The sequence below is a fragment of the Clostridium paraputrificum genome, from assembly GCF_900447045.1.
Taxonomy (GTDB): Bacteria; Bacillota; Clostridia; order Clostridiales; family Clostridiaceae; genus Clostridium; species Clostridium paraputrificum.
Genome location: NZ_UAWH01000015.1, coordinates 230,687 through 346,029, shown reverse-complemented (window position 1 = coordinate 346,029; position 115,343 = coordinate 230,687). Strand labels below are relative to the sequence as shown.

At 29.2% G+C, this 115,343-nt stretch carries 112 protein-coding genes (2 of these 112 running past the window's edge); 87 read left to right on the top strand and 25 right to left on the bottom strand.

The window, feature by feature from the left end; genetic code table 11:
- From DR024_RS13185 to DR024_RS13160, 7 genes are all read left to right on the top strand, one after another.
- Positions 1–664 carry the 3' end of an SH3 domain-containing protein gene (locus DR024_RS13185; protein WP_111919002.1) on the top strand. 1,895 nt of this gene lie to the left of the window's left edge, so only the last 664 of its 2,559 coding nucleotides appear in the window; its start codon lies off the left edge, out of view; the stop codon is at positions 662–664.
- Positions 665–921: 257 nt separating this feature from the next.
- Positions 922–1,611 carry a hypothetical protein gene (locus DR024_RS13180; protein ID WP_111919000.1) on the top strand — a complete coding sequence of 230 codons (690 nt, stop codon included), beginning with the start codon at positions 922–924 and terminating at the stop codon, positions 1,609–1,611.
- 228 nt (positions 1,612–1,839) lie between these two features.
- Positions 1,840–2,343: a QueT transporter family protein gene (locus tag DR024_RS13175; RefSeq protein ID WP_027097786.1), complete on the top strand. Its 504-nt coding sequence runs from the start codon at positions 1,840–1,842 to the stop codon at positions 2,341–2,343.
- Between the two features lie 244 nt (positions 2,344–2,587).
- A complete protein-coding gene (gene pulA / locus DR024_RS13170; protein WP_111918998.1) occupies positions 2,588–5,773 on the top strand; it encodes a type I pullulanase in 3,186 nt (1,061 codons plus the stop codon).
- Positions 5,774–5,879: 106 nt separating this feature from the next.
- Positions 5,880–6,074 (top strand): hypothetical protein, encoded by a 195-nt coding sequence (locus tag DR024_RS17565; protein WP_146742887.1) that lies wholly within the window; start codon positions 5,880–5,882, stop codon positions 6,072–6,074.
- Positions 6,067–6,861: a hypothetical protein gene (locus DR024_RS13165; protein ID WP_111918996.1), complete on the top strand. Its 795-nt coding sequence runs from the start codon at positions 6,067–6,069 to the stop codon at positions 6,859–6,861. Before DR024_RS17565 ends, DR024_RS13165 begins: the two co-directional genes overlap by 8 nt.
- 66 nt (positions 6,862–6,927) lie before the next feature.
- A complete protein-coding gene (locus DR024_RS13160; RefSeq protein ID WP_111918994.1) occupies positions 6,928–9,978 on the top strand; it encodes a DEAD/DEAH box helicase in 3,051 nt (1,016 codons plus the stop codon).
- A gap of 40 nt (positions 9,979–10,018) precedes the next feature.
- On the opposite strand, the gene DR024_RS13155 is transcribed toward DR024_RS13160, so the two are convergent.
- A complete protein-coding gene (locus DR024_RS13155) occupies positions 10,019–10,261 on the bottom strand; it encodes a hypothetical protein (protein WP_027097789.1) in 243 nt (80 codons plus the stop codon).
- 436 nt (positions 10,262–10,697) lie between these two features.
- Between DR024_RS13155 and DR024_RS13150 the strand changes: the two genes are divergently transcribed.
- Positions 10,698–12,581: an endonuclease MutS2 gene (locus DR024_RS13150; RefSeq protein ID WP_099313409.1), complete on the top strand. Its 1,884-nt coding sequence runs from the start codon at positions 10,698–10,700 to the stop codon at positions 12,579–12,581.
- Between the two features lie 31 nt (positions 12,582–12,612).
- Here DR024_RS13150 and DR024_RS13145 read toward each other — a convergent pair whose 3' ends face one another.
- Entirely contained in the window at positions 12,613–13,386 is a 774-nt protein-coding gene (locus DR024_RS13145; RefSeq protein ID WP_027097791.1) for a MurR/RpiR family transcriptional regulator, read from the bottom strand.
- Positions 13,387–13,591: 205 nt separating this feature from the next.
- On the opposite strand from DR024_RS13145, the gene DR024_RS13140 reads away from it, so the two are divergent.
- The 7 genes from DR024_RS13140 to DR024_RS13110 all read left to right on the top strand — a co-directional run bounded on the left by DR024_RS13140 (position 13,592) and on the right by DR024_RS13110 (position 19,178).
- The gene (locus DR024_RS13140; RefSeq protein WP_027097792.1) at positions 13,592–14,899 is read left to right on the top strand and encodes a PTS sugar transporter subunit IIC; all 1,308 of its coding nucleotides are present in this window, start codon (positions 13,592–13,594) and stop codon (positions 14,897–14,899) included.
- Between the two features lie 22 nt (positions 14,900–14,921).
- A complete protein-coding gene (locus DR024_RS13135; protein ID WP_027097793.1) occupies positions 14,922–16,397 on the top strand; it encodes a sulfatase family protein in 1,476 nt (491 codons plus the stop codon).
- Positions 16,398–16,496: 99 nt separating this feature from the next.
- Entirely contained in the window at positions 16,497–17,609 is a 1,113-nt protein-coding gene (locus tag DR024_RS13130) for a radical SAM/SPASM domain-containing protein (protein WP_055184128.1), read from the top strand.
- A gap of 110 nt (positions 17,610–17,719) precedes the next feature.
- Positions 17,720–17,959, top strand: coding sequence for a hypothetical protein (locus tag DR024_RS13125; RefSeq protein WP_111918992.1), 240 nt, complete (start codon positions 17,720–17,722; stop codon positions 17,957–17,959).
- A 23-nt stretch (positions 17,960–17,982) separates the two neighbouring features.
- Positions 17,983–18,270, top strand: coding sequence for a hypothetical protein (locus DR024_RS13120; protein ID WP_111918990.1), 288 nt, complete (start codon positions 17,983–17,985; stop codon positions 18,268–18,270).
- The gene (locus DR024_RS13115) at positions 18,251–18,625 is read left to right on the top strand and encodes a TSUP family transporter (RefSeq protein ID WP_055184130.1); all 375 of its coding nucleotides are present in this window, start codon (positions 18,251–18,253) and stop codon (positions 18,623–18,625) included. The genes DR024_RS13120 and DR024_RS13115 overlap by 20 nt, the downstream gene beginning before the upstream one ends.
- A gap of 115 nt (positions 18,626–18,740) precedes the next feature.
- Complete coding sequence (locus DR024_RS13110; RefSeq protein ID WP_055184131.1) at positions 18,741–19,178, top strand: immunoglobulin-like domain-containing protein; 438 nt, start codon at positions 18,741–18,743, stop codon at positions 19,176–19,178.
- Between the two features lie 43 nt (positions 19,179–19,221).
- Here DR024_RS13110 and DR024_RS13105 read toward each other — a convergent pair whose 3' ends face one another.
- Positions 19,222–19,971, bottom strand: a complete 750-nt coding sequence (locus tag DR024_RS13105; RefSeq protein WP_034865950.1) for an FAD-binding oxidoreductase — start codon at positions 19,969–19,971, stop codon at positions 19,222–19,224.
- Between the two features lie 190 nt (positions 19,972–20,161).
- On the opposite strand from DR024_RS13105, the gene DR024_RS13100 reads away from it, so the two are divergent.
- From DR024_RS13100 to DR024_RS13080, 5 genes are all read left to right on the top strand, one after another.
- Complete coding sequence (locus DR024_RS13100) at positions 20,162–21,328, top strand: iron-containing alcohol dehydrogenase (protein WP_027097799.1); 1,167 nt, start codon at positions 20,162–20,164, stop codon at positions 21,326–21,328.
- Positions 21,329–21,488: 160 nt separating this feature from the next.
- Complete coding sequence (locus tag DR024_RS13095; RefSeq protein WP_027097800.1) at positions 21,489–21,887, top strand: hypothetical protein; 399 nt, start codon at positions 21,489–21,491, stop codon at positions 21,885–21,887.
- A gap of 413 nt (positions 21,888–22,300) precedes the next feature.
- The gene (locus DR024_RS13090; RefSeq protein ID WP_055184133.1) at positions 22,301–22,681 is read left to right on the top strand and encodes a VOC family protein; all 381 of its coding nucleotides are present in this window, start codon (positions 22,301–22,303) and stop codon (positions 22,679–22,681) included.
- Positions 22,682–22,886: 205 nt separating this feature from the next.
- Positions 22,887–23,474 (top strand): class I SAM-dependent methyltransferase, encoded by a 588-nt coding sequence (locus DR024_RS13085; protein WP_051195920.1) that lies wholly within the window; start codon positions 22,887–22,889, stop codon positions 23,472–23,474.
- Positions 23,475–23,491: 17 nt separating this feature from the next.
- The gene (locus DR024_RS13080; RefSeq protein ID WP_027097802.1) at positions 23,492–24,010 is read left to right on the top strand and encodes an ECF transporter S component; all 519 of its coding nucleotides are present in this window, start codon (positions 23,492–23,494) and stop codon (positions 24,008–24,010) included.
- A gap of 132 nt (positions 24,011–24,142) precedes the next feature.
- Here the strand turns inward: DR024_RS13080 and DR024_RS17780 are convergent, their stop codons facing one another.
- Positions 24,143–24,283 (bottom strand): hypothetical protein, encoded by a 141-nt coding sequence (locus DR024_RS17780; RefSeq protein ID WP_165438825.1) that lies wholly within the window; start codon positions 24,281–24,283, stop codon positions 24,143–24,145.
- Between the two features lie 326 nt (positions 24,284–24,609).
- Here DR024_RS17780 and DR024_RS13075 point away from each other — a divergent pair, with 326 nt between their 5' ends.
- From DR024_RS13075 to DR024_RS13065, 3 genes are all read left to right on the top strand, one after another.
- A complete protein-coding gene (locus DR024_RS13075) occupies positions 24,610–24,915 on the top strand; it encodes a hypothetical protein (protein WP_111918988.1) in 306 nt (101 codons plus the stop codon).
- Between the two features lie 64 nt (positions 24,916–24,979).
- Entirely contained in the window at positions 24,980–25,219 is a 240-nt protein-coding gene (locus DR024_RS18065) for an NERD domain-containing protein (protein ID WP_081663588.1), read from the top strand.
- Between the two features lie 240 nt (positions 25,220–25,459).
- Complete coding sequence (locus tag DR024_RS13065) at positions 25,460–25,684, top strand: hypothetical protein (RefSeq protein WP_027097804.1); 225 nt, start codon at positions 25,460–25,462, stop codon at positions 25,682–25,684.
- 219 nt (positions 25,685–25,903) lie between these two features.
- Here DR024_RS13065 and gloA read toward each other — a convergent pair whose 3' ends face one another.
- Positions 25,904–26,290, bottom strand: coding sequence for a lactoylglutathione lyase (gene gloA, locus DR024_RS13060; RefSeq protein ID WP_111918986.1), 387 nt, complete (start codon positions 26,288–26,290; stop codon positions 25,904–25,906).
- 134 nt (positions 26,291–26,424) lie between these two features.
- On the opposite strand from gloA, the gene DR024_RS13055 reads away from it, so the two are divergent.
- The 5 genes from DR024_RS13055 (at position 26,425) to DR024_RS13035 (ending at position 28,863) form a co-directional block, all read left to right on the top strand.
- Complete coding sequence (locus DR024_RS13055) at positions 26,425–26,742, top strand: nucleotide pyrophosphohydrolase (protein WP_111918984.1); 318 nt, start codon at positions 26,425–26,427, stop codon at positions 26,740–26,742.
- A 225-nt stretch (positions 26,743–26,967) separates the two neighbouring features.
- Complete coding sequence (locus DR024_RS13050) at positions 26,968–27,618, top strand: TIGR00266 family protein (protein ID WP_207737211.1); 651 nt, start codon at positions 26,968–26,970, stop codon at positions 27,616–27,618.
- A 206-nt stretch (positions 27,619–27,824) separates the two neighbouring features.
- The gene (locus DR024_RS13045) at positions 27,825–28,193 is read left to right on the top strand and encodes a DUF2089 domain-containing protein (RefSeq protein WP_027097808.1); all 369 of its coding nucleotides are present in this window, start codon (positions 27,825–27,827) and stop codon (positions 28,191–28,193) included.
- 12 nt (positions 28,194–28,205) lie between these two features.
- A complete protein-coding gene (locus DR024_RS13040; protein WP_027097809.1) occupies positions 28,206–28,583 on the top strand; it encodes a hypothetical protein in 378 nt (125 codons plus the stop codon).
- Positions 28,584–28,590: 7 nt separating this feature from the next.
- A complete protein-coding gene (locus DR024_RS13035; protein ID WP_027097810.1) occupies positions 28,591–28,863 on the top strand; it encodes a hypothetical protein in 273 nt (90 codons plus the stop codon).
- Positions 28,864–29,029: 166 nt separating this feature from the next.
- On the opposite strand, the gene DR024_RS13030 is transcribed toward DR024_RS13035, so the two are convergent.
- Both DR024_RS13030 and DR024_RS13025 read right to left on the bottom strand, forming a co-directional pair.
- The gene (locus tag DR024_RS13030; protein ID WP_027097811.1) at positions 29,030–29,452 is read right to left on the bottom strand and encodes a hypothetical protein; all 423 of its coding nucleotides are present in this window, start codon (positions 29,450–29,452) and stop codon (positions 29,030–29,032) included.
- A gap of 263 nt (positions 29,453–29,715) precedes the next feature.
- Complete coding sequence (locus tag DR024_RS13025) at positions 29,716–30,138, bottom strand: hypothetical protein (protein WP_027097812.1); 423 nt, start codon at positions 30,136–30,138, stop codon at positions 29,716–29,718.
- 118 nt (positions 30,139–30,256) lie between these two features.
- On the opposite strand from DR024_RS13025, the gene DR024_RS13020 reads away from it, so the two are divergent.
- From DR024_RS13020 to DR024_RS12975, 10 genes are all read left to right on the top strand, one after another.
- Positions 30,257–30,763, top strand: coding sequence for a GAF domain-containing protein (locus tag DR024_RS13020; RefSeq protein WP_055184137.1), 507 nt, complete (start codon positions 30,257–30,259; stop codon positions 30,761–30,763).
- A gap of 168 nt (positions 30,764–30,931) precedes the next feature.
- Positions 30,932–31,717, top strand: a complete 786-nt coding sequence (locus DR024_RS13015) for a 5'-methylthioadenosine/adenosylhomocysteine nucleosidase (RefSeq protein WP_081663591.1) — start codon at positions 30,932–30,934, stop codon at positions 31,715–31,717.
- Positions 31,718–31,784: 67 nt separating this feature from the next.
- On the top strand, positions 31,785–32,240 hold the full coding sequence (locus DR024_RS13010) for a metallophosphoesterase family protein (protein WP_207636986.1): 456 nt from the start codon (positions 31,785–31,787) through the stop codon (positions 32,238–32,240).
- Positions 32,241–32,296: 56 nt separating this feature from the next.
- The gene (locus DR024_RS13005) at positions 32,297–32,869 is read left to right on the top strand and encodes a hypothetical protein (protein WP_027097816.1); all 573 of its coding nucleotides are present in this window, start codon (positions 32,297–32,299) and stop codon (positions 32,867–32,869) included.
- A gap of 287 nt (positions 32,870–33,156) precedes the next feature.
- Positions 33,157–34,440, top strand: coding sequence for a dicarboxylate/amino acid:cation symporter (locus DR024_RS13000; RefSeq protein WP_111918982.1), 1,284 nt, complete (start codon positions 33,157–33,159; stop codon positions 34,438–34,440).
- A gap of 198 nt (positions 34,441–34,638) precedes the next feature.
- Complete coding sequence (locus tag DR024_RS12995; protein ID WP_055254031.1) at positions 34,639–35,079, top strand: N-acetyltransferase; 441 nt, start codon at positions 34,639–34,641, stop codon at positions 35,077–35,079.
- Positions 35,080–35,214: 135 nt separating this feature from the next.
- Positions 35,215–35,967, top strand: a complete 753-nt coding sequence (locus DR024_RS12990; RefSeq protein WP_111918980.1) for a polyphosphate polymerase domain-containing protein — start codon at positions 35,215–35,217, stop codon at positions 35,965–35,967.
- Positions 35,961–36,650: a DUF4956 domain-containing protein gene (locus DR024_RS12985; protein ID WP_111918978.1), complete on the top strand. Its 690-nt coding sequence runs from the start codon at positions 35,961–35,963 to the stop codon at positions 36,648–36,650. Before DR024_RS12990 ends, DR024_RS12985 begins: the two co-directional genes overlap by 7 nt.
- A gap of 21 nt (positions 36,651–36,671) precedes the next feature.
- Positions 36,672–38,480, top strand: coding sequence for a carbohydrate-binding domain-containing protein (locus DR024_RS12980; RefSeq protein WP_111918976.1), 1,809 nt, complete (start codon positions 36,672–36,674; stop codon positions 38,478–38,480).
- Positions 38,481–38,603: 123 nt separating this feature from the next.
- Positions 38,604–39,809 (top strand): TraB/GumN family protein, encoded by a 1,206-nt coding sequence (locus DR024_RS12975; protein WP_111918974.1) that lies wholly within the window; start codon positions 38,604–38,606, stop codon positions 39,807–39,809.
- Between the two features lie 52 nt (positions 39,810–39,861).
- Here DR024_RS12975 and DR024_RS12970 read toward each other — a convergent pair whose 3' ends face one another.
- The 3 genes from DR024_RS12970 to DR024_RS12960 form a co-directional block, all read right to left on the bottom strand.
- Positions 39,862–41,223: an MATE family efflux transporter gene (locus DR024_RS12970; RefSeq protein WP_111918972.1), complete on the bottom strand. Its 1,362-nt coding sequence runs from the start codon at positions 41,221–41,223 to the stop codon at positions 39,862–39,864.
- A gap of 149 nt (positions 41,224–41,372) precedes the next feature.
- Positions 41,373–42,275 carry a DNRLRE domain-containing protein gene (locus DR024_RS12965; RefSeq protein WP_027097823.1) on the bottom strand — a complete coding sequence of 301 codons (903 nt, stop codon included), beginning with the start codon at positions 42,273–42,275 and terminating at the stop codon, positions 41,373–41,375.
- Between the two features lie 12 nt (positions 42,276–42,287).
- Positions 42,288–43,325: a hypothetical protein gene (locus tag DR024_RS12960; RefSeq protein WP_027097824.1), complete on the bottom strand. Its 1,038-nt coding sequence runs from the start codon at positions 43,323–43,325 to the stop codon at positions 42,288–42,290.
- A gap of 137 nt (positions 43,326–43,462) precedes the next feature.
- On the opposite strand from DR024_RS12960, the gene DR024_RS12955 reads away from it, so the two are divergent.
- From DR024_RS12955 to DR024_RS12870, 18 genes are all read left to right on the top strand, one after another.
- Positions 43,463–44,455 carry a hypothetical protein gene (locus DR024_RS12955; protein WP_055254042.1) on the top strand — a complete coding sequence of 331 codons (993 nt, stop codon included), beginning with the start codon at positions 43,463–43,465 and terminating at the stop codon, positions 44,453–44,455.
- Positions 44,456–44,599: 144 nt separating this feature from the next.
- Entirely contained in the window at positions 44,600–45,739 is a 1,140-nt protein-coding gene (locus DR024_RS12950; RefSeq protein ID WP_027097826.1) for a hypothetical protein, read from the top strand.
- 212 nt (positions 45,740–45,951) lie between these two features.
- Positions 45,952–46,470 carry a DUF4489 domain-containing protein gene (locus DR024_RS12945; RefSeq protein WP_027097827.1) on the top strand — a complete coding sequence of 173 codons (519 nt, stop codon included), beginning with the start codon at positions 45,952–45,954 and terminating at the stop codon, positions 46,468–46,470.
- 30 nt (positions 46,471–46,500) lie between these two features.
- Positions 46,501–47,013: a DUF4489 domain-containing protein gene (locus DR024_RS12940; RefSeq protein ID WP_027097828.1), complete on the top strand. Its 513-nt coding sequence runs from the start codon at positions 46,501–46,503 to the stop codon at positions 47,011–47,013.
- A 167-nt stretch (positions 47,014–47,180) separates the two neighbouring features.
- On the top strand, positions 47,181–48,602 hold the full coding sequence (locus DR024_RS12935; RefSeq protein WP_027097829.1) for a potassium/proton antiporter: 1,422 nt from the start codon (positions 47,181–47,183) through the stop codon (positions 48,600–48,602).
- Positions 48,603–48,667: 65 nt separating this feature from the next.
- On the top strand, positions 48,668–48,913 hold the full coding sequence (locus tag DR024_RS18245; protein ID WP_316320238.1) for a hypothetical protein: 246 nt from the start codon (positions 48,668–48,670) through the stop codon (positions 48,911–48,913).
- An 8-nt stretch (positions 48,914–48,921) separates the two neighbouring features.
- On the top strand, positions 48,922–49,788 hold the full coding sequence (gene fliB / locus DR024_RS12930) for a flagellin lysine-N-methylase (RefSeq protein ID WP_316320239.1): 867 nt from the start codon (positions 48,922–48,924) through the stop codon (positions 49,786–49,788).
- Between the two features lie 139 nt (positions 49,789–49,927).
- A complete protein-coding gene (locus tag DR024_RS12925; protein ID WP_111918970.1) occupies positions 49,928–51,544 on the top strand; it encodes a M28 family peptidase in 1,617 nt (538 codons plus the stop codon).
- 336 nt (positions 51,545–51,880) lie between these two features.
- On the top strand, positions 51,881–52,201 hold the full coding sequence (locus DR024_RS18165) for an arginine deiminase-related protein (protein ID WP_111918968.1): 321 nt from the start codon (positions 51,881–51,883) through the stop codon (positions 52,199–52,201).
- 25 nt (positions 52,202–52,226) lie between these two features.
- On the top strand, positions 52,227–52,694 hold the full coding sequence (locus DR024_RS12915) for an arginine deiminase family protein (protein ID WP_172458952.1): 468 nt from the start codon (positions 52,227–52,229) through the stop codon (positions 52,692–52,694).
- A 129-nt stretch (positions 52,695–52,823) separates the two neighbouring features.
- The gene (locus DR024_RS12910; protein ID WP_027097832.1) at positions 52,824–53,042 is read left to right on the top strand and encodes a hypothetical protein; all 219 of its coding nucleotides are present in this window, start codon (positions 52,824–52,826) and stop codon (positions 53,040–53,042) included.
- An 82-nt stretch (positions 53,043–53,124) separates the two neighbouring features.
- Positions 53,125–53,937, top strand: coding sequence for an alpha/beta fold hydrolase (locus DR024_RS12905; protein ID WP_055184143.1), 813 nt, complete (start codon positions 53,125–53,127; stop codon positions 53,935–53,937).
- Positions 53,938–54,032: 95 nt separating this feature from the next.
- Positions 54,033–54,353 (top strand): hypothetical protein, encoded by a 321-nt coding sequence (locus tag DR024_RS12900; RefSeq protein WP_055184144.1) that lies wholly within the window; start codon positions 54,033–54,035, stop codon positions 54,351–54,353.
- A gap of 142 nt (positions 54,354–54,495) precedes the next feature.
- Positions 54,496–55,275 (top strand): PhzF family phenazine biosynthesis protein, encoded by a 780-nt coding sequence (locus DR024_RS12895; RefSeq protein WP_027097838.1) that lies wholly within the window; start codon positions 54,496–54,498, stop codon positions 55,273–55,275.
- Positions 55,276–55,351: 76 nt separating this feature from the next.
- Positions 55,352–56,035, top strand: coding sequence for a YjjG family noncanonical pyrimidine nucleotidase (locus DR024_RS12890; RefSeq protein ID WP_055184145.1), 684 nt, complete (start codon positions 55,352–55,354; stop codon positions 56,033–56,035).
- Between the two features lie 18 nt (positions 56,036–56,053).
- Positions 56,054–56,512, top strand: coding sequence for a GNAT family N-acetyltransferase (locus DR024_RS12885; RefSeq protein ID WP_027097840.1), 459 nt, complete (start codon positions 56,054–56,056; stop codon positions 56,510–56,512).
- Positions 56,513–56,978: 466 nt separating this feature from the next.
- The gene (locus DR024_RS12875; protein WP_027097842.1) at positions 56,979–57,911 is read left to right on the top strand and encodes an exonuclease domain-containing protein; all 933 of its coding nucleotides are present in this window, start codon (positions 56,979–56,981) and stop codon (positions 57,909–57,911) included.
- A gap of 99 nt (positions 57,912–58,010) precedes the next feature.
- Positions 58,011–58,805, top strand: a complete 795-nt coding sequence (locus DR024_RS12870) for a CAP domain-containing protein (RefSeq protein ID WP_051195922.1) — start codon at positions 58,011–58,013, stop codon at positions 58,803–58,805.
- Between the two features lie 53 nt (positions 58,806–58,858).
- Here the strand turns inward: DR024_RS12870 and DR024_RS12865 are convergent, their stop codons facing one another.
- A complete protein-coding gene (locus tag DR024_RS12865; RefSeq protein WP_111918964.1) occupies positions 58,859–60,847 on the bottom strand; it encodes an early set domain-containing protein in 1,989 nt (662 codons plus the stop codon).
- A 312-nt stretch (positions 60,848–61,159) separates the two neighbouring features.
- Between DR024_RS12865 and DR024_RS12860 the strand changes: the two genes are divergently transcribed.
- The 9 genes from DR024_RS12860 to DR024_RS18060 all read left to right on the top strand — a co-directional run bounded on the left by DR024_RS12860 (position 61,160) and on the right by DR024_RS18060 (position 70,463).
- Complete coding sequence (locus DR024_RS12860) at positions 61,160–61,342, top strand: hypothetical protein (protein WP_049178762.1); 183 nt, start codon at positions 61,160–61,162, stop codon at positions 61,340–61,342.
- Between the two features lie 136 nt (positions 61,343–61,478).
- On the top strand, positions 61,479–62,693 hold the full coding sequence (locus DR024_RS12855) for a BaiN/RdsA family NAD(P)/FAD-dependent oxidoreductase (RefSeq protein ID WP_111918962.1): 1,215 nt from the start codon (positions 61,479–61,481) through the stop codon (positions 62,691–62,693).
- Positions 62,694–62,762: 69 nt separating this feature from the next.
- Positions 62,763–63,419: a (d)CMP kinase gene (gene cmk, locus DR024_RS12850; protein ID WP_049178758.1), complete on the top strand. Its 657-nt coding sequence runs from the start codon at positions 62,763–62,765 to the stop codon at positions 63,417–63,419.
- A 30-nt stretch (positions 63,420–63,449) separates the two neighbouring features.
- Positions 63,450–65,357, top strand: a complete 1,908-nt coding sequence (locus tag DR024_RS12845) for a bifunctional 4-hydroxy-3-methylbut-2-enyl diphosphate reductase/30S ribosomal protein S1 (protein ID WP_099327467.1) — start codon at positions 63,450–63,452, stop codon at positions 65,355–65,357.
- Positions 65,358–65,435: 78 nt separating this feature from the next.
- Positions 65,436–66,305 carry a GNAT family N-acetyltransferase gene (locus DR024_RS12840; RefSeq protein ID WP_111918960.1) on the top strand — a complete coding sequence of 290 codons (870 nt, stop codon included), beginning with the start codon at positions 65,436–65,438 and terminating at the stop codon, positions 66,303–66,305.
- A 23-nt stretch (positions 66,306–66,328) separates the two neighbouring features.
- Positions 66,329–67,864 carry an ATP-binding protein gene (locus DR024_RS12835; protein WP_111918958.1) on the top strand — a complete coding sequence of 512 codons (1,536 nt, stop codon included), beginning with the start codon at positions 66,329–66,331 and terminating at the stop codon, positions 67,862–67,864.
- A 14-nt stretch (positions 67,865–67,878) separates the two neighbouring features.
- Positions 67,879–68,565, top strand: a complete 687-nt coding sequence (locus DR024_RS12830) for a response regulator (protein WP_242983110.1) — start codon at positions 67,879–67,881, stop codon at positions 68,563–68,565.
- Between the two features lie 110 nt (positions 68,566–68,675).
- Positions 68,676–70,100: a flavocytochrome c gene (locus DR024_RS12825; protein WP_027097850.1), complete on the top strand. Its 1,425-nt coding sequence runs from the start codon at positions 68,676–68,678 to the stop codon at positions 70,098–70,100.
- A gap of 15 nt (positions 70,101–70,115) precedes the next feature.
- Positions 70,116–70,463, top strand: coding sequence for an FMN-binding protein (locus tag DR024_RS18060; RefSeq protein WP_027097851.1), 348 nt, complete (start codon positions 70,116–70,118; stop codon positions 70,461–70,463).
- Positions 70,464–70,611: 148 nt separating this feature from the next.
- Here the strand turns inward: DR024_RS18060 and DR024_RS12820 are convergent, their stop codons facing one another.
- Positions 70,612–70,974 (bottom strand): lecithin retinol acyltransferase family protein, encoded by a 363-nt coding sequence (locus DR024_RS12820; protein ID WP_099313390.1) that lies wholly within the window; start codon positions 70,972–70,974, stop codon positions 70,612–70,614.
- A 165-nt stretch (positions 70,975–71,139) separates the two neighbouring features.
- On the opposite strand from DR024_RS12820, the gene DR024_RS12815 reads away from it, so the two are divergent.
- The 8 genes from DR024_RS12815 (at position 71,140) to DR024_RS12780 (ending at position 82,171) form a co-directional block, all read left to right on the top strand.
- A complete protein-coding gene (locus DR024_RS12815) occupies positions 71,140–71,886 on the top strand; it encodes an SHOCT domain-containing protein (RefSeq protein WP_111918956.1) in 747 nt (248 codons plus the stop codon).
- Positions 71,887–71,906: 20 nt separating this feature from the next.
- Entirely contained in the window at positions 71,907–72,092 is a 186-nt protein-coding gene (locus tag DR024_RS12810) for a hypothetical protein (protein WP_111918954.1), read from the top strand.
- 96 nt (positions 72,093–72,188) lie between these two features.
- The gene (locus DR024_RS12805) at positions 72,189–72,581 is read left to right on the top strand and encodes a metal-dependent hydrolase (protein ID WP_027097854.1); all 393 of its coding nucleotides are present in this window, start codon (positions 72,189–72,191) and stop codon (positions 72,579–72,581) included.
- A 252-nt stretch (positions 72,582–72,833) separates the two neighbouring features.
- A complete protein-coding gene (locus tag DR024_RS12800) occupies positions 72,834–77,897 on the top strand; it encodes a discoidin domain-containing protein (RefSeq protein WP_111918952.1) in 5,064 nt (1,687 codons plus the stop codon).
- Positions 77,898–78,068: 171 nt separating this feature from the next.
- Positions 78,069–79,403 carry a tRNA (N6-isopentenyl adenosine(37)-C2)-methylthiotransferase MiaB gene (gene miaB / locus DR024_RS12795; RefSeq protein WP_099313387.1) on the top strand — a complete coding sequence of 445 codons (1,335 nt, stop codon included), beginning with the start codon at positions 78,069–78,071 and terminating at the stop codon, positions 79,401–79,403.
- Positions 79,404–79,519: 116 nt separating this feature from the next.
- Positions 79,520–80,590 carry a hypothetical protein gene (locus DR024_RS12790; RefSeq protein WP_111918950.1) on the top strand — a complete coding sequence of 357 codons (1,071 nt, stop codon included), beginning with the start codon at positions 79,520–79,522 and terminating at the stop codon, positions 80,588–80,590.
- Between the two features lie 64 nt (positions 80,591–80,654).
- The gene (locus DR024_RS12785) at positions 80,655–81,368 is read left to right on the top strand and encodes a SatD family protein (RefSeq protein ID WP_027097857.1); all 714 of its coding nucleotides are present in this window, start codon (positions 80,655–80,657) and stop codon (positions 81,366–81,368) included.
- A gap of 2 nt (positions 81,369–81,370) precedes the next feature.
- Positions 81,371–82,171 carry a DUF3307 domain-containing protein gene (locus tag DR024_RS12780; protein WP_055184156.1) on the top strand — a complete coding sequence of 267 codons (801 nt, stop codon included), beginning with the start codon at positions 81,371–81,373 and terminating at the stop codon, positions 82,169–82,171.
- Positions 82,172–82,183: 12 nt separating this feature from the next.
- On the opposite strand, the gene DR024_RS12775 is transcribed toward DR024_RS12780, so the two are convergent.
- Positions 82,184–82,552, bottom strand: a complete 369-nt coding sequence (locus DR024_RS12775) for a SatD family protein (RefSeq protein ID WP_055184157.1) — start codon at positions 82,550–82,552, stop codon at positions 82,184–82,186.
- Positions 82,553–82,798: 246 nt separating this feature from the next.
- Here DR024_RS12775 and DR024_RS12770 point away from each other — a divergent pair, with 246 nt between their 5' ends.
- The 3 genes from DR024_RS12770 (at position 82,799) to DR024_RS12760 (ending at position 87,974) form a co-directional block, all read left to right on the top strand.
- Entirely contained in the window at positions 82,799–86,050 is a 3,252-nt protein-coding gene (locus tag DR024_RS12770) for a DEAD/DEAH box helicase (RefSeq protein WP_111918948.1), read from the top strand.
- Between the two features lie 131 nt (positions 86,051–86,181).
- The gene (locus DR024_RS12765) at positions 86,182–87,084 is read left to right on the top strand and encodes a LysR family transcriptional regulator (protein ID WP_111918946.1); all 903 of its coding nucleotides are present in this window, start codon (positions 86,182–86,184) and stop codon (positions 87,082–87,084) included.
- Between the two features lie 20 nt (positions 87,085–87,104).
- A complete protein-coding gene (locus DR024_RS12760) occupies positions 87,105–87,974 on the top strand; it encodes an NAD(P)H-dependent oxidoreductase (RefSeq protein WP_027097862.1) in 870 nt (289 codons plus the stop codon).
- Between the two features lie 80 nt (positions 87,975–88,054).
- Here DR024_RS12760 and DR024_RS12755 read toward each other — a convergent pair whose 3' ends face one another.
- Complete coding sequence (locus tag DR024_RS12755; RefSeq protein ID WP_027097863.1) at positions 88,055–88,399, bottom strand: phenylpyruvate tautomerase MIF-related protein; 345 nt, start codon at positions 88,397–88,399, stop codon at positions 88,055–88,057.
- A gap of 314 nt (positions 88,400–88,713) precedes the next feature.
- On the opposite strand from DR024_RS12755, the gene mutS reads away from it, so the two are divergent.
- The 5 genes from mutS (at position 88,714) to DR024_RS12730 (ending at position 95,877) form a co-directional block, all read left to right on the top strand.
- Positions 88,714–91,416: a DNA mismatch repair protein MutS gene (gene mutS, locus DR024_RS12750; protein ID WP_055184160.1), complete on the top strand. Its 2,703-nt coding sequence runs from the start codon at positions 88,714–88,716 to the stop codon at positions 91,414–91,416.
- A 13-nt stretch (positions 91,417–91,429) separates the two neighbouring features.
- Complete coding sequence (mutL, locus tag DR024_RS12745; RefSeq protein ID WP_055184161.1) at positions 91,430–93,283, top strand: DNA mismatch repair endonuclease MutL; 1,854 nt, start codon at positions 91,430–91,432, stop codon at positions 93,281–93,283.
- A 15-nt stretch (positions 93,284–93,298) separates the two neighbouring features.
- Entirely contained in the window at positions 93,299–94,228 is a 930-nt protein-coding gene (miaA, locus tag DR024_RS12740; RefSeq protein ID WP_055184162.1) for a tRNA (adenosine(37)-N6)-dimethylallyltransferase MiaA, read from the top strand.
- A gap of 43 nt (positions 94,229–94,271) precedes the next feature.
- Positions 94,272–94,517, top strand: coding sequence for an RNA chaperone Hfq (hfq, locus tag DR024_RS12735; protein WP_027097867.1), 246 nt, complete (start codon positions 94,272–94,274; stop codon positions 94,515–94,517).
- 76 nt (positions 94,518–94,593) lie between these two features.
- Positions 94,594–95,877, top strand: coding sequence for a methionine gamma-lyase family protein (locus DR024_RS12730; RefSeq protein WP_111918944.1), 1,284 nt, complete (start codon positions 94,594–94,596; stop codon positions 95,875–95,877).
- Between the two features lie 35 nt (positions 95,878–95,912).
- On the opposite strand, the gene DR024_RS12725 is transcribed toward DR024_RS12730, so the two are convergent.
- Together DR024_RS12725 and lexA are read right to left on the bottom strand one after the other, a co-directional pair.
- Entirely contained in the window at positions 95,913–96,500 is a 588-nt protein-coding gene (locus DR024_RS12725; RefSeq protein ID WP_055184164.1) for a metalloprotease family protein, read from the bottom strand.
- A gap of 61 nt (positions 96,501–96,561) precedes the next feature.
- On the bottom strand, positions 96,562–97,167 hold the full coding sequence (lexA, locus tag DR024_RS12720; protein WP_027097870.1) for a transcriptional repressor LexA: 606 nt from the start codon (positions 97,165–97,167) through the stop codon (positions 96,562–96,564).
- A gap of 157 nt (positions 97,168–97,324) precedes the next feature.
- Here lexA and DR024_RS12715 point away from each other — a divergent pair, with 157 nt between their 5' ends.
- From DR024_RS12715 to DR024_RS12700, 4 genes are all read left to right on the top strand, one after another.
- Positions 97,325–97,738, top strand: a complete 414-nt coding sequence (locus DR024_RS12715) for a hypothetical protein (RefSeq protein WP_111918942.1) — start codon at positions 97,325–97,327, stop codon at positions 97,736–97,738.
- A gap of 69 nt (positions 97,739–97,807) precedes the next feature.
- Positions 97,808–97,990 (top strand): hypothetical protein, encoded by a 183-nt coding sequence (locus DR024_RS12710; protein ID WP_027097872.1) that lies wholly within the window; start codon positions 97,808–97,810, stop codon positions 97,988–97,990.
- Positions 97,991–98,055: 65 nt separating this feature from the next.
- The gene (locus DR024_RS12705) at positions 98,056–98,625 is read left to right on the top strand and encodes a hypothetical protein (RefSeq protein ID WP_055184166.1); all 570 of its coding nucleotides are present in this window, start codon (positions 98,056–98,058) and stop codon (positions 98,623–98,625) included.
- Positions 98,626–98,896: 271 nt separating this feature from the next.
- Positions 98,897–99,163 carry a hypothetical protein gene (locus tag DR024_RS12700; RefSeq protein WP_055184167.1) on the top strand — a complete coding sequence of 89 codons (267 nt, stop codon included), beginning with the start codon at positions 98,897–98,899 and terminating at the stop codon, positions 99,161–99,163.
- Between the two features lie 33 nt (positions 99,164–99,196).
- On the opposite strand, the gene DR024_RS12695 is transcribed toward DR024_RS12700, so the two are convergent.
- The 6 genes from DR024_RS12695 to DR024_RS12670 form a co-directional block, all read right to left on the bottom strand.
- A complete protein-coding gene (locus tag DR024_RS12695) occupies positions 99,197–100,138 on the bottom strand; it encodes a tyrosine recombinase XerC (protein ID WP_051195927.1) in 942 nt (313 codons plus the stop codon).
- 1,177 nt (positions 100,139–101,315) lie between these two features.
- Positions 101,316–102,521: a S8/S53 family peptidase gene (locus DR024_RS18055; protein ID WP_242983109.1), complete on the bottom strand. Its 1,206-nt coding sequence runs from the start codon at positions 102,519–102,521 to the stop codon at positions 101,316–101,318.
- A 130-nt stretch (positions 102,522–102,651) separates the two neighbouring features.
- Positions 102,652–104,826, bottom strand: coding sequence for a DNA topoisomerase III (locus tag DR024_RS12685; protein ID WP_111918940.1), 2,175 nt, complete (start codon positions 104,824–104,826; stop codon positions 102,652–102,654).
- 184 nt (positions 104,827–105,010) lie between these two features.
- On the bottom strand, positions 105,011–106,534 hold the full coding sequence (locus DR024_RS12680; RefSeq protein ID WP_172458951.1) for a DUF2828 family protein: 1,524 nt from the start codon (positions 106,532–106,534) through the stop codon (positions 105,011–105,013).
- Between the two features lie 179 nt (positions 106,535–106,713).
- Positions 106,714–106,905 carry a hypothetical protein gene (locus DR024_RS12675; RefSeq protein WP_027097878.1) on the bottom strand — a complete coding sequence of 64 codons (192 nt, stop codon included), beginning with the start codon at positions 106,903–106,905 and terminating at the stop codon, positions 106,714–106,716.
- A gap of 12 nt (positions 106,906–106,917) precedes the next feature.
- Positions 106,918–107,562 (bottom strand): restriction endonuclease, encoded by a 645-nt coding sequence (locus DR024_RS12670; protein ID WP_051195924.1) that lies wholly within the window; start codon positions 107,560–107,562, stop codon positions 106,918–106,920.
- Positions 107,563–107,725: 163 nt separating this feature from the next.
- Here DR024_RS12670 and DR024_RS12665 point away from each other — a divergent pair, with 163 nt between their 5' ends.
- Both DR024_RS12665 and DR024_RS12660 read left to right on the top strand, forming a co-directional pair.
- Complete coding sequence (locus tag DR024_RS12665; protein WP_167539561.1) at positions 107,726–109,465, top strand: ABC transporter ATP-binding protein; 1,740 nt, start codon at positions 107,726–107,728, stop codon at positions 109,463–109,465.
- Between the two features lie 5 nt (positions 109,466–109,470).
- Positions 109,471–111,219: an ABC transporter ATP-binding protein gene (locus DR024_RS12660; protein ID WP_027098484.1), complete on the top strand. Its 1,749-nt coding sequence runs from the start codon at positions 109,471–109,473 to the stop codon at positions 111,217–111,219.
- Positions 111,220–111,258: 39 nt separating this feature from the next.
- On the opposite strand, the gene DR024_RS12655 is transcribed toward DR024_RS12660, so the two are convergent.
- The 3 genes from DR024_RS12655 to DR024_RS12645 form a co-directional block, all read right to left on the bottom strand.
- Positions 111,259–112,668, bottom strand: coding sequence for a hypothetical protein (locus DR024_RS12655; protein ID WP_111918938.1), 1,410 nt, complete (start codon positions 112,666–112,668; stop codon positions 111,259–111,261).
- A 95-nt stretch (positions 112,669–112,763) separates the two neighbouring features.
- Entirely contained in the window at positions 112,764–114,689 is a 1,926-nt protein-coding gene (locus DR024_RS12650; RefSeq protein ID WP_055184170.1) for an ABC-F family ATP-binding cassette domain-containing protein, read from the bottom strand.
- 107 nt (positions 114,690–114,796) lie between these two features.
- On the bottom strand, positions 114,797–115,343 hold the 3' portion of the coding sequence (locus tag DR024_RS12645) for a tetratricopeptide repeat protein (protein ID WP_027098482.1). It continues 194 nt past the right edge of the window; the window shows 547 of its 741 coding nt (coding positions 195–741); the start codon falls outside the window, past its right edge — the gene reads right to left on this strand; it ends in the stop codon at positions 114,797–114,799.

Here is a 115,343-nt window from a genome sequence, read left to right as displayed (position 1 = left end):
AAATATGGTTCAAAAGGATGGAAAGTGGGTTAATGCTTCTCTTGAAGACATTAAATATTATATGAATCCAAATAACTTTATAAATGATGTTAGTAAGTATATGTTTATGAAGTTAAACTATGTAAATGGAATTCCTATGTCTGTAATTAATGAAGTTATACAAGGAAGAGGAATTTTATCTGGAAAAGGTAATGCATTCTTAGAAGGTGCTAAAAAGTACAATGTAAATGTAATGTATCTTCTTTCACATGCTAGACTTGAAACAGGTAATGGTACATCAACACTATCAAATGGCGTGTTAGTAACAGAAGTTGATGGTGTCCCAGTTGAACCAAGGGTTGTTTACAATATGTATGGTGTAGGAGCAATTGATAGTGATCCATTAAGAGGTGGCTCAGAATATGCATATAAACAAGGATGGTTTACTCCAGAACTAGCAATTTCAGAGGGGGCTAGTTGGATAAGCAAAAACTATATAAACAGTACTAAATATAATCAAAATACATTATATAAGATGAGATGGAATATGAGTTCTACAAGTATTGGATGGCATCAATATGCTTCTGATATAGCTTGGGCAGAAAAACAAGCTAGAATAATGGCACCATATTTAGAAAAGTGTGGAGTAGTCTTTGAATTTGACATACCGACATTCATAAATTAATTATTATTTAGAAAAGAGAAATTGTTTTGCAATTTCTCTTTTTTAATCTCTAGATTAGTTATAAAATTTTAATTAGCTATAAATCAAAGGTATTATTACATTTTCTTTACCATCAGTATGTGGGGAATAGATATTTATTTTTCTGTGATTTGGAACTTGCGATAAAACAAGCAAAATAAATACCCCCGACCTTTTTTGTTGATTAACTACTTCCTGTATTATACAATTAAGGTGAAGTAATGGATTTAGGGGGGAATATGAAAAAATATACTTTACAAATTATAATAGGAATTCTTATCTTTATAAATATTATTTCATTAAGTTATATAACTAAGCTTAATAAAAAAATAGATATTAATAATGATTATATAAATGGTTTAAGTGGAGAGTTAAACAGGATTAGATTCCAACCAAAAGATGATAACTCTCTTATAAGTGATTATGATCTTCCTTCATACTTGGTTATTAAGAACGGAAATACAGAAAAAATTGAAAATGCTAAAGGTTTATTTAATTATGATAGAAATATGAGCGAGATTATTAATTATTATGGTTCCATTAGCTATAGAAATGAAATTTTAAAACTAAAAGGTAACCTAGAAACTAATATATCTTACTTATCAGGTAGCTATCAGGATGGGGGTCCAAATGAAATTCAAATATATAAATATACAGTTGATATTCTTGAGAATAATAAGATTATTTCATCAAAGGAATTTGTAATTAATGACATAGGTACTAATAATAATCTTTCTATAGAAGAAAATGTAAAGAGGAATTCAAATTATGAAATACAAGTGAATGTAGTAGATAATTTAGGTAATAAATATAAGTATTCTTTAGTTAGTGGAAAAGCAACAGAGGTTAATTTTACTAATTTAGATCAGCAATATAGGGGAGAACTTATAGATGTATATAATAAGGATGGACAAGTGCTATATCAATGAAGTAATTAGAAAATAAAGAGCATAAGTATTGACTTTGTAATTTAGTTGATATATACTGTTTTAGTGAATTAAATAGAGACAGTTCGTGAGCCTCCTGTCAATAAACAAAACTACGGCAACAAAGCATAGGATTTATATTGCTTTTTATTGTCGTGGAAGAATTTCTTCTACGACTTTTTTGTTTTGCATGGCTTGAACTAATTCTCGAAGAATGGGGGAGTAGTTATTATGACAAATGAATTAAAAACAAAAAGACTTGTAAGAACAGCAGTAATAGCAGCTTTATATGCATTATTAACTGTTGCACTTGCACCAATAAGCTATGGGAATTTTCAGTTTAGAGTATCTGAAATTCTAGTATTATTAGCTTACTTTGATCCTTTCTACATAGGGGGACTAACTCTAGGATGTTTCATAGCTAACTTGCTTGGACCAAATGGAACAATGGATGTTATTTTTGGAACTTTAGCAACATTTATAAGTGTTGGAGCTATAAGCTTAACAGCAAAATATATAAAGAACAAAGCTTCTTTAGTTATAGCTTCATTATGGCCAACAATATTTAATGGAATAATTATTGGATGGATGTTAAATGTTACGGTAGGAGCACCTTTATGGTTAACCATGGGTGAAGTTGCATTAGGTGAATTTGTAGTTATTACAATAGTGGGGATTCCGATATTTAAAATGATACAAAATAGATATACTAGATTACTTAAGGAAGAATTTTAAGTATAAAAGAAGGCTCTAGCAAAAACTAGAGTCTTCTTTTTGCAATTAATGTAAAAGTAAAATGAGAAATATATTAGGTAAAATATATAATAAAGCCTAAAAGAAAGTTTTAAGTCAATTTACTTTCACAACTAAGATGTGTAATCATTACTTTAAAAGAATTTCGTTATTATAAAGGCTTGTAGAAATAATTTACATCAATACTGAAAATTAGTAGAATAAGTTTGATAATAGAATGGAGGAGATGATAAAATTGAAGAAGAGGAAAGTTTTCTCGTGGCTTATTGTAATCGTTTTTATTGTATCTTTAATACAAATGCCTATTTTTACAAGTGCTTCACTTGAAAATGAATCGGTTTTTATTAAGATTCGTTATAGTAGAGAAGATTCTAACTATGATGGATGGAATCTTTGGGTTTGGGAGGAAGATAAAGAGGGTAAAAGAGTAGACTTTATTGGTGATGACAGTGAGGGGAAGTTTGCTGTGGTCGAAACTAGTAAAGATGCAGGAAAGTTAGGATTTATCATTAGGAAAAGTGTTCAAGGAAATGATTGGGCAGAAAAAGTATTCAATGATGATAAGTATGTGGAATTAAATAAAGGCGATACAGAAGTTGTGGTAAATCAGAATGGTTCAGAACCGACATTATCAGAAAGGAAGATCAAATCAGATTTTGATAAGGTTACAGTAAACCTTAATTATTTCAGATTTGATGGTAAATATACTGATTGGGATGTATGGGGGTGGCTTGGAAGTAATGCTGGACAAGGTTATCCTTTTGTTGAGAGTAATTTTGGAAGAGTAAGTTCAATGTCTTATGACAATGTAGGTGCTGATGATAAGATAGGCTTTATTATAAGAAAATCAGATTGGTCTCAAAAGGATTGGGAGTCAGATAGATTTATAAATAAGGTTTATGCTAACAACGATGGATTAATTAATGCATATGTTGTTCAAGGAGAAGGTACTGTATATTACTCAGAAAAGGATGTAGTAAAGGACCCTAAAATAACATTTGCAAAAATTGACACTTTAAAAGATATAACTTTTAAGACTAACTTTAAGTTACCTTCAAAAGATATATTAAATAAAGTTACCTTAACAAAGGATAATAATAATCTTGAAATTGAGAGTGTAACAGTAAATGATAATTTAATGGAAGGTGCTATTAAGGTAAGAGAAAACTTAGATCTAAATTCTAAATATCAATTATCAATAGAAGGGTTTAATGGTAAGGAAGTTTCATTAGGAAAGATATATGATAGTGAAGAATTTGCAGAACTTTATACTTATTCGGGTACTTTAGGAGCTAATTATTCTAAGGATAAAACAAGGTTTGTATTATGGGCACCAACGGCAACAGAAGTTAAGCTTGCTTTGTATGGTAAGAGTGGAAGTAACTATACAAATAGTGCTGAAGAAGTACTAGCTATGACTAAAGGTGAAAATGGAATATGGTATATTGAAAAAGCTGGAGATTTAAATGGTTTGTATTATAACTATTTAGTAACAATAGATGGGAAGGTGAATGAGGTTACTGACCCATATGCTAAAGCTGTAGGGGTAAATGGTAACAGAGGAATGGTTATTGACTTAGCATCAACAAATCCTGAAGGATGGGAAAATGATACTAAGCCAGAATTAGTGGATCCTACAGACTCTATTATTTATGAAATGCATATAAGAGATTTTTCAATAGATGAGAACTCAGGTGTTACTTTAGAGTATAAGGGAAAATATAATGGAGTATGGCAATCAGGTACAACTATTCCAGGAAGTGATGTAAAAACTGGTGTTGATCACTTAAAGGAATTGGGAGTTACAACAGTTCATATTCTTCCAACATTTGACCATAGATCAATAGATGAAACAAAATTAGATACAAAACAATATAACTGGGGATATGATCCTCAAAACTATAATGTGCCTGAAGGTTCTTATTCTTCAGATCCATATGCTGGTGAAATAAGAATTAAAGAATTCAAGGAAATGGTTCAAGAATTGCATAAGTCAGGAATTAGAGTGGTTATGGATGTGGTTTATAATCATACAGGTGCTACTTTAGATTCTAATTTAAACCTAGCAGTTCCTGATTACTACTATAGACAAAATTCACAAGGTGGTTTCTCTAATGGATCAGGTTGTGGTAATGAAACAGCTTCAGAACGTTCAATGGTTAGAAAGCTAATTGTTGATTCAGTTGTATACTGGGCTAAAGAGTATCATATAGATGGATTTAGATTTGACTTAATGGGATTACATGATATAGACACTATGAAAGAAATTCGCACGGAACTTGATAAGATAGATCGAACTATACTTATCTATGGAGAGGGGTGGACAGGAGGAGATTCACCATTATCTTCTGAAGATGCAGCAATTAAAGCTAATACAACTAAATATGGAAACATGCAAATTGCTGCTTTTAGTGATGATATAAGAGATGGTATAAAAGGGCATGTATTTTCAGCTACTGCACCTGCTTTTGTAAATGGTGGCGAAGGTTTTGAAGAGACTATTAAGTTTGGTATAGTGGCAGCTACTGAGAACTCACAAGTAGATTATAGTAAGGTTGCCAATGGAACTAAGGCATGGGCTAATCAACCATATCAAACAATTAACTATGCTTCAGCTCATGATAACTTAACTCTATGGGACAAACTTCAAACTACTAATCCTAATGCATCAGAAGAAGAAGTACTATTAATGAACAAGATGTCAGCTGCAATAGTATATACATCACAAGGTATTCCTTTCATTCAAGCAGGAGAAGAGTTTGCTAGAACGAAGGTTAATCCAGATGGAAGCTTTAATGAAAATAGCTATAACGCTCCAGATAGTGTTAACAAAATAGATTGGAAAAGAAAGGTTGAATATAGTGATTTAAATAATTACTATAAAGGATTAATCTCTCTTAGAAAGTCACATAAGTCCTTTAGAATGAACACTACTGAAGATATTCAAAATAATCTTAAGTTTATAGATGTAGAAGACAAGAATTTAGTTGCTTATACATTAGATGGAACAAATGTAGGAGATTCTTGGGACAATATAGCAGTAGTATTTAATGCAAATAATGAAGCGAAGGAAGTAACTTTACCTGGTGAAGATTGGGTTGTAGTAGTGGATCAAAATAATGCTGGTATAGAGAAATTAGCAACTATTGAGGGCTCAAAGGTTACAATTCCAGCTCAAACTTCTTATGTCTTAGTTGATAAGTCAAGCTTTGATGAAGGAGAAATTGATAATGGTGAGGACTCTGATAAACCATCAGAGGATACTGATAATAATAAGGTAGAAGGTAATAATAGTAGTAACCCAAGTAAGACAGGTGATGAAAGTAGTACATTACCAATTCTAATTTTATTATTAGTTTCTGGTTTAGCAGTAGGAGTATTTGCTAAGAAGAAACAATCTTTAAGTAAGTAATTTTCATAAAATTGCGCCCCTTTATATATGTGGGCTGTGTCAGATTTCTGATACAGTCCGTTTTTTTATTATAAAAAAGGGTTTAACAGAATAAAAATATAATAAAATGTTTATTAAAGGATTTGTTATGTTTATTGTTATTAATAAGAAAAGAATTATAATATTTGTTTTAATTTTTATATGTATATTAGGAACTGTATTCTATAAGTTTAGTAGAGAAGATAATACTCTTGTGGCTGGTGGAGTTTTGTTTAGAGGTGAAAAAGTTAAATATTACGAAGAAGAAGTAATGTATGAGTGATTATGAGAAATATTTTAGACCTTCAAATATTCCTATTTTAAATACATCTAGTGAAGCAGAAGAGTTATTAAACCAATATAGTGGAAATAGTAAAAAAGTAGTTATTCCAGACAATTATTTAATTACTCCTAATAAGACTATAATCAATTATTTTTCAGTACTAAGGGAAGCTGCAAATGTTGAGAGGGATAAGTGGGCTGGTTGTGGTACTATAGGCAGGTGGAGAGAGCCTTATAGAATAGCATATGAATTCTTTACAAAAGAATACAAGGAAAGGGTTAACTTTAAAGCTTATGAAAATTCCTTTTTAAATCTTCTGCACATAAATCTAATTAAGTTTAGAATTATTAATAATACAGAAAATGAAATGAAGTATTTCTTTGAAATAGAGACAATACAAGGATCAAAAGAGAATATTGCAAACTTTGTATATTATTATGGCTTTATAAATCTTTCTAATGAAAATGGTGTATATAAAATTAAAGATATAACTATATCACCAGAGGAATATCTTTGTGCACCATATCATGGGTGGAGCTATGATGGTAAATCTAAAGTTGAAATTGAATATGGTGATTGGTGTAAGCTTATTAAGGAATTTTATGAGGCAAACACTGAAGGATATGTGAAAAATATCTATTTTAAGGGAACAGATAATAAAGACTATAGAATTGAGTTCTACATTTTGACTAATGATTATGATATAGAGGTAGCTCAATACATTAAAGAGGATGGAAAATGGAAGAGTATAAAATTAGATCCAAATAAATGTTTAAAGGAAGAGTAAAGTACTCTTCTTTTCTAGTTTAAGAGAAGTATTTATGATAAAATATCCTATTGGAGGTGAGGAGTAATGAATATTAAAGTTGTTAGAGATAATGTTATGAAGTTTAGTTCTAGCTTTAGTAGAGAAGGGGCAAATTCCATACTTAAAGCTAAAGGAGTAAAAGATCTTAAGGGTAAGAAAATAGAAAATATTTATCATATATATGGGAAAATAAATAGCGAAAATAAGGATTACAACACGCATATTAAAGTTGATATGAAAACTAATAAGGTATTAGATACAAAATGCTCCTGTGATACCTTCATAGAAAATAGAAGACATATTAGAAACTATGTTTGCAAACATATTATAGCTACTAATCTAGCCTTTTATCTTGTTGGAAAATCTAAAGCATCAAATATAAATAAAAGAAGTGAAGAAGTTGTAAATAAGAGAAAATTAAAGTTACATATATCAATAAAATGTAGCATGTTAAATGAGATTAATACATATAAATGTGAATTTAGAATAGGAGAATCAACTACTAATTTAATTACATCACTTAAAGATTTCTTGGAAAAGGATACAATTATATTTAATGATCTATTTACATACCACTCTAGAAGAGACTTTTTTAGTGAAGAGGATACAAAAATAATAGAATTTTTAAAAAGTCATAAGGAAAAAATTAGTGACAGATTCTTAAATTTGAAAGGAAAAGATTTAAGAGAGTTCCTTTCGTTATTAAATGAAAGAAAAATAAGTTTTAATTATGATTTTATAACCTATGAATCTAAAGTGAAAAAGGAGAATGTTCCTCTTTCTCTTACAATAAGAGCTGATAAGGATAGTTTTATATTAAGATCACAAAAGAAGTTTCCTATTTTATTATCTAATACTGGAGATGTTATGTTCTATGATAGGGATATTTACCTTCCCCGTAAGAAAGCTATGGAAACCTATCTTCCTTATCATAAATTATTTATAAAAAATAACGAGATAAAGTATGAGAAGAACTTAAAGGCTTTAAATAATCTTCTTTCAGACTTAAAGAGCATTACAAAGAATGTTGTGCTAGATGATGGAACAAGAGGGTTCTTAAGAGATATCTCTAAACCTACATTTAGAATATACAAAGTTGGAAAAGAAGTTTACTGCAATGTAAAGATTGATTACTGTGGTTATATTATAGATTTAATTAAAGATAAAAATGATAAAAGCTTTTTAAGGGATTTTAAGAAGGAAAACTTAATAGATATAAAATTAGAAAAGGTAGGATTTATAAAAAGAGAAAGAGATTATTTTTATATAGGTAATGGAGAGTTTGACCTTTTAACAACAGGTGTTAAGTTATTAAGACCTATAGGAAAAGTTCAGTTTTCAAAAGAATTTGAAGATATTCAAATATTAGATAGTAGCTTTATTAATTCATCCATAGTAGAATTTGATAACTTTTATAGATTAAACTATGAAGTTGGTGATTTTACAGTTGAGGAATTAAGTAGTGCTATTGCATTTATGAAAAAAGGTGAAAGATTTTTCAAAAGTAAGGATAGATATCTAGATTTAGAAGACCCAGGAGTTTGTGAGTTTTTAAATTTAATTGGAGAATTATCAGAAGATAAATTAAGCCTTGAAATAGATATAGATAAGAACAAAAGCTTATATCTTCAAGAAAAACTTAGAGTATTAGATTTTATTAAAGGTGGGGATGTTCTCCAAAAAATTGTTCAAAAGCTAGTTAATAATGACTTTAAAAGGTCAGTTACCCCAAAATCCTTTAATGGAATCTTAAGAAAATATCAAAAAGAAGGATTTAAGTGGTTAAATGAACTTTCAGAATTAGGCTTTGGAGGAATATTAGCAGATGATATGGGCCTTGGAAAAACAATTCAGGTAATAACTTTTGTCCTTTCTAAAAGGAGTAAAAAAACCTTAATTATAACTCCAACCTCTGTTTTATATAATTGGAAGGATGAATTTGAAAGGTTTGCTCCTAATGTAAGGGTTGGTTTAGTTCATGGAACAAAAGCTCAAAGAGATAGGATGTTAAGTGAAATTAAAAAGTATGATGTGCTTATAACAACCTATGGAACCCTAAAGAATGATGAAAATGAATATGAAAAACTACAGTTTGATTATTGCATTATCGATGAAGGACAAAATATTAAAAATCCAACTTCAAAAACTACACTTTCTGTAAAGAAAATAAACTCAAAATGTAACTTTGCCCTAACAGGAACTCCAATTGAAAACAACTTAATGGAGCTTTGGTCAATATTTGATTTTGTAATGCCAGGTTTCTTATTTACAAAAGAAAGATTTAAGGGGAAGTTTATACAAAATAAAAATACAGAGGAACTTAAGTCTTTAATTACTCCATTTATCTTAAGAAGGGTAAAAGAGGATGTATTAGATGAGTTGCCAGAAAAGATTGAAAAAAAGTACTTGGTAGATATGACAACAAAGCAGAAGTCTATTTATAAGTCTTACGTAAAGGAGATAAAGGAAAAGCTGAAGTCGTCAAAGGGTAACACTAATATGCTTACTTTTATTACAAAGCTTAGAGAGGTGTGCTTGGATCCATTCCTAATAATGGATGATTACAATGGTGGAAGTGGAAAGATAAATGCATTAATGGAGCTACTGGATAATTATATTGCTGGAAATAAAAAGATATTAGTATTTTCTCAATTTACTTCAGCTCTTAAAAATATAGAAAAAAACTTAGAGGAAGTTGGAATAAACTATATATACTTAGATGGAAGTATAGGCAGCAAAGAAAGGGGAGAGCTTGTCAAAAAGTTTAATGAAGACCCTTTAATAAGTGTATTTTTAATATCCTTAAAAGCTGGTGGTGTAGGATTAAACTTAACATCAGCAAGTGTTGTTATTCATTTTGATCCATGGTGGAACCCAGCTATTGAAAATCAAGCTACAGATAGAGCCCATAGGTTTGGCCAAAAAAATGTGGTAGAGGTAATTAAGCTTATTTCTAAAGATACCATAGAGGAAAAGATTCTATTATTACAAGAAGATAAGAAGGAACTTATAGAAAGCTTAATGGATGAGAAAGAAATGGATGGTAAGAAGTTTAAGAGACTAAGTGAAGATGAAATATTAAATTTGTTAGGATAAATAAAGTAAAGGATGTCCTGGAATGTTACCAGGGCATTAATTATATACTGTATTTATCACCATTATAGCAATAATTATTATCAATAAAAATGAATGACTTAGAGTCTTCATTCCAGCTAATAAAGTTCTGGCGCTTAACCTCAGAAATAAAATTCAAATTGTCTTTTTCTATATTATAAATATATAATTTAAGGTTAGTTGAACTATCATTATTATTTCTATTACATCCTAATATAAAAAGAGAATTAAAAATAATAAATATAGCTAATAATTTGCTTTTCATACTAGTCCCTCTTTAATTATTTATTATATTTTCACATAATATAATAAATATGTAAATGTATGTGCGATAAATAATAGTCTTTAATGAGAGGAAGGTTAGAAATTACTGTTGCCAAAATAAAGATTATCTAATATACTAATACAAGATAGATTTCAAATGAAACGAGGGAAGTTTGTGAGTGTTTAGTATCAAAAAATAGTATATTTTAATATTAATTCTTAAAGATAGGGCGATAAAAGCCTTTATTTGTTATGGAATTAATTAAACTATTTTAAGATACAAGTCCACGAACTTACTTTAGGGTAGTATTATATCTACCTTATTAAAGTTGAATTTTTAAGCTGTGGAGGTATCCATAGCTTTTTTTATTTATATTTAATATTGAAATCTGTCAAAGGGTTCGTTGACTTAAATAGAGTTAAGGAAGGTTTAAGAAATGGATAAAATATCATTAGATAAATTAAATTATTATGATTTAAAGGAAATAGTAAAATCTTATTGTGTTAGTGGTTTGGGTAAAACATTAATAGATAAATTAGAACCAAGTTCAAACCTTAAGGTTGTAAATAGAAGATTAGATGAAACTTCAGAGGGAAGAAAGCTTTTAGATGTTTCTTATCATCTACCCCTTGAAGGAATACACAATATATTTCCTCTTATAGATAAAATGGATAAGGGAGGAGTTCTAGAACCGTCAGATTTAACAATGGTTTCAGATTTTTTAAGAGGATGCAGAAAAGTAAAAATGTTCTTAAAGGACAAGGAAAGATATGCCCCTACTTTATGTTCTTACGCAGAAAATATAAGTGATTTATCTTATATAGAAGAAGAAATAAATATATCTATAAGAGGTTCTGTAGTTGATTCAAATGCATCTAAAGATCTAAAGAAGATAAGAAAACAAATTGATACTTGTGAAGGAAAAATAAAAGAAAAGCTAGATAAATTTTTAAGAAATAGTAGCAATAAAGAATGCATTCAAGAGTTTTTTATAAGTGAAAGAAATGGAAGGTATACAATTCCAATTAAAGCTGCCTATAAAAACAAGGTGGCTGGGTCTATAGTGGAAGTATCATCAAAAGGGGCAACAGTATTTATGGAGCCAGATATAGTGTCAAAGTTTACTTCAGAGCTTAATGTATTACAAGCTGAAGAAAGTATGGAGGTTTATAAGATACTAGCCATATTAACTGAGATGATATACCAAAGAATAAAGGATTTAAAAATTAATGTAGAAGTAATATCAGAGTATGATATGATTTGGGCTAAAGCAAAATATAGCTTAGACATTCAGGGGATTAAACCTAAGATTAATGATTATGGATATACAAAAATTTTAAAAGGAAGATATCCATTAATAAAAAACGGAGTTCCATTAGATTTTGAAATAGGTAAAGATTATAGAACTTTAATAATAACAGGACCTAATGCTGGAGGAAAAACAGTAGTTTTAAAGACATTAGGAATGTTAACTTTAGCTGTTCAATCAGGTTTTCATATTGGAGCTAAGGAGGGAACGGAAATAAGTATATTCCAAGATGTATTTGTTGATATTGGTGATAATCAAAGTGTTGAAAATGCATTAAGTACTTTTTCATCCCATGTACAAAATTTAGCTAGAATAATAAAGGAATCAGGAAAGTCTACACTTTTATTATTTGATGAAATAGGAAGTGGTACAGAACCTAATGAAGGTGCAGCTTTAGCTATAGCAATTTTAGAGGAGCTATATCACAAGGGTTGTATAACAGTTGCTACGACACATTATGGAGAAATTAAAGATTACTCACATAACCATCCAGACTTTGAAAATGCAGCTATGGAGTTTAAGAAGGAAACCTTAGAACCTTTATATAAGCTAACCATTGGAAAAACAGGAGATAGTAATGCTCTTTATATATCTAAAAAGATGGGGATTTCTGATTCTATTATAGAAAGAACTAGAACATACATTGAGAATAAAGACTATAATTATGCGACTATTAAAGAAAGCAAAAAGAAGAAGGTTAAAGAGGTAGAAAGTGAAGAAAAGTATTATGATTTCTCTGTTGGAGATAAGGTGCTTCTTTTAGATAAGAATGATTCTGCAATTATATACAAAGGCAGAGATGAATTTAATAATGTTGTAGTACTTTATGATAAAGAATTTATTGAGGTTAATTATAAAAGAGTTAAAATAGAATTAAAAGCAGAGGAGCTTTATCCAGAAGGATATGACTTAAATCAATTATTTGTAAGTTATAAGGATAGAAAGCTTGAAAGGGATATTGAAAGAGGATCAAAGAAAGCTTTAAAGAAGTTAAGAAAAGAAGGATTATAATAAAAAGCTGCTGATATTATTTCAGCAGCTTTTACTTTTTAGATGTAATATTAGCAAGCTCAGCTAGTATTATTTCAATAAATACGAAGAATATAACTTGGTCATCTAAGAACTTTGATCCTGATTGTTTAGATATAAGAGGCAATCTTATTATAGAATCACATTCTTTAGAAATGATGCTTTTTGGATTCATAGTAATTAACACTAGTGTACATCCTGTGTCACTCAAGCTTTTAGCACATTCTATATAAGGAGAAGTATTTCCTGTAATTGAGAAGATAATACATAAATCACCTTTCTTAAGTAAAGTTATAGCATCTCTCATAAGTACAGAATCAGTAATGGCTTCAGCATCAATTCCAATCTTAGAAAGTCTCATTCTAAGCTGATTTGCAGAAAGTCCTGTTCTATTTATTCCAAGTATTTTTACTCTATTAGAAGAATTTATCTTTTCTGCTAGGGCATGAACCTCCTCTAGTGTGATAGATGTATTAATTTTGCTTATGTATTCTATATAATTAGAAGTTATTGCATTGATAGAGGTTTCATTTTTATCTTTAATATTGTTTTGATTATTAGAAACTAAGTACCTAGACATATCAAATTTAAATTCTGAAAATCCATCATACCCAATCTTTTGACAAAGCCTTATAACTGCACTTTTCGATGTATTTGCTTTTTCAGCTATTTGTATAATAGAAAATTGTACTATATCCATAGGATTTTTCTTTATATATTCCATTATTTCTATTTCTGATTTTGTAAGGTTATTTTTGTTTAATTCTAATCTTTCAATAGGTCCCATATATACACCTCCAATAAAAGTATAACATAATATATAAATTATTTAAATTGGACAAAAGTCCAAAAAAAGATGAAAAAATAATTGGACTTTTGTCCAATATGTATTGAAACATTTTTAAATTTGTTTTATAATTAATTTATAAATTAAAACCGGTTTTATTATAGCAACATGTAAATGTATACAAGGTATAAATGGAGGAATTATAATGGAAAAGTTTACGTCTTTGATTGAAAAGTTTTTAATGCCATTAGCATCAAAATTATCTAGTAACAAATACTTAAAAGCAATTAGCAACGGATTTGGAATATTATTACCTGTGATTATGGTAGGTGCTATATTTACATTATTAGCCAACTTACAAATTGGTCCATATCAAAGTTTTGTACAAGCTACTCATTTAAAAGAAATTTTCTCATTTGCTCCAGCAGTAACAACAGATTTATTAGCAATATACGCAGTATTTTTAATAGCAAAAGCTCTTTCAGAGAACTTTGAGTTAGAAGAAAAGGATTGTACAATATCAGCAATTATAGCTTTATTATCATTTTTAATTTTAATACCTATGGGTGTTATGGGAACAGAAGGAGAAGTTACTGTAACAATAGCTGCAGCTATTGGAACTAAGTGGTTAGGTGCAGCTGGTTTATTCTCAGCTATGGTGGTAGGGTTGATTGTACCAACAATTTATAAGTTTATAAAGGATAAAAATATCGGAATTAAAATGCCAGATAGTGTTCCGCCAACTATTTCAAAATCATTTTCGGCCTTGTTACCAGCTTTTATAATAGCTTTTTTATTCTGTATAGTTAGATATTTATTTACCTTAACTACTTATGGAAGTGCAAATCAATTTATATATTCAATGTTACAAAAACCACTAACAGGGTTAGGAGCTAGTCCATTTACATTTGTATTGTTTATAATTCTTTGTTCACTATTATGGTTCTTTGGATTACATGGTGGAATGATTGTAATGCCATTCTTAACAATGTTATATGCTAGTGCAGGACTTGAAAATTTACAAGCATACGCAGCAGGAACAGAAATGCCAAACGTAATAACTAAAGCTTGGTGGCCAGCTTATGCTTCCTTAGGTGGCGCAGGAGGTACACTTGGATTATGTATTATAATGGTCTTATTTGCTAAAAGTAAACGTTATAAAGCCCTTGGTGGTTTGGCATTACCTTCAGGATTATGTGGAATTAATGAACCAATAACTTTTGGTTTACCAGTTGTATTAAACACAATTATAATTATTCCAGTTATCTTGGCACCAGTAATTACTTTTGGAATAGCTTATTTTGTAACTAATATAGGTTTGGTTCCAATACTAAATGGCGCAGAAATTCCTCTTGGAACACCAGTAATTTTCTCGGGGTGGATGACTGGAGGATTAAGAGCAGCAATATTACAAGTTATTTTAGTAATTGTACAAATGTTAATATACTTCCCATTCTTTAAAGTGTTAGATAATCAAGCTGTAAAAGAAGAGATGGAAGAAGTAGTAGAATAAAAGTAGTATAAGGAGAAACAGTATGGAAAAGCAAAATATTATAATGTTCGTAGCAGATCAGATGAGAAGTGATTCACTTCATCATTTAGGAAATAAAGCATCAATTACACCCAATTTAGATCAAATTGTAAATGAAGGTGTATCTTTTGAAAATGCATACTGTCAAAATCCAGTATGTGTACCTTCAAGGTGTAGCTTCTTAACAGGTCTTTATCCTCATACAACAGGACACAGAACTATGCATTATCTACAAAGGGAGGATGAGCCTAATATATTAAAAACAATGAAACAAAATGGTTATGATGTTGTATGGATAGGAAGAAATGATGTTGTTCCTGCAACTAGAGCAAAAACTGAATATTGTGATGAGTTCTATGATGGAAATTCAGATGAAAATCTTAGGGATGCAGAAGGTGTTAGTTTTATGCCTAAAAAAAGTGGTTCACGTAAGGAACAAGATATAACAGATGATAATTTTTATTCATTTTATATTGGAAAGTTAGAAGATAGTAATGGGTATGGTAGTGTAGATTGGAAATGTGTTGAACTTGCTTTAAAAACTATTGAAAGAAAAGCAAAAGAGAAGAATGGAAAACCTCTTTTCTTATATTGTACAATTTCATTTCCACATCCCCCTTATGGATGTGAAGAGCCATGGTACTCAAGTATAGATAGAAATAATCTTCCTGAAAGAAGACCTAACATCTCAACTATAGAAGGAAAAGCAAGTATGCTTTATGGAATAAACTCAAGGCAAAACCTTAATGGTTGGACAGAGGAGAGATTTAATGAACTAAGGGCTACATATCTAGCAATGGTTTCAAGATTTGACCATCAATTTGGTATGATAGTAGATAAGTTAAAAGAGACTAATCAATATGATAACTCAAATATATTTGTATTTAGTGATCATGGAGACTACACAGGTGATTATACAATAACAGAAAAAGTTCAAAACTGTTTTGAGGATCCAATATCAAATGTTCCGTTATTAATAAAACCAGCAAAGAATATTGGGGTTAAGCCAAGGGTATCAAATGCACTAGTTGAATTATTAGATATTCCAGCAACAATAGCCGATATGGCTGGGATAGAGTTAGACTACACTCAATTTGGTAAGTCTCTAATGAATTGTTTAAATGGTGACGAATCACATAAGGATGCAGTTTTCTGTGAAGGCGGAAGAATTCATGGTGAAGAACAAGCTATGGAAAAAGGACATGGACCTCAATCACCATATTGGCCAAGGTTAAGTTGTCAAGGTAGCGAAGGCCCAGAACATACCAAAGCTTGTATGATTAGGATGGGTGATGTAAAATATATAATGCGTCTTTATGAAAAAGATGAGTTATATAATTTGAAGGATGACCCAATGGAGATTAATAACCTTATTGATAATCCTGAATATAAGGAAACCGTTTTAAATATGAAAGAACGATTGCTTAAGTTTTACATGGAAACATCTGATTTTGTGCCTAATAAGAGAGATTTAAGATAAGTTTACAGTATATACTTAAAAATTCAGTGAAGAGTCAATAGGGAGAGTATTTAGTATAGTACTGATATTATCAGTACTATACAGTTTAGGAGGAAACATATGAGGAGAAATCTAAGTGTTATGGTTAAGCCATCATCAAGTAAGTGTAACTTAAAGTGTAAATACTGTTTCTATAATTCTATAGCTGATGAAAGAGAAGTTAGTGATTATGGATTTTTAAGTGAAGAAGCTCTTGAAGTAGTAGTTAATAGAATTGATGAATATTGTGATGGAGGATTTTGTAACATGGGCTTCCAAGGTGGAGAGCCTATGCTAATTGGATTGGATTTTTATAAAAAGCTTGTAGAGCTTACAAGTAGTAAAAAAACTAAATTTAATTTTATGATTCAAACAAATGGTACTTTAATAACAGAAGAGTTTGCTAAGTTCTTTTATGATAATAAATTCTTAGTTGGTATATCATTAGATGGGAATAAAGATATGCATGATTTAAATAGGGTCAATCATAGCCAAAATGGCAGTTTTAAGGAAGTTATGAAAGGAATATCCTTATTAAAAAAATATAATGTTAATTTTAATATTTTGGTAGTAGTTACGCGTGCATTAAGTAAGAAAATTGAAAGTTGTTACAAGTTTTTAAGAGAAAATGATTTTAACTATATTCAATTCATTCCATTTATAGAAGCCTTAGAGGATTGCAATAATAACAATATGAATTTTCATATAACATCTAAACAATATGAAGATTATATTAAGAAGCTTTTTGATATGTGGTATGAAGATGTATCAAAAGGAAAAATGGTAAGCATAAGATACTTTGATAATATACTTGGTTTATTTTTGGGACAAGACTACGAGGCTTGTGATATGAGAGGAATATGCTCTTGTCAGCATATAATTGAAGGAGATGGAAGGGTATATCCTTGTGATTTTTATACATATGAAAAATATAGTATTGGAAATATATTTGATGAAAGTTTTGATAATATGCATGAAAAGGAGATAACAAGAAACTTTATAATTGAATCTGTTTCTAAAGATAAAAAGTGTGAGACATGTAAGTATAGAGCTCTTTGCAGAGGGGGATGTAAGAGGTATAGAGCAACTACTAAGGACAATAGATATATGTTCTGTGAAGCTAACTATAAATTCTTTGAGTATTCTTATGATAGATTTAGAGAACTAGCAATAAAGATAAGTAATAGAAGATAAAATATATGAGTTGGACTAAATTAGGTAAGTTAGTCCAACTTTATTTTTATTTGTAAAAATTTCTATTAAATATATGGGATCCTAGATATAAAAGATCAGGGGAAAGAACTATGAGTTTAGCTCAAACTATAGACATACCTCCAACTTTATTAGACTTCTTTAATGTTAGTGTAGATATGGATATGGATGGCAAAAGCTTAACACCTATTATAAAGGAAGATAAGGATATAAGGGAAACAGCTCTATTTGGTGTTCATGGCGGCCATGTAAATATAACAGATGGTGAATATGTTTATATGAAGAGCTCTGCTACTAATGAAAAAATGTACCATTATATGAATATACACTAATGCCTACTAGAATGAGAGGATATATGAGTGATGTATTGAACGAGGATATTGAGATGGTTAATATAGGAAGATTCAGCAATAATATGAAAGTATTAAAAGTACAAGGAAAAACTTATGTATCACCTTATAAATTTGGAGACTTATTATTTAACGTTAAGGAAGATGTAGAGCAGAATAATAATCTCGCTAGTAATAAAGAAATTGTAAATAAATATAAGGAATTGATGATAAGGGAAATGGTAAAGGTAGGAGCACCAGAAGAACAATATATAAGACTAGGATTAGATAATAATGAGCTTAATACTATTTAGTGTTAGTTTGATTTCATCGCTAATTGGAGCTATAAGTGGAATAGGTGGAGGTCCTCTTAATATTGCTGTGCTGTATTTCTTCTTATCTATGAGTGCTAAGGATGCTGCAATAAGTTTCATATTTATAATACTATTTTCTCAGGTTACAAGTTTATCAAGTACAGTTATAACAGGAAGCATACCAGAGTTTGCTCATATGCACTTGGTGTTAATGTGTATAGGTGGAATTGGAGGAGCCTTATTAGGAAGTAGACTATCAAAGGAAATGGATGATAATAAAATAGAAAAGTTTTTTTTGATTGTACTCTTTATATTAAGTTTTATAAATATAATTAATATAGTTAAATTCCTTTAAAAGAAATCGCTTAGCGGTTTCTTTTTTTGTTAGTTACTGTTCTGTAATATAAATTTCAACCTTATGTAAGTTAAACATAATTAAAATTGGTATAATTAAAATGAGAGGTGAAATTATGAAAAGAAGATTATCTGTTATTTTGATACTTCTAACCTTTAGCTTAATAGCTATCTCTTGTGGAAATATGGTTAAAACTTCAAGCGGAGAAAAGGGTTCAGAAATTGAAAAAAGTAATGATATTGTTATAAGTATAAAGGAACAAAAAGAGAAAGACTTAACCTTATCTATAGAAAATAAAACTAATAATGAGTACGTTTATGGGTATGAATTTTATTTAGAGCAAGAGAATGATGGTAAGTGGAATAATGTTCCTTTTCTAAAGGACGTAGCTTTTATAGAAATTGGGATTATATTAAAACCAATGGATATTAATAACGAAAATATTAAGCTAGCAACATACTTTGGAAAATTGGAGAAGGGAAAGTATAGAATAATAAAAGAGTTTTATAAAGATGAAGAAAAGAAAAAGGTATTTGTAGAGTTTTCTTTATAAATTATAAAAAGTCTCAGGAATATAATTTCACTGAGACTTTTTTTTATTGTGTAAAAGATTCAAAATGAATTCTATCTTCTGGAACACCAAGTTCTGATAAAGATTTTTTTAAACTATTCATAAATGGAGGTGGTCCACAAAAGTAGAAGTCACCATTTAAAGGTGTATTTTTTTCAAGCCATTCCTTTGTTACATACCCTGTTTCCATATAGTCTATTCCTTTTATATCGGATTTTAAAGGATCAGAATAAAAAACAAAGTTTTTAAGGCCGTTTATATCAGCGAAATAATCTATATCATTTTTAAAAGGATGTACAGAAGAGTTTATAACTGCTTGAATAAATGTGATATTTTTTCCCTTAAGCGCTTCATAGTAAAGCATAGAAATTAGGGGGGTAATCCCTATACCACCAGATATAAATACTAGTGGAGTTTCAGTAGAATTTTCCTTTAAAGTAAATAGGCCAGTTGGAATCATAGCTTCAATTGAATCACCTATATTTAGTGAATCATGTAGATAGCTACTTATAAGGCCACCATCTACTTTTTTAACACTAATTCTATAAACATCCTCATTAGGAATCATAGATAAGCTGTATGTACGTATAATGTCTTTATATTTAGGATTATCAGTTTTTATTCTAATCGGAAGAAACTGACCTGCTATATGTCTTACTAATTTAGCACCATCTTTTGCTTTAAAATAAAAAGATTTAATTCCTTCACATTCTTTAGTTACATCAATTAGAACAAGCTCTCTAAATCCTGACCATTTTCCGTTTGTTAAAGTCATAAGTATCACTTCTTTCTAAAAGTTTATCTTATAATTATTATTAGTATATATTGCAAAAATAACAATTAAGATTTTGTAAATTATTAATTAATATTAAAAGTCAATCATTTTTATAGTTATTCTTAAATAAATTATAGAATATATAAGATGTTAAATCTTAATATAATTATATGAAGATGGAGGGATGAAAGTGGCACGTTTTACATTACCAAGAGATATATATCATGGTGAGGGGGCTTTAGAAGTTTTAAAGACCTTAAAAGGTAAAAAAGCATTTATAGTGGTAGGTGGAGGATCGATGAAAAGGTTTGGTTTTCTACAGAAGGCAGAAGATTATTTAAAAGAAGCTGGTATGGAAGTAGAGATGTATGAAGGAGTAGAACCAGATCCATCAGTAGAGACAGTTATGAAGGGTGCAGAAGCTATGAGAAAGTTTGAACCTGATTGGATTGTTTCAATGGGGGGAGGTTCAGCTATAGATGCTGCCAAGGCTATGTGGATTTTCTATGAATATCCTGATTTTACTTTTGAAGAAGCTATTGTACCTTTTGGGTTACCTGAACTTAGACAAAAAGCAAAATTTGTTGCAATACCATCTACTAGTGGTACAGCAACAGAAGTTACAGCTTTTTCTGTTATAACAAATTATACTGAAAAAATAAAATATCCACTTGCAGATTTTAATATAACTCCTGATATTGCTATAGTTGACCCCAATTTAGCACAAACTATGCCTAAAAAATTAGTAGCACATACAGGAATGGATGCATTAACTCATGCTATTGAAGCGTATACTGCATCACTTAAGTCTAACTTTTCTGATCCATTAGCTATGAAAGCTATAGAAATGGTTAGAGATAATTTAGTTAAGTCTTATGAAGGAGATGAAAAAGCTAGGAGTTTAATGCATGATGCTCAATGCCTAGCTGGTATGGCATTTTCAAATGCATTATTAGGAATTGTACATTCAATGGCTCATAAGGTAGGCGCAGTATTTCATATACCTCATGGATGTGCAAATGCAATATTTTTACCATATGTAATTCAATATAATAGAAAGAACTGTGAAGATAGATATGGTGATATATCAAAAATGTTAAATCTAGAAGGAAATACAAATGGTGAACTGACTGATTCATTAATAAAAATGATTGATGATATGAATGATAAGTTAGCTATTCCTCATACTATGAAGGAATATGGAATAGATGAATGTGATTTTAATGATAACTTAAAGTTTATATCTCATAATGCAGTACTTGATGCATGTACAGGATCTAATCCAAGAGAAATTGATGATGAGACTATGGAAAAATTATTTAAATGTACTTATTATGGAGACAAGGTAGAATTTTAAGAAATTTAAGAAGCTCGTAGATAATACGGGTTTCTTTTTATTTTTACAAGGATAATATTATTAGATAATGAATTGAAAGCTTTGGATGTTTTACTTTTCGTTATTTACATAAGATGGAATTAAATATATCATTTAAGTATAGAATAAAAGGAGTAATGATATGAAGAATATTATAATTTGGTTTTTAGCTAATTGTGTAATAACTTACTTTGTGAATAATATTGTGTTAACAGTCTTAATTTCATTTTTTACATTCCCATTTCTTTTTGAAAATTTTATTAAACAAATTAAGAGATATAGAAATAAGGAGATTAAATTAAACATATTGCTAAACATTGGAGCTAATTATGTTGGTAGAAGTATAATTGAATTTATTATAATTAATATTGGAATAAACCTTGTTAACAGTGCTTATTACATGTATGTTAATAATAATGCTTATGAAATTTCAAGTCTTATATTCGAAATCATATTGGGAATAATAATGATAATTGGTGGATTACAGTTAATAAGAGATAAGATAAATAAAGAAAAATTTAAAAATAGAACTTCTATGTAAATCCATAGAAGCTCTATTTTGTGATTATTTTATGATAATTCATAAAAGGTAAGGGTTCTGAAGATAAGTTTGTGGGAAGAACTTATCTTCTAAAGGTAATTAGTACTAAAGGTACTATAATCATTATAGGACAAGTAGAAAAAATAGTAAGTATGCAAAATTAATAATTTAGTGTTTATATTTAATATGTTTTACTTTAATGTATTTATGTGGGAAAAAATCCTCTCTCCTTTTAAAAGGAGAGAGGATTTTCTTTATTATAAAAGGCAAGAGATATTAAATAAGCGTTATATATAGTATATACTATCACTATTTATATTATTTTGTTACAATAAAATATCTTATTTTTATATACTTTACTGTAATATGGGGATATAATATATAATCTAAATAGGTTATAGGAGGAAATACAAATGATAAATAAGATAGGTAAAATAACAATATACGTAAATGACCAAGGAGAAGCTAAGGAGTTTTGGACTAAGAAAATGAACTTTGTAGTAAAAGGTGAATATCCAATGGGACCTAATATGACTTGGTTAGAAGTAGGTCCAAGTGAAGATGAGTTTACAACATTCGTACTATATAATAAATCTTTAATGGAAAAGCAAAATCCAAATACATACACTGGTCATCCATCAATTCTTTTAAGTACAACTGATATTGATAAGACTTACGAAGAGTTAAAGAATAATGGAGTAGATGTTACAGACATAATGAAAATGCCATATGGAAGCATGTTTACTTTTAAAGATCAAGATGGAAATCCTTATATTATAAGAGAAGATAAATAAATAGTTAGAGACCTTATTTAATAGGGTCTCTTCTATATTTTCCATGCCTTTAGTGCGAGTTTGGTGGATATTTGTTTTAATGTGACTTGGAGCCCAGCGACGGAACAAACAAAATAAATATCCACCAAACCTTTTTAATAAGATTTAGTTGATTGGAAATACATAAAAGTCTATAATTGTATTATACTGGGTGAGAGGTGTAGAAATGAGTGAAAAGGAGTTTTTTAATTCTATTGCAGAAGAATGGGACAAGATTACAAAAGTAAATGAAGAAAAGATAAATTTTCTTCTATCAAGAATACATATACAAGAAGGAGATAAAGTTCTCGATATTGGAACAGGGACAGGAGTATTAATTCCATTTATAAGAGGATTTAATAAAATGGGGGAAATTAATGCCTTAGATGTTTCAGAAGGTATGTTATGTAAAGCAAAAGAGAAATATAGTAATCTTCCTAATATTAAATTTACTTTAGTAGACGTAGAAGAGGAAAAAGTGGAAGGAGAATATAATAAAATAATTCTTTATTCTATGTTTCCACACTTAAAAAGAAGAGAGGATACTATAAAAAAGTTGGTAACTGAAAACCTATGTGAGAATGGTAAGTTGATAATTGCTCATTCAAGTAGTAGAGAATTTTTAAATAACATGCACAGCAGAAAAGATGAGAGGGTAAAAAAGGATAGATTAATAGAAGTTAATAAGCAAAGAAATCTCTTTGAAGAGATTGGACTAAATGTCGATGAAGCCTTTGAAGATGAAAATGTTTATTACTTGATTATTAATAGATAACAAAAGGGGGAGAATTTATGAAGAGTAAAAAGATTGTACTATCTGGATTATTCATTGCACTAGGAGTTGTTGTTCCAATGATATTTCACACAGTGAATTTAGCAGGACCAATATTTTTGCCAATGCATATTCCGGTACTATTAGCAGGTTTTCTTCTTGGACCAGTTTATGGAGGAATAGTAGGAATCATTTGTCCTGTTATTAGTGGACTAGCCACAGGAATGCCACCACTAATGCCTAATATGCCCATTATGGCTTTTGAGCTTTGTGGTTATGGAATATTAACTGGTTTTCTATATAATAAGACTAGAATGTTATATCCATCACTTATAGGTGCGATGATAGGCGGAAGAATTTTTGCTATTGTAGGAGCTTTTGTAGTATCTATTACAGTAGCACCAGCTGTTCATCCATTAATGTTTGTAGTTGGTGGTCTGGGTAAGGCGATTCCAGGAATGATTGTTCAACTAATTGCAATACCACTTTTAATGGAATTAATAAATAGAAGTGAAGTGGCTCAGAATTTATTACAATAGAAAGGAAGGGAAAGCTATCAAAAAATAATAGCTTTCCTTTTAGTATGAGTGGGGTGGATATTTGTTTTTTATGTAACTTGAAGCGTATCAACGGAACAAGCAAAATAAATATCCACTCCACCTTTTTCAAATCTAAAAATGACTGTCTATTTCGTTTTTTCTAATTCTTTTTATTTCTTTCTCTCTAAGACCTGTACAACTTTTGATTTCATCATAAGTCGCCCCATCAATTAGCATTTCTTTTGCTCTATTATAAGCAGAATGTATATCCATATTAAATACCTCCTTTATAATAAGATACAATATTATTTTTACTCAATAGCTTGTTTTTATTCTTTATAACTATAGCGAATTTTAACAAAAAATGTATTTTAAAATTTAAAAGTATGGTGTAATAAAAGTATAATTAAATATCAAACCAATATATCAAGAGTTAGGGTAGAGATTTAGTTCAGTGACCCTATACCAACCTGTTTTTATAGCAAGGTGGTTCAGCTAAAAGTCGATAAGGAGGTGAATTTATGGTTGGTTAATGTCTTCTTATCTTAAAGGTAAGAAGATTTTTTTATCTAAAATAAAAATTAGAGGAAAAATTTAATATGAATGCAAATGGTATTGCTAGAGGATATATGATAAGAAATATGGATGATTTTAGATTCTTAGTACATGTAATAGAATGCTTAGATATAGAATTTGAGAAAGAAGTAACTTTTAAAGATTTAGGATTTGAAAATTATATAGTAGGTATTGATGGATATGAGGTAAAGCTTTCAAAGGAAATAATTTGTACTCATAAGAATGGGTATAGATTGGATAAGTATATTTTAGAAGAAGCAGAGAAAAAAGGGCTCTTCTTCGACAGATATAGAAGTGGATATATAAAATATTGCTTTGGATTATTTTAAATCTATAAATTTGTATAATATTTAAAATGAATAGTTAAATTTTTAAAGGAAAAATGGAAAGTTAATAGAACTTTTTATTGATAATGAAATTTTTTCAAGTAAATCTAATGGAGAGTGTGATTTTATTTTAATTCATAGGGATTATGGAGTAATGATTTTAGAAGTAAAAGGTGGAATAATTAGCCCCATTAATAATGAATGGTCAAGTGTATCAGGAAACAATATAAAAAGATATATACAAGATCCAGAGAAGCAAGCAAATTCTGCAAAATACAATTTAATGACTAGGTTTAGAAGAAGTTGAATTAGTCCATATGTAACAATAGCAGTTTACTTTCCAGACTTCATAACAGAGAATTGCTCTCTTCCTTTAAGTATGCCAAAAGAGATAATTCTTGATATGACTTCATTTCAAAAGGTTGAAGAATAGATAATAAATATATTTAGATTTAGAGCAGGTAAAGAAGGATTTATTATAAAAAAACTAACAGATTCTGAATACAACAAGGTATTGTATATTCTAAATCCTAAGGTAGATATAAAGATGCCCTTACTAAGATTAAACAACAAGCTTAACATGAAATTTATGAGATTAAATGATGAGCAAAATTTATGCTTTGAACAACTAGATGAAAATAAATTTATTTCAGTAAAAGGACATGCTAATACTGGTAAAACTGTTCTAGTAATTTTGATTGTTGACATTGAATCATTAACTAGAAAACAGGCAACTAGTTTCAAGAAGGAGATTAAGGAAAAGCTTTTATAAGTTAATAAAGTAGCTGGTGAATGATCACTGGCTATTTTTAAAAATTTTAAAATGCAACAAGTTAAAAAGATAAGTTCTTAAGTTGTTAAGAACTTAAGAAGATAACAAGTTAAGAAGAAAAGAACTTAAGAAGTTATAGTAATAATACGGGTTAGAGCGTGTTATATTAAAATTAAGATATAAGAAGATAGCCTGAATTATAGACTATCTTCTTATGTGTTAAACTCTAGTTTTTATAACTTCAATCTTATAACCATCAGGGTCAGTAACGAAGTAGTAGTAAGGCTCTTCCCCAGGCAATCCTTTTAAAGGAGTTACTTCGTATCCTAATTGTTCATGGTTATTTCTCATTTCTTCTATATTCTCAGTTCCTATAGCAATATGGCTAAAGCCATTACCAAGGTCATAAGGTTTTTCAGGATCATAGTTATAAGTAAGTGCTATTTCATAAGAATTTTCTTTATCTGATAAATAAACTAAAGTAAATTTGTAATCAGGAAAATCCTTTCTTCTCGTCTCAACTATTTTTAAAGCATTCTTATAGAACTTAAGTGATTCTTCTAAATTCATAACTCTAATGCAAGTGTGTAACATTTTAACTTTCATTCTAGCACCTCCAAAATTTCCTGGTAATTATAGAATGTTTTTGTTAGTGATGTAGATATTTTTACTCTGATTATTATAAAAAGTGAGCTATAATGTATTTTATAGTTATAATGTTTTAGGAAAGAGGTGTTATTATGAAAGAAACAATAGAGAGAATAAGAAAGTTCAGAGAAGATAGAGAATGGAATCAGTTTCACACTCCAGCTAATTTATCAAAAGCAATTTCAATAGAAGCAAACGAATTATTAGAAAACTTTTTGTGGGATGAAGAAAATTATAATCTTCAAGCTGTTAAGGAAGAACTTGCAGATGTGCTAGTTTATTGCGTACATATGGCAGATGCTCTAGATGTAAATATTGAAGAAATCATAAATATGAAAATGGATAAGAATGAAAAAAAGTATCCAGTAGAAAAGGCAAAAGGAAATGCTAAAAAGTATACTGAGTTGTAGAATAAGTATTTAGGTAATAGATTTATATCTGTTACCTTTTTTATTCTTGAGGAAATTTAATTTCCTCAAAAAATGTATTAACAGTATTTAACATGTAAGTGATATAATAAAACTATATTTTTATAAATGGTTAAGCTTTTATCTGGCAAGTAAAAGATTATAAAAATTATTGGATACAAGTGAACACTATTTATATAAGCAAAAAGTAAAAAAAGGAGGGTTATTATGAGTAAATTTCAAGTGCTTTACCAAACTACAAATACTATTTTAAAGGTTAATGCTGATACAAATGATAAATTCATAGTTAGAGCAGGGGCAATGGTTTCTATGGATGATGTTTTTGACATGAAGTTAAAATCAGGTGGGGTTAAAAAAGCCATTGGAAGAATGTTTGCAGGACAAAGTACATTCCTTCAAGAATATACTGCTAATTCACAGGGGGAATTACTACTTTCACCAACATTTTTGGGAGATATTCAATTATTTGAAATGGATGGTAGTAGAAATTATAGGTTAGGACAAAATGCTTTCTTAGCTAGCTATGGTAATATTGAGTTAAAAACAAAAGGTGCTGGTGGAAAGGGTATATTTTCTGGAGAAGGGCTATTCCAAGTTGAAGCTATTGGTGCAGGAACATTGGCTTTATGTTCTTTTGGAGCAATTCACAAGAAGACATTGAATCCTGGAGAAAGATATATAGTTGATACTAATCACTTGGTTTTATGGGAAAGTTCTTTAAATTACAAAGTTGAAATGATTTCTAATGGACTTACATCTTTAGTTAGTGGTGAGGGATATATATGCAAGTTTGAAGGTCCTGGGGAAGTATGGATTCAAACTAAGAATCCTTCATATTTAGTATCACCAGGCTCATAAAATTAAATAGGTTAATAGTAAATAGATATAGAAGTTTATTCTATATCTATTTTTGTATGTGTAACAAAAATATCAAGATTAAAATTGATAAAATTAATATATTAAAACTAAATATTGAAATAATTAATATACAAATTAATTATTTTAATATTTGTTGTTGACATTTTGTAAGCGTAGGAATATATTATAAACATAAGGAGTGATAGATGGTGTTTAAAGCGATAACTGTTTGTCCTGTATGTGGTAAGAAACTAAGGATAACTAGATTAAAATGTTCAGATTGTAAAACTACTATAGAAAATGAGTTTGAATTTTCAAAGTTTGATTATTTATCAAAGGATCAATTAAAGTTTATTGAGGTTTTCATAATGTGTAGAGGAAGCATTAAGGATGTGGAGAAGGAACTTGGTATTTCTTATCCAACAGTAAGAGCCAAGCTTGATGAAGTTATATCTGCATTGGGTTATAAAAGAAATAGTAAACCTATAAAGTCATCAACTAGTGATGTAATAGAGGCATTAGAGAAGGGTGAAATTTCACCACAAGAAGCAATAGAAAGAATGAAAGAAGATTAAGGAGGTCTGAGAATGAGAGCGGATTTATTAAAGGTACTTACAATGGTGTCAGAAGGTAAGTTAGAGGTTGAAAAGGGTGCAGACTTAATTGAGGCAATGTACAAAAAAGAGGATAAATCAATAGAGAATGTGAATTATGATAGGAGAATGTTTAAGGTTAGGGTTGATTCATCTGCTGGTGATAATGTAAAAGTTAATCTTCCTGTGGCAGTTATTACTTCTATTTTAAAGGCTACTGGCAAGCTTCCAATTAAAGTAGATGAAATGGAAGGTATAGATTTAGAGGTGATGACAGGTGCCATTATTAGTTCACTTGATAATGAGATGTTAGGTGAAATAGTAACGGTAGATTCAGCAAATGGTGATAAAGTTAGAGTAGTAATCGAGTAGGTGTGAAATGAAGATAAGGGTTAGGACTAATGAAAGAAGGTTTACAATTTATATTCCTAATTTCTTACTTACAAGTGGAGTTAAAATAGCTAATTTTGTGAGTAAATCTTTAGTAGAGAACAATGTAAGTAAAGATGGCATGGATAAAGTAAATGAATATATGAATGCCTTGGATATGGATTTCATTTTAGTTGCAATGAAAGAGCTAAAGAAATACAAGGGATTAGAAATAGTTAATGTTAAAGCAAATGATGGGACGGAAGTTCTTATAAAAATGTAGTGTTTTAATTTAGAAATAATAAAACACCTAGTACTTAGAAGTATTAGGTGTCTTTTTTGAGTATTCAGTAGCCATAGTTAGGTACTGTTAAAACTAATATGTCTACATCTATCCTCAATAATATTATTACCTATAGAGAATATTATATACATTTAAATACATTTTTTTATTGTTTGTATTCATCATCTTCAATATAGGTACTTTCTAATTTGAATTTTCCATCATCAGATGTATATGATCTTATACAAGCTTTATCTTCTCCATCTACTTGTAGGGTATACATTATTCCAGAGTAATATGTAATGTCGTCTAATTTATTAGATATTAAATCACATGCATTAGTAAAGGCCTCAAGTTCTTCAGCTCTGCTTGATTTAGGAACATTAATTTTTATATCTAATATTTTTATGCTATTCTCTGTTGTGTATGAAATAGTACAATCTTTGTAAGTAGACTTTATAATATCGTGAAGCTCTCCCTCAGTTAAGTTACCTGTATTAGTATCATTTAAGCCTTCTTTAGCTGTACAACCTATTAAAGTAAAAGCAATAGTTAGCCCTATAAAAAATTTAAATAATTTCTTACCCATAAGTCCTCCGTATAATTACCAAAAATATATATTTAAAGTATATCACATATATTAATATAACAATATGTAAAATATTACCAGGGAAATGAAGGTAGAAATGTTTCAATAATTACATAGAATAGAATAACTTTATTTACAAATTAAAATAGACTGCTACAAGCAGTCTATTTTCTTACCTTAAGTACCATGGGAACGGATATTTATTTTGGTGTGACTTGGAGCCCGACACGGAACAAGCAAAATAAATATCCACGGCACCATTTTTATGTTCTTTCTTTAAATTCAAACCTACACATTTTACATGTAACAATTATCTTTTTTTGCCCCCTAGGCAATCTAAGCTTTTGACCACAATTTGGGCATTTAACTATCTTATATTGTCTTTTTTGATTAATAACATATTTTAATTGACTAAATATCAAAGGTATATTTTCAAGACTTGTCCTTGGCATATTATCAGGTAATCTTTTGCCAAAACGGAATAGTACTTTATTAGCTAAATTAGTGAATTTGTATAGTTCGTTAGATCTCTTATATATATTCTTTGAAAAAGCTCTATAAATTACATACAAAGTAACTAAAGTTCCTAGTAAACGAGTATGTTTTCCTAGGTTCAAGATCAAGCTTATAAACAATAAAAAGATAGATAAAACATCAAATCCATATGTCCCTTTAAAAATGTTCATTTTAATCACCTCTTATCTTAAAAAATATTGTATCATAAATATTAAGAAATAGTTATAACAAAATGTAAACTTTGAACTAGAATTCATTTATTCTTAAGAAATATAAAGGAGAGATAAGATGTTTGATATTAAAATATTTAATGGATTAGATTTAGAAGAAAGATTAAAAACTATGGTACAAATGTTAGAAGGATTAGTTAGTGGAGATGAGGAAGATATTACAAAGCTTTGTAATGCTTCAGCTTTAATAAATGCTTTATTAGGAAGAGTTAATTGGTGCGGGTTTTATTTAAATAAAAATAATGAGCTAATTCTAGGACCTTTTCAGGGAATGCCAGCTTGTACTAAGATACAAATTGGAAAAGGGGTATGTGGTACAGCTGCAAAGGAAAAAAAGGTGTTAAGAATAGATAATGTACATGAATTTGAAGGACATATAGCTTGTGATGCAGCATCTAATTCAGAAATTGTACTTCCTATAGTTGTTAATGATAATGTGTTAGGTGTACTTGATATTGATAGTGATGAGTTTAACAGATTTACAGAAATAGAAGAAAAATATCTTGTTGAAGCTGTAGAAGTTCTAATTAAATTCGTAAAATTTGACAAAATATCCTACTTATAAGAGATGGATAATAAATATAATTCGCACTGTAACGAATTATATTCAAAATTAATAAAAAAATATATTGATTTTTTCTTGTGTACTATGTTATAAATAATTGTACTTGCGAATTATATTCGAAAATATGGTTTTAAAGTTCGATTTTTATTACAAACAGGGGGAACACTAATGAAAAAATTAACAGCTTTACTAGGAGCAGTAGTATTATCCGTTTCTTTATTTATAGGTTGTGGTGTAAACAAAGAAAATAAAGAAGAAAAAGTTCTGGGAATTATAGGAGCTATGGAAGAAGAGGTTGAAATATTAAAAGGAAAGATGGATGTTAAAGATACAGTAGAAGTTGCTGGAATGACTTTTTACTCTGGTAAATTACATGATAAAAATGTAGTTTTAGTTAGATCAGGTGTTGGTAAAGTAAATATGGCTAGTTGTACTCAAATTTTAGCAGATAAATTTAATGTAACTGCATTATTAAATTCAGGAGTTGCTGGAACTATGGACCCAGAATTAAATCAAGGTGACATAGTTATTTCAACAGATGCTGTTCAACATGATTTTGATACTACAGTATTTGGAGATCCATTAGGAGAAATATCAAGACTTGGTATTACATTTTTCCAAGCAGATAAGGAATTAGTAGAGGTTGCAAAGAAAGCAGCTGAAAATATAGATGGTTTAGTAATAAAAGAAGGTAGAATAGCCTCTGGAGATCAATTTGTTGCTGGTGGTGCAGTTGTGGAAAGAATTAAAGAAAACTTTGGTAATGTTTCTGCAGTAGAAATGGAAGGAGCTGCAATGGCTCAAACTGCATACTTAAACAAAATACCTTACGTTGTATTAAGAGCAATTTCAGATAAGGCAGATGGATCAGCAGATTTATCTTATGAAGAGTTTTTACCAATAGCAGCTAAAAATGCAAGTTCAATGGTTGAAGAATTCGTTAAATTATACTAAAATATTTAAGACGATGTTGCCTAATAGGTAATATCGTCTTTTAAGTTTTATAACAAAGGAGAAAACTATGGAAGGGATAAGAATAGGATTTATATCTGATACTCATAATTTACTTAGAGAAGAAGTAATGGAAGAAATTAAAAAGTGTAATTACATAATTCATGCTGGGGATATATCAAATGAAGAAACCTATTTAGCTTTAAAGGATATAGGTAATATTACTTTTGTAAGAGGTAATAATGATAAGGATCATTGGGCAAAGGGATTAAATAAATCTGAAGTAGTAGAAATAGATGGCTTTAAAATATATGTAGTACATGATATTAAGGATCTTCCTAAAAACTTAGAGGATGTAGATTTGGTTGTGTTTGGACATTCTCATAAGTATTTTTATGAGGAAGTTAATGGTGTGATATTCTTAAATCCAGGTAGTTGTGGTAAGAAGAGATTTTCACTACCTCTTTCTTTTGCAATAGGTATATTGGAACAAAATAGAATAAAAATTATAAAACATGATTTATAAAATAGAATTAATATGTTATAATAATTATTATTAAATAGAAAAGGATGGAATTTGTTTTGAGTAATAAAGTTGAATTAATATATGAAAATGGACAATATAAAGTAATGTTTGATGGTAAGGAAGTAAGTTCAAGTAAGGATTCTGAAGAGTCTTTTGAAAAATTTAAGCAAGTTATAAAAGATAATGTTGTAGTAAATGCTAACTCATGGGAAAGTATTGAAGCTGCACTTAGAATGCATAATTTAGAGGGATTAGAAATTAATAGTGAATATAAAGCTGCAACTTATGGAGAATTAAAGTTCTTCTATAATTCAGGGAAAGTTTTCTACACTCCAAATGATAAGATGATACAATTAATTGGAGGCTTCTATTTATTTAATTTTGTGATTTCTATGGTAGAGTCAGGACACATTAAAGACTATAAGGATTTTCTAGATTTCTGTGTTGATATATTAGAAAAGAGAGCAACTTATAGAGTTAATGAGTCAAACTTAATAGTAAGTAGTGCTGCATTTAATTATGGAAGTTGTGAATATAATTTCTTTGGAAATAGAATACTTAAAGGAGCTTCAATAGTAAGTGGAACTTTTGAGGACTTTAAAAATTACGTATATAGCATCATTAAATAGTAAAAAAGAATGTCATATTATTATGGCATTCTTTTTTTGCATAAATTAATTTACAATTGAATATTTAGGTATTAAAAGTTGCACAATAGAAAATTAAGCTTTAGGGGCAGTTGTGAAAGTTAAGGCTATAAGTCATTTAAACTAATTAATATATTTTGAATAAAAAAGCATATTCTAAAAACTGAATAACTATAGAAAATATGTTTCATAATATTGGAAAATATGATATACTACTTGTATATTATTAATAAGTTGTCAGATTATAAAAATTAAAAAGGGGGAAATTTATGAAAAAAAAGTTAAGTTTAACATCAAAAATTTTTATAGCAATGGGTGTTGGTCTATCTGTAGGTATTTTAGTTAGATCTTTGCCTGCTGGAACTGTAAAGGATACCATCATAATTGGTGGAGTATTTAAAGTATTAGGACAAGGTTTTATTAGTGCAATCAAGATGCTTGTAGTTCCATTAGTTTTTGCATCAATTACCTGTGGGGTGGCATCTTTAAGTAATATAAAAAGTTTAGGGAGAATTGGAGCTAGAACTCTTATTTTTTATTTATCTACTACTGCTATAGCTATTTCAATATCAATTGGACTTGCTTACTTAATTAGCCCAGGTGTGGGATTAGATATGTCTAGTCTTGTATCAGAGCAACCTACAATTGCACAAAGTTCTTCTTTTGCAGATGTGCTAATAGATATGATTCCTACTAATCCAATAAAAGCAATGGCTGAAGGAAATATGCTTCAAGTTATAAGCTTCTCAATAATATTTGGAATAACTATTAGTATGTTAGGTGAAAAAGTGAAACTTGTTAAAACATTTATGGAAAATCTAAATGAAATTTTCTTAAAAATGGTTAATTTAGTTATGTACTTTGCACCTTTTGGAATATTTGGTCTTATAGCTACAACCTTTGCTACTACAGGAGTTGAGGCATTTGCATCACTTCTAAAATATATGGCAGTTGTTTTATTAGCATTACTTATTCATGCTTCAGTTGTTTATACAGGTATTTTAAAGACATTTACCGATTTAAGTATTATGCCATTTGTAAAGAAGTTCCCTAAAGTTGGAGCCATAACATTCTCAACAGCATCAAGTGGAGCTGCATTACCGGTTACAATGAAGACTATGAACGAATTAGGTGTTGATAGTAAGGTTTCATCTTTTACAATTCCATTAGGTGCAACTATTAATATGGACGGAACAGCTATAATGCAAGGAGCTGCAACAGTATTTATAGCACAATTATATGGGATTGATCTTGGTCTTGGAGGTATTTTAACTGTTATTTTTACTGCAACTCTTGCTTCTATAGGAACAGCAGCAGTGCCTGGAGTTGGACTTGTTATGCTTTCAATGGTATTAAATAGCGTAGGATTACCTATTGAAGGTATTGGATTAATAATGGGAGTAGACAGAATACTTGATATGTGTAGAACAACAGTAAATACTATTGGTGATTGTATATGTACTTTAATAGTGGCAAAGAAAGAGGGTGTACTAGATGAATCTATGTACTACTCTGAAAATGATATAATCAGGGAAGAGTTAGAAATAAATTAAATATAAACATAAAAACTTCAGCAATATATTGTTGGAGTTCTTTTTTTTGCAATAAACTTATGTAACATATATTATATTTAGATGAAAAATATGTTTATAATTTCAAGGTATGATGATAAAATAAAATTATATTAACAATTTGTAACAAAAAGTAAAAAGAAAGAAAAATATGCAAAATTGCGTAGGGGAGAGAGCAAAATGTATATAAGAAAATTTACAGAGGAAGATATAGATGCTGTTATGAGCATATGGTTTAGATCTACAATGGTTGGACATCCATTTATTCCTGAATTTTATTGGAGATGTAACTATAATACAGTAAAAAAAGAGTATTTGCCAAATTCAAAAACTTTTGTATATGAAGATAATAATGCTATAAAGGGATTTATAAGTATTGTGGATGATAGTTATATTGGAGCCTTATTTGTGGAACCTACAAGTCAAAGCAATGGAGTAGGGAAAATGTTATTGGATTATGTAAAAAAAGAATATAATGATTTAATACTATCAGTATATAAAGATAATGAGAAAGCCTATAGGTTTTATGAGAAAGCTTTATTTGAACCTATAGAAGTTAGAAAAAATGAAGATAGTGGGTTTATGGAAGTTTTAATGAAATACACATCAAGAGAAATCTAAATAGGTTTCTCTTTTTTTATTCTTCAGGAAAGTATAATTCCAAAATTTTAATGTTACTAAAGTTTACTTCTTAAGCTTTGTTTAAGCTTCAGTTAATATAATACACTCAAAGCTTAGAAAGAAGGCGGTGATTTTATGGCTATAAAGTCTTTTCAAAGATATGAAAAGAAATTTATAATATCAGATTATCAATATAGAATTCTAATACCTAGGTTGTTAGAATTTATGGAACCAGATGGATATTGTAAAGATGGAAAAACATATAGTATCTATAATATCTATTATGACACAGAGAATGATGATGTTATACGTCATTCCATATCTAAACCATTTTATAAAGAAAAGCTTCGGTTAAGGAGTTATAGAAATTTATGCAGTGAGGATGAAAAAGTCTTCCTTGAAATGAAAAAGAAAATAAATGGAATTGTTAATAAACGTAGAGTAGTCTTAACTTTAAAAGAAGCAAATAACTTTTTGGAAGAAGGAATAAAACCTAAGTTTAGTGATTATGTAAATCAACAGGTAATTAATGAAATAGAGTACTATTTAAAAAATAATGACATAAAGCCTAAGGTTTATATATCTTATGTTCGCAGTGCTTTTTTTGCAAAGGATAATAAAGATTTTAGATTGACTTTTGATACAAAAATACTTACAAGACGGGATTATTTAACTCTTAAAGAAGGAAGTTTTGGAAGAGATATACTTGGAGAAGGAAAATATCTTATGGAGGTTAAAATATTAGGGGCTATGCCTGTATGGTTCACTAAAATACTATCAGAGTTAAAAATATACAACACACATTTCTCTAAATACGGAAATGAATTTATGGATTACTGTAAAAATAATATAAGCTTCAACATAGGAGGGAGTAAAGAAGTATGTTAGAAACGATAATATCATCAACAAATGGAGAGTCCTTTACATTAGCAAACGCGTTAATTGTAATTTTATCATCAATAATTTTAGGATTAGTGATTAGCTTGGTTTATATAAAAACTCATAAAAAGGAAGGTTACTCACCAAGTTTTCCAATCACACTAATTATGTTACCAGTTATAATTTCTATTATTATTCTCCTTGTAGGAAACAGTGTAGCTAGAGCATTTAGTTTAGCTGGAGCATTTTCTTTAATTCGTTTTAGAAGTGCACCTGGTGATCCAAAGGATATTGCTTATGTATTCTTTACATTAGCAGTAGGACTTACTTGTGGAATGGGCTACATAGGTTATGCTGTCATATTTACATTAATTCTATGTGGAGTAATGATAGTTTTATTTTTAACTAATTTTGCAATGCCAAAAACTAAGAATATGCAACTTAAAATTATTGTACCAGAAGACTTAAATTATGAAGGTGTTTTTGAAGAAGTATTAAATAAATATACAACTACTTTTCATATAGAGAGGGTAAAAACTAGAGATTTTGGAGCTTTATTTGAATTAACTTATCTTATTTCTTTAAAAGAAGGAGTAAATCAAAAGAAGCTTATAGATGATCTAAGATGCAGGAATGGAAATTTAAATATAAGTTTAAGTATAACAGGATTTGAAGAAAAGGTTTATGGATAAAAAAATCAGGAGGTGTTTAATATGAAAAGAAAATTTGTCACTTTACTATTAGCATTAGCACTTGGAACTTCATTAGTTTCCTGCTCAAAAGATAATAATGAAGAGTCATCAACACCATCAGTTGAAGAAAGTACATTAGTTGAAATGAAATCTATAGAGGATGAAAGTATTGGAGAGGTTGATACCTATATAGAGCTTGGAGATAGCATTAATATTAATGGAAGTGGTGCACAAGCAGATAATAATAAAGTAAATATAACATCCTCAGGTACTTATAGTATTTCAGGTACTTTAAAGGATGGACAAATAGTTGTAAATGCTGGTGATAATGACAAGGTGTATATAGTTTTAAATGGAATAAACATAACTTCATCAAATAGTGCCCCTATTTATGTAAAAAATGCAGATAAGACTATAATATCTTTAGCTGATGGAACTGAAAATATAATTGAAGATAGTACAAACTATGTCTTTGAAGATAGTAGTACAGATGAACCAAGTGCAGCTATATTCAGTAAAGATGATTTAACTTTTATAGGTAATGGTTCTCTTACTGTCAAAGGAAACTACAATAATGGAATTACTAGTAAAGATGATTTAAGAATTCAAAGTGGTAATATATCAGTTACAGCTGTTAATACTGCATTAAGAGGTAAGGATTCATTAACAGTTAAAAATGGTAATATTACTATTGATACTCAGGGCGATGGAATGAAGGCCAATAATGATACAGACACAAGTAAAGGTTATATATGGATTGAAAATGGAGTATTTAATATAACAGCAGGAGAAGATGGAATTCAAGCTGAAACTGAATTATTAATAAATAGTGGGGAATTTAATATTAAAACAGGTGGAGGAAGTAGTAACAGCAGTACATCAGATAATGGTAATTGGGGTAATTGGGGAATGATGGGTAAAGGAGAGAGACCTGGTTTTAATGATGTAAAAGAAGAAACAACAGAAGAAATAGCAAGTGCAAAAGGTATTAAAGCTACTTCTAAAATTACAATTGATAATGGAAGCTTTGATATAAATTCATCTGATGATTCAATACATTCTAATGGAGATATTGTTATAAATGGTGGAGATATTAATATTTCATCAGGAGATGATGGAGTACATGCAGATACTTCATTAGTTATAAATGCTGGTAATATTAATATTTCTAAATCATATGAAGGCCTTGAAGGGGAAAAGATTACTTTAAATGATGGTAATATTAATGTTGTTGCAAGTGATGATGGCATAAATGCTGCTGGTGGTAATGATTCATCTTCTTTAAATGGAAGACCAGGACAAAATGGTTTCGGTTCAAATTCTAGTGGAGAAATTAAAGTTAATGGTGGAACTATAAAGGTAGATGCAAGCGGTGATGGAATTGACTCCAATGGATCAATATATATTACTGGTGGCGAAGTTATAGTTAATGGACCAACTAATAATGGTAATGGATCTTTAGATTATGATGGAAATTTAGATATAAGTGGTGGAACATTGATTGCTGTAGGAAGCTTAGGAATGGCTCAAGGACCTAGTGATTCTTCAACTCAAAAGTCTGTTAGTATAGGAGTTAATAATCAACAAGGTAACGTGGAATTTAAAATTTTAAGTTCTAGTGGCGAAGAAATAGTGAAGTACACACCAACTAAACAATATGCTTCAATTATAGTAAGCTCATCAAAATTTAAAGATGGAGAAAGCTATGATTTGTACATTGGTAATTCTAAGGTTCAGAACTTTACTATTTCTGGATCAGTTACAAATGTAGGAAGTAGTAATGGAGGAAATATGGGAATGCCAGGTGGTGGCAAAGGAAATAGAAGATAGAACTTATAATGTAAAGAAGCCAACTTAATTGGAATGGCTTCTTTTAGTATTTGTATAAAAATGGTATAATATTAATAATTTTATATAAAAAAATAAATTGGGGTTAAAGGTAAGTGAGGGGTTATGAAAATAAAAAAGATTAGAATTATTCATTTTGCTTTAATAATTATTTTTGTATTAATAAGTATACCAGTTATTAAAAAGGTTAAATTAAATTCTCAAATAAAAAAAGTACAAGATGCTTTTTATAAAGAGAATTCAAAATTAGATATTAATGATTTATCATTTAAAAGTATAAGTTTATTAGATGGTGATTTAGAAAATAATCAAATTTTTTTAACAGGAGAATCCCATGGAACAAAAGCTTCTTTTGAATTAAAGGAGTATTTTACGAGGTATTTTGTAGAAAAAGCAGGAGTAAAATATATTATTTATGAAGGAGGATTTTGTACTGCTCAATTAATAAATGAGTATTTAAAAACAGGAGATATTGAAATTATTAATTATATAATGTCAAATTTAAGGGGAACTCAATCTTATACAAAAAATTATTATGAATCAATAAAAAATCTTTATAAATATAATAAATCACTTCCAGAAGATAGAAGACTCCAATTAGTTGGAATAGATATAGAACATCAACCTTTAACCGCAAGAAGATATATAACTTCATTATTACCTAAAGATGAAGCACCTAGTGAACTAAAAGAAATGATAGAACATGTAAAGAAAATTAGTAGAAATAATTATCAAAAGAACTGTAAAGAAATTATTAAAATTCTAGAAAATAACCAAGAGAGTGCTAAAGAATATTTAGGTAATAATTATGACAACTTTTTATTTGGTGTAAAAAACCTATCTTTAAGTTCTGGACAACTTGTTAGAGAAAAGCATCTAATAAATAATTTTATTGAGCAATACGAAAAATTACCGAAAGGGAAATATTTTGGTCAGTTAGGGGGATTTCATGTATCACAGAGTGGATTAGAAGATAAGGATGGATATATTCCATTTGCAGCATACCTTCAAAATAATTATAAAAGAACTGAAGGAGAGGTAATATCCATTAGTTTTGAATATGAAAACTCTAATTGTTATAATCCAATTGGTAATGAAGGATATTATATAAAAAATTCATTTGTTGATTATACAGATGCTGTATATACTACAGATATATTTCCAAAGGATAAGAAGACTACACTATTCAAATTAAATTATGATAGGAGTATGTTTCTTGATAAGTATAATCTTTGTCCATATCCATATGAAAAAATATATCAATATGTAGTTACTATAAGTGATTCTCCTAGTTGTGAAAAATATGAATAAAGTAAAAGAGAAAACTTTAGTTAACTAAGGTTTTCTCTTTTGTATTTAAATATTAAGCTACTTCTAGCTCTTCTTCATTTTCCTTTTCGTTTAAAAGATTTTTAATTCTCTTAAAGTATGTATAAGCTAAAGGAACACAAGCGAATATCCAAGCAACTGGATCAGCTAAACAAATTCCAAGGTATCCTATAAATTTTGGAAGAGTAAATGCAACTAAAGCTCTTGCTGCTAATTCATAAACACCTGCCATCATAGGAATAAATGAATCACCAATACCTTGAAGAGCATTTCTATATATAAATATTAGCCCAAGTGGTATAAAGAATATTGCAGCTATATTTAAACATTGAGTTGCATAACCTATAACAATTTGGTCAGGGCTTTCTAAGAACATCAATACGAAGTACTTACCAAACAGAACTAATACAATACCAGCTATAATACTAGTTATTATAGATATAATTGTACATTTCTTTACTCCTTCTTGTATTCTTTCAAAGTTTCTAGCCCCTAGGTTTTGTCCACAGTAAGTAGCCATAGTAACTCCAAATGTAACAGCAGGTTGCATTACTAATTGAAGGGCTTTAGATGCAGCAGTATATGAAGCTATAACTGTAGAACCAAACACATTTAATGCCCCTTGAACTATCATTATTCCAAGGGCAGTAACAGAGAATTGAAGAGCCATTGGAACACCAATCTTTAAGTGAGTTATATAGTAATCCTTTGTTACTATAAAATCGCTTTTCTTTAACTTTAATATTGTGTGTCTTTTGTAAGTATAAATTAAGCAAAGTACTCCAGATACACCTTGTGAAATAACTGTAGCATATGCAGCACCTGCTACACCCATATCAAAGTTAATTATAAATACTAAATCTAAAACAATATTTAATATTGAAGAAATAATTAAGAAGTAAAGTGGAGTTTTACTGTCTCCTAAAGCTCTTAATATACTTGCTAACATATTATATATAAAAGTAGCAAATGTACCAGCATACATTATTATTATATATTTAGAAGCATCCACCATTATATTATCTGGTGTATTCATTAATCTAAGTACTGGCTTAGCAGATAAAATACTAATAATAGTTATTATAAGTACTGATATTACAGAAAGAGTTATTGCACTTCCTGTTGCTTTTTTCATACCTAAGTGGTCTTTTGCTCCAAATCTTTGAGATATTAGAATAGCAAACCCTGCAGTTAAACCTATAACAAATCCATTTACTAAGAAAACCATAGCACCTGTAGAGCCAACAGCTGCAAGAGCTTCAACTCCTACAAATCTACCAACGATGATTGTATCTACCATGCTATAAAATTGTTGAAATATATTTCCTATAAGTAAAGGTATTGAGAAAAATAAAATCAGTTTTACTGGATTCCCAGTTGTCATATCTTGTGTCATGTACATCCCCCTTTAAAACTTTTACTCACAAGTTTATAGGATAACATGATTGTCTTTATATTGCTAGTAGTTAATTGTATAAAATAAAAATTAATCGTTAACAACAAAAAAGAGAAATTGATACACAATTTCTCTTTATAAGGGATTTATTATTCATCCAATATAGGTTCTATACTTATGCTATTTAATCTACTATTTAAACTTTTTACTTCGTCTTTTAAGCTGCTTACTGTATCAGTAATAGACTTTAAATTATTTTTAGTTAATTCTATATCAGATATCCTATTATTTTTAGAAGTTATATCTTTTATTGCGTTATTAAGATTAGTATATTTTTTGTTTAAGTCAGAGATATTTGTTTTAATAGAAGCTATTTCTTTAGTTAATATTTTTGTAGATTCTTCAAGTTTATTTAGTTTTGAAAAATCTATATTTCTAAATGGACATGAAGAATTTGAGTTATATGGGGGAGATTTAATACTATATTCATCTGTGTATTCTAAAGGTATATCATCATATATATTTTCACGTAATCTAATAACTAAGTATGGTTTATTTATAGAATATGCTGAATCAAATCTTACTATGGAGGTATTTTTACTGGTGCCACTACTTAAGGTGATGCTAAAATCTTCTGTATCAATTTTTGAAGATTTATAAAGTGAGGTTATATCAATATCAATAAAACTATCTACATAGCTATATGGAAAACAAACATTAATATAGTGATTTTTAGATATCTTTGGGGGGGATTTCCAGCTGATTTTATTTAAATCTGGATTATCTATATTCTTTGAAATTGCAATGTTTTTAAATGATAAATCATTACATAATAAGTTATCTAAATATAGATAAAGTGATACAGATTCAATATCTTCAATTTTTATATCTATTGGGTTAAATTTAAGTACTGATACGAAGATGTTATATAGATTTGTTTTTAAATAATGTGTTCCAACTATTAGTTTATCTCCAGTTGTGTTGGAATATTCAGGGCGAATCATATCTATAGTAGTGCTGGAGTTACAATTAACCTTAATTATTTTACTCAAAGTAAAACCTCCTTAATTAGTTAGTAAAATTGGGTTGCTTGAAATTCCTAATATAGAGAATATATCTTCATATGAGTATATATTGCATATATCATTGTTTTTATCTCTTATAAAATTAGATTTATAATCATATCTTATAACTGAATTATCGGAGTCATTTGTAAAGAAGTTAGGTTTGCTCCATGTAAAGCCATTATCCTTTGAGAATGTAGTAAATAACTCGCTAAATTCAATCCATTGAATATAAAGTTCGTTTTTAATTCTTAAAATATGAGGGAATTCACAAGCAATAGTATCTTGAATGATAAAATAGTCTTTCTTAATAAATGAATTGTTTTTTAATTGGCCACTATAATAAGTGCAATAATATTTATCATTATTCTTTTCAGAAAATACTATGTGATAAGTATTTTGGGGAACTTCAACAACTGACAAATAAACCTTAGTTTTATGTGTATTAGTAACTTGAACAGGATGGTTCCAAGATAGGTTATCTTTATTAAAATTAGATATAAAAACTTCTTCATGCCCCTTAGTACTATTTAGATAGAAGATAGTAGGAACATCCTCTTTAAAGGTAACGACGAAATTGGACAATATAAAATATTCAATATTATCAATTTGAGACTTATTCCAGTTAGAACCATCGTAATAATAATGTATTAATTTACCTCTATCAACTTGTGTTACATCAACAAGGTAATAAAAAATGTGTATCTTATCACCAATTTTTTTTATATATGGAAAGGTGATTTTCTCTATAGAGTTAGAACTTTTAAGTAATTCACTCTTATATATGAATTTTGAACTAATGTAGAAATAGAGTAGGGGATTATCCTTGCTGCTAACAATTCCATATATAGAATCATTACTATCAATATTAAAGAAAGAATTAGAAAAGCCATTAATACCTGTAACAAGTCTTTTTTTACATATTGGTTCTTTATTTTTATCATAGATATATAATTCAATTCCATTATCATTACTAAACTCACATATTGAGTTATCTGATTTACGTATTAAGGTGTTGAATTTTCTTTTAAAAGACATAGATATCCTCCTTAAAATTAATTCTATTTATATAATATATTTTTATATTGTTTATTGTGTACATGTTTAATGTGAAAGAGAAACATATATAAAGTAAACTCATATTATAAATTACTATTAATTTTGGAGGATCAGATTTGAAAGAAAAGAATGAATTTTTATTAGAGGATTGTATTCATGAGATAAATAAAGTTGACGCTTTAGAGTTTACATATGAAATAAAGCAGGAAGCAAATGATATAAGTAATGTTAAATGTGAAGGAATAGTAGCTGATAAAATTTATGACTGTATTTATTTAACTAGTAATCAAGTTAGCGTAAAAAATGAGGAGTTTACAATAATAACAGAAGGAGAGGAAGATTACACTGTAGGTGATAAAATTTCTATTGAGAAGTTTGATATTTTTTATAACTTTATAGGCATTATGGAGGATTATAAAGATGGTGTCAATAATAATGAAGATTTCATCTGTGTAGAAGTTGATGGAAGCAAAGTGGATTTAGTTGGAAGTAAGGAATCAGCTCATGAAATAAGGGAAATACCAGTAGAAAATAAAGAAGAAAAGATTCCGGAGATAATCACCATATATAGAGAATTTAATGGTTACTTTAAGAGAAACTCTAATTCTAATTTTAGAGTAAGTATTTTTAAACATGGAGTAAGATATTTTATTGATGGCTTAGAGATAAAAATAAGTGGCAAAATAGGTTGTAAGACTTTTGAAGGAATTAAAAGTTATAAAAAATATGACATTGATAGGGATGGTAATTATATAATTAGTAATCCTGCAGAGATTACTAGTTTGGATAGAGTAAATGAATATAAAAATGAAGAAGTAGACTTTCCAGAAGTAGGATTGAATTTTTCTCCTGTTAATTTATGTGGAGATTTGAATATTCCAAATGATAATAGAAGGGTACAGCTTAAAATCAAATTAGATTCAAGACTTTCTATAGAAAACATTCTTCCATTTTCTAGGTATATGGGAGGCAATACTTTAAATGGATTAGTTAAATATTCATTTTTAGTAACACAGAAAATTTATCATAGTACTAAGGAAAAAATAGGAGTATTTATTGATAAAAAAGGAGTTATTTGTAATAAGAGGGTTTCTGAAGAAAATATGTAGAATATATTTGTAATTTTTAAAACAAAGAGAACTGTCAAATATAGTATTTACCAAGGAACATTTGTCAAAAAGTATCATAGAATAAATTATATAAATGTAAATATTTATATGTATTTGAAAGATAAATAACAGGAGGAACTGTATATGGAAATAAGAGGTAACGAAGGGAATATAGTTGAGCCTTGTGAACAAGAGAACTTTAAGACAAATTGTGCTCCAGATGAATCTTCTGAGTTAGAAGTAAAATGTACAAATATATCAAATGCTAAATGTGTAGGAATATTAGCTGAAAAAATTCATGACTGTGTGTATTTAGAAAGTTTACAATTTGCTGATAAAGATGAAGTATTTGCTATTGACAATTATGATCCTAAAAATCCAAGCTGTAATACTCAATACAGAGTTGGGGATGCAGTATGCATAGATGAAATTTCGTTATGCTATGATAATATCGGAATTAAAGATGATGATACAACTGAAGGAATAGCCCATACTAATCCAAATGCTTTAGGAGAAGGTAATATTTGTGTAAGATATGATATGGAAGACAAAGTGTTTTCAGCTGTACCAGGAACAGGAGTAGCAGTATATAACTATCCTGACAATGCTGTAGATGATGAAAATTTAAAATGCAATACTAATATACCTTCAATTGTAAATTTATATGATGAGTTTGAGGGTACAGCAAACAGAACTAGATGTAATGCTGAGCAAGAAAATGCTGTAGTTCCTAAATCAAGAGTGTTTAAACAAGGTGTTAGATATCATGTTGATAACTTAAAGATTAAAATTAAGGGAAGAATAGGAAATAGACCTTTTACAGCTACAAAGGATTATAGTTGTTATGGTGATCTTTATGGTAATGGTTCGAGAATAACTGTAAATCCAGTAGAAATTACAAAGAAAGATACTTTAGGAAATGGTGAAGGTTGCGGAACTGATGTAGGATTAAACTTTACACCTGTAAATCTATATGGAAGAGTAAGTGTTCCAAGTGATGGAAGAACTGTTAGAAGTAATATAAAACTTGAACATTGTTTATCAGCTGACTGTGTTGAAACAACTGAAAGATATGGAGATTATGGTGAGGGTTATATTCACGCAACTGTTGGATATTCTTTCCTAGTTAATCATAATATTCGTCATACTACATCTGAAGAATTAGCAGTATTTACAAATCCATGTGGAGTGGAATGTCATGATGCAAGCAGAGAATCTGATTGCAATGGCAATGATACTGGAGATGTAGCTACAAAGCCAAGAAGATGCGGATGTAGAAGATAAGATATAGCTATAATTCTATTAAAAAAGAGTGGTTTTTTTATCACTCTTTTTAATATTTAGTAACATAATAATATATAATATAAAAGTTTTTGTCTAAAAATGTTTGGTTACATATCACCCTTTAGAGTGTAGAACATATTATATAAGTAAAGGATAGTCTTAATTAAAATAAGCTTTCTAGTAAAATTCAAATATATTTATGGAGGAAGATTATGATTACAAATTGTCAAAATCGTTCAAATACAGCTTTAGCAGTAACTGACTCAGACTCTAGAAAAAGTTGTGCTGCGCCTGAACCAGGTAAAGCAATTTTAAGTTGTGGAGCTGGAGCAGTTGGGCCATTACCAATATTAGACCTTGCAGGGGCAAGTATTATTAATCCTTATTCACTTGCTAGCGTAACTATAGATACAAGAGCAATGAAGTGCCCTTGTGTTTTAATTAATTTTACAGGATTAATTAACATTCCTATAGGTGTATTGCCAAATATAACATTTAGATTAGTTAGAACAATAGATGGATGTACTCAAGCAGTAGGCGGAAGCTACAACTATAGTGATGCTATTGATGCATTACACAGTGAGTCTTTTGCATTCCAATTCTGTGACTGTGGACAATGCTGCGGATGTGCTACCTATTCAGTAGAAATATCTAATGCAACATTGGCACAAGCTGGTACTACAATAAGTGGTAATATTTCAGCTTTAGCAGTAGAAAAAGCTTGTAGCTAATTTAATCAAATAAGAATTGGAGGTAATATAATGGCAACTTCATGTGGAAATAACGTAGCTAATGATGAATTAGCAGTAGCAGATCCAGCTGAAACTTGTAGGCCACAAACTCCTGGAAAAATGATAATGAGTTGCGGATCTGGATCAGCAGGTCCACTCCCTATATTAGATTTAGCAGGAGCAAGCATAAGAAATCCTTATGCAGTCGGAAGCGTAACTATTGATACAAGGGGATTAAGATGCCCAACTGTATTAATTCATGTTACAGCATTGATTAATGCACCATTAGGAGCTATACCAAGCTTAACTTTTAGAGTAACAAAATGTTGCAATGGATGTTCTCAATCTGTTGGTAGTTCGTTAACATCAAGCTCTGCAATAAATACTCTATCTGGTAAAACTTTTGAATTCCAAATGTGCGATAGTGGAGAATGTTGTGGATGCTGCACTTATACAGTAGAAATATCTAATGCTACTTTAATTCAAGCTGGAACAAGTGTGAGTGCTCAAGTTTCTGCAATAGCTGTAGAAAAAATTTGTTAATAAACAAAGTATATAAGAGTACAGAGAAGTCTGTACTCTAAATTTTTGAAATTATTTAACAATTAATTTATATTTATATGAATAATGTAAACATATTGCTAAAATGAATATATATAAGAGAATTTTTTTGTATAATAATAATGAAAATAATATCATAAGGAGGTAATATGGTTGAATTAATGATTATAAGTGGATTAGTATTACTAATCTGCATAACATCTAGTAAGATGTTATACAAATTTGGAGTCCCAATGCTTCTTATATTCATAGTTCTTGGAATGTTGTTTGGTTCTGATGGAATAGTAGGAATATATTTTGATAATTATGATTTAACTAGTAAACTGTGTTCTATTGCACTAGTTTTTATAATGTTCTACGGAGGCTTCGGTACCAACTGGAAAATGGCTAAACCAGTAGCCAATCAATCAATACTCATGTCTACCTTTGGGGTAATAATAACATCGTTACTAACAGGAGTGTTTTGTTATTTTATTCTAAATACAAGTCTTTTAGAAGGACTACTTATAGGTTCAATCGTTGGATCTACAGATGCCGCTTCAGTCTTTACTATTTTAAGATCACAGAAATTAAATTTAAAAAGTGAAATTGCATCATTATTAGAAGTAGAAAGTGGAAGTAATGACCCAATTGCATATATGATGACACTAAGTATTATAATGATAATGTCTAGTGGCTTAAGTTGGAGTATAGTTCCTATGATATTAAAGCAAGTTATATTTGGAATACTCCTTGGAGTTGTTCTTGCTAAAGCTACAGTTTTTATAATAAGAAGGGCTAACTTTGAACTTGAAGGTTTTTATAGTATATTTATTATTGCGATAGCTATTTTAGCCTATGCATTAAGTGAATTTATAGGGGGTAACGGCTACTTAAGTGTATATATTTCGGGAATAATACTTGGTAATAGTAAGATTCCTCATAAAAAGAGTTTGGTTGTTTTCTTTGACGGAATATCATGGATAATGCAAATAATGTTATTCTTTATGTTGGGATTATTATCTTTCCCATCAAGATTACCTGAGGTTATTGGAGTTTCAATCATCATTTCTATATTTATGATTTTTATTGCAAGACCAATAGCTACACATTTTATTCTTAGGGGATTTAAAACTCCTATTAAAGAACAAATACTTATTTCTTGGGTAGGGTTAAGAGGTGCTGCATCAATAGTTTTTGCTATTTTTGCAATTACTTCTGGTGTGCCTATAGAAAATGATATTTTTCATATAATATTTTTCATAGCGCTAATTTCAGTGTCTGTTCAAGGTACTCTTTTACCAAAGGTAGCACAAAAATTAGATCTTGTTGATAATGACACAACAGTTTTAAAAACATTTAATGACTATCAGGAAGATAAATCAACAATGCTTTTAGAATATAATGTGTCTAGAAGTAGTAAGTGGATGAACAAAACAATTATGGATGCAGAAATTCCAGATGATATATTAATAGTAATGATAAAAAGAAATGGCCAAGTTATTGTACCAAAGGGATCTACTGAGATTTTAGAAAATGATATACTTGTTTTAAGTGGCAATAACTTAAATGAGGTTGCTTTAGGAAAATAAATAAGTTTACATCTGTTTTCAAATAAACTATTATGATAATTGATAATGAAAGATTGGAGAAAAATATGAAAGTAAATATGTTTATCCCTAGGTACATGGTAGGTTTTAAATGTGTTAGCTCTAAGTGTATTGATACTTGTTGTGTTGGATGGGATATAAATATAGATGAAAATACCTATAATAGGTATGAAAATTCAGAAAGTAAGCTTAATAAGTTAGTTAACGGGAAGTATAAAGTAAATAATTATGAACATGATATTTTTAACCATGGATTCATGATTTTAGAAAATGAAAAAAATGCCCATTTTTAAACTCGAATATGCTTTGTGATATTCACGGTAACATTGGCGAAGAACATTTGTGTATCACCTGTAAGAATTATCCTAGAGTTTATAATATAATTGATGATGTTTATGAAATGAGTGGATTAACATCTTGTTATGAGATTTGTTTAAATTCTCTTTTGAATAAGGAAAAGATGGAATTTATTGAAATTGAAGATGAACTTGATATAGATAATATAGAAATAAGAAGAATAATAGATAGTGAAGCCTTTGAATATAGTGATAATTTGCTTCAATATTTCTGGGATATTAGATTAATTACAATTAATATTATTCAAAATAGAAGTTATTCTATAGAATTCAGATTAAGTATATTAAAGCATTTCTTTAATATACTAGAGGATGCTTTTAAAGAAGAGGACTTTGACGTCATAGAAGATATAATCGAAGATTTTTCTTCAGAGGATTATGACTTTACATCTATAAGGAAAGAAGCTTTTGATGGTGATGAAAAATTTTATTCTATACTATGCAGTGATGAACTATCAAAGAATATAAAGAGTGTTAGATTAAAGCAATGCATTAAGGAATATAAAGCTGGTCTAGATAACTTAGACGTGTTTAATGAACTTAATAGCCAATTAGATTCCTTTGAGTATATATTTGAAAACTATTTGGTTAATAAGGTATTTACAGACTTGATACCATTTAATAAAGGCGAAGACCTATATCTAGGCATTAACTATCTTATTAATATTTATAAAGTAATTAAGGCATACGTAATTGGAATTGCAGTAGGTAATGAAGAAGAAATCACAGAATATGTAATATTAAGAGTGATTCAATCTATCAGTAAGGATATTGAACACAATAAAGTTTATGAAAAAATACTTATTAGGTAAGAAGGGAGCTCGATTAATGATTGGGCTTCTTTCTTTTTATTTAAGTTATTATTTTATTATAAAATAATTTGACTATCAAAATAATTTATGATAATCTAATACCCATAAAAGATAAATTACTTATAAGAGAGGACACAATATGAAAAAGAAAACATGGATAATAGTATTGATAACATGCATAATAGCTAGTATTTTAGGGGGATTATCACTTTACACACCTATGAGCAAAGGAGCTGAAAAAGGTGCCTTTTCAGCAGAGAGGGCTAAAGAACATATAAAAGAAATTGCTAAGGAGCCACATTCAATTTATGATGTAGATGCGTTGGCTAAAGTAAGGAATTATATTTTACAAGAGCTTAATGAATTAGGATTAGACACTGAAGTTTTCACTTATGAAAATGTAGAAGATAGAAATGGAAAAATAGTAGACATAAACAATATTTATACAAAGATTGATGGTAAGAATGGAGAAGATGGAAAATATATTTTATTAGCATCTCACTATGACTCATCACCTAAAAAGAGAGATGGAGAAGCGGAAGGTTCTTTAGGAGCAGCTGATGCAGGCTATGGTATATCTACAAGTTTAGAAATACTTAGAGTTATTAAAGAACAAGACAAGCCTCTTGAAAATGGAATAAAGATCTTAATAACAGATGGTGAAGAGATGGGGCTTCTTGGAGCAAAAGAAGAAATGAACAATAATTTCTCATTATATGAAAATGTAGAATATGTTGTAAATATAGAAGCTAGAGGAATTAAAGGCCCAGCATTAATGTTTGAGACAAGCTCAAATAATAAAAAAGTAATAGACCTATATAAAAAAGCGAATTTACCTATATCATATTCCTTAGCAGCAGATGTATATAGTAAAATGCCAAATGGTTCAGACTTTAGTGAATTTAAAAAAATGGGATTACAAGGTATAAACTTTGCAGTTTTAAATAGCTTAGATTATTATCATACACCAAAAGATAACTATGAGAATGTAAGTGATACAAGTCTTCAGCATTATGGAGAACAAATCCTTCCTGTAGTAGAAGAATTCGTATATAATGCTGATTATGGTGAAGAAGGATATCTAGATTCTAATGAGGATGCTATATTCTTTACTTTATTACCTAATGTATTTATAAATTATTCAACAACTATAGCATTTGGATTAATGATTTTAATTATAGTAGCTACATTCTTAGTTATTAGAAAATTTAATATATCTATTAGAAGCACTTTAAAATATACAGGAATATGGCTTTTAATAGGAATTATATCACTTGTTGGTGGAGTTGTAGTTTCATATATAATTTCATTAATAACAGGAATGCCATTTAAGATAACATATATGCCAAAAGTGCCTGGTGATGATATTATTTTGGGTACTTTCTTGATACTACTTACTATACTAACTACTATCTTTATAGGTAAGATTTCTAGAAGTAGTGAAAATAAAGAGGGGATAATAATAGGATCTATAGGATTTAATATTATATTCCTAGTGGTTACAATGTTTACTTTAAAGGGAGCTAGTTATTTATTCCTTTGGCCAGCAGTAATTTCATTAATTATATTTGGTTTATTAAAGAAAGGTATAAACAAACTTATAGCAGTGATTCCAGCAGCTCTTAGTATAATAATGTTTGTACCTGTTATATGGAATATATATATTGCATTAACAATAGGTGCTTTAGGAGTGGTATTACTACTTGCTATAATTTCTCTAACTACAATTATAGCATTTATAAATTATATAAAATAGAAACTTAATAGGTATGTATAAATTAGTTTAATTCTTTCATACCTATTAATTATTTAAGTTAAATGTTTTGAATAATTAAGTTATTGCTAATTATTTATTATGTTTATTTGACTTTGGTTTACCTTTTTCTCCTTTAATATGTAGTTTTGAGTGTTCAATATCCATTTCAACAACTTTTGTAAATTTAGACATTTTAAGATCCTCCTTATTTCTTAATCACAATTAATTTAACCAATACTTTAGAATATACAACCTATTTTATCTGCCTTTAGTGGCACATAATTACTTTAATATTTGACTAAACTATTGCTATAAAAGTATGTTAGGAGTAGTTATATGAAGATATTTCAAAGTAACCAATGTGATAAATTAAAATCTTGCCTTCTTTGTTATCCTGTTAATTTTAAAATAACTAAGAAAAATAGTCCTTTTTATAATAAAATTAATAACGAACTTATGTTTAGTCAGTACAATAACTTCGTAAATTCATTAAGTAATAACGGAGTAAAAGTTAGTTTTATAGATATAAATAAAAATTTATATCATCAAGTATTCACTCAAGATGTAGGATTTGTAGTTAATGATATTTTATTCCTGTGTAATATGAAGCTTGATGAAAGAAAAAGTGAAATAATATATCTAAAAAAAATATATTAAAGATCATAATTTAAAATATTATTGTTTGGAAAACACAATTGAGGGTGGAGATGTAATTCATTATGACGGAGTACTTTTTGTTGGTATAAGTACAAGAACAACTATAGATGCTTGCAGGGAATTAGAAAAAGTATTAAATAAGATGAATATAGATATGAAGGTAATACCTATTTATTTTGATAATAGTAAAATACATTTAGATTGTGTATTTAATACATTAGATAAAGGAAGTGGAGTTATATCTCCATATGTTTTTGATAGAAAAGTTATTGAAGAATATATACCTAATTTAATAGAAATAAGCAAAGATGATGCAGATGATTTAGGAACTAACTATGTATATTTAGGAGATAAAAAGTTATTAAGTAGTAATAAAAATGTTTCTAAAATTCTTGTGAAAGAAGGATATGAGGTAAGCTATATAGATTACTCAGAAATTATAAAAGGAGATGGAAGTTTAGGTTGTTCCGTTCTCTATCTATTGAGAGAATGAATAAATAGTTGCATGTATCATTATACATGCTTTTAATTTTGAATAAATATTATGAGATAAAAGGACTTTTAATTTTAATGTAGAAATTTATAATTGAGAATACATTAAAGAATATAAAGAGGTAATGACATGAAAGTAGAATTAACATTAATTAATGGAGAAGAAATTAAATTTACAACAAATGAATCAATGGATAGTGGCAGCTATTACATTATAAAAAATGAAACTATGTCAACATTAATGGCTTATTTACAGTCTAAAGAGCCAGATTATTTAAAAATTAAAACAGATAAATGTAGTATTATAATTTATACTGATAAAGTTATGAAAGTACTTATTTACGATTAATCTTATTATTTCCTTTAATTTACTATCACTTTTTCATATATATGAGTACTATAAAATAAGATTATTTTTGTGGAGTAGAATAATGAGTTATTACGTAAAGTCTAAGGATGGTACAAAGCTTTATGTTGAGGATATTAACCAAAACAGCAATAAAACAATAGTGTTTTTACATGGATGGCCTGGAAGTCATGAGCTTTTTGAATATCAGTATGATTATTTTATAAAAGAAGGATATCGGTGTATTGGAATTGATCAAAGAGGATTTGGAAAGTCTGATAAGCCATCAAAGGGTTATGATTATAATACATTAGCAGATGATGTAAAAGAAGTAGTTGAAAAGCTATGCCTAAAAGATATTTGTTTGGTTGGACATTCTACAGGTGGTGCAATTGCCATTAGATATATGGCAAGACATAAAGGATTTAGTGTATCTAAACTAGTTCTTTGTGCAGCAGCGGCACCTAGCTTAATAAGAAGAAAAAATTTCCCTTATGGGATAAAAAAAGATGTTGTTGATAATATAATTAACGGGACATACACAGATAGACCTAAGATGTTAGATGACTTTGGTAAAATATTTTTCTATAGGAAAATAAGTATTCCCTTTGCCACTTGGTTCTTGAACCTTGGTTTAGAAGCAGCAGGATGGGCAACAGCAGAGATTGCTCAAACGTGGATAGATGAATGTTTATTTGAAGATTTTAAGTATATTCATATTCCTACATTGATTCTACAAGGAGTTCATGATCAAGTTGTTTTACCAGAGTTGAGTGAACAGCAAAGTAAACTTATAAAAAATTCTAATCTAATTAAATTTAGAAAGAGTGGCCATGGGCTATTTTATGATGAAAAGGATAGATTTAATAAGGAGCTTAAAACATTTATAGATAGTTAGTTTAAAAAGATATGCAATTTCTTTATTGCGTATCTTTTTTATTTATTGAAAATTATGTTATTATAGTTATAGTTTTATTTATACGGGGTGTGAATATGTTAAAGCTTATAGATGTAGCAAAAGAATTAAATTTAAATTTGAAAATAGTTGTTTCTATTAAGGAATTTGATAAATACAACGCTTTTTTTAATATTTATGGTGAAGATGATGAGCCTTGTAGGAGGTTAGTTATACTAACAAAGGATGAGAATATTGAAGAGGTTTATGATGAAAATCCAGGTGAAGCTATAGTTCCGGGTATGATTGTTGATGATAATATATGGATTAAGGAATATCCTTTAACTACAAATCCAAACAAAATAGATATAGGTGAAATAGAAATTACAGATGAAGTGTACGAAAAAATTAGTGTTTAGAAGTAAAGGGAGTAATTGTATTGTAGTTGCTCTCTTTATGTCTAATATATACTTTATTAATTCTATTATGTGTACAAATTTAGATCTTAAAGAATTGATTTGAATAAATTACAAGAATATAGTATAGAAAGGGAGGGGAATAATGAAAAATAAGATTTATATAGTAGATGCCTTTACAAATGAAGTGTTTAAAGGTAATCCAGCAGGGGTTTGTCCGTTAGAAGCTTGGCCTAGTGATTTAATATTACAAAATATTGCAATGGAAAATAATCTGTCTGAAACTGCATTCTTTGTTAAAGAAGAAAATGGATATAGATTAAGATGGTTTACTCCAGAATATGAAATTGAACTTTGTGGACATGGAACTTTAGCAGCTGCATATGTAATTTTCAATTATTATGAAAAAGATATAAATGAAATACTTTTTAATACTTTAAGTGGAGAGTTAAAGGTAAATAGAGATGAAAATAAAATTATTATGGATTTTCCGCTTTTAGAAGGAAAAAGAAAGGAAATTGATGACAGAGTATTTGAAGCACTAGGAGTTATTCCAATAGATGCTTATGAAGCTAGAGATTTAATGCTAGTATTAAGAGATGAAGAAGATGTTTTATATTTACAACCTAATATGGATATACTAAAGTCGCTAGGATACGATGGAATAATGGTTACTGCTAAAGGTAGGGATTGTGATTTTGTATCTAGATTTTTTGTGCCTAATAGTGTAATAAATGAAGACTCTGTTACAGGTTCTGCTCATTGTACATTAGCTCCATATTGGGCTAAAAGATTAAATAAAACTGATTTGGTTGCTAAACAGCTTTCTAAAAGGGGAGGTACCTTATACTGTATACTAAAGGATAATAGAGTAAATATATCTGGAGAAGCAAAGATATATTTAGAAGGAATAATTGAAATTTAGATAAAAGAGATGGTTGGATGTATTTTCATTATCTGTTATAATTCTCTTAAATGACGACAGAAGGGTGGCAATACATATGAAATATGAATTACTATTATTTGATGCAGATGAAACATTATTTGATTTTAAAATGGCAGAAAAGCAAGCTTTTTTAAAGGCTTTAAAGGATTATAAGTTAGAGTTAGATGAAGAGGAAAGTTTAAAGCTTTATTCTCAAATAAACAAACATATATGGGAAGAGTTTGAAAGGGGAGAAATAACAGCAGATAGATTACGTGTAGAAAGATTTGAGAGATTTTCAAAGAAAGTGGAAGTAGATTTTGATGCTGTAGGCTTTAGTAAAGCATATGCTAAGTTTCTTGGGGAAGGAGCATACCTTTTTGAGGATTCAGTTGAAGTAATAGATTATTTAAGTAAAAAATACAAACTAGCTTTAGTAACTAATGGACTTAAGGATGTTCAAAAAAGTAGAATTAGTAAGACTCCATTAAAGGATTATTTCCAAGAGCTTATAATATCTGATGAGATAAAGATATCAAAACCAGACCCAAGAATATTTGATTACGCCTTAGATAAGCTTGGATATAAGGATAAATCTAGGGTGCTTATGATTGGTGATAGCTTAACTTCAGATATGCAAGGTGGAGTAAATGCAGGTATTGATACATGTTGGTATAATCCAAACCACTTAGAAAATAAGTCTGGTTTAAACTTAACATATGAAATACATTCACTAAAAGAATTAAAAGAAATTTTATAAAAGATATTAGGGGGCAGTATGATTACCTATAGGTTAGGAAAAAAGGGCGATGAGAAAGAGGTTTTAAAGGTTATTGGAGATGCTTTGTCTAAGTATGGATTAGGCCTTGAACCTGATGGGGCAGACTTTGATGTAAGTGATATAGAAAAATATTACTTAAATAATTCAGGCTGGTTTGAAGTAGTATTAGATGATAATAAAATTATAGGTTCTGTTGGCGTATACCATATAAGTGATGATGAGTGTGAACTAAGAAAAATGTATTTACTTGAAGATTATCAAGGAAAAGGTATAGGAAAAAAACTAATGGATGATGCTTTAAAGATGGGAAGGAAGTTAGGTTATAAAGTTATGACTCTACAAACAAACTCACTTTTAAATAAGGCTATTCCGCTTTATGAAAAATCAGGTTTTAAATATAATTCCAGTGAAGTATGCTCAAGATGTGATGTTTCAATGGAAAAAAGGTTGTATTAGTTAACTAGTACAACCTTTATTTTTCTTTAAAGATTTTTACAAATATATAGGAAATAAATTCAAGTATTAAATAAATAACCATATACACATATAGGCTTTTATTAAAATATAAAAGGAAAGTGATATAAATAAAAAATGCCGAAATAATTATTGCTAAATATATGTTATATGAGTTTAATGTTACAAAAACTCCTTGTAGTACTGATACAATAGGATATAGTCCTATTAAAAGAAGTATTGAAATGCCACCAAAAGTATGATATTCCAGTATTAAATATAAAATACTTGATAAGAGTAATATGAAAATTCCAGGAATAAAGTATACTCCCAATTTAATTCTATTCATAAAATCACCTATAAAAATAATTCAAAGTTAGTTTACTCATGAAAAATTGAAAATATACCATTGTATAATTGCCTAGTAAGTGGTATTTTATCTTTAGATAAGAAAAGAAGGATGATTACAATGAATTTCGTAGCAATAGATTTTGAAACAGCAAATGAAAGTAGAAATAGTGCTTGTGCAATTGGAATTACAAAGGTAAAAGGAAATAAAATTGTAAGTACAGAATACCACTTAATAAAACCTCCAGAGATGAGATTTAATGCTCACAATATATGGATTCATGGTATATACCCACAGGATGTAGAAAATGAAATGACATTTGGGGAGTTGTGGCCTAAAATTAAACATTATTTTGATGAAGAATTAGTTGTAGCTCATAATGCTGCCTTTGATTTAAGTGTACTTAGAAGTTTGCTTAATTATTATGGATTTGAATATCCTAATTTACATTATATATGTACTGTTTTACTATCCAAAAATAAGATAAAGGATGTAAGAAATCATAAATTAAATACACTTGCAGAATATGTTGGTCATAAATTTGAACATCATCACGCAGGAGAGGATGCAACAGCTTGTGCTAAAATACTAATCCATATAAGTGAAAATTATGGAATCAAGGATTTACTTTCATTACATATTAATGGAGGCTTAAATATTGGTTCTGTTTATGATAGAGGGTATGAGCCATGTACATCCCTTATAAAACATAAGAATAATGATACAAAGAAAGAAGCTTTAAGCCTATCTCTAAATGAGAATACAGAGTACTTTTTGGATAAAACTGTAGTATTTACTGGTCCACTAGATTCTATGAGAAGAAATGAAGCCTTTAAGATAGTGATGAAATTAGGAGGCATTATAGGAACTAGTGTAACTAAAAAGACAGATGTTTTAATTACAGGCATAAAGGGTAGAGAGTACTTGGATGATATGTATAAATCTACAAAGCTAAAGAAGGCAGAATCTTTAATAAATAATGGTCAAAATATAGATATATTAACTGAAGAGGAATTTTTATCAATAGCAACTAAGGAAGGTATTACTCATTAGGTAATATATTACAAATAGCACCATTCATCAACTATGGATTACCATTCATTTTCCATGTTATCTTATACATGACCTCTAAAAAACAAAAGGAGTGATTAGATGGGAAGAAAAAGAATAATAACCCTATTAGTTACAGGGATGATTTGTACAAGCATTCTTACTGGATGTTCTGTATCAAAGAAGGAAACCAGCGATAATTCCAATGAGGTAGAAATGACGTCTGTTCCTCAAGAAATAAAAGAGGAGAATAAAGAAGTAGTTGATGAACCTAGTGTTAATAGTGATAGTAATGGAAACAAGGTCCAAGTAAACGCTAACAATACAAAAGTTGAAGATAAATCTGCTGTAAAAGATACAAATGAAACAACTAAGACTATTACAAAAGATACAACTAAAAAACCTTCTACAAATGTGACTAAGCCTTCAACAAATAAAACAGAAACAAATACTAAGGTTGAAGCTCCAGTACAAAATAATGGAGATTATTTAGCAAGGGTAGAGGATGAGATTTTCAACGCTACAAATGCAGAGAGACAAAAACAAGGATTACCAGCATTAAAAAGAAATTCAACAGCTAACAGTTATGCTAGAAGTAAATCTTTAGAGATGCTAGATTTAAATTATTTTGATCATAAATCACCCAAGAATGGATATATTCAAGATATTGCCAAGAGAGATGGGTGGAACTATTCAAGAATTGGTGAAAACATATATACTATGACTGGTGGACAAGCTTCTAGTATAAGTGGGGCTTCTATAACAAATAGTTGGATGAACTCAGAAGGGCATAGGAAGAATATTTTAAATAGTGGGTATACTGATATAGGAATAGGTGTTACTTTTAGAAACGGAAAGTTATATGCAACACAAATATTCTATACACCACTTAAATAGTATAAAAATATGATAAGGGTTACATCTTAATTGTTAGATGTAACCCTTTATTTCTATTTAGAAGGAGCAGAAGCAGCTTGGTTGTTTGCTGAAACAATTTGTTCTATCCAAGATGGTCCTGTTGGGTTTGGATGTTTATCTTCAGGAAGATATTGTTCTGCTACTCTCAATAAAGTTAAGAAGTCATACCTATAAGATATAGTTCCATCGCCCCAATGCTCAGATAAGATATCAAAAGCTCGCTTAACATCAGATTTCATATCATTCCATTCAGAATCTGACGGTGTACCATTACCATAGAACTTTCTAAACTCATCAAAATAATTTTCCATTTCGCTCCAAGTTATTTTTGCATCATAAATATTTGAAGTTTCCTTATCCATTTCTTTTATAACATTACTTATATTCTCAATGTGATTTGCAAATCCTGATAATTGGAACTCTGCATTTATGTCATTAGTATTGATAGCTTGTTCTCTATGAGTTGTAAATAAATTTCTTTGTAATAACCCATAAACACCTCTATTATAAGCATTATCAACTAAGACAAATTCAGCCCAAGGATCTTTTGCAGCCTTAATAAATTCATCAAAATTATTATTAGGAATAGCATATAAGAATTCACGTGTCATTGTTAAACTAATATATGAAGTTATAGCTGCATGAACGTAAGATGGATCATCAATATCTCCAGTTTTTAATGTTACATAGTCCTCATGTTCTGCTGTTAATGGTAAATAATCAGGGTATTGTTTCTTTACTTCATTAAAATTACCTTTTTCTTGTTGGAAAGGTCCATCTGGATGTTTCTTTTGAATTGGCCATGACCATTGTTTACCATCTACAGTAACGATATTCTCATTATAACCAGATTCTATTGGAGCAAGACCACAAGTAAAGTTTTCCTTAATTGAAAGGCCAATCATAAAGTTTGGATTTAAGCCAAATAGTTCTGTTCCTGTAGCAAGACCCATTGCTAAGTATTCTGATGGAATCCATACCTTTAATCCACTAACACCATTTATTGGAACAGGCATTGAATTAGGTAACCCTAATTGAATTTGCGTTGGATGAGCTGGATTTGAATACATAAGTTTATTACCCGTGTTACCTTTAACAGTTGTACTATAGTATTCGGCTTCATTTTCTATAAGATCTTTTATATTTAAGTCAGGCTTATTTTTACTCCATGAAGATGGTAATCCTTGATATTCAGGATAAGTTATATTTCCTCTAAATATATTTGGAGTGAATCCACTTGGAGCTTTTGAATCTTTTTTATTCCCTTGAATAACAAATACTCTAGTTGTTTTAGAGGTTAATAATCTTTCATCTTGCTTTAGATTAATAGTTACTTTTCCATTCTCTTGAGTGTAAGAAGCACAATTAGATACAGATGTTATTTCGTTATCTGTTTCAAAGGATAGTCCCCAAGCAGAGAAATCTCTACCATTCCAAATATATGATGGATTTGGATTTGCAATAAATACAGCCCATTCAAATGTATCTTCATCTTCACTTAAAACTGTATATCCAACTGCAGGAAGACCTGAGGCTGATTCAGGTAAAGGAACATCTATAGGTTTTTCATTTTTAGTAACGACATGTGTTACGGACTCTCTAGCTTGAGTAACACCGGCTGAATTAACAAGCTCTGCTGTATAAACGTAAGTTTTATTTGGCTTGTCAGTAAAAGTATATTGAGCTGTTTGGGCTGCTGGAGTATTATTTATTAATGGAACTTCAGCAATTAGGACACCGTTTTCGTAAAGCTTCCATACATCACCATTTACTCCGTACCACATGTTCATTGTAATAGTATAGTTTGGGGATCCATCCCAATCGTTTTTTGAAATTTGGAATGATGTAGGTGCTTCAGTATCTTTTGAAGCAATTAGACTAGTAATTGTTGTGTAAGTAGATTTCTTATTTTCTAATTTATCATTTGTAAGTGCATTTACTGGAATTGCTTGGCTTGTAAGGATTATAGCAGATAATGCAACTGCTATTTTTTTTCTGTTTTTAGGGTTATACCCATTCATTTTTATACCTCCTTTTATAACTTTATAGCAAATATATTCTCGAAAAATATCAATTATTCAAATCTTATTAAGTAAATTTTAAATATTTTTAAGTTAATCTTTTGTTTAAATTAATCACAATATAATGAAATTGAGTCTTGTATGTGGTACTATGCAAGGCTTTTTCTAGTACAGAAGGAGGATTTATATACTTTTTAGAGAATGAAGTAAAAGTAAGTCAATGTAATACTTGGTTTAAACAATAATTATTTGGAAGAATATAAATAAAGAAAATAAAGTATTTAATAATATTTTTGAATAAGGAGGTGTGATATGAAAAAGGGAAGTAAAGTCGCATATTGTTTGATTTTAATAACATTCTTATTATTAACGCCGTTAAAACTTTTTACTGTTAAGATAAATCAGCCAAGTGATCCAACTGTAGCGATAGCAACTACAAGTAAAATAATGTTGAGCAATTATTTTGAAAACAATGAAGAAGATATACATGATTAAGGTGAAAGAGAATGAAATAATAATTCTCTTTCTTTTTTTATGCCGTAATACTCTATATTTAAGTTACTTTTAAGTAAAATGTTGATTTAAAAGAATAAACTAGTTATATTATAAGGTGTAAAGGAGGGCTTTAAGGATGAAGAAAGTAATTGTAATTGGAGCTGGCCCAGCTGGAATGATGGCAGCTATGACTGCTGGTAAAGAACATGAAGTAATTTTATTAGATGGAAATAATAGATTGGGGAAAAAATTATATATAACAGGAAAAGGTCGTTGTAACGTAACAAACGCAAAGGATATTTCAGAGTTTTTTGATTTTATTCCTGGTAATCCTCAATTTTTATATAGCGCACTTTATACATACACAAATGAAGATACAATGAAGTTCTTTGAAGAAGAAGGTATAAAATTAAAGGTTGAAAGAGGGGGAAGAGTATTCCCTAAGTCAGATAAATCTTCTGATATTATAAAAGGCTTATCAAATGGACTAAAGAAGGCTAATGTTAAAATTCTTCTTGAACATAAGGTTACAGATATAATCATGAGTGGCAAGAAGATTAAAGCTGTTGTTGTTAATGGAAACCAAAAAATAGAAGGAGACTATTTTATTATAGCAACTGGAGGAGCTTCTTACCCAGCTACAGGTTCTAGAGGAGAAGGGCAAGTATTTGCTGAGAAGATGGGACATAAAATTGTAGATTTAAAACCTTCCTTAGTTCCTATGGATATAGAAGAAGATTGGGTAAAAGAGCTTATGGGTCTTTCATTAAGAAATGTTAATGTAAAGATTAAAAGAGATAAAAAAGTTGTATATGAAAACCAAGGGGAAATGCTATTTACTCATTTTGGTGTAACAGGACCATTAATATTAAGTGGAAGTAGATTTATTAGAGGTGATCATAAATACATCTTAACTATTGATTTAAAGCCGGCCTTAGATGAAGTAGCTCTTGATAAAAGGGTACAAAAGGACTTCCAAGGTGTATTAAATAAGGCTCTTAAAAACTCTTTAGATGCATTATTACCTCAAAAAATGATTCCAATAATTATTAGGCTTTCTGGAATTGATGAAAATAAGAAGGTAAATGAAATTACAAAGGTTGAAAGAAGAAACCTAGTTAATCTACTTAAAAACTTAACAATGACAATATCAGGGTTAAGACCAATAGATCAAGCAATAGTAACCTCAGGTGGAGTGAGTATTAAGGAAATCGATCCATCTACTATGAAATCTAAAATAGTTGAAAATGGAGCCTTTGCAGGGGAAGTTATGGATGTTGATGCATTTACTGGCGGATATAACGTTCAAATTGCTTTAGCTACAGGATTTCTAGCGGGTTCAAATATTTAACTTGTCTGAAAAGGTAAAAATATATATAATTTAAAGTATGAGTGTTTAAAATGAAAGGAAGAAATAGCTGTGAGAATATCAGTTGCAATAGATGGACCAGCAGGAGCAGGTAAGAGTACAATAGCTAAATTAGTAGCTAAGGAATTTGATTTAATGTATATAAATACAGGAGCAATGTACAGAGCAGTTGCTTTAAAATCTAATGAAAATGGATTAACTCCTGATAAAGTTAATGATATATGTGCATTAATTGAAGGAATGGAAATGGAGTTTGTTAACGATGATTTAGTGTTAAATGGTGTTAACATTCAAAATGAAATAACTGTACCTGAAATTAGTGGAATCGTTTCAGATTATGCTTCTATTCCAGAAGTTAGAGTGAAATTAGTTGAACTTCAAAGGGAAATGTCTAAAAAGTTCAATGTAATTATGGATGGAAGAGACATTGGAACAGTAGTTTTAAAGGAAGCACCTTTTAAATTCTTCTTAACTGCAACTCCAGAGGAGAGAGCAAACAGAAGATTTAAGGAACTTAAAGAAAGAAATATAGACTGCGAATATGAAGTTATTTTAAAAGATATAATAGAAAGAGATTATAAGGATACTCATAGAGAAGTTGATCCACTAAGAAAGGCTGATGACGCCATTGAAGTAGATACAACTGGACTTAATATAATAGAAGTTACAGAAAAGATTAATTCTGTAATTAGTAATAATATTAAGTAAATGAGAAACATATACTTAGGAGTATAGGAAATGAGAGAAATAAAAGTTGCAAAGAGTGCAGGATTCTGCTTTGGAGTAAAGAGAGCAGTTGACGAATCTTTAAAGATACAAAAAGAATTTAATAAAAAAATATATACCTTAGGACCACTAATACATAATAATGATGTGGTTCAGTACCTTGAAAATAATAATATCTTTTCAGTGGCCCTAGAAGAAATTGATAAGTTAAATGAAGGGGATGTAGTAGTAATTAGATCTCACGGAGTATCTAAGGATGTTATTGCAAACCTAGAAGAAAGAGGACTTATTGTAAAGAATGCTACTTGTCCTTATGTGACAAACATTCATAAGAAGGTTGAAAAGTATTCAAATGAAGGATACAACATAGTTATATTAGGTGATGAAAAGCACCCTGAAGTTATAGGTATAAATGGGTGGTGTGATAATAAAGCATTAATTACTAAGGATGGTACTTTACCAGAAAATGTACCAAATAAGATTTGTGCAGTTTCTCAAACAACAGAAAAAGAAGAGAATTGGAAGAAAACTTTAAATAATTTATCTTCAAACACAAAAGAAGTACTTGCATTCAATACAATTTGTAATGCTACAGAAGTAAATCAAAAGAACGCTGATGAATTATCTAAATCTGTTGATGCTATGATTGTAATTGGAGGAAAAAACAGTTCTAATACAACAAAGCTTTATCAAATTGCTAAGAGAAATTGTGAAAATACAATACATATAGAAAATGCTTCTGAATTACCAGAAGAATATATAAATAATAAAAACTTTAAAACAATAGGGATTACCGCTGGTGCATCAACACCAGATTGGATAATTAGGGAGGTTATTAATACTATGCAAGATGAACTAAACAAAATGGATGATCAACTACAATTAATGAATGAACTTGACAGAAGGTTCAAAATTGGTGACGAAGTTGAAGGAGAAATACTTTCAAAAACAAGAGATGAAATATTAGTTTCTCTTGTAGGATATAAGTCAGATGGAGTTATACCATTTAAGGAATTAACTTGTCTTCAAGATCCTTCAAAACTTGCAGAAGAACTAAAAGTTGGAGACAGCATCAAGGCTAAGGTAATTAAACTTAAGAATGATGATAATTACGTTGTTCTTTCAAGATTAGAGTTTGAAAAGAAAGAAGCAATGGAAAAACTAGAAAAGTTATATAATGAAGAAGCAATTTTCGAAGTTAAAATAGACACTGTAATGGAAAAAGGATTAGTAGCTCATTTAAATGGAGTTAGAATATTTATCCCAGCTTCACAAATTGATATTAAATTTGTAAAGAACAAAGAAGAGTTAAAGGGTCAAACTTTAGAAGTTAAGTTAATAGAATTCTCTAAAGAAAATCCTTCTAAAATAGTAGCTTCAAGAAGAGTTATATTAGAAAAAGAAAAGGCTGAAAGAGAAGAAAAAGCTTGGTCAACATTACATCTTGGAGATGTAGTAGAAGCAGAAATAAAGAGATTTACAAACTTTGGTGCTTTTGCTGAAATCAATGGAATAGATGGTCTTATTCACCTTTCAGAAATTTCATGGAACCATGTAAGAAAGCCTGAAGATGTATTAACTAAGGACTCTAAGGTTATGGTTAAGATTATAGATCTTGATAAAGAAACTAACAAGCTATCATTAAGTATAAAACAATTAACTGAAGAACCATGGGCAAAGGTTAATGAAAAATACCCAGAAGGAACTGTTGTTTTAGGTAAGGTAGTTAGATTAAATGACTTTGGTGCTTTTGTTGAATTAGAACCTGGTGTTGATGGATTAGTTCACATATCTAAAATAAGCCATGATAGAGTTGAACATCCTTCACAAGTATTAAAGGTTGGGGAAGAAGTTAAAGCTATGATCTTAGCTGTTGATGCAGAAAAGAAGAGAATTAGCTTAAGTATTAAAGACGTTTAAAATTAGGTAATAAATTAAAAGAACTCCCATATTATATAAGGGAGTTCTTTTCACTATGTTTTATGAGGTATTGTGTTTATGATGGTAATTGAGAAACTAAGTAGTAAAAACACAGAGGAATTTAGGAAATTATTATATGAGGCTAGAAACAAAACCCCTTATAGATTGAATTTTTATAAATATTATGATAATCAATCCTTTATAGTAAAATATTTTGTAAAAAAGTATGTAAAGCTTATAAAATACAAGGACAAATATGTTGGGTATATGTGGACAGATGTTTCAACATCTCAATCAACCAAAATATCTGACATGTATTTAAAGGAAGAGTATATACACTTTTTTAATGAAAAGGTTCTTTCAATATTTAAAAGTAGCTTAGTAATATATGAGGGTTATGAAGATGCATATACAAAATATTTAATTAATACTATGAAAATGAATAAAATTAGGGTTACTAACCTTATGAAGCTTAATCTTAAAGACTTTAATCCTAAAAGAAGGGGAACTAATGCAACATTTAGTCTATGCGATGCAGGAAAAGATGATGAAATTAGATGTAAATTGCAAAATGAAATTTTCAATGAAGATAATAGAACCCCTCTTACAGTAGATGATATAAAGTATGATATAAAACAAGAATACTATTTAAAGGACTTATGTGTTTTTATAAAGGTTAAAAACAAAATAATTGGATATGGTCAAATAATTTATAATAGGGATATAAATCTTATTGTTAACTTTGGAATAGTTAATGGCTATAGAAATGAAGGCTATGGGAAAGATCTATTAATTAAGCTTCTAGATATGGCAAAGGGAGCAAATATAAAAGATATTTATATAAGGGTAGATCATAATAACTTTCATGCAAAAAAATTATATAGCAGTGTAGGATTTAAGGAGATTGGTGACTTTTGCTCATGGCTTTGGGCAAAGGATCTTATTTAATTTACTAAAGAAAAGGTGTTTCTATGAAACTAGAAAATAAGTTTACTTTGTTAATTATATTTTTAATTAGTGGAACTATATTAATTATATCTTTTTTTTCTTATGAAATGATAAAGGGAAGAATTGAAGAAGATATTGGAGCAAGGCTCCTAGATACAGGTAGGGTTGTTTCATCAGTACCATTAGTACAAGAAACCTTGGCAAATAAGGAAATAAGTACAATGAAGGTTCAAAATTTTATTGAAAACTTAAGATTAAAAACAAAAGTTTTATTTATTGTAGTTATGGATATGGATGGTATAAGATATTCACATCCTATACCTGCAAATATAGGACTTAAATTTGGACAGAACGACAAGTATAGGGTACTTGAATATGGTGAATCCTATGTGTCAAAGGAAACAGGAAGTCTAGGACCTTCTATACGATCATTTGTTCCTGTCTATTATGAGGGGGAACAAGTAGGGGCAGTATCTGTTGGTATTTTAGCAGGTGATATGCTATACGAAATGAAAAAGTATACAAATAAAATATTGCCTATGCTTTTCTTTACTTTAATGGTATCTATTTTAGGAGCTAGAATACTAGCAAGAAATATAAAAAAAGCTATATTTGGTCTTGAACCAAATCAAATTGCATTACTTCTTTTTGAAAGAGAGTCCATAATTAATAATGTTCATGATGGACTTATTGCTATAAATATAACTGTCGATGTTAGACTGATGAATACAAGGGCACAGGAAATCCTAAAAATTAATTCTAGGGCTCAGGTCCCTAGTGTAATTCTAGATAACCTAATGGAAACTATGTATAGAAGGTCTAGAGTTTTTAATAAAGAAATTAGAATTGACGATAACATTATTATGGCTAATTTTTACACAATTTTTGGTGATTCAGGAAATGTAGAAGGTGGAATAGCCAGCATTCAAGATATGACTATAGTTACAAATATGGCAGAAGAACTAACTGGGGTTAAGGAGCTATTTTGGAACTTAAGAGCTCAAAATCACGAATTCATGAATAAATTACATACAATAGCAGGCCTTATTCAATTAGAGGAGAATGATAAGGCTATTGAATACATATTTAACACCACTTCAAAGAGAGGGTTAATTACTGATTCATTAAGAAATATTAAAGAAGTTTCTATTCAAGGGCTTATTTTTGCAAAATATAATAGAGCAGATGAAGCCAAGATTAAATTTGAAGTGGATGAAAAAAGTAACTTTAAGGAGATACCTAGGGGGCTTTCATTAAATGAATTACTAATTATTATAGGTAACTTAATACAAAACTCCATTGAGGAAGTATCTAAAAAGGATGAAGGATATATTTTTGTTGGTATATATCAAGACAAAAATATAAAAATTCTTGTGAAGAATAATGGAGCAATGATTGATGAAGAAGGAAAAGAAAAGTTATTTACTAGAGGATATTCTACAAAAGGAGACTTTAGGGGCATGGGTCTTTATAATATAAAAGAGATTGTAGAAGCAAATGGTGGAACCATAAATTTAATTTCAGATGAAAATGAAACCATATGGGATATAGTAATTTAATGGAGGATTTACAAATGATAAAAGTTATGATTATTGAAGATGATCCTATGGTTAGGTCTATTAATATTCAATTTTTAAATAAGATATCAGGTATTAAGCTTGTAAAAGAATGTGGAAGAATAGAAGAGGCTAAAAAGTCTATTGTAGAATTAAGGGATGAGATAGATTTAGTCTTAATTGATATTTTCTTACCTGATGGAAACGGTATAGATTTTCTAAAGTGGACAAGAAATGAGAATATTACTGTAGATGCAATTTTAATTACTGCAGATAGAAGTAAAGAGGCAGTAAGAGATGCATTTAAGTATGGAGCTATGGATTATTTAATTAAGCCCTTTAGATTTGATAGACTTAAGGAAGCCTTAGAAAAGTATAAGGTCATTAAGAAGGAACTCTATACTATGGATGAATTAGATCAGGAGCATATAGATAATTTTATGCTTAGCAAAACTATAAAGTGTAGTGAATCATCTATGCCTAAGGGGATAAATATTAAAACCTATGAAAGTATTATTAATTTTCTCTATGAGAATCCAAATGAAAAATTAACTTCTGAAGAAATTGCTGATAAAATAGGACTTTCAAGAGTTACAGTAAGAAGATATTTAGAGAAGTTATATGAGGAAAACAAGGTAGATAAGATTTGTGAATATGGAAAGATAGGAAGACCTACTAATTATTATATGTTATTAAATTCATGAACAAAATGAACAAAATAAACAATAAGACCAAATTATTGCTGTAAAGATATATCCCCCTTATACTTTTAATTGTTGAATGAAAACAATTTAGTTATAAGGGGGATAAACTTATGAAGAAAAAGGTGCTTGCATTAGTGTTAAGTGCACTTATAGCAATTCCAACATTCGGTATGATAGGATGTGGAAGTAAAAGCGAAACAGCTGATATTGTTGTAATTGGAGCAGGTGGAGCAGGGTTATCTGCAGCTGTTCAAGCAAAACAAGAAGGTGTAAATAAGGTAGTTCTTTTAGAAAAGATGCCTATAGTAGGTGGTAACACTAACAGAGCTACAGGTGGATTAAATGCTGCTGAAACTGACCAACAAAAAGCTAAAGAAATTGAAGATAGCATAGAGCAAATGATTAAAGATACTATGAAGGGTGGATATGATAAAAACAATCCTGAATTAGTAGAAAAGCTAGCAAATGAAGCTAAGGATGCAGTTAAATGGTTAACTGATATTGGAGCTGACCTTTCAGATGTTGGTAAGATGGCAGGTTCAACAAATTATAGAACTCACAGACCAACTGGAGGAGCAGCGGTAGGTGCTCACTTAGTAGATACTTTAAAAGTAGCTGCTGATAAGGAAAAGGTAGACTTAAGATTATGGAATGAAGCTAAAGAAATAATCCTTGATAAAGATGGAAACGTTGAAGGGGTTAAGGCTACAGATAAAGAAGGTAAGGAATATACAATTAAAGCTAAGGCAGTTGTAATTGCTGCTGGTGGATTCTCTGCAAACCAAGAAATGGTAGTTCAAAAGAAGGCTGACCTTAAAGGATTTGCTACAACTAACCATAATGGTGCTACTGGTGATGGTATAAAACTTGCAGAAGCAGTTAATGCAGATTTTGTTGATATGGCAGAAATTCAAACTCACCCAACAGTTGTTCCTGATAAAGCAGTAATGGTTACTGAAGCTGTTAGAGGAAATGGTGCAATATTATTAAATAAATCAGGTAAGAGATTTATAAATGAATTATTAACTAGAGATGTTGTTTCTAAAGCTATATTAGAACAAGATGATAAGGTTGCTTACCTTTTCTTTGATGAAGGTTTAAGAAAGAGCTTAAAGGCTACAGAAGAATACTTCAACATGGGACTTGTTACAGAAGCAGATTCTGTTGAAGAATTAGCTGAAAAGCTAGGAATAGACAAGGCAACTATGAAAGCTTCAGTAGATACATATAACAAGGCAGTATCTTCAAAGGTTGATAGTGAATTTGGAAGAGAAGATTTACCAAGACAATTAAACCAAGGTAAGGTTTATGCAATTCCTGTAACTCCAGCTGTTCACCATACAATGGGTGGAATTAAGATAAATACAAATGCTGAAGTTATAAACAAAGATGGAAATGTAATTAAAGGATTATTTGCTGCAGGTGAAGTTACTGGTGGAGTACATGGTGGTAACAGACTTGGTGGTAATGCTTTAGCTGATATTGTTGTATATGGAAGAGTTGCAGGTAAGAATGCTGCTGCTTTAGTAAAATAGTAAGGAGAAATAGATATGAAGAAGAGATTAGTTTCATTAATAGCTACAGCTATATTAACAGCTGGTGTTCTTGTTGGATGTGGAGGTGGAAAGTATACAGATGGTACTTACACTGGTGAAGCTCAAGGAACTTCAGGAACAATTAAGGTTGAAGTTAATGTTGAAAAAGGTAAAATTTCTACTGTTGAAGTAGTTGAACATAAAGAAACAAAGACACTAATTGATGGAGTTAAGGATAATATGATTCCAGAAATTATTGAAAAGCAAGGAACTGAAGGCGTTGAAGCTGTAAGTGGTGCTACAAATTCCTCAAAGGGTGTTTTAGAAGCAGTAAATAAGGCACTTGAAGGAGCAACTAAGTAATTAAAATTCACAAATCCCTTTATTCAAATATTGGAGCTGACTTTATGGTCAGTTCCTTTTTATATTTTTATTTGACTTACTCTTATCTTTATGGTTAATAGAAAATACTAAAAACTCTGACAAGCAGAGTTTTTTTATAACTATCTATTCAAATTTGTTTTGAATAAGATACCCCAGTTTTACACCATGTTGCAAAATGTTCACAGTTATTTGCAAATAGGCTATAACGCCTTTCTCCAATTCTAGATAGAGCTCTTTTTACCGTCTCTTTACCATTAAATCCATTAGGGAAAACACAAACTTCATATCCCATAGAACCATTTAAGAATTTTCTTAAACTTGTTGCATGAATACATACATTTCTACCAAAATCTCCACCAAAGGATGCATAATGAATTACTGTATTATCACTTATATATACACCATAATGTCTATATAGCCCCCTATTTACACTTATAATATCACCAAAATTAGCTCTTTTCTTTTGAAAAAAGTAGTTAATATTCTTCATTTTCTCACCAACTTTTTATTTGTTCTACAAGTAAAGAATAAGAGGTTTACTAAGTAATTGGCGAATCTTGTAATATATAATATGCAATTTACATATTTGGGGTTATTGTTATTGTTAAAAAAAGTGTATGATAGTATAATTATTTTGTAAAGAAAGGGTGATTGTATGGGTATTTTTGGTAAAAAAGAATCTTGCATGGTATGCAATAAGGTAGGGGCTAAAATTGCCATATTTAATGGATTCATTTGTAAAGAATGTTATGATAAAAGTTATGACTATTTAAGTAATAGTGTAGATATTTCACAAAGAAGAGTAAGAGAGATAGAAGATGCAATCTCAAAATACGTTTTGAATCAAGAGGAATTAAATAAATTTAAAGGAACTAAGAAGATTGGAACATACATAGAGATAGATGAAGAAAATCAGATGTTCCAAGTACTAGATAGTTTTGGTAAACATATTAAAGATGCAGTGGTATATAGATATGGTGATATAACAAGATTTGAATTAGTTGAAGATGGTTTTGTTATTAATAAAGGTGGTTTAGGGCAACCTCCACTTGAAAATATAAATGGACAAACTACTAATGCTTTTGTAAATAGCTTAAAGCTAAGACTATATTCCTCTAATAAAAACAAGGGAAATAAAGAGATAAAAATTGTAGCTAGTGAACTAAATATACATTCAAATTTATATAACTCTATTTATGGTACTGTAAAAGAGCTTATGCAATTTCTTGAGATTACAATAAATTCAGAAAACAATTCTTTATATTCTTCTTCAGATGATAATGATCTTAGTAATGAATTATCTACAGTAGACGAGATTTTAAAGATACAGGAATTGCTTGATTCAGGGGTAATAACACAAGATGAATTTGATAAGATTCAAAGTAGACTATTAGGGTTTTAATAGGGGATTGAGGGGTAAATATGGACATTGCTTTAAAATTTATAGGCTTTTTGTTAGTTATATGGAGTATATTGGGGATATTTTTTACAGGTTCTTATGCCTTAATTTTTACGCCTATTTGTTTAGGATTAGGATTCTTATTAATGGGACAAAGCGATATAATTTATGAACTAAGATTGCTAAATAAGAAAAAGACTCAAGATTAACCTTGGGTCTTTTATTTTTGGATAAAATATATACCTATAAATATGAAATTTTAGGTAATACTATTCTTATAACTAAGTTTAGGAAGTGGTAATAATATGTCTAAAAAAACACAGATTGCGGTGGCATTGGCTGTTACTTTACCCTTAATACTAGAGGAACCAATAGCTTTTTGGGGATTGCTTGCTTCAATTGTGCCTGACTTATCTCAAATATTAATTAAAAGAAAATCATTAACACATTCACTTATATTTTTAGTTTTAAGTACTTTACTGGTTGCTATTATAAATTTAAACATAGCTATAGTTTGGTGTATAAATTATATGTTACATATATTTCTTGATTGTTTCACTACAGAAGGTGTTCAATTTTTTTATCCAAGTAAAAAAATATATGGTGTAAGAATAATAGAAAGTAATAAAAAAGATGATGTATTTATAGGTATATGTGCACTGGCAGTTATATTTATACTATTAATAGTGGGGTATTAAAGTAATAAGAACTCTAAAATTTAGAGTTCTTATTTTTGTTTCTAAATTTCAAAAAAATCAAAAGTTAACAAGTTTAACTAATTAGTGCAAATACGAATAAGGCAACAGGTTATAAACTGGAACTGTATAAATATGTAAATAAGTTTATCTATGATTATTTACATGGATGACAGGAGGGATGTAAATAGGGGAATTGAGAAGGTATTGTATTAATAAAAAACTGGATAAGACTAAAAAGAAAGGAAGGTAAGTATGAAATTTAAGCGTATCATTAATAGTTTACTTAGTGCCGCTATGATAGTGAATTTAATTCCATTTAATGCAATGACAGTTTCAGCTAAAACTTCACCTAACGTAAATTTGGCATTAAACAAGAATGTAATTGCAAGTGCTGAGTACAGTACCATGCCTGCTAGCAATTTAACAGATGAAGATGAGGGGTCTAGATGGTCATCAGAAAGTAAACCAGTTCAGTGGGCATATGTTGATTTAGGTCAGGAAGAAGAGTTAAATTATTTTCGAATGATCTGGGAAAGCAATGAAAATTATGCCTCAAGCTATAATATTTATGTATCTAATGATATTAACAATTGGGGGGACCCAGTAGCTGTACAAGCAGGTAATACTACAAAAATATCTGAAAATTTATTAGAAGAATCTGTAAAAGGAAGATATGTAAAGTTAGAAGTAACTGAACAAAAGGGCTATCCTAACGTTTCTTGCAGTGATTTTAAAGTAATGTTAAAAGATTCATCTATGCCTGATGAGCAAGATCCATCAGAAAATATTGCTTTAGGAAAAGAAGTTTTTGTTAGTGATTCTGAAACAAGTTCTTTAAGTGGAGATAAAGCTGTTGATGGTGATACTACATCAAAAGGATCTCGTTGGTCTGCAACTGGAAAGCCAGCTTGGATTTATGTAGATTTAGGTAAAAAACAAGATATAAAAACAATTAATTTATTTTGGGAAAGAAGAAATGCTACAAAGTATGAAATACAAATAGCTGACACATTAAGTAACCCTATGAATGATAATGACTGGAAAACAGTACAAAGTTTCACTGAAAATCCATATAGAAAGGATCAAAAAATCATTCTAGATAAAGTATATAATGCAAGATATGTAAGATTATATATCAATGAATATACTGCAGATGATCCTGATGGAATTGTTACATGGAATTCTGTTTCACTTTATGAAATGGAGGTTTATGGGGGAGATACTAAAAAAAGCATCTCTGATATTGTAAATTCTATTAATATTGAATCTCCTAAGAAAGGTGATAAAAAGCTAGATATTTCTAATTTACCAAATGAAGATGGTTTTATTGTTGAATATAATGGTACTGATTATGAACAAGTAATTGGTGAAGATTTAACAATTTATGAACCTATAACTGATGTTACTGTAAACGTCTCATTTAAAGTTACTAATGAAGAGACTAAAGAGTACAAGTTCAAAGAATGCGCTATAAAAGTTCCTGGTAAATATACAAATGAAGAATGGGATAATGCTTCTCCAGTTGTAATTCCTGAACTTCGTGAATGGAAAGGAAGCAAAGGAAACTTTACAATTTCAAATTCGTCTAGAATTATTGTTCCTTCAGAACTTAAAGAAATGGCTGAAACTTTTGCTGAAGATTATAAGGCAATGAGCGGTAAAACATTAAAGGTAGTTTCAGGAGTAACACCTAAGGCTGGAGATATTTCCTTTACTTTAACAAAGGATCAATCTAAAGGTTTACAAGATGAAGGATATTTAATGGATATTTCAGATTATATTACAGTTGAAGCTGAAACAGAAACAGGTTCTTTTTGGGCAACAAGAACAATATTACAGATCTTAAAACAAAATAATAATATTACAATTCCAAAAGGAGTTACAAGAGATTATCCACTATACGAAGTAAGAGGATTTATTCTTGATGTAGGTCGTAAGACATTTACTATGGATTATTTAGAACAAATAGTAAAGGAAATGTCATGGTATAAATTAAATGATTTCCAAGTTCATTTAAATGATAACCTAATTCCGTTAGAAAACTATTCTTCTGCTGGTAAAGATCCAATGGAAGCTTATTCTGCATTCCGTTTAGAGTCTGACATAAAAGAGGGCGGTAATAACGGATTAAACAAAGCTGATTTAACAAGCACAGATATGTTTTATACTAAAAATGAATTTAATGAATTCATTAAAACTTCAAGAATATATGGGGTTAATATTGTTCCTGAAATAGATACTCCTGCTCACTCTCTTGCACTAACTAAAGTACGTCCTGATCTACGTCACGGAACATGGGGACGTGATAATGATCACCTTGCTTTAAAAACAAAATATGATGAATGCTTAGAGTTTGTTAAGAGTATTTTTGATGAATACATGATGGGTGAAGACCCAGTATTTGATGACCAGACGATCATTCATGTAGGAGCAGATGAATATAATGCAGATAAAGAATCCTACAGAAAATTTGCAGATGATATTTTAGAGTATGTTCAAGATACAGGAAGAACTGCACGTATATGGGGAAGCTTATCTCAATGTAGAGGTACAACTCCTGTAAGAAGTGAAAACGTACAAATGAATTTATGGAACTTTGGTTATGCTAACATGGATGAAATGTACGAACAAGGCTTTGATTTAATTAACTGTAATGATGGTAACTACTATATTGTTCCTAACGCAGGGTATTATTATGATTATTTAAATGATAATACTATGTATAACCTACCAATTAATTCTATTGGTGGTGTTACTATTCCTGCTGGTGATGATCAAATGATTGGTGGTGCATTTGCTGTATGGAATGATATGACTGACTATCTTGATAATGGTGTAAGTGAATATGATGTTTATGATCGTATTGGTGTAGCAATGCCATTATTTGCTGCAAAACTATGGGGTAAAAATGACTTATCATTAGATGAAGCAAAAGAAAAAATTAATGAAATTGGAGAAGACCCTAGAGTAAACTTTGATTATGATGTAGAAACAAAATCTGAAAATATTGCACAATATAATATGGACGATTTAAAAGATTCATCATCTAATGGATATAATTTAACTTTAGGAAGTAATGCAGAAATTAAAGAAAAAGATGGTAAAAACGTTTTAGAGTTAAAAGGTAATGAAAGCTACGTTCAATCTAAGTTAAACACAGTAGGATTGAATAATGATTTACGTGTAAAGGTTAAGCGTACTTCAAGTAGTAAAGAAGAACAAATTTTATTTGAATCAGAATACGGTTCTATAAAAGCAGTTCAAAAGAATACTGGAAAAGTTGGTTTCTCAAGAGAAAATTATGATTATTCATTTAATTATGACCTACCTGTAAATGAATGGGTAGAATTAGAATTTAAGAATGAGTTAAATCAAATTTCTTTATATGTAAATGGAAACTTAGTGGATACCTTAGGTGATGGAGAAAAGGTAGAAGGAAGACCATTACTTGCAACTAATATGTTCCCTATGCAATATATTGGAAGTAAAACTAAATCATTTATAGGATATGTAGATGATATAAGATTAGCTAAAAATGCAGAATATGCTTCCACTATGGAATTAGATTATGCAGTATGGAATGCTAGTGAATATTTAAAAGAAAATAAAAACCATAAACTAAGTGCATTAATAAAGGATTCAAAGAAGATATTTACTAAATATAAACCAACATCACAAGAAATTAGCGAAAAAGCTAATGAAATTAATGCAATATTAAAGGATTTAGATTTTGAAAAAGCTGATTATTCTAGAGTAAATGCATATTTATCTTTAATTCCAGAAGACTTATCTTCATATACAGAAGAAAGTGTAAATGTATTGTTATTTGTAAAGAATAGCATTAGAGGAGACTTACCAGCTTCATTACAATCTACAGTAGATGGATACGAAAAATCATTAGCATCTGCATTAAACGGATTGGTAGCAAAACCTATAAAAAATGTTAATTATATTGATAATTCAATAATTAAAGCTACAGCTTCTAGTTATCAAAAAGATGGATCTGATCCTAAAAATGTATTAGATGATAACACTGGAACTATGTGGCATACAGACTGGAATGTAACTACAATGCCTCATTGGATTGACCTTGAAATGGACGAGCCAACTAAAGTAAATGGATTGACATATGTTCCTCGTCAAAGTGGACTTAATGGAACTATTACTAAATACGAGATTCAAGTAAGTGATGATGGTGTTAACTATACAAAGGTTAAGGAAGGAACCCTGGCAAGAAATTCTGAAGCAAAAATTATTGAGTTTGATGCAGTTACAACTAAACATGTAAGATTAGTTGCACTAGAAGCAGTAAATAATAATGGAACAGCTTCTGAAATTAAATTGTATGCAGTGGATGTAAAAGCAGATCTTGAAGGTTTAAATAAACTTATTGCTCAAGCTTCAGCTATTGAAGATCAAGGATTTACAGTAGATTCTTGGAAAACTCTTCAAGATAAGATTGTAGAGGCAAAAGCTTTAGTAGATTCAGAAGAACCAAATGCAAATGATGTTGAAATTATGAAAACAGAATTATCAGTTGCAATGGTTAGTTTAATATTAGAAGACAACACAGTTGAAGTGGATAAATCTCAATTAGAGGATCTATATAATAAGGTTAAGTCCCTAGAAAAGGATGATTATACTGAGGAGAGCTGGAGTTTATTTATCAAAGCATTAGAAAAGGCAAAAAGCGTGTTAAATGATGATTTAGCTACGCAAGAAGCAATTAATAATGCATTCAATGAGTTAACTGATGCTTACGATAAGCTTGTTAAAACAACACCAGAAGAAGAAATCTCAAAAGATGATTTACAAGCTTTCTTAAATAAAATAGAAGGCTTGGATACCTCTAAATATACACAAGCTTCCCTTAAAGTATTTGAGAATGCTGTTAAAAATGCTCAATTGGTATTAGATAATACTAATGCTTCAAAAGAAGAAATTGAAGCAGCATATAATAATCTTGCAGATGCATTATCTAAGCTTGAAGTAAAAGTGGATAAAACTAGACTAATAAAGTTATATAATAAACTTATTAAATTAGAAAAGGGAAATTATACAGATGGAAGCTGGAATAACCTAAAAAATGCTTTAGATTCTGCAAAAACTGTTATTGAAAATAAAGATGCCACAACAGAAGAAGTTGAAAAGGCAATAGAAGAATTGGAAAATGCATTTAACAATTTAAAACAAATAGAAGGACAAAGTATAGCTACTGGAGATAATGCAAATATAGGTTTATGGTTTGCACTTTTAGTTATATCTGTAGCAGGAGCTTGTTTTGTAGTATTAAAAAAAGAAAATAAAATAAGTTAAAATTTAAATAGCTGTATATCTATACTCTGATATACAGTGATTTTTTTTCATAACCATTAATAATAATACAATTAAAGTCACTATCTCCTATTATAAAAAAATAACAACTCTTTATTTTATGCAATAAATTTGTTATAATACATTAGAAATTTGCATGTAAAGGAGAATACTATGTCAGAAGTAAAAAATCTAAAGTATTATATTGAAACATGGGGCTGTCAAATGAATGAAGAAGACTCTGAAAAGCTTTCAGGAATGCTTAAGAGAATTGGATATACAAAAACTGAAGCTAAAGAAGAAGCTTCAATTATTTTATTTAATACATGTTGCGTAAGAGAAAATGCTGAAAATAAGGTTTATGGAAACTTAGGACTACTTAAGAAACTAAAGAAAAAAAATCCTGATTTAGTTATAGGTATCTGTGGTTGCATGATGCAACAAAAGGGAATGGCCGACAAAATTTTAAAAGAGTTCCCATATGTTGATATTATCTTCGGTACACATAACTCTTATAAGTTCCCTGAATACTTAAATAGAGTAAAGACTGAAGGGGTTCAAGTTAAAGAAATATTTGACAAAGAAACTGAAATTATTGAAGGTATTCCTGTAGATAGAGAAAGTTCAATAAAAGCATTTGTTACTATTATGTATGGATGCAATAACTTCTGTACTTACTGTGTAGTTCCTTATGTTAGAGGAAGAGAAAGAAGTAGAAGACCTGAAGAAATTGAAAAAGAAATTAAGGAACTTGTAGCTCAAGGCTATAAAGAAATAACTCTTCTAGGGCAAAATGTTAACTCATACGGTAAAGGGCTAGAAGAAGAAATAGATTTTGCTAAACTTCTTAGAAGAATTAACGAAATTGAAGGTCTTGAAAGAGTTAGGTTTATGACATCTCACCCTAAGGACTTAACAGAAGATGTTATTATGGCTATTAAAGAATGTGACAAGTTATGTGAACAAATTCATCTTCCAGTTCAAAGTGGTTCTGATGAAATCTTAAAGAAGATGAACAGACACTATGATAGAGAAAAGTACATGAGCTTAATTAAGAAGATTAAAGAAGAAATTCCAGAATGCTCAATAACAACAGATATTATTGTTGGGTTCCCTGGAGAAACAGAAGAAAACTTCTTAGACACTTTAAATCTTTGCAAAGAAGTTGGATATGATTCAGCGTTTACTTTCATTTACTCAAGAAGAAACCATACACCAGCTGACAGAATGGAAAATCAAGTTCCAGATGATGTTAAGCACGAAAGATTCAACAGATTAGTTGATGTTATTAATAAAGGTGTTATTAATGGAAATAAGGTTTATGAAGGTAGAACTGTTGAAGTTCTAGTTGAAGGACCATCTAAGAATGATGAAACTAAGTTAATGGGTAGAACAAGAAATGGTAGACTTGTAAACTTCCCAGGAGATTCTTCTATGATTGGTAAGTTAGTTAATGTTCACATAAATAGAGCTCAACCATTCTCATTACTTGGTGAAATAGTTGAATAATTAATTTAATTAGAAAGTAAGAGGAGACCCAAAATCTCTTCTTACTTTTTTTATTCATTATTCATCCATTGTGCAAATAAGATTATTGTAAGAATAAAATTATTTGGAGGATGAGTATGAAAAAATGTATAACTTATGCAATTTTTTGTTTAATTATATTATCATTTGTAGGTTGTGGAGATAATAAAAGGAAGATTGAACCTGAGATAAATAAAAAGAATGTTACATTTAAATTAGATGAGAAAATTAATATTAATGGATATAGTGAGGTGAACAGCATTACTACAGATCTTGATGGTGATGGTGTTGGAGATATCATAAAATTACTTGAGAAAGATAGCAATGATGAAAAGAAAGCTTATATTCAAATAGTTGATGGAAGTAACCAGAAAACACTTTATGTTAAGGAAGTAGATCCAATGAGCATAGAAATAGTTGATGCTAAAGATACTACTGGAGATAAAGTGATGGATATATTAATAGATGTTAAGGCAGGAGCATCAAGCCATTACTCTCTTCTTTATATATATAAAGACGGGGATTATGTTGTGGCTGAAGAAGATGTACCTAAGTACGATAAAGGATTTTTAATGGACAATTCATATTATGTTATGGATATAAAGAGTTACAAGTATTATAAATATAACATTCCTGAAGATAAGAAGAAGTTTTATTTAGATAGTGGTTTCTATGATGAGTCTGGAACCCCTACAAATAAGCAGGACAATTATACCCAAGAATCTAGTGGTGGGATTTTAAAGGATATAGATGGCGATAATATATATGAGCTTTTACACAGGTTCTCTTTAAGGGATGCTTCAATTGATGATAAAATAATTGATGTAGTTGAAATAATGAAGTATGACAATGGTATATTTAAGCTATTAGAGGTTAAAGGCGATGAAAGGAATATTCCTCACTATGACTACAGCGGGCTTTCTATAGAGGATATAAGGCATAGGATTTATGACTATACTGGAAAAACTCAAGATGAAGTAGATTATAAGTATACTGAAGATAATCTAAACCTTCCTGAGAATATAGATAAAGATTATTATAGATTCTATATTATTCATAATAGTCCAGACGGAGGATATCAAGCAGATTCTATAGTTCTTGTAAATAAGATTACACTACAGATGTATAGATATTATGTAGATGGTCAAATATTACCATTGGAGAGTTAATTTTTTGGTTAAATTATGTAACGATATGGTATAATTTAATAAAAAACGAAGTGGAGATAATAAAATGATATACAGCGTTATAAACATGGATATTGTTCATTCGCGTAAAATCAAAAATAGAATAGAAGTTCAAAATATAATTAAAAATTACTTAAAGTCTCTTAGCAACAAGTATGAAGATAAGCTTTTAACTCCTATTACAATTACCTTAGGAGATGAGTGGCAAATAGTTCTTAAGGATATTTCTAAAAGCTATACTATAATCACTGAAATTAATGAGTTTTTAAGTAATTATGGAATAAAAACTTACTCTGGAATAGGAATTGGATCTATAAGCACTGAGGTTTATAATAGAAGCTCTAATATGGATGGAGAGGCTTTTATAAATGCTAGAAATGCTTTAAATCTATCTAAAAAAGGTGGAGGTTTAATTAACTCTAAAGCTAATAGAGTGTTATTAAATGAGTATTTTGTAAGTAGAAATGAGGAAGTAGCAGTTTCCTTAGAAAATGATAATTTAAATAGTAAATTAGATTTAGTAAGTGTAATTAACTCTTTAATTGAAAGTACAGAGATATTACTTAATAAAATAACTCCTAAACAATGGATAGTTATTAAAGGGTATAGGAAAGCTGGTTCCTATAATAAAATGGTTGAAGAAGGCATATCTAATTCAAAGTCAGATATATCTCAAAAGTTAAATTCAGCAGAATTTTTTGTGATAGAGAATAATATAAGGATTATAGAATCTCTATTTGCTCAGTATAAGGAAAGATAACTATGAATTTTACATTGTTTTTAATAGCTTTAATATCACATGTTCTTGGAGATTTTGTTTTTCAACCAGACAAAATTGTAAAAGGAAGGGAAGCTATATGTTTGAAAAATACAAAGGGTTATATCTTATCAGCTAGATATAATCTTATACATGCATTTATTCATACCATAATATTTTTAATTTTAGTATTCATAGTAAATTATACTTCTTTACTTGATTTGAGTAACTATTTACTAAGCGCAATTTTTATTTTGTGTATTCATTTTGTTATAGACTATGGCAAGTGTTTCTATAAGTGCAATGTGGACAAGTTACCCTATAAGCTTAGTAATTTATGTCTGTTCATTTTAGATCAGATTTTTCATTTTATAGCTTTATATATTATTTTCATAGTATTTAACAATATAAGCTTTTATGAATTTTTAGAATATATTAATTTTCTTAAAGGTAAATTAGTACCTTATAATAACTTTTTAGCTATATGTTTTATTTTATTGTTTTGTACCTATGAGGTTGGATATTTTTTAAAGTTTTTGTTAAATACCATTACTAGAAGTAATTATGAAGAGGATGAAGGTGCCAAAAATGGTGGTTTTATAATAGGTGTTTTAGAAAGAATTTTTATCATAATATCAGTAGTTTGTACTCAATATGCTTTAATAGCAGTAATATTAACTTTAAAATCAATTGCAAGGTTTAAGAAGTTTTCTGAAGATTACTTTGTAGAATGTTTTATTATAGGTACTTTAGTAAGCTTGGTAACTGCTTATATAGCTGGTCTTCTTATCTATAAATTAATATAAAGAAAATTAGAGCTAAGAGAATATATTATTACTCTTAGCTTTATTTAATTCTTCTCTTGCTTTAATAAAGGCTTCTCCATCAAGGCAATTGGTTGGAAGAGAGAAATCCTTAATAGATATTTCACCAATTCCTATTCCAAAGTAGAAATTAATGTTTGAGGGTAATGCATTCTTGAAGAATCGTTGTATTTCTAAATGAGGACTATTTATAGTCAATAAACCTTCCCATTCATCTCCGCAAGTTATACAAAATGGGCTTAATATATATTCTTTAAAAATTCTATTACACTCTTTTATTAAAGTTATTAGAGTCTTTTGAAGGTCTTCTCTATTTGAAATTTTTCTAGAATCTTTTATATCAAATATCAGAACCTTGTACATATTTCCTCCAGTTTAAGTGCTCTATAGGGTTAAGCTATTTTTATAAACCTTGCATGAGTTAAGTTTATTTTATTAACTAATGAAAGATTTATATAATTTTATTAACCTATTACTTAATAATAATTTATGGATTTAGTGGTGTTTTGCTATTGTTATTAAAATATATCTAATTATAGTAGTTAGACAGAAGAACTTCAGTTCTGTTATTATATAAATAGATTAATCTAAAGAAAATGTGGTGATTTAATGTTAAAGCAAGCCTTAATAGAAGGATTTAATAAAAGTACCTGGGGTAAAAATGAAAAAGATGGGGGAAGAGTATTCAAAAATGATTTGATTTCAGATTTAAATTTTGAGGGAGATAGTGAAAGAATAGTTCTTACTAGTTCAGTTATTTCTGAAGATTTATATAGCCAGTATTCTTGTAAATTAGATATAGATAAAAGGAATAAGGAAGTAATATTTTCTCATTGTAGTTGTAATACCTTTGAAAAGAAGAGTAGTAAGAGTGGATATTGCTGTAAGCATCTTGTGGCTACCTTTTATAAGTTTATTAATTCTTTAGAGGAAAATCCAAGTATAAAGGATGAACTAGGTTTAACTGAAGCTAAAGAGGAACTTATAAAGAAAACAGAAAGCTCTATACTAGATTTACTGCTTGGTGAAGAAAAAAAGAAGGATAAGATAAAGATAGAGGTCATACTTAATAAAATACAGTGGACAGGAAAACTAGGAGCAGAATTCAAAATAGGTCTTGAAGGAATGAAGTCTAACAAGCTATATACACTAAAGGATATCGATGCTTTCTTAGTTGGGCTTTATAATAGAATATCTATTCCTTATGGAAAGGACTTTATATTTAACATAAAGGAACAGCGCTTAACCTCATCAATTAAAAGACTAATAAAGTTTATTGAATTATTAAAAGAAATTGATTTATCCTCTAATTCCTTTAGGAAGGTTAATGAAAAGCTTGTTTCAGGAAAGCAGATTGTTATACCTAAAGCTCTTTTAAGAGAGTTTATGACTATAATAAAGGACTTTAGAGTTTATTTAGGAAGTGGCTTTTATTCAAGATTAATTGAAACAGAAATTTTAGAGGAGAATATCCCTCTTCCTATGAATTTAAGGGATTTAGGTAACTTAATTAAGCTAGAAGCTCCTCGTGGTATTCCAGAAGCCTTAAATGATACTAATGATGTATTTATGTTCAATACTACAATATATTTACCATCATATGATCAGATTGAAGGGATAACTCCATATTTAGAAGCCTTCAACCACGGAAACTCTATATTCTTTACAAGAGACGAAGAAGAAAGAGTTCTTAGAGATTTAATACCTTCTATGCAAAAAATTAGTGATGATATAGAACTATCTAAATCTTTAAGCAATAAGGTAGTTATAGCACCTGTGTCTTTTAAGTTCTATTTTGATAAAAGTGATGATATATTCCTTACATTAAAGGTTTGTTATGATAAGTATGAATTTAACTATTTTCATAATCTAAATAATAAGGTTATATATAGAGATACTAATAAAGAAGAAAAGGTAATAAGAAAACTTAGAGAATTAGGTTTTGAAGAAGTTAATGATACCTTTAGATTTTTTAAGGATGATGAGTACATATTTAAATTTTTTAAAGAGGACATATTAGAGCTTCATGAGTATGGCGAAATATTTTACTCAGATAGATTTACTGGTATAAAAAATCTTTCTTCTAATGCATTTAAGGGTGAAGTTAGAAAAGGTAAGTATGATTATTTTGAATTTAAGTTTAAACTTGGGGATATTAAGAAAGATGAAACAACAAATATTCTAAGGGCATTTAGAGATAGCAAAAAATTCTACAAACTTTCAACTGGTGATTTTTTAGATTTAGAAGAAATAGAACTAAATAAGCTTCTTAAACTACTAGATTCCTTAAATGAAGATAAAGAAATTAGTGAAAACACTATAGAATTTAATAAGAATAAAGGTATGTATGTTGAGGATTATCTACAGGATAATGGAATAACATATGTAAAAGGAAGAAGGGGGCTAAAATCCCTTAAAACTACCCTAGGAAAACTAAAGGGAAAAGAGTTTCCTATTCCAGATAATATAAATGCAAATTTAAGGGAATATCAAAAAATTGGATTTTCATGGCTTAAGACTCTAGATTATTTAGGTTTTGGAGGGATACTAGGGGATGAAATGGGACTTGGAAAAACTCTTCAAACTATAACTTTCCTTGCTTCAAATGAAAAAGCTTTAAGTTTAATAGTAGCTCCAACTTCCTTAGTTTATAACTGGTATAAAGAGTTTAAGAAATTTGCCTCTAACATAAGAGTTGGTATATTACATAGCAATAGGGAAGAGAGAGAAAGTATATTAAAGAATAGAGATAAGTATGATGTTTTAATTACAACCTATAACCTAATAAAGAGAGATATAGATCTGTATAAGGAAATAGAATTTGATTATTGTATTTTAGATGAGGCACAAAATATAAAGAATCCGTCTTCTCAAAATGCTAAGTCAGTAAAAAGTATTAAATCAAAGAATAGATTTGCATTAACTGGTACGCCAATTGAAAATTCTCTTATGGAGCTATGGAGTATTTTTGATTTTATAATGCCAGGATATCTTTATGATGAAAAGAAATTTGCAACAAGATACCATAGAAGACTTGAAGAGGATGAATGTTTAATACAAGACTTAAATAGACTAATTAAGCCATTTATACTTAGAAGATATAAGAAAGATGTTATAAAGGAGCTGCCAGATAAGATTGAAAATAGATTAATAGTTCCCCTTGATGATGAGCAATTAAAAGTGTATTCAACATATGTTAAATATATTCAAGATATAATCGAAAAGAAGGTTCAAGATGATGAACTCTCTAAAAGCAAAATTGAAATATTATCTTATATTACAAAGCTTAGACAGATTTGCTTAGACCCTTCTATTGTTATGGATGATTATAAAGGAGGAAGTGGTAAGATAGATGCACTTTTAGAAACTGTTGTACAAAGTATAGATGAAGGACATAAGATTCTTGTATTCTCTCAATTTACATCAGTACTTAGTAATATTTCTAAAGTATTTAAGGAGAATGAAGTATCACATTACTATTTAGATGGGTCAACTCCAATAAAAACAAGGAATAAGATTGTTGAAGATTTTAATAAAGATGATACTTCAGTATTCTTAATTTCTCTTAAAGCTGGAGGAACAGGATTAAATTTAACTAGTGCAGATATAGTTATTCATTTTGATCCATGGTGGAATCCTGCTGTAGAGGATCAAGCAACAGATAGAGCCCATAGAATAGGTCAAAAGCATGTTGTTGAAGTAATTAAGATGATTTCTGAAGGTACTATTGAAGAGAAGATTATATCGCTTCAAGAAGAAAAGAAAAATTTAATAGACAAAGTGGTAGGTAAAGATATAGAACTTGGTGAAAATATTAGCAACTTAGATGATGAAGATATCCTAGCACTTTTCAAGAGATAAATATTTTGTAGCTGGCTATAAAAAATACAGATAGCCAGCTACTTGTTTTTCGTTTACAAATATCTTAAATTGTATATGAGTAGATATTTTGCAAGATATAAACAAAAATTTAACAAAAGAAGAGGATATCCATGGAGTATAATCAATTACGTTATATTGTTGAAGTTGTGGAAACAGGTAGTATATCAAGAGCTGCTTCCAACTTATATATTTCTCAACCTAATTTAAGTGCACAAATTAATTCTTTAGAAAATGAGTTAGGACGCATTATATTTGAAAGAACAAATAAAGGAGTCAAACTAACTACAGAAGGTAGAGAAATATATCATTATGCCAAAACCTTAGTAAATCAATTTGAGCTAACAGAAAAGAAACTCTTATATGATTATAACGACAATAAAATTAAAATAGCTTCATTTGGATCATGTATAGTTAGAAGGAAATTCACAGACCTATGCGCTATATTTAAGAATAAAAACTATGAATTCATTTTATATGATGATAATTTTGATGATGCAATAGACAAACTCATTAATAGAGACGTAGATATAGCCTTTATACAATATAGCCACTATCAAGAAAAAAATATTCTAAAGTATCTTGAAAATGAGAATTTAGAATATGTAGAGCTTATTGAAGGTGAATTAAAGCTTCATGTAAATGAAAGTTCCCTGCTAAACCATAGAGATTATATGTCTGTCGATGATTTAAATGGATTGTTTTGTGTAAAAAAACAGCAACTATTTAGAGGACTATTTAATTTAAATTATGAAGTTAAGGAACTTGGATTAGATACAAATAAAAAGATAATTAGAGTAAATGATTCTAAATCCTATGAAGACATACTGATAAACTTACCATCTTTCTCAGTATGTGTAGATTGGAAAACAGAATATAACTTTAATGGCTATTTAAAAAGAATACCTTTCAAAAATAAAAAAATTGTTATGAAATGTTCAGTAGTAAAAAGAAGAAATGAGCTCTTAAAAGATGAATTGAAATTATTAATAGAAGAAATAAAAGCTTTATCGTAAAGTAATAGGGGGAAATACAAATGAAAAGAAAGATATTAACAGCTATAATTACAGGGGTAATCACAATAGGATTAATTGGTTGCGGAAGTGATGCAGCTAATGATAATAAAAATCCTCAAACTCAGGGAAATGATGTTACGGCAGATGGAACAACATCAGCCTCAGCAGATGCATCAACATCAGCATCTATAGTTCCAGAAAATTTAGTACAAGACTACAAACCAAAAGGTTTCACTGATTCAAAGAAAAAGAAAGCTTTATTTGTAATTGGTGATCCAAGAAAAGATAGCGTTAACTATGACCTTGCAGTAACAGCTATGAAACATTTTGAGGAAAAGAATGTAGAGGTTGAGGTAAGAGACTTATATGATATGAAATTTAATCCAGTTCTATCTTTAGAAAACTTCTATTATGCTAAGGATGGTAAAGGAGAACCAACTCCAGAAATTAAGAAAGAGCAAGAATATGTTACAAAGGCAGATTACATAATATTCTGTTATCCAAATTGGCACGATACACCTAATGCTATAACTAAGGGATATATGGAAACTGTATTTGCTAAGAAGTTTGCATATCAAGATACAGACAAAGGATTAGAAGGAATGCTTAAAGGAAAATCTATATACACTATTATGAATGCTGGATTCCTAGGTGGTGGAAGAGGCTATATAGGCGATGGCGTAGAAGGTATGGATAATGAATCTTGGGATATCTATATGAATGCCTTCAAGGTATTAGATGACGATACAGCAGATTTCTGGGGAGTAGAAAATTACGGTAGATTTGTTAACGATAGAACCCCTAAAAATACCTCTGATAACTATGAAGTAGAAATAAATGAACTAAGAGAAACATTAAAAAAAGAATTAAATAAGGTTTACTTTAAATAGTAATTATAATTAAAAAACTTTGCTAAGATACAAATTCTTAGCAAAGTTTTTTAATTTTACACTAGGATATTTTTAGATAACTAAAAGTTAGCTCCATTCCATCCCCAATTATCTACCTCTTCAAATTTAACATAAATAGATTTTGGAGGAATATTAAGAGCTTCTTTATATAAATCACAAATTTCTTTAGTAGCTCTATTCAAAGAATCTTCAGTGGCACGTCCAAACATCTTAACCTCTATAAAAGCGCCATAATCTAATTTTTCACCTTTAAAATAAAGTGGAAAATTATCTTGAAATCCTAACATTAAGAATTTTTGTGATTTTCCAGGAATCTCATCTATAATTTTTCCTAGTTCATCTTTTAAAGACTCCTTCTGATTTTCAGAAAGAGATACTGTAACCTTCGAATCAATAAATGGCATGTACATCTCCCTCTCTTTTTATTGATATTTTAATAATATATTGTACTTCATAAAAATGTGCAAAAATTCATTAGTAAAATTATGGTAATTATATTTTAACATTCAGAATTTCTAATGTAAAGCATCTGACAACTTTTATTTTTCAATAAGTTACTATGCTATAATATATTCACTTTTCCAATAAAAAATTACAATCATGAATAATATTTTTCTTTAAAATTTACAAATAAAATCTCTTTAGCAATTTATAAGCCATTATGATAAAATATATCTGATAAAATAGATAATTATTTAGAAATTTGGAGGATGGAATAATGGCGTTGACTCCTATGATGAGACAATATGTAGAAATTAAAGATAAATATCAAGATTGTATACTTTTTTATAGAGTTGGTGACTTCTATGAAATGTTCTTTGATGACGCAAAGGAAGCATCAAGAGCTTTAGAGTTAGTTTTAACAGGAAAAGATTGTGGACTAGAGGAGAGAGCCCCTATGTGTGGTATACCATTCCATGCAGCAGCTACATATATTCCAAGATTAATTTCAAAAGGATATAAAGTTGCTATATGTGAGCAGGTAGAAGATCCAGCTTTAGCTAAGGGATTAGTTAAAAGAGATGTAATTAAAATTATTACTCCTGGTACATATGTAGATACTAACGCTACATTAGAGAATTTAAATACATACCTAGTAGCCATATATGAAGATGGCAATAATATAGGTTTAGCTTCTACTGATATTAGTACAGGTGAATTTAAAACTACTTCATTTACTAATTTAAGAACAACTCTTTTAGATGAGCTTACAAAGATTAATCCTAAAGAGGTGATTGTAGATATTAATATGCCTGAAGAATTAGCCCATGAGATATACACCTATACAAATGCGTTAATTACAAGAAAGCCCCTAGATAGCTTTAAGGTAAATGATGAGGAACTTATAAATCAATTCTCTGAAGCAGAGGCATCTGGTCTTGAAGAAGCATCAAAAAATGCATCTAAGGTATTATTAAAGTATATATATGAAACTCAAAAGATGAGCTTAACAAATATAAACTTCCTAGAAAAGTATGACATTATAAACTTTATGACTATAGATGGTAACTCTAGAAGAAACCTAGAACTTACAGAGAGCATAAGAGAGAAATCTAAGAAGGGTTCTCTTTTGTGGGTATTAGATAAAACAGCAACGTCTATGGGAGGAAGATCCTTAAGAAGATGGATAGATGAGCCTCTTATAGTTAAGGAAGAAATAGAAAAGAGATTAGATGGGGTAGAGGAGCTATTTAGTAATATAGCCTTTAATGAGGATTTAAGAGCTTCTCTTAAGGAGATATATGATATAGAAAGAATCTTAGGTAAGATATCTTCATGCAATGTAAATGGGCGTGATATGGTATCACTAAGAACTTCTTTAGATAAAATACCAGGCATTAAGGAACAACTTAAGAACTCAAACTCATTACTACTTAAAGAATACTATAACAATTTAGATGAATTAGATGATATAAGAGATATTCTACATGAGGGAATTTTAGATGATCCATCAATAGCTTTAAAGGAAGGTAACATTATAAGAGATGGATACAATGAAATGGTAGATGAACTAAGGGGAGCAAAGCTTCATGGTAAGGAGTGGATAGCCTCCTTAGAAAATAGTGAAAGAGAATTTACTGGAATTAAATCATTAAAGGTTGGATATAACAAAGTATTTGGTTACTATATTGAAATATCTAAAGCTAACTATTCTTCTATACCAGAAGGAAGATACATAAGAAAGCAAACCTTAGCAAATGCAGAGAGATATATTACATCTGAGCTTAAGGAGATGGAAGATAAAATCTTAGGTGCAGAAGAAAAGCTTGTAAACTTAGAATATGAACTATTTGTAGAAATAAGAAATAAGGTAGAAAGTCAAATAGCAAGACTTAAAAAGACAGCTAGAATCATTGGTAACTTAGATTCACTATCTACTCTAGCATTAATTGCTTTAGAGAATGATTATATAAAGCCTACTATAAATGAGACTGGAGATATTCATATAGTAGAGGGAAGACACCCAGTAGTTGAAAAGGTAATTAATAAAGGTGAGTTTGTAGCTAATGATACTACATTAAACAGAGAAGATAATCAATTATTACTTATAACAGGACCTAACATGGCTGGTAAGTCTACATATATGAGACAGGTAGCCTTAATTACTTTAATGGCACAGATGGGATCTTTTGTACCAGCTAAGGAAGCTAACATATCTGTATGTGATAAGATATTTACAAGAATAGGTGCATCTGATGACCTAGCAGGTGGTAAGTCTACATTTATGGTAGAGATGTGGGAAGTATCAAATATATTAAAGAATGCTACATCAAAGAGCTTAGTGCTACTAGATGAAGTAGGAAGAGGAACATCTACCTATGATGGTTTAAGTATAGCTTGGGCAGTAATAGAACATATTGCTAAGAATAATAATTTAAGATGTAAAACGTTATTTGCTACTCACTATCATGAACTAACTAAGCTTGAAGGAATGATTAAAGGAGTTAAAAACTACTCTGTATCAGTTAAAGAATTAGAAGATAACGTAATATTCCTTAGAAAGATTGTAGAGGGCGGTGCAGACCAATCTTATGGTATAGAGGTTGCTAAGCTTGCTGGACTTCCTAAGGAGGTTATAGGAAGAGCTAAAGAGATTCTAGAAGGGTTAGAAGGAGAAGGTAGTGTAGAAGTATCTCATAAAGAGTACGTAAGAGAAACTGCTGTTACTATAGATAACTCTAAGGTAGAAGAATTAGAATGCAAAATAAATGAATTAAAGTCTACAAACAAGGGATTAGAAGAAAAACTTAAAGAAAAAAAGAAGAGAGAAACTTCTGCTCCAATGCAAATGGACTTTACACAAGTAGAAAAGGAGGCCTTAATTAATGAGATTGTTAATTTAGATGTTTTAAATATGACTCCTATGGATGCTATGAATACATTATATAAATTGATTAAGGATGCAAAGAGTTTAAATTAGGAGATGGTTGTATTTGAAGAGAATAAACCTTTTAGATCAAAATACATCAAATAAGATAGCAGCAGGGGAAGTTGTTGAAAGACCTTCCTCCGTTGTTAAGGAATTAGTTGAGAATAGTATAGATGCAAATTCAAATAATATAACAATAGAAATTGAAGAGGGTGGAACAACTCTAATTAAGATAATAGATGATGGAGACGGTATTCATGCAGAGGATGTTAAGAAAGCCTTTCTTCCTCATGCCACAAGCAAGATAAAAACATCAGAAGATATATTCTCCATAAGTACCTTAGGTTTTAGGGGAGAAGCTCTTCCTTCAATTTCATCAGTATCAAAGGTAAATATTAAAACAAGAACAGAAGATAATGACTTTGGTAAAGAGCTTATAATAGAAGGTGGAGAGTTTATATCCTTTGAAGAGTGTGGAGTTAATAAAGGAACTACTATAGAGGTAAGAGATATATTTTATAATGTACCTGCTAGAAAGAAGTTTTTAAAGAGTATCTCAAGAGAAGCTTCTATAATCACAGATATAATAAATAGAATTGCCCTATCTAACCCTAAAATTAGTTTTAAGCTATATAACAATGGCAAGAAAGTTTTACATACCTATGGTAATGGTAAACTAAGTGATGTAGTTAGAACTATATACGGAAAGACTATAAGCGAAAACACTCTTTACTTTGAACATGTAGAAGATGAAATTACTCTATATGGCTATATAGGAAAAGAAGAAATATCTAGAGGGTCTAGAAATAACCAAAGCATATTTGTTAATGGTAGATATATAAAACATAAGACTTTAGTAGCTGCTGTAGAAAATGCTTTTAAGTCCTTTAGTACAGTTAATAAGTTCCCATTCTTTATTTTATTTGTAGAGGTTTATCCAGACTTTGTAGATGTTAATATCCATCCAACTAAGGCTGAAATTAAGTTTAAGGATGATAGGCTTTTATTTAAAAAGGTTTTTGATGCTGTACATTCTGCATTAAAAGAAGATGTCTTTAAGACCTTCTCTATACCAGAAGAAGAAAAGGATGTATATAAACCAGAGGAAATAGAAGAGATAAGATTAAATATATCTCCAAGAATGGATGAAGAAGTTAGTTTTAAGAAGTATGCCCCTCAAGAAGTAACAGAGGTTAAGCTTCCTATAGATTTAAAGCCTGAGGTTAAATATGAGCCTTTAAATGAGCTTGTAAAGGAAGATAAGGTAGAACTTAATATTGGAGTTGAAACAAAAGAAGAGCCTGTGAAGGAGATAATAAAGGATAAAGGAACACCTAAGTTTCCACCTCTTAAGCTTATAGGTCAGTTTAATAAGACTTATATTTTAGGGGAATATGATGAGGTTCTATACATGATAGACCAACATGCTGCTCATGAAAAGATTCTTTTTGAAAGATATCTTAAAAGTATAGAAGAGGACACCTTAGTAGTTCAACCTTTATTGTTACCTACCTTAATTCATCTATCCATTGATGATTATGCTTACTATGAAGAGAATAAAGGAGTATTTTCTAGGGCAGGATTTACATTAGAAGATTTTGGTGGAAATTCTCTTTCTCTTAAAGAGGTTCCATATTTCTTAGGGAAACTAGATCCAAAGGAGCTTTTCTTAGGAATACTAGACAATATTAAAGAGTTAGGAACAGGTAAAACTACGGAGGTAAAATATAATAGAATAGCTACCATGGCTTGTAAGTCTGCAGTGAAAGGAAATGATAATTTATCTGATATAGAGATGGTAAAACTTATTGATGAACTAAGATATATAGATGATCCTTTCCACTGCCCACATGGTAGACCAACTATAATTAAGTTTACAAATTATGACTTAGAGAAAAAGTTTAGAAGAATAGTATGAGAAATGGTGAAATAAATGAAGAAAAAGATACTTGTTATTGGAGGACCTACTGCAGTAGGTAAGACAGAATTATCAATAGATTTAGCAAAGAGATTAAATGGAGAAATAATATCTGCTGATTCAATGCAAATATATAAATATATGGATATAGGTTCAGCTAAGGTTTCAAAAGGAGAAATGAACGGAGTAGTTCATCACTTAATAGATGTGGTAGATCCATCAATAAACTTTTCTGTTGTAGATTATAAAGAACAGGGGGAAAAAGCAATAAAAGAAATAATTTCAAGAGGAAAGCTACCTATTATAGTTGGAGGTACGGGGTTATATATAAACTCTTTAACGTGCAACATGAACTTTACTAAAGCAGAGAAGGATGAAGAATATAGAAAAGAGTTAGATAAATTAGCAAATGAGCATGGAAATAACTATATACATGAAATGTTAAAAGAAATTGACCCTATAAGCTACAATGAAATACATGCAAACAATAGAAAGAGGGTTATAAGAGCTCTAGAGGTATATAAGCTTACAGGTAATCCCTTTAGCTCATATAACGCTGGAGAAGATTTTTATAAAAGTGAGTATGATGTTCATTACTATGTGCTTACAATGGATAGGGAGAAGCTATATGAACGTATAAACCTGCGTGTTGATATTATGATGGAGAAAGGTCTTCTTGAGGAATGTATAAAACTAAAGGAAATGGGTTATACTTCTTCTATGCAATCAATGCAGGGGATAGGATATAAAGAAATACTCTATTACTTAGAAGGTAATGTAAAGCTTCAAGAAGCAATTAACATGATAAAGCAAGGTTCAAGGAATTATGCTAAAAGGCAATTGACATGGTTTAGAAGAGATAAAAGGGTTACTTTTTTAGACAAGGATAAGCTTTCCTATGTAGAAATATTAGAGAAAGTTATAGGTGACATTGGAAATAAATAGGTTTATAATATTATGTAATATGAGAGATAATGGAGGTGCTTTTATGAATAAGCAACAAAATAACCTACAAGATATTTTCTTAAATAATGCAAGAAAAAATAAGATATCAGTTGTAATATACTTAACTAATGGATTTCAATTAAAAGGTATTGTTAAAGGTTTTGATCCCTTCACTGTAGTATTAGACCAAGAAGGTAAGCAAATGCTTATATATAAACATGCAATTACAACAGTAACTCCAGCAAAACCAATTTTATTTACAGGTGTGGAAAACGAAAATGATTTTTAAAAAAGAGTGAAAGCGTGGCTTTCACTCTTTTAATTTGCTATAATCAATAGAGAATATAAAAACATGGAGGAGAAAGATGCTAGATAATACTAAAGATTTATTAAAAGAAACCTATGGTTTTAAAGAAAATACATTTGAACTTTATGAAAGAGCACTAAAGGATTGTGAAGAGCAATTTAAAATCTATGATGAAATAAGAGAATTTAACCAAATGAAAGTGTTAAAGGCTTTCCAAGATGAAAGAATTAGCGATTCTCATTTCACTAATTCATCAGGATACGGATATGATGATATAGGAAGAGATTCTTTAGATAAAGTATATGCAAGAATATTTAAGGCTGAAAGCGCTATTGTAAGGCCTCATTTTGTTAATGGTACTCACGCTATAGGCTCAGCTCTATTTGGCAACCTAAGACCTGGAAATACGCTTTTATGTGTTTCTGGAAAGCCATATGATACATTACATAACATTATAGGTATTTCAGGTGATGAAAATATAGGTTCATTAAAGGAATATGGAATAAATTATGGTCAAGTTGACTTAACTAATGAAGGTAAGTTTGATTTAGAAGGAATAAAGAAAGCTTTAGAAGATTCTTCTGTTAGAATAGTACATATCCAAAGAAGCACAGGTTATGGCTGGAGAAATTCCTTCAGCGTAAAAGAAATAGGAGAAGTAATTTCATACATAAAAGGCATAAGAAATGATATTAACGTATTTGTAGATAACTGTTATGGTGAATTTATAGATGTAATTGAGCCAACAGAAGTTGGAGCTGATATTATTGCAGGATCTTTAATTAAGAACATTGGTGGTGGTATAGCACCAGCTGGTGGTTACATTGTCGGTAAGAAAGAGTTAGTTGAACAAGCAGCTTATAGATTAACTGTCCCTGGAATAGGAGGAGAGTGTGGAGCTACATTTGGTCTTATGAGAACTTTATTCCAAGGTCTATTCTTAGCACCTCATATAGCAATGGAAGCTGTTAAAGGTGCAGTTTTCTGTGCTAGAATTATGGAACTTGCAGGATTTGAAGTTAAGCCAAGATTTGACGAAAAGAGAAGTGATATAATTCAAGCTATAAAGTTTGGAGAGGCAAATAAACTTATAAGATTCTGTAAGGGAATTCAATATGGTTCGCCAATTGACTCTTTTGTTGAATGTGAACCATGGGCAATGCCTGGGTATAAAGATGAAGTTATAATGGCAGCTGGTACATTTGTTCAAGGGTCTTCTATAGAATTATCTGCTGACGCACCTATTAGAGAGCCATATATAGCATACCTTCAAGGTGGATTAACTTTTGATCATGGAAAAATAGGTGTTTTAATAGCTTTAAATAATGTACTAAATAATTAATGATTATAGAGAGAAATTGCAATGCAATTTCTCTTTTATTTCATATTCATTTTATATATAGAGTTTTCTACTTTTATATACTTTGTATGTTCTTCTTCACTTTTATCTTTTAATAGAATGTATGTATCATAAATATCTTGTGTTGACATTAAGATATTAGAACAAAACAGAGCATATATAAACATATTTGTAAACTCAAAAACTAGTAGAAGAAATGTAATAATGGATATAAACAATAAAGGAAATATAGAAGATATAATTAAATTTTTCTTACTAATAGGTTTATTATATATAACAAAGAAGTCTAAGTATTTCTTATTAAAACCTACACAAAGCTCATCATCACTAAAGTTTCCTGGTAAAGTTAAAATGTGTAAAAGAATATGAAGTGGTATTACTATAATAAAAGATATAACTAAAAAACCTAAAAAACAAAATGCAGAATGTACAAATTTACTATGATAAGTATACATCATAATTCCAAGTCCAAAACACAATGAATAGAACAGAATTAAGAATAACTTAAAAATATTTCTTAAATAAATGTCATCTGAAGTAGGATGAATATCTATATATTCATGTTTTGAATTAAAAATAGGATAACTATCCTTTAAAAAAATCATTTTTCCTCCAATAAAAAAGAACTATATATAAAATATATAGTTCTTTACATATCCATATTACTTAATATTGTCTAAATAATCCTACAAGCTTTCCTAATATACTACAATCATCAACTATAATTGGTGCCATTGCATCATTTTCTGGTTGTAATCTAATAGAATCTTTTTCTTTAAAGAATCTTTTAATAGTAGCTTCATTTTCTATTAAAGCTACAACAATTTCTCCATTTAAAGCAGCATTTGTTTGTTCTATAATTGCTAGGTCACCTTCACGAATACCTGCATTTATCATAGAATCTCCTGTTACCTTAAGCATAAATAATTCTCTGTCATGCTTAATGAAATCTAAAGGTAATGAGAATGTGTCTTCAATGTTTTCAGTCGCTAAAATAGGTAATCCTGCAGTTACTTTACCTACAATAGGGATATTTAACATTTCTCTTTTAGTAGAATTTAATTCAACTATTTCTAAAGCTCTTGGTTTGGTAGGATCTCTTTTAATTAATCCTTTTTTCTCTAATCTCTTTAAATGTCCATGAACAGTAGAAGTAGATTTCAACGAAACTGCTTCACAAATTTCCCTTACTGAAGGAGGATATCCTTTATTTTCTGTATATGTTTTTAAAAATTCGTATATTTCCTTTTGTTTATCTTTACTTTCTAACATAACCACACCTCTTTTAAAAAATTATATCATATTCTAATAAATATATCAAACTTATGTTCTCAAAACTAATGTTCTTGTATAATCTTATAGAAATTTGCTTATTATTATAGTATTTGATATAATGAACTTTGATTATTTGGGAAGGTGGTGTATTCATATGGGAAAATATACTGAAGATGATTTCTGTGATTTATATGAAAAAAAGATATGTGATAATTGTGGTAAATGCCTTGAAGAACAAGGAGTAGATATAAGAGCCATTAAGATTGAAGATATAGCTAAAACCGTTGAAGAAAATAAATTTTTAGAAGAAGAATATAAAAAGGAACTTCTTAAAGCAGAAGAAGAAGAAGATATAGAAGAAGATTCTGATGTGGATTTATTAAAGGATGCTTATGAAAAGTTATCTAAAGAATCAGGTATTGATTTCACTTCCTTAGATGAAGATTATGAAGATGCTTTTGATCATATTGAATACTTAGATGAAAGTTTTTTTGAAGAAGGAAACTTAGAAGAATTAACAGAAGAAATATTCCCTGGAGTAAGAAAACTAAAAAAGAAAAGCGAATAACCATTATGAATAAAATCAACTCTATGTATAGAAACTATGTATGAAAAAAGTAGATTGAGGTGATTTTTTATGAAAAGAAAGAAATTATTAGCATTAGTGTTAGCCTTATGTTTGGCAACATCTACAGCTTTCATCGGATGTAGTAGAGATAATTCAGGAAACGATGGAAATAATGTAGAAAACTCAACAGATAAGAATAATAACAATACAGAGAATAATGGTAATACAGGAAACTCAGGACAAAGTAAATAATAAGAATAAAATCACCTTTAGCTACAGAAACTAAGTTAAGAAAAAGTAGATTGAGGTGATTTTTTATGAAAAAAAAGAAATTATTAACATTAGTATTAGCGTTATGCTTAGCAACATCTACAGCCTTTATTGGATGTAGTAAAGATACGGTAGAAAATGCAGGGGATAAAATTAAAAATGGTACAGAAGATGTAGGCGATGCGGCTAAGAGAGGGATAGAAGATGTTGGTGAAGGTATTAAAGATGTAGGCGAAGCCGGGGTTGGTCTTTGGGATAAGGTTACAGATGATTCAATGACATATAACGAAGATGACTTTAAAAAAGAAATAGAAAAGAAGGGCTATAAATTAACAGAAATAGAAGATACTAAATCTTTATTATCAGTAGAAAATGATGATTATACTATAAATGGAGATAGGCTATCTATTTATGAGTATGATGAAAGTGCAAAGAGTACATTAGAAGGTGACTTAAAGAGCATAACTGATAATGGAATGATGATTAATGGTAATAAAACAAGTTGGACCAAAGCGGCTCATATTTATAAGAAGGGTAGATTAGTAGTTATTTATGACGGAAACAACGAGTCGATTTTAACTACTTTAAAAGATATTTTAGGAGAACCTTTATTATAAAAATTTTATATTAGTTATTCAACATAAATAAAAAGCATAGAATTCTTATGGATTCTATGCTTTTTAACATCTAGAAAAGTATAAGGAATTTTTTAGTAATATTAATACCTTTAGTTGGAGTGGTGGGGATTGGTTTTTATGTAACATCTCACATTTCTTTATTCGGTTATGTAGAATTACTTTACATAATATATATTATGAATGTTATTTGTAATATTATTAGATTAATTATAATACAATATAAGGAAATAATACTAGGGAAGGTTTAGAAATGAAAAAACTTCTTTACAAATATCCTTTAATCTCTGTAATGTTGTCTAATATAATTACTGCATTTATAATTCTTTTTTCATTAAATAATGATAAATACTATTTGCTTTCTGTTATTATTATTATTAATTTATATATAAATAATTGGGTTTTAAATAAGGGGATAAGCATCACTAAAACTAAGATAATTCTTATGTCCATGAGTTTTTATGGAATGTTGTTAATAAGTGTTCTATGCAATAAATATATGGGTATTATAAAAATGTAGGTAAAGGGAGAGTATAAAACTCTCCTTGCTTGTCTACAATTTAGATAAGGGATTTGACTTGACAGCGTCTCTAAGAGCCTCATCATCAATATGAGTGTATATTTGAGTAGTTGATATGTTTTCGTGACCTAGAATACTCTGTAAACTTCTTATGTCTACATTGCCATGCTTGTACATTAGTGTAGCAGCAGTATGTCTAAGCTTATGAGGAGTATATTTGCCATCAACTATACCAGCATTACCTATATGTTTTTTTACTAAAAGTTCAACAGTTCGTTTGTTTATAGGTAAGTTTCTGTTTGAAAGAAATAGAAATTTCTTGTTTTCATCAGATACCTTAGAATTATCTCTAGAAGAAAGATAGCTATTTATAGCCTTTAAGCAAGCTTCGTTAAGGTAAACTGTACGTTCTTTATTTCCTTTACCTATGATAGTTAATGTATCACCTTTTATTTTATCAATTTGTATGGAGCAAAGTTCTGAAAGTCTCATTCCACAGTTTAAAAATAAGGTTAAAATACAGTAATCTCTTTTATAGTTTTTATCATCTTTATCTAAGGAGGAGAGTAGATCTATACTTTGTTCTAGAGTTAGATAAACAGGATGTCTTTTGTTTATTTTAGGAGATTCCAACTCCAAGGTTGGATTTTCATCAATTATTTTTGCTTTTCCATTAAGGAACTTAAAAAAGGATTTTAAGCAAGCTACCTTTCTAGCTCTGGCGTAGGTTCCGTTATCCCTTTGTTTTTCTACAAATGAGAGAAAAGCATATAAGTCTGTTAACTTAATTCTCCTTACAAAATCATTATCTAAGTCATTTATTTGAATTTCCTCAAATTCTAAATCAGGATCATTAACTAATCCTTTATAAACCTTCATAAATCTAAAAAATAATGTTAAATCTATAGAATAGCCATTAATTGTGTTTTCTGATTTACCTTTGATTGTTTCTAAGTAGTTTAAGAAATCTACCATATAACTTGGATATTTTGAATCTTTAGAAATATCTATACCAAACTTATTTGATGTTTCCTGACCTTCATTTAAAGAATTATACAAACCTAAATCAGAGTTTTTGTTTTTTAATTTAGAAGCAGTTTTTAAATCTCTATTTAATCCAAGTTCTTTCAACCATATTTGAACAGCTCTTGGAGTAACATTATATATTTTAGATAATTCTGTAGTGGTAAGTTTATTTTTATAAGCAAGTATATATAAATCCTCAATTATAAATTCATATCCACGTTCAGAATTCAAATCATAATAGTTAGAATAAACTTTATGAATTCTTTTTCTATCTGCATTTGTTAAGTTTACTTCGAAAAGCGGAAGAATTTCTTCAGGATATTCGTAATTTTTATATTTTAGAGTTTTATTTCGTATTTTTTTCATTTTTTTCACCTTTATAATATAGTCTTAAGCCTTGATTTTATTATATCACAGGCTTTTTTCTCTTTCAAGTACGCGAAATATAATAAATGTATATTTAGCGAAATTATTTTTGAGTGAAAATATAGTGATTTTTAGGGAAAAGATTAATATTTTAATATTATATGTATATAGACACTTCTCTTTAATTTTATTTCTTTCGACTTTTAATTTATATTAGAAATTTGTTTTTAAAGCAAATAGAATTATACAAAAAATCAGTTTAAAGTTTTTAATCAAATTAGGATTTCTATGTTTTTATAAAACTTTTATCGTAAAATCAGTCAGAATTGAAAAGGTAAAAAATATTATAATTTTATCATTTAATATAATAAAAAGTATAATAAGTATTTATTATCATGATATAGAATAAAATTATATATTAATATTATAAATACATAAATGTAATAATATATAATAAAAGTAAATTATATCAACCATATAAGGTCAGATAAGGTAAAATAAAAAAATGAAGCAAATTTAATAAAAACATAGATATAAAAATCTATGTTTTAAATACTTATTATTTATTGTAAGTAGTAAGCATAACAAACAAGTGATCATAACTATTATATAATCAGAAATAAATGCCGTAATTTTTAGCTATAAAATAGTAAAGAATCTAAATAATTGCTTAATCTCACATCTTTTTTTATCTTAATAATTTTAACTTTCACTACTCTCCTTCTCCCTTACTGTAAGCCACTTATTTATTTCTATTAAATTAACTTATTAATTCTTCAATGATAGCATTGGGATTAATAATCTTAAATCTTTGTTTACCATACTCTTTTGAAACACATTCTGATTCATAAGCGGTTTTGTCAACTACTTCAAGAAACTTTTCAAAAGTTATACTATTATCAGCTTGACATGCCAAGGCATATAATCCCGCAACATAAGGGACTATAGAACTCATGCCACCCCAGGAGTCGTAAGCATATTTATCTTCCCCCAAAAAAGAAGCATAGGTTTTTTTATCTGTTGGAACATATAAAGTGTCATCAGGAGCATTAGTATAAAAATATGGCTTATAATTATTAAAATCATTAACATCTTCATAAGATGTTCTTGTTAAACTTTGAAACTTATTAATATTATTTCCTGGTATTAGGCATAACACCTCAATGTCATTTTCTTCAGCTTTTCTTATAGCCTCCTCTAATTCTACAGAACCTTTTATTATTTTACCATCTTCAGTATACTTACTTGAATAACCACTAGAAAATGAAATAACTCTAATTTTATTATCTAATGTTTTATTCAATTCAATAATATTTAAAATATCTTCAGCTACATGAGTAAAATCTTGTTCTTTTGTTTCATAATCATAACAATCCTCAGCTACGAAATAAAGGTCAGCATTAGGGGCAACGCCTACATTCTTTCCTACTGCAATTGAAGCCATTTCTACTCCATGCATACTAGCAACTTCTTTTTCTTTAGAAAAGGCTTTATAAAATTTTAGATTATCCTTTATCTCTACGTGGTCTACTAGTAATGTTTGATCTATCATAGCTATACCTACGCCAGCACCATTATAGCCTTTATCATGTACTTTTTTTAAGTTTAGCTTCTTTTCTTTTCCCTCTTCCATAAGTTTTTGAGGGTCAAAACCTTTAGGTAAATATTTGGGCCACTCTGTTAAATCATCAAAATTCATAAAATCATTCAAATCAGATAATGATAATCTATTTATATATTGACTGTCAACTTTAGTAGTCTTTAAATCTACAATTCCATAGATATCTTTTCCGTACTTAATATTATCAGCTCTTTCGTTTTGAATTTTTTGCATTGATATAAGATTATTCTTTGGATGATTCTGAATATAACCCTTTTGCCAAGTATCATTATTAGAACAAGATATTAATAAACACGATGAGATTATGAAAGTTAAAATTAATGACATTGACAATATTTTTTTCATATATAACCTCCTACTCACATATTATATTTTACTCTATTGTAACATTATATATATTATATAGAAATATATTACATATGATTGACCAAAAAAGCTATAACACATATAAAAATGCATTATAGCTTTTTCTATCTTATTTATTCATATTTTTTAGTAAATCTGCAAAAGGATTATTATTAAACTCCTCTGCTTCTTTTTTCATCTTTTTCATTATATTATTAACTGCCTTCTTATCTACCTTAGCATTTTTGTCGAATCTCTTTTCAAATTGGCTAGCCTTTTCTCTAAAATTACAGTTTTGTCCTGGACATACGTAGATTTTTCCTTCTCCATGTCCTCTAAGTTCTAACCTCTTCTTACATTCTGGACATCTTGCATTAGTAAGTCTAGCTAAGTTTTCTCTATAACCACATTCCCTATCTTGACACACTAGCATTCTTCCGTTTTTGCCGTTAACTTCAAGCATATACTTTCCACAGTTAGGACATTTCTTTCCTGTTTGATTATCATGATGGAACTTAGTTGTTCCCTTCTTTACATCTTCTACTAATGAGGTAGCATATCCCTTCATGTTTTCTATAAAAGCTTTATCATTTGCTTTTCCTTTCGATATATCCTCTAGGTCCTTTTCCCACTTAGCAGTAAGCAAAGGAGATTTTAGTTCTTCAGGAACAAGTTCTATTAATTGTATTCCCTTAGATGTAGGATAAATATCCTTCCCCCTCTTCTCTATTACAAATGAATTAAATAATTTTTCTATTATATCTGCTCTAGTTGCAACTGTTCCAAGACCACCAGTCTCCCCTAATGTCTTTGCTGCATCCTTCCCTACATTTATATACTTATGTGGATTTTCCATAGCAGATAGTAAAGTTCCTTCATTAAATCTTCCTGGAGGAGTTGTTTGTTTCTTTATAAGCTCTATCTTTCTTATATTTAATTTATCATTAACCTTTAATGTAGGTAATTCTTGTGTTCCCTCTTCATCATCTAAATCTTCTCTTTGATATAGTGCTTTCCATCCCTTTTCTAATGTTATATTTCCTTTAGCTAAGAAAATCTCTCCATTTATGTTTACCTTTATTGTAGTTTGTTCATATTCATATGGTGGTAACATTACACTTAAGAATCTTTTTACAACTAAATTATATATGTTTTTCTCTTCTGAACTTAAAACTCCAAGGTTAAGCTTTTCTTCTGTAGGTATAATAGCATGGTGATCACTAACCTTTGAGTTATCTACAAAGCTTTTATTTCCCTTAACACCTTGTTTTAATAACTTATCTGCATATGCTCTATATTCTCCCACTGATATTCCTCTTAGTCTATCTGGTATTGTAGGTAAAATATCAGATGATATATATCTAGAATCAGTTCTTGGATAAGTTAATAATTTGTAGTTTTCATATAATCTTTGCATTATATTAAGAGTTTGCTTTGCTGAGTATCCCCAAATTTTATTAGCATCTCTTTGTAGTTCTGTTAAGTCGTATAATGCTGGAGAATATTTTTTCTTTCTACTCTTTGTAACGTCAATTACCTCTCCTGTAGAGTTCTTAGTCTTATCTAAAATAGATTTAGCAACCTCTTCCTTGAAGATATTAGAGTTTCCCTTTGGACTTACCCACGAAAGCGTAAACTTATCAGTTAGGGCTTTTAAATTGTAGTAGTCCTCTGGTTTAAAGTTTTTTATCTCTTCTTCCCTATTTACTATCATAGCTAAAGTAGGTGATTGTACTCTTCCTGCTGATAATTGAGCATTATATTTACAGGTTAAAGCTCTAGTTACGTTTAAACCTACTAGCCAATCTGCTTCTGCTCTACATACTGCTGCCTTATATAAATTATCATATGCTCTACCATCTTTAAGATTCTTAAAGCCATCTAATATAGCCTTATCAGTTTGTGAAGATATCCAAAGTCTTTTTATCTTCTTTCTAACACCAGATTTATCTATTATCCATCTTGCTACTAGCTCCCCTTCTCTTCCTGCATCAGTAGCAATTATAATTTCTTCTACATCATTTCTAAGTAGTTGCTTTTTTACTTCATTGTATTGCTTACTTGTTTTCTTTAATACCGTAAGCTTCATTGGCTTAGGTAGCATTGGTAATGTCTCCATGCTCCACTTTTTATATTTATCTCCATAACCTTCTGGATCCATTAGTCCTACTAAATGACCTAATGCCCATGTTACTATGTATCCATTCCCTTCTATATAACTTCCTTTATTATTCTTACATTTTAAAACTCTAGCAATTTCTCTTCCTACAGAAGGTTTTTCTGCTAGTACTATCTTTAAACTCATATGCTTCCTCCTAATTCATTGAAGTCTTTAACCTTCATTATAAACTAAAGAAAGGAAAAAATATATATAAAAGGCGGGGGAGATATTTATTTTGCTTGTTCAGTCGCTACGCTCCAAGTCACATAGAAATAAATCCCACCACTCCTACTAAAGGCAACCAAATAGTAAAAACAAACAGCCATAATTATATGACTGCTTTATAACGATTATCCTCTAGTACTTTATTTAATAAATCTTGAGTTGAATTACTTTCATCATTCAGTAGAGATATAAATACCTCATTAGAATATCCAAATGCATAGGTAAAGTTATCGCTATATTTAATAATAGTTGAGCTTTCCCTTCTTTTATCTATATTCCAAAATATGAGATGAGGTATATTTAAATTTGCATATTGCCACTTTTCTTTAATTCTTTCAAATTCCTCTGCATTTACAAAGTAAGGAGTATCCTTATTGTTACCCTTAGAAAGCATTGAAATTTTACAACCTGGATCTATTATAAATAAAAGTCTCCTAGGAATATCTTCTTCATTTATTCCGTGTTTGATAGCCGCAAAAAGTATTAAATCTAAAGCTGCCTCTACATTTATTTCATTACAAACTGATGCTTTCACTATTTCCTCTATCTTATCTTTTATGTTATCCATATCAATTTTTTTAAAGTTAGGTTTAGGCTTCATGGTAATTATGTGTTTCTTATACTTGCCTCTATTTTCTCTTAGAAAATATAATATAGTACCTACTCCACCATATAGGGTATTTATATTCTTATTATTTATAAAATTCTTTGAGGATAACCCTAAAGATACTACTGTATCTCCCTTATATTGTTTTATATAACTCTTATACTCATACAGGAATGAAGCATGTCCATTTTTTATAAAATCCTCTACAAACATATAAGGGAAATTTTCATCTATAAGGCTCTCTTTTAATCCTCCCCCTCTATATTCTAAGAATTGCCTATAGAGCTCCCTATATTCTTTATATCTACTATAATCATGTTTTAAAAATGCATTTTTATATTTATTTATAGATTTAAAGGTTATATTACCATACTGTATACTTTCCCAATCTCCTTTGCTCATAGAACTTTCTACTATATTTAATTTTTTTCTAAGTTTAGATAGTGTTATTCTATATTCTTTTGAAGATATATTAAGTAATAATCTGGTTTTCTTTCCTAACCTTCTTGATTCTGGTGAAGAAGTATTTTCGGATTTCAACCATTTTGCTAAGGTGCTTGGTGCTAAAGAATTCAAGTCCTTGTTTAACGTATCTTTTATAAGCTTTATTGTTTCATTTTCAAGCTTAGTATCAAATAAGGAATACAAATCATCCCATCTACCATAGTGTGGTATTAAGGAAAGGTTTTCTTTAAGTATATTAGAATCTATATTACCTAAATAGTTTAAACATACCCTAAAAACCCTTCTCTCTCCAAGTCCCTTTTCCTTATCCCTAATGAAAAATAGAATTTTAAGAGCCTTTTTCTCATCTTCCTCATAAGCCTTAGAAAATAACTCTATTATATCCTCTTCATTTATATCTCTAAGAAACATCCCTTTTGAAAAAAAGTTCAAGTTATGTATAGATGTATTATCTATTTCTATTATTTCATTGTAATCTTCTTCAAGATCCTCATATAAATTTTCATCAATATTAATTATATCCTCTTTTAATTTATTAAATAATTCAAAGCTCATATAATCCTCCTTAAATACCACAAGACACATTATGCCCAGCTAATAAATTAACCGAGCATAAATAAGCTGTTAGTGTCTTTATTAAACAAGATACATATTTTATTAAGCTGTTAGTATCTTTACACTATCATGTATATGCAGTTTTTTCTTTAATAGTACATTTTAATGATTAAGTAAACTTAAGAATTTTTAACTTCTGTAATTCTCTTTATAAGGCTTTCATCTATATATTCTGACTTTGAAAAGCCTTTTCTAAAATATCTTATTTGCTTATATTTAACCCCGTTCATTTGGAAGTCTAATACATCTATTCTATCTCCCTTAAAAACTATTGGTTCATTTTTACCCTTTACTTGTATCCTTAATTCCATATAAATTGTCTCCTATAATGATTTTGTATATTTACACTTTGGATAATTTGTACATCCATAGAAAAATCCATATTTTCCTTCTTTCTTTTGTAATCTACTATTACATAATGGACAGTTTTCATTCTTCTCTGTTAATTTTAATATATCTTTTCTATCTATTAATGTAACATTATTAGCCTTTGCTAAGTTTCTTGCATTTTCAGTAAAACTACTATTTGTAATTACCATTGCTCTATGTGCTTTATAGTACTTTATAGAAGCTACTGCTTGCTGCACTGCCTCTACACCAACATTTTGATTCCATCTCTTAGCTTGAACTACAATCTTTTCTTTTCCTTTTTTAACAACAAGGTCTGCACCATAATCACTTGTCTTTGGTGTTAAGTGAGTTTTATATCCTTCTTTTTTAAAGTGTAATTCTAAAAATTCTTCAAATTCTTCCCCTGTCATCTTGTCTACAATATTTATACTTGCATGATAAAATCTTTTATTTCTCCAACTTTTATACTTATGAAAGATAATTTCTACAACTAAAAATAATATAATGGAGTAATTTAATTTTAGTTTACCTACTAGTAATAATATACCTAAAATTAAGAAATAAATTAAATACAATAAAAATCTTGTTTGCTGCGTTCTGTTAAGTCTTTTCTTCAATTAAATCTCCTCTTTTCTGCCACGTCTACTACAAATAAATATCATATTGTAATACTTATTATATATTAAATTTTCACCCTTTTCTATTGTTTATAGACAAGGATAAATCTTAATTATTTAGGAATACTACTTTTAGAAACTTTTTTCAGGGAGGATGATATATTTGGCAACGCTTAAAAAGTTTAAACCCTATTTCTCTTCTTTAGGGATTTTAGTGTTTATTGCCCCTATCTTTATGATTTTAGAGGTTCTATGTGAACTTGTTCAACCTTTTTTACTCCAAATAGTAATTGATAGAGGAATAAAAAATAATGATAAAACTCTCATAGTAGAGTTAGGTGCTTTAATGATATTCATAGCTGTAGTTGGAGTTTTACTTGGTATTTTAAACACATATAACTCTAGTAAAATATCAACTATTTTTGCAATGAATCTTAGAGAAGGTACCTTTGATAAAATACAAAGGCTTTCCTTTAGAAATATTGATGAATTAAGTATTTCTAATCTTATAGTTGTGTTGACTAATGACATAAATCAACTTCAAAACTTTGTTATGTCAGGTACTAGAATATTGATTAGATCACCACTACTTTTTATTGGAAGTATAATTTTAGGTATTATAACAGCACCAAGATTATCTCCTATTTATTTAGTTATTATTTTAGTAATTTCTATTGCATTATTTCTTATTATTAAGAAATCATATCCCCTATTTTATGGAGCTCAACAAGGATTAGATGATATGAATACTACATTGAAAGAAAATTTTGATGGTATTATGGCAGTAAAATCATTTGTTCAAGAAAATAACGAAAAGGAAAAATTTAAAGGCAAAAGCTCTAATTTAGCAAAACTAAATACTAGTACATCTAGAATGGTAGGTACTATTTTGCCTATATTTTTAGCAAGTATTAACTTAGGTATAGTTGCGATTTTATGGTTTGGTGGTAAATCAGCTATAAATAATGATTTACCAATAGGTTCTTTAGTTGCATTTATAAATTACTTATCACAATTATTAGTTGCTCTTATAATAGCAAGCTTATTGTTTATGAATTTTACAAGAGCTATGGTTTCAGCAAAAAGAGTTGAAAACATAATGAATGCTACTAGTGATGTAGTATTTATGAATACCTCAAAGAACGCTGATGATATTAGAGGAGATATTACCTTCGAGAATGTTTCCTTTGATTATGATGAAACAGATGGATTTGAGGAATATGCCTTAAAGGATGTTAATCTTCATATTAAAGAAGGAGAATTTGTAGGTATTATAGGTTCTACTGGTTCTGGTAAATCCACTTTAGTAAATTTAATACCAAGATTCTACGACCCTACATCAGGGAAGGTTCTATTAGATGGTGTGGATATAAGAAACTACAATGAGGCTACCCTTAGAAAAAATATATCTATTGTACTTCAAAGTGCTACTCTATTCTCTGGAACTGTAAAATCCAACATAGTTCAAGGGGATTTAGATGCTGTTGAAGATGATATAACAAGAGCTGCAAAAATTGCACAAGCAAAAGAGTTCATTGATAGACTACCTGAAAATTATGAATCTATTGTATATCAAAGAGGTAATAATTTATCTGGTGGTCAAAAACAAAGAATTTCTATTGCTAGAGGGTTAGTTGGTAACCCTAGAATACTTATTTTAGATGATTCAACCTCTGCCCTTGATGCAAAGTCTGAAAGCTTAGTTAAGAAGGCTTTAAATAGAGAACTGAAGAATACTACTACTATAATGGTTGCACAAAAAATATCTTCAATAATTGATGCAGATAAGATTGTTCTTATAGATCAAGGACAAATACTTGCAGTAGGAAGTCATGAAGAATTAATGAATAGTAGTGTTCATTATAAAAACATATATAATACACAACTTGGAGAGGAGGCTTAGCATATATGAATAACAGAGGCTTAAAGTTCATATTATCATATTTAAAAGAACATAAAACTAAGCTTATAATTATAAGCTTTTCTATTATAGTTTATACCTTAACTAAGCTTATAGGTCCTTTCCTAATGGGATATATAATAGATAATTATATAACTATACCTAATGTTGACGGTTTAGTTAAGTGGGTAATTGTTTTATTTTGTGTATATGCTCTATCATCCCTTGCAGGATGGTTCCAAAACTATATAAATGCTGATGTGGCATCACAAACTGTAAATAAGATTAGAACTGACCTATTTAATAAAATAGAAACCTTATCACTAAGATTTTTTGATTCTACTCCACATGGTGAGTTATTAAGTAGATTTACTAATGATATAGACAATATTGGTATAACACTATCTAATAGTATAATTGAGCTAACTTCTAACTTAATTCAATTAGTTGGAGTATTAATATTTATGCTTATATTAAATGTTAAATTAGCCTTAATAACTTTAATTGCCACACCATTCCTAGCTATAATTGTAACTTTTTTAATTAAAAGAACTAGAAAGTTATATGGAGAGCAACAAGGAAAGCTTGGAGATCTTAATGCCTATATTGAAGAAGAGATTTCTGGACTTAAGGTAGTTAAAGCCTATGGTCTAGAAAATGAGGTTGTTAGAAGATTTCATGAGAAAAATAAAAGTTTTAAAGATACTGCAATAAAAGCGCAGTTTACTTCTTACTTAATGATTCCTCTTATGAACGGATTATCTAATGTAACCTTAGTTTTGATTATAGTAGCTGGTTCTATGCTTACCTTAAAGGGTGATGCAAGTATTGGACTTATAGTTACATTTATAAACTTTGCTAGATTATTCTTTCAACCAATAAACCAAATGTCTAATCTTTATAACCAATTAGGATTAGCCTTTACTGGCGCTGAAAGAGTTATGGATATACTTAAGGAGGAACCTGATATAAAAAATACTCCTAATGCAAAGGAAATAGATGTTTTAAATGGATATGTAAATATGAAGGATGTATCTTTCTCCTATAATGATGAAAAGACTATACTTAAAAGAATAAATATTGAAGCCTTTAAAGGTGAAAAGATTGCAATTGTAGGCCCTACAGGATCAGGTAAAACAACTATTATTAATCTTTTAAATAGGTTTTATGATACTAAAGATGGTGAGATATATTTTGATGATTTAAAGATAAAAGATATAAACTTCTACTCTTTAAGAAAAAGAATAGGTATTGTTCTTCAAAATACTATTCTTTTTAGTGGAACAATTAGAGAAAATCTTCTATTTGGAAAAGAAGATGCTACTGATAATGAAATTGAAACTGCTTGTATTAAAGCTAATATACATGATTACATAATTAGTTTACCTAAGGGATATGATACAGAAATAACAAGTGATAGTAATATATTTAGTAAAGGACAAAAGCAACTTTTATCCATTGCTAGAACCATCTTAGCTAACCCTGATATATTAATACTAGATGAGGCTACAAGCAATGTAGATATGATTACAGAACAAAAGCTTCAACAGGCCATGAACACCATGATGGAAGGAAGAACATCCTTTGTCATAGCTCATAGATTAAAAACTATAATTAATTCTGACAAAATTGTTGTAATTAAGGATGGTAAGGTAGTTGAAGAAGGAACACATAAAGATTTAATATCCTTAAAGGGATTCTATAATGAACTATACCAAAATCAATTCTCTTCATTAAAGGGAATTGTAAATGAATAAAATAAAACTCTAGCAAAAATTTTGCTAGAGTTTTTATAACTAACTAAATATCTTAGCCCATATTCCTTTTTTCTTCTTTGTATCCTTCTCTGGCTTCTTTCTTTCAACTGTAAATGAAGTATCTTTTTTCTTAATTATTTCTAAGTGCTTATCTATTGATTTATTAAGTTTTTCAACCTCAAATTTCTTAAAGTTAAATTCACTCTTCATGTTATATAAATCATTTTCTATAGTAACACATTTTTTTAATGCATTAATGTTATCCTTACTCATTTCATAAGCTTCAACTAATATCTCACAATACTTTTTAACTTCTTTAGCATAAGCTGTGTAGTCTTCTGGACTCTTATCGACCATTTCATCCCAACTATGCTTAATAGCTGTATAGTTAGAGAAAATCATTTCTGTTAAAAGATTAGATATATTCAATGAAACTGCATGTTTATCAACTACATTACCCTTAAGATAATTCATTGTTTCTATAACACCTATTATAGAATAAAACTTCTGTAATGCTATATTCATAAAATCATTTGATGAGCTTTCTGTTACCTCTTTAATAACCTTATTTGTGATATCTACAAATCTATCAGTTATAGTATTATTGGTTTGTACTAAAGCTGTAGTAGAATTATCTTCCTCTATGTCAAAGTTTGCAAAGAAAGAATTATCATTGGTAACAATGATATTATCACCTTCTATATCTTTTGAAGTAACATTTGAATTATTATTCATTGCCTGTCCAACTACAGTATCATTAGCTACTTTCTTTATCTTTGAAGCCTCAATTTTTGAGATATTTCTATCTATCATCATTCTTAGAACTTCAATATTGTAGTTATCTAAACCAAGTTTTATTCTATTAGTTATCATAACTTCGACTATATTATTAGTTTCTTTTAATGATTTTATATTCTTAGGATAGATATCCCAGCAATAGTCAAATACTTTAATACAAAGATTAAGCTGTTCTACTATTATGGATAGCTTTACCTTATCCTCAAAGTTAGTATCCTTAAGTAGTTCTAATAATTTACGACTTCTTATAACTATTTGCTTGGTAACTTTAGCCGATATATATTTTCTTATATCTTGAATATCAATAATACTTCCATATAAATAATTTGCCGTTTCTATAGATGTAATTAAAGATATTGAATGTTCTATAAAGTCTTCAACAGAATCTTCATTAAAGTTTCCCTGAAACTCTTTAATCATCTCACTAGCTTGCTCCATGGCAGTTTTAGTAAGATTATTTTGAGCAACTTTAATAAGTATAGAAATATCAGGTCCTTGAGCTTCCATTATTACATTTTGCATTTTTTTAAAGTCCTCTAATAACTTCTTGCTCTTATCCAGGTATTCCTTAGTTACATCATTATTAGTAGTTACTGCAACAAGTTCAGAACTACTTTCTATATTCCCATTTATACCATTATTCTCTTTCATAGTCGCTACACACCCCATAAATAAACGATTATTCCCAAACTCCTACTACAATTATAACCCATCTAGAATTAATTTCCAATTGTTTTTCGAAATAATTATATCTTATTATTATTCTTATATTCCTCAATTCTTTGGGCTAAATCCTCTAAATACTCGTATCTTTCATATTTATATAGAAGTTCTTCTTCTAATTTCTCCTTTTCTGTCATAAGCTCTTGTAGCTTTGAGTAACTTGCTGAATTTTCTTGCATTAATTTATCTACATTTGCTATTTCATTTTCTAGGTTTTCTATTACAGAAGAAATTTCTTCATATTCTTTCTGTTCCTTAAAACTAAATTTTGGTCTTGAATCTCTTTCTCTTACTCTTTGAGCATTTTCTTTTTTTTCTTTTTTAACTTCTGTTTCCTTATTAGCCTTCTTTAATTCGACTTTAATACTATAATCACTGTAGTTACCATTATAAGTCACAATCTCACCATTTCCTTCATATGCAAATATCTTATTACACACTCTATCTAAGAAGTATCTATCATGGGAAACAACTACTACTACACCAATATAGCTATCTAAAAAGTCTTCTAATATGTTAAGTGTATTAATATCAAGATCATTTGTAGGTTCATCCAGTAGAAGAACATTTGGAGCTTCCATTAAAACTCTTAAAAGATGAAGTCTTCTTCTTTCTCCACCAGATAACTTTTCTATTTTTGTATATTGCATAGTTCCATCAAATAGGAATCTTTCACACATTGTAGATGCAGTTATTTTTGTTCCATCTGCTACAGGGATATACTCTCCCCCTTCTTTAACATAATCTATTACTCTTAAATTAGAGTCCATATGAGAGTCATCCTGAGAAAAGCATCCTATCTTTACTGTTTCTCCAACTTCTATTTCTCCACTATCAGGCTTTATAGCTCCCTTAAGCATATTAATTAGCGTTGTTTTTCCAGCTCCGTTATTACCTATAATACCTATCCTATCCTCCTTAGTGAAGATATAGCTAAAATCATGTATTAATTCTTTATTATCAAAACCTTTATTTATATGGTTAATTTCAATTATCTTCTTACCTAATCTAGTTCCTATAAAAGACATTTCTACATCTGTTTCTCTTTTTACATATTCCTGATTAACTAAGTCATCAAACCTTTGTAATCTTGCTTTTTGTTTTGTAGTTCTAGCCTTAGCACCTCTTTTTACCCATTTTAACTCTTTTTTAATTAGAGATTGTCTCTTTTCTTCTTGAGCCTCTTCTATTTCAATTCTTTCCATCTTTTTCTCTAGGAAAGCAGTATAGTTGCCTTCATATGTATATAGATTTCCTCCATCAAGCTCTACTATCCTATTACTTACTCTATCAAGGAAGTATCTATCATGAGTAATCATAATTAATGCACCCTTTCTAGAATTTAAATATTCTTCTAGCCACTCTATAGAATCTGAATCTAAATGGTTTGTAGGCTCATCTAATACCAACAAATCACAAGGAGTAATAAGAGCAGAAGCAAGAGCAACTCTCTTCTTTTGTCCTCCAGATAGATTTTTTATCTTTTCTTCATATTTAGTTATTCCAAGTTTATTTAATATGCTTTTAGCTTCACTTTCAAGCTCCCATAGATTTAATCCATCAATTTCACCTTGAAGCTTTATTAGCCTTTCATTAAGCTCATCAAAATTAGAAGGTGAAGAATTTAGACTTTCAAGAGTTTCTTCATAATCTCTTAAAAGCTTCATTTCTTTACTATCACCCTTAAAGATTTGCTCTAATACAGTTGCATCATCTTGAAAATCTTGACTTTGAGAAAGAAACTCTATCCTAACATTTTTCCCCTTTGTAACACTTCCATCAAAGAATTCCTCTTTTCCTGTTACTATTTTTAAAAGGGTTGACTTACCAGCACCATTTATACCTATAATACCTATTTTATCCCCGTCATTTATACCAAGTGAAACATTGTTTAATAATGTTTTTTCACTATAACTTTTGCTTATATTTTCTAGTGTAATTAAATTCATATATATTCTCCTCTTTATGTAACCTTTATATATTCATATACTAGCATAAGTTTCAAAAATAATGAAGAATTAAAAAGAAGCACTACTGTAATAGCAGTGCTTTCTACTTAATTAAATTCTATTTCCTTTGAAAATACATCTATATACTTATAATAAGGATCCTTTTCATATACCTTACCTAGATATTCCTTTGCTTCCTCATCCCTATCTGTATAATAGCATGCTTCTCCATAGTAGTAACAATACTCTAAGGCATCCCCCTTAATTTCATCTAGGTCAATTTTCACTTTACTTAGTGAATCATATGCAAGTTCATATTCCTCAGCTTCACATGCTGCATAGCCTAAAGCTGTTAATCTTTCATTTTCAAGATACTCATTACCTTCATATGTAATCATAGTTAAATACTTAATAGCTTCTTTATAGTTTTCAGTATGATAATAGCATCTTCCTAAAACATAGGTTAAGCTTGGATCTTTCACCTTATCTACTCCACCTCTTTTTAAATATGTTAAGGCGTTAGTATAGTCCTTTTCATCAAAATATAAGCACCCTAAAAAAAAGTATGCCTCTTTATTATCTTTTCTATAATATACAGCATTGTTTAAGGCATCCTTTGCCTTCTTTGCATCCCCTTTTGAGTATAAAGTTAAA

Excerpts from the sequence above, each read along its gene's own strand:
- DR024_RS13180 (WP_111919000.1), top strand. The coding sequence starts at position 922 with ATGAAAAAATATACTTTACAAATTATAATAGGAATTCTTATCTTTATA.
- DR024_RS13175 (WP_027097786.1), top strand. The coding sequence starts at position 1,840 with ATGACAAATGAATTAAAAACAAAAAGACTTGTAAGAACAGCAGTAATA.
- pulA (WP_111918998.1), top strand. The coding sequence starts at position 2,588 with ATGATAAAATTGAAGAAGAGGAAAGTTTTCTCGTGGCTTATTGTAATC.
- DR024_RS17565 (WP_146742887.1), top strand. The coding sequence starts at position 5,880 with ATGTTTATTAAAGGATTTGTTATGTTTATTGTTATTAATAAGAAAAGA.
- DR024_RS13165 (WP_111918996.1), top strand. The coding sequence starts at position 6,067 with ATGAGTGATTATGAGAAATATTTTAGACCTTCAAATATTCCTATTTTA.
- DR024_RS13160 (WP_111918994.1), top strand. The coding sequence starts at position 6,928 with ATGAATATTAAAGTTGTTAGAGATAATGTTATGAAGTTTAGTTCTAGC.
- DR024_RS13155 (WP_027097789.1), bottom strand. The coding sequence starts at position 10,261 with ATGAAAAGCAAATTATTAGCTATATTTATTATTTTTAATTCTCTTTTT.
- DR024_RS13150 (WP_099313409.1), top strand. The coding sequence starts at position 10,698 with ATGGATAAAATATCATTAGATAAATTAAATTATTATGATTTAAAGGAA.
- DR024_RS13145 (WP_027097791.1), bottom strand. The coding sequence starts at position 13,386 with ATGGGACCTATTGAAAGATTAGAATTAAACAAAAATAACCTTACAAAA.
- DR024_RS13140 (WP_027097792.1), top strand. The coding sequence starts at position 13,592 with ATGGAAAAGTTTACGTCTTTGATTGAAAAGTTTTTAATGCCATTAGCA.
- DR024_RS13135 (WP_027097793.1), top strand. The coding sequence starts at position 14,922 with ATGGAAAAGCAAAATATTATAATGTTCGTAGCAGATCAGATGAGAAGT.
- DR024_RS13130 (WP_055184128.1), top strand. The coding sequence starts at position 16,497 with ATGAGGAGAAATCTAAGTGTTATGGTTAAGCCATCATCAAGTAAGTGT.
- DR024_RS13125 (WP_111918992.1), top strand. The coding sequence starts at position 17,720 with ATGAGTTTAGCTCAAACTATAGACATACCTCCAACTTTATTAGACTTC.
- DR024_RS13120 (WP_111918990.1), top strand. The coding sequence starts at position 17,983 with ATGAGTGATGTATTGAACGAGGATATTGAGATGGTTAATATAGGAAGA.
- DR024_RS13115 (WP_055184130.1), top strand. The coding sequence starts at position 18,251 with ATGAGCTTAATACTATTTAGTGTTAGTTTGATTTCATCGCTAATTGGA.
- DR024_RS13110 (WP_055184131.1), top strand. The coding sequence starts at position 18,741 with ATGAAAAGAAGATTATCTGTTATTTTGATACTTCTAACCTTTAGCTTA.
- DR024_RS13105 (WP_034865950.1), bottom strand. The coding sequence starts at position 19,971 with ATGACTTTAACAAACGGAAAATGGTCAGGATTTAGAGAGCTTGTTCTA.
- DR024_RS13095 (WP_027097800.1), top strand. The coding sequence starts at position 21,489 with ATGAAGAATATTATAATTTGGTTTTTAGCTAATTGTGTAATAACTTAC.
- DR024_RS13090 (WP_055184133.1), top strand. The coding sequence starts at position 22,301 with ATGATAAATAAGATAGGTAAAATAACAATATACGTAAATGACCAAGGA.
- DR024_RS13085 (WP_051195920.1), top strand. The coding sequence starts at position 22,887 with ATGAGTGAAAAGGAGTTTTTTAATTCTATTGCAGAAGAATGGGACAAG.
- DR024_RS13080 (WP_027097802.1), top strand. The coding sequence starts at position 23,492 with ATGAAGAGTAAAAAGATTGTACTATCTGGATTATTCATTGCACTAGGA.
- DR024_RS17780 (WP_165438825.1), bottom strand. The coding sequence starts at position 24,283 with ATGGATATACATTCTGCTTATAATAGAGCAAAAGAAATGCTAATTGAT.
- DR024_RS13075 (WP_111918988.1), top strand. The coding sequence starts at position 24,610 with ATGAATGCAAATGGTATTGCTAGAGGATATATGATAAGAAATATGGAT.
- DR024_RS13065 (WP_027097804.1), top strand. The coding sequence starts at position 25,460 with ATGCCCTTACTAAGATTAAACAACAAGCTTAACATGAAATTTATGAGA.
- gloA (WP_111918986.1), bottom strand. The coding sequence starts at position 26,290 with ATGAAAGTTAAAATGTTACACACTTGCATTAGAGTTATGAATTTAGAA.
- DR024_RS13055 (WP_111918984.1), top strand. The coding sequence starts at position 26,425 with ATGAAAGAAACAATAGAGAGAATAAGAAAGTTCAGAGAAGATAGAGAA.
- DR024_RS13050 (WP_207737211.1), top strand. The coding sequence starts at position 26,968 with ATGAGTAAATTTCAAGTGCTTTACCAAACTACAAATACTATTTTAAAG.
- DR024_RS13045 (WP_027097808.1), top strand. The coding sequence starts at position 27,825 with ATGGTGTTTAAAGCGATAACTGTTTGTCCTGTATGTGGTAAGAAACTA.
- DR024_RS13040 (WP_027097809.1), top strand. The coding sequence starts at position 28,206 with ATGAGAGCGGATTTATTAAAGGTACTTACAATGGTGTCAGAAGGTAAG.
- DR024_RS13035 (WP_027097810.1), top strand. The coding sequence starts at position 28,591 with ATGAAGATAAGGGTTAGGACTAATGAAAGAAGGTTTACAATTTATATT.
- DR024_RS13030 (WP_027097811.1), bottom strand. The coding sequence starts at position 29,452 with ATGGGTAAGAAATTATTTAAATTTTTTATAGGGCTAACTATTGCTTTT.
- DR024_RS13025 (WP_027097812.1), bottom strand. The coding sequence starts at position 30,138 with ATGAACATTTTTAAAGGGACATATGGATTTGATGTTTTATCTATCTTT.
- DR024_RS13020 (WP_055184137.1), top strand. The coding sequence starts at position 30,257 with ATGTTTGATATTAAAATATTTAATGGATTAGATTTAGAAGAAAGATTA.
- DR024_RS13015 (WP_081663591.1), top strand. The coding sequence starts at position 30,932 with ATGAAAAAATTAACAGCTTTACTAGGAGCAGTAGTATTATCCGTTTCT.
- DR024_RS13010 (WP_207636986.1), top strand. The coding sequence starts at position 31,785 with ATGGAAGGGATAAGAATAGGATTTATATCTGATACTCATAATTTACTT.
- DR024_RS13000 (WP_111918982.1), top strand. The coding sequence starts at position 33,157 with ATGAAAAAAAAGTTAAGTTTAACATCAAAAATTTTTATAGCAATGGGT.
- DR024_RS12995 (WP_055254031.1), top strand. The coding sequence starts at position 34,639 with ATGTATATAAGAAAATTTACAGAGGAAGATATAGATGCTGTTATGAGC.
- DR024_RS12990 (WP_111918980.1), top strand. The coding sequence starts at position 35,215 with ATGGCTATAAAGTCTTTTCAAAGATATGAAAAGAAATTTATAATATCA.
- DR024_RS12985 (WP_111918978.1), top strand. The coding sequence starts at position 35,961 with ATGTTAGAAACGATAATATCATCAACAAATGGAGAGTCCTTTACATTA.
- DR024_RS12980 (WP_111918976.1), top strand. The coding sequence starts at position 36,672 with ATGAAAAGAAAATTTGTCACTTTACTATTAGCATTAGCACTTGGAACT.
- DR024_RS12975 (WP_111918974.1), top strand. The coding sequence starts at position 38,604 with ATGAAAATAAAAAAGATTAGAATTATTCATTTTGCTTTAATAATTATT.
- DR024_RS12970 (WP_111918972.1), bottom strand. The coding sequence starts at position 41,223 with ATGACACAAGATATGACAACTGGGAATCCAGTAAAACTGATTTTATTT.
- DR024_RS12960 (WP_027097824.1), bottom strand. The coding sequence starts at position 43,325 with ATGTCTTTTAAAAGAAAATTCAACACCTTAATACGTAAATCAGATAAC.
- DR024_RS12950 (WP_027097826.1), top strand. The coding sequence starts at position 44,600 with ATGGAAATAAGAGGTAACGAAGGGAATATAGTTGAGCCTTGTGAACAA.
- DR024_RS12945 (WP_027097827.1), top strand. The coding sequence starts at position 45,952 with ATGATTACAAATTGTCAAAATCGTTCAAATACAGCTTTAGCAGTAACT.
- DR024_RS12940 (WP_027097828.1), top strand. The coding sequence starts at position 46,501 with ATGGCAACTTCATGTGGAAATAACGTAGCTAATGATGAATTAGCAGTA.
- DR024_RS12935 (WP_027097829.1), top strand. The coding sequence starts at position 47,181 with ATGGTTGAATTAATGATTATAAGTGGATTAGTATTACTAATCTGCATA.
- DR024_RS18245 (WP_316320238.1), top strand. The coding sequence starts at position 48,668 with ATGAAAGTAAATATGTTTATCCCTAGGTACATGGTAGGTTTTAAATGT.
- fliB (WP_316320239.1), top strand. The coding sequence starts at position 48,922 with ATGCTTTGTGATATTCACGGTAACATTGGCGAAGAACATTTGTGTATC.
- DR024_RS12925 (WP_111918970.1), top strand. The coding sequence starts at position 49,928 with ATGAAAAAGAAAACATGGATAATAGTATTGATAACATGCATAATAGCT.
- DR024_RS18165 (WP_111918968.1), top strand. The coding sequence starts at position 51,881 with ATGAAGATATTTCAAAGTAACCAATGTGATAAATTAAAATCTTGCCTT.
- DR024_RS12910 (WP_027097832.1), top strand. The coding sequence starts at position 52,824 with ATGAAAGTAGAATTAACATTAATTAATGGAGAAGAAATTAAATTTACA.
- DR024_RS12905 (WP_055184143.1), top strand. The coding sequence starts at position 53,125 with ATGAGTTATTACGTAAAGTCTAAGGATGGTACAAAGCTTTATGTTGAG.
- DR024_RS12900 (WP_055184144.1), top strand. The coding sequence starts at position 54,033 with ATGTTAAAGCTTATAGATGTAGCAAAAGAATTAAATTTAAATTTGAAA.
- DR024_RS12895 (WP_027097838.1), top strand. The coding sequence starts at position 54,496 with ATGAAAAATAAGATTTATATAGTAGATGCCTTTACAAATGAAGTGTTT.
- DR024_RS12890 (WP_055184145.1), top strand. The coding sequence starts at position 55,352 with ATGAAATATGAATTACTATTATTTGATGCAGATGAAACATTATTTGAT.
- DR024_RS12885 (WP_027097840.1), top strand. The coding sequence starts at position 56,054 with ATGATTACCTATAGGTTAGGAAAAAAGGGCGATGAGAAAGAGGTTTTA.
- DR024_RS12875 (WP_027097842.1), top strand. The coding sequence starts at position 56,979 with ATGAATTTCGTAGCAATAGATTTTGAAACAGCAAATGAAAGTAGAAAT.
- DR024_RS12870 (WP_051195922.1), top strand. The coding sequence starts at position 58,011 with ATGGGAAGAAAAAGAATAATAACCCTATTAGTTACAGGGATGATTTGT.
- DR024_RS12865 (WP_111918964.1), bottom strand. The coding sequence starts at position 60,847 with ATGAATGGGTATAACCCTAAAAACAGAAAAAAAATAGCAGTTGCATTA.
- DR024_RS12860 (WP_049178762.1), top strand. The coding sequence starts at position 61,160 with ATGAAAAAGGGAAGTAAAGTCGCATATTGTTTGATTTTAATAACATTC.
- DR024_RS12855 (WP_111918962.1), top strand. The coding sequence starts at position 61,479 with ATGAAGAAAGTAATTGTAATTGGAGCTGGCCCAGCTGGAATGATGGCA.
- DR024_RS12845 (WP_099327467.1), top strand. The coding sequence starts at position 63,450 with ATGAGAGAAATAAAAGTTGCAAAGAGTGCAGGATTCTGCTTTGGAGTA.
- DR024_RS12840 (WP_111918960.1), top strand. The coding sequence starts at position 65,436 with ATGATGGTAATTGAGAAACTAAGTAGTAAAAACACAGAGGAATTTAGG.
- DR024_RS12835 (WP_111918958.1), top strand. The coding sequence starts at position 66,329 with ATGAAACTAGAAAATAAGTTTACTTTGTTAATTATATTTTTAATTAGT.
- DR024_RS12830 (WP_242983110.1), top strand. The coding sequence starts at position 67,879 with ATGATAAAAGTTATGATTATTGAAGATGATCCTATGGTTAGGTCTATT.
- DR024_RS12825 (WP_027097850.1), top strand. The coding sequence starts at position 68,676 with ATGAAGAAAAAGGTGCTTGCATTAGTGTTAAGTGCACTTATAGCAATT.
- DR024_RS18060 (WP_027097851.1), top strand. The coding sequence starts at position 70,116 with ATGAAGAAGAGATTAGTTTCATTAATAGCTACAGCTATATTAACAGCT.
- DR024_RS12820 (WP_099313390.1), bottom strand. The coding sequence starts at position 70,974 with ATGAAGAATATTAACTACTTTTTTCAAAAGAAAAGAGCTAATTTTGGT.
- DR024_RS12815 (WP_111918956.1), top strand. The coding sequence starts at position 71,140 with ATGGGTATTTTTGGTAAAAAAGAATCTTGCATGGTATGCAATAAGGTA.
- DR024_RS12810 (WP_111918954.1), top strand. The coding sequence starts at position 71,907 with ATGGACATTGCTTTAAAATTTATAGGCTTTTTGTTAGTTATATGGAGT.
- DR024_RS12805 (WP_027097854.1), top strand. The coding sequence starts at position 72,189 with ATGTCTAAAAAAACACAGATTGCGGTGGCATTGGCTGTTACTTTACCC.
- DR024_RS12800 (WP_111918952.1), top strand. The coding sequence starts at position 72,834 with ATGAAATTTAAGCGTATCATTAATAGTTTACTTAGTGCCGCTATGATA.
- miaB (WP_099313387.1), top strand. The coding sequence starts at position 78,069 with ATGTCAGAAGTAAAAAATCTAAAGTATTATATTGAAACATGGGGCTGT.
- DR024_RS12790 (WP_111918950.1), top strand. The coding sequence starts at position 79,520 with ATGAAAAAATGTATAACTTATGCAATTTTTTGTTTAATTATATTATCA.
- DR024_RS12785 (WP_027097857.1), top strand. The coding sequence starts at position 80,655 with ATGATATACAGCGTTATAAACATGGATATTGTTCATTCGCGTAAAATC.
- DR024_RS12780 (WP_055184156.1), top strand. The coding sequence starts at position 81,371 with ATGAATTTTACATTGTTTTTAATAGCTTTAATATCACATGTTCTTGGA.
- DR024_RS12775 (WP_055184157.1), bottom strand. The coding sequence starts at position 82,552 with ATGTACAAGGTTCTGATATTTGATATAAAAGATTCTAGAAAAATTTCA.
- DR024_RS12770 (WP_111918948.1), top strand. The coding sequence starts at position 82,799 with ATGTTAAAGCAAGCCTTAATAGAAGGATTTAATAAAAGTACCTGGGGT.
- DR024_RS12765 (WP_111918946.1), top strand. The coding sequence starts at position 86,182 with ATGGAGTATAATCAATTACGTTATATTGTTGAAGTTGTGGAAACAGGT.
- DR024_RS12760 (WP_027097862.1), top strand. The coding sequence starts at position 87,105 with ATGAAAAGAAAGATATTAACAGCTATAATTACAGGGGTAATCACAATA.
- DR024_RS12755 (WP_027097863.1), bottom strand. The coding sequence starts at position 88,399 with ATGCCATTTATTGATTCGAAGGTTACAGTATCTCTTTCTGAAAATCAG.
- mutS (WP_055184160.1), top strand. The coding sequence starts at position 88,714 with ATGGCGTTGACTCCTATGATGAGACAATATGTAGAAATTAAAGATAAA.
- miaA (WP_055184162.1), top strand. The coding sequence starts at position 93,299 with ATGAAGAAAAAGATACTTGTTATTGGAGGACCTACTGCAGTAGGTAAG.
- hfq (WP_027097867.1), top strand. The coding sequence starts at position 94,272 with ATGAATAAGCAACAAAATAACCTACAAGATATTTTCTTAAATAATGCA.
- DR024_RS12730 (WP_111918944.1), top strand. The coding sequence starts at position 94,594 with ATGCTAGATAATACTAAAGATTTATTAAAAGAAACCTATGGTTTTAAA.
- DR024_RS12725 (WP_055184164.1), bottom strand. The coding sequence starts at position 96,500 with ATGATTTTTTTAAAGGATAGTTATCCTATTTTTAATTCAAAACATGAA.
- lexA (WP_027097870.1), bottom strand. The coding sequence starts at position 97,167 with ATGTTAGAAAGTAAAGATAAACAAAAGGAAATATACGAATTTTTAAAA.
- DR024_RS12715 (WP_111918942.1), top strand. The coding sequence starts at position 97,325 with ATGGGAAAATATACTGAAGATGATTTCTGTGATTTATATGAAAAAAAG.
- DR024_RS12710 (WP_027097872.1), top strand. The coding sequence starts at position 97,808 with ATGAAAAGAAAGAAATTATTAGCATTAGTGTTAGCCTTATGTTTGGCA.
- DR024_RS12705 (WP_055184166.1), top strand. The coding sequence starts at position 98,056 with ATGAAAAAAAAGAAATTATTAACATTAGTATTAGCGTTATGCTTAGCA.
- DR024_RS12700 (WP_055184167.1), top strand. The coding sequence starts at position 98,897 with ATGAAAAAACTTCTTTACAAATATCCTTTAATCTCTGTAATGTTGTCT.
- DR024_RS12695 (WP_051195927.1), bottom strand. The coding sequence starts at position 100,138 with ATGGTAGATTTCTTAAACTACTTAGAAACAATCAAAGGTAAATCAGAA.
- DR024_RS18055 (WP_242983109.1), bottom strand. The coding sequence starts at position 102,521 with ATGAAAAAAATATTGTCAATGTCATTAATTTTAACTTTCATAATCTCA.
- DR024_RS12685 (WP_111918940.1), bottom strand. The coding sequence starts at position 104,826 with ATGAGTTTAAAGATAGTACTAGCAGAAAAACCTTCTGTAGGAAGAGAA.
- DR024_RS12680 (WP_172458951.1), bottom strand. The coding sequence starts at position 106,534 with ATGAGCTTTGAATTATTTAATAAATTAAAAGAGGATATAATTAATATT.
- DR024_RS12675 (WP_027097878.1), bottom strand. The coding sequence starts at position 106,905 with ATGGAATTAAGGATACAAGTAAAGGGTAAAAATGAACCAATAGTTTTT.
- DR024_RS12660 (WP_027098484.1), top strand. The coding sequence starts at position 109,471 with ATGAATAACAGAGGCTTAAAGTTCATATTATCATATTTAAAAGAACAT.
- DR024_RS12655 (WP_111918938.1), bottom strand. The coding sequence starts at position 112,668 with ATGAAAGAGAATAATGGTATAAATGGGAATATAGAAAGTAGTTCTGAA.
- DR024_RS12650 (WP_055184170.1), bottom strand. The coding sequence starts at position 114,689 with ATGAATTTAATTACACTAGAAAATATAAGCAAAAGTTATAGTGAAAAA.